Source organism: Pseudomonas sp. NPDC087814 (assembly GCF_044742865.1).
GTDB lineage: Bacteria > Pseudomonadota > Gammaproteobacteria > Pseudomonadales > Pseudomonadaceae > Aquipseudomonas.
Genome location: NZ_JBIUVK010000023.1, coordinates 1 through 91,779 on the forward strand (window position 1 = coordinate 1; position 91,779 = coordinate 91,779).

Genomic DNA, 91,779 nt, shown 5'->3' on the forward strand with positions numbered 1-91,779 from the left:
CGAGCCTAGGCGAGGTGCCGAGTGGTGGGGCAAGAGCGTTTTGCTTACTTTTGCGCTGTTCAAAAGTGAGCCGCTGTAAGAGCGGAACCATAAGTAGCCGTTACCTAAATAACGGATATGTACTCCCCCCAAAGCAAAAAAAAGGCCGCACCCTGCCAAGGAGACGGCCAAAAAAATTGTCGAGGCATTTGAAACTAACGTGCAGTAATCACCGACAGCTTGGTAATCCCCGCCCGCTCGATCGACGCCATGGCTCGCGCCACTTCGCCGTAGTTCACTCCATCATCAGCCTGCAGTTGCACCCGCACATCCGGGTCCTTGGCCTTGGCCGACTGCAAGTTGAACTCCAGCAAATCCGGCTGGATTTCATCCTTGTTGATAAACAGTTTCCCGGCCGCATCAATGCTCACCACCAGCGGGTCCTTCTGCTCCACCGGGGCCACGGCCTCGGTCTTGGGCAAGTTGATCGGAATCGCATTGGTCAACAACGGCGCCGTGACGATAAACACCACCAGCAGCACCAGCATCACGTCCACCAGCGGCGTAACGTTGATCTCGCTCAGCACCTCATCACTGTCTTGCGTGGAGAAGGCCATCTCAGGACGCCTCCTTCACTTTTTGCGCGCCACCCTGGGCACCGGCCTTGCTCAGCGTCGGGTGCAGCAGCACGCGGAACGAGTTCTTCTGCGCCAGGCTGTAGAAGTCGTGGGCGAAGTCGTCCAGGTCCGCAGCCGTGAGCTTCAGGCGACGCAGGAAGTAGTTGTAGACCAGCACCGCCGGCACCGCGACGGCAATACCCACACCCGTGGCAACCAGTGCCGCACCGATCGGCCCGGCCACGGTTTCGAGGCTGGCGGAACCGGCGGCGCTGATGCCTTTCAAGGCTTCCATGATCCCCCACACAGTGCCGAACAGACCGATAAACGGCGAGGTGCTGCCGATACTCGCAACCACGGCCAGGCCGGTCTCCAGGGAGCGACGCTCACGCACGATCTGTTGGCGCAAAGCGCGTTCAAGACGGTCCTGATGGTTGATCGCCTGGCTCAAGTCAGCAGCGTGTGGCGCCTCACCGACCTGGATCGCGGCGTAACCGGCCTGGGCCACACGAGCGGCGGCGCCGGGTTTGGTTTCGGCCAACTCAGCGGCCGAGTCCAGGCTGGATGCCGCCCAGAACTGTTTGTGGAACTTGCGATCCTGGGACTTGAGGCGGCCGAACTGGACGCCCTTGAGCAGGGCCAGGCCCCAGGTAGCGACCGAAAAGACCACCAGCAGCCAGATCACCGCGCTTTCGATGGATTCAGTTGGAGATGCTAATGCCATGATGTTTTCCCTCTGTGCAGGTCGCGATGTGTCCAACACACCGCATCCAATAATTAATGAATCTTGAAATCGATCGGTACGCTGACCCAGCCGTCCTGGGCCACATCACCCTGCTTGGCCGGTACAAAACTCCAGCGCTTCACGGCAGCCAGTGCGGCTTCGTCGAGTTGCTGGCGACCACTGCTTTTCTGAATCTGGATCTCACCCGGCTTGCCGGTGGCCAATACATGCACCCGCAACAGCACCGTGCCTTCCCAACCCCGGCGCTGGGCCAGTGACGGGTATTCCGGCGCCGGGTTCTTCAGGTACGCGGCGTTGGCCGAGGCCGGTGTGACCGGCGCGGGCGCAGGCGGTGCCGGCGGTGCTGGAGCCGGTGGCGCGGGTACAGGCGGCGCGGGCGGCTGCTCGGCTACCGGTTTCGGTGCGGGCTTGGGCACAGGCTTTGGCACCGGCTTGGGTTTCGGAATCTTTTTCGGCGCCGGCTTGGCGGCCAATTCATCAACCACCGGCGGCGGTGGCTCGACAACCGGTGGCGGCGGCGGTGGCGGTACAGGCGGCGGCTCCACAACCGGCGGAGCCGGCTGGGAAAATTCGATCGTCATCGGCGGGATTTCCGGCGGCACAATCGGCAGCACCGGGGTTGGCTTCTGGCTGACCCAATAGATCACCGCGCCATGCAAGGCCAGCGCGAGAATCCCCAACAGGATCGCTTCACGCCGACTCAACACACCCTTCGGGGTTTTCTGCGTACGCAACTGCCCCAACGGCGCGCGATGCGGCCGGCCAAGGTCGACCAACTCACCACCCGGTGCGTGGCGCCACTGCGCCTCTTGTGCACTGGCGGCGGTCTGGACATTGCCCATTGATTAACTCCCCTGCGGTCTTAAGCAAAAAAACCGACGGGCCTGCCTTGGCGGCCGTCGAGGGCTGAATCATCGGGGGCAGACGCTTATCTCTTAAAGTAATCTTTAAAGTTATAGATAGATCTAAATTGAATAACCGAAACATCCGGATACGCCGAAGCCACGTCCTGCGCGGCCTGGCGCCGAGGGGAAAAATCTCAATGCTTTTGAGGCATACAAAATATTCACTGAAGGCATGGCTCAGCGTGGATTACCGGCACACAAATCCTGCAATTGGCGTAGCAACGCCTGCCCGGCCGCACCAAGGCCGTTACGGCCATACAGCGCCAGCCGCACGCCCTGCACCGCAGGCAAACCGCTGTCCGCGCCCAACACCACGTGCCCGGGCTGCACCACCCGCACCGGCAACAGGCTGATCCCCAGCCCCGCCGCCACCGCCGAACACACGCTGGCCAAGCTGGCGCTGGAATAACCGATGCGCCAGCGCCAGCCGCCCACCTCCAGGTGATGCAGCATTTCATTGCGGTACAGGCCGCCGGCGGGAAACGCCACCAACGGCAGCGGATCACGTCCCAGGGACGGCGAACTGCGGCTGTCGACCCAACACAACGGCTCCGGCCAGGACACCAGGCAGTCATCGCTGTCACCCATTTGCTTGACCAGCAGCACGTCGAATTCACCGCCGCGATAATCCCGCAACAATTCCGGCCCCAAGCCGCTGGTGACCTCCAGGCGCACCCGGGGATAAGCCTGCACAAACGCCGACAGCAACGGCATCAGGCGCTCGGCCGCAAAGTCCTCGGGCACCGCCAGGCGCAACACGCCATCACTCTGCTGATTGATCAGCACGTCGGCCGCCTCTTCGTGCAGCGCCAGGATGCGCCGCGCATACGCCAGCAAGCGCTCGCCCTCCACCGTGGCCACCACGCGGCGCTGATCCCGGTCGAGCACCTGGCTACCCAGTGCATCTTCCAGGCGGCGGATCTGTTGGCTGACCGTGGACTGGGTCAAGTGCAGCCGCTCGGCCGCGCGGGTGAAATTGCCGCAATCGACGACGGCAACAAAGCTGCGCAACAACACAGGATCGAACATGGGCTCACCATTCCATTTGCCACTGATTGGCATGGTTATATTTAATTTCAGAATACCCCTGCGGCTGCCCATACTTCACGCCTCATTGCGCACGAGGGGTTTTCCATGACTGACGATCAACAGCATCTGCATCACGCCGTGCAACTGGCCAAGGCCAACGTAGCTGCCGGTGGCCGCCCGTTTGGTGCCGTGCTGGTGCGTGACGGCGAGGTGCTGGTCGAGGCGGTCAACGAAATCCACTTGAGCCAGGACCCCACCGCCCACGCCGAGATGCTCGCCATCCGTGCCGCCAGCCAACAACTCGGCCCGCGCCTCGACGGTTGTGTGATCTACGCCAGCGGCCAGCCCTGCCCGATGTGCCTGAGTGCGATGCACCTGTGCGGCATATCCCGCGTGGTGTTCGCTGCCAGCAACGACGTGGCGGCGCCCTTTGGTTTGTCCACAGCAGCGATCTACCAGCAACTGGCGCTGCCGCTGGCGGAGCAAAAATTGCCCGTGCAGCACCTGCCGCAGGCAGCGATGCAAGCCCTCTACCGCGAGTGGCAGGCCCTGCATGACGCTGAATAATTCGTTCGCCGGCAAGCTCGCCGGTTGGGGTTTGCTGGTGGTGCTGGGCCTGAACCTGCGGCCCATCCTCAGTTCCATCAGCCCGTTGCTGGGGGAAATCCGCCTGGCCACCGGCCTGAGTTTCCAGAGCAGCGCCCTGCTCACCAGCCTGCCGGTGATCTGCATGGGCCTGGTGGCGTTGGTGGGGGTGCGCCTGGAGGCGAAGCTGGGGGAGCGTCGCGGAATCGCCCTGGGCTTGATGATGATTCTGCTGGCGTGCCTCGCGCGCTGGCTGTTTGGCCAGGCGCCGGCGCTGCTGGCCACCGCATTGTTCGGCGGTGCGGGTGTGGCGCTGATCCAGGCGCTGGTGCCGGCGATGATCAAGCGCCAGTTTCACCAGCGCGTGCCGTTGGCGATGGGGGTTTACTCGGCTTCGCTGATGGGCGGCGGTGGCTTGGCCGCGCTGCTCAGCCCGTTGGTGGCGGGGCATTTCCAGCAGTGGCAGGCGGGGCTCGGGATCTGGCTGCTACCGGCCCTGGGCGCACTATTGTTGTGGGCGTGGCTGCCATTGGGTGCGGCGAGAAACCCGCAGGTGACGGCGCCGTTCCAGGGCCTGCGCAACCGTCGGGCGTGGTTGCTGGCGCTGTATTTCGGCCTGGTGAATTGCGGCTACATGAGCATGGTCGCGTGGCTGCCGGCCTACTACCAGCAGTTGGGTTGGGGCGTACTGCCCAGTGGTTCGCTGCTGGCGTTCATGACGATCTTCCAGGTAATCGCCGCGCTGTTGATGCCGGCACTGGCGCAACGTGGCATTGATCGTCGACCGTTACTGAGCATCAGCCTGCTGGCCCAGACCGTGGGCTATATCGGCTTGCTGACGGCGCCGCTGGAATTCCCCCACCTGTGGGTGGCGTTGATCGGTTTCGGCCTGGGAGCGTGTTTCGCCCTGAGCCTGTTGCTGACCCTGGATCACCGCCGCGACCCTCGGGAGGCCGGCCAACTGGCGGCGTTCGTCCAGGGCGTGGGCTTTTTGATCAACGCCGTATCACCGTGGCTGACCGGCTGGCTGCGGGAATTGACTGGCAGTTTCGTAAGCGCCTGGATGGTGCTGACGCTGACGGTGGTGGCGATGCTGATACTCACCCGGGTGTTCAGCCCGGCCACCTACCGCACAGGCTCTATGGATATGCAATTTGAATCTAGATAAAACAATGAACATTCTTTTGCGGAATAAGCGAGGCGATTAGAATCGCGGTTTCCTTCAGGACGCCGGAAAACTCCATGGACCTTCGCCAACTGCGCTACTTCATTGCTCTGAACGAGTACCGCAGTTTTGTGCGCGCCGCCGACGCCATGGGCATTACCCAGCCGGCGTTCAGCCGCAGCATCCAAAGCCTGGAACAGGAGTTTGGCTGTGTGCTGGTGGACCGCGCCCACAAAGACCTGCGCCCCACTCCCGAGGGCCAGGTGGTGTTGCAACATGCCTTGTCGCTCGTTCAGGGGGCGGCGCGGCTGAGCCACGAAGTCACCCGCATGACCAAGCTCGACGCCGGCGAATTGCGCTTTGGCTGCGATGCCGTGGCGGCGGTGAACCTGGTGCCTGGAGCGATCGCACGGTTTGTCGGCGCTCATCCACGAGTACGCAGCGGTTTGCATGTGGATAACTGGGAAAAACTCGGACGCAGTTTGAGTCGCGAAGAGATCGAATTCTTCATCGCCGATGTGCGCCACTTCGAGGCCGATCCGAATTTCCAGACCCAGGCCCTGACACCCCGGCGCAATGTATTTTTCTGCCGCGCCGGGCACCCGTTACTGGCCAAGGACAGCCTCTCGACCAACGACTTGTTTGACTACCCGCTGGCCACACCGCTGATCGCTCCCGGGGTACGCAAGCTACTGGCCAACCTGAGCGGGCGTGTCGACTTTTCTCCCGCTATCGAACTGGAGCAGTTTGCGGCGCTGGCAGCCATCGTGCACCAGTCCAACGCGATTGGCCTGGGTGCCGAGGATGCGTTTGCCGAAGACTTTGCCCGTGGCGCACTGACGGTGTTGCACTGGCGCAACGTGCCTCACAGCCTCGACAGTTTGAACAACCGCTGCGGGATCATCAGCCGTACCGGGTTTCGCTTGTCGCCGGCGGCGAAGGCGATGATCGAAACCCTGATCACCGTGGATACCCCCTCTGCTGAAGCAAGCTTGCTCGCCCGCAATTAAAAAACCAGGCTTGCGCGCGACAGCCCATTCTCTTGATTTCAATGAAACTGTTATCGGCAATCAGCGGGTTTTTTCGCCTGCCGGGAACCGACACCATTGGCTCCAGAACAGAAAAACCTGGAGCCCTGCCATGTACTTGAAATACCCAATCAGTTGGACTGCCCTTGCCTTGGCAGCGGCCCTCACCGGCACCGCCGCCCAGGCTTCCATGCCGGCGAACCTGCCCGCCGATCAGAGCGTTGGCGCCATCGAGCAGGTGCACGCCTTCCACGATGCCATGCCCACCGGCGTGAGCGTTACCGAGACCGGACGCATCTTTGTCAACTTTCCTCGCTGGGGCGACGAGGTGCCGTTTACCGTCGCAGAATTGCGCGACGGCAAAGTCGTACCCTACCCTGACCAGGCGATAAACCAGGCCAACCCCAAAGACCCGGCCAAAGGGTTTATCAGCGTACAAAGCGTGGTGGCCGACGGGCGCGGACGCCTCTGGATACTGGACACCGCGGCGCCTGGCTTCTCGCCTCCACAGCCAGGTGGTGCCAAGCTCGTCGCAGTTGAGCTCGCCACCAACAAGGTGGTCAAGACCCTCGTATTCCCGAAAAACGTCATGCTGCCCGGCACCTACGTCAACGACATGCGCTTTGATTTTCGCGTGGGTGACCAAGGCGTGATCTATATCACCGACTCTTCACTTACCGGCCCGGGCGCGATCATCGTCATGGACATCGCCAGTGGCACGGCCATACGCCGGCTCAGTGGTGCACCCTCGACCTCGGTCGACCCGAACTTCGTACCCACGGTCGAAGGCCAGGTCCTGAAAGTGCGGGATGCCAAAGGCGGCACCCAGCCTTTTGCCGTGGCTTCGGACGGCATCGCCCTGTCGGCTGATGGGCAGATCTTGTATTTCTGCCCGCTGTCGAGTCGGCACCTGTACGCCATCCCCACGGCACTGCTGCGTGACGAGACAGTCAGCGAAGCACGGCTCGAAATGGCGGTCAAAGACCTCGGGGAAAAAGGCGCCTCGGACGGGCTTGAAGCCGACGCCTCGGGGGCCGTGTATGCCGGCGACTACGAAAACAACAGCGTGCGCAAACGGCTGGCGAACGGGCAATGGCAGACCATCGTCCATGATCCGCGTGTGCTTTGGCCCGACACACTGTCAATCGGTCCTGATGGCTACCTGTACTTCATCGCCAATCAGCTGCACCGCCAAAGCATCTTTCACGCAGGCAAAGACTTGCGCCAGAAACCCTACAGCCTGCTGCGCGTGAAGATCGATGCCGCGCCGGCGCCCACACACTAGCGGCGCCGAAGCATGAATATTGATGCGTTGAACCTGTTCATGCGATCAACAGAGCTGGGCAATATCACCGCAGCCGGCAGGGAGCTGGGACTCGCGCCCTCGGTGGCCAGCCACAAACTGGCGAAGCTTGAAGAATACCTGGGCATGCGCCTGCTGCATCGCACCACCCGCCAGGTCAGCCTGACCGAAGACGGTGCGCTGTTTCTGCCCCATGCAATCCGGGTGCTGGCAGCCGTGGACGAGGCCTATCTGGTCGCGGTGAAAGGCAAGGACGTGGCCAAGCGGGTGTTAAGAGTATCCGCCCCCGGGTCCTTCGCGCGGATGTGCCTGATGCCGGCCATTACCCGGTTCCTGCACGCCAACCCGAAGCTGAAGATCGACCTGATACTGTCCGATCAAATGCAGGACCTGACCGAGATCGGGATTGATGTGGCAATCCGCATCGCCGCCCTGAAGGACTCATCCCTGGTGGCGCGCAAGCTCGGCTGCGACAGACGCATCCTGTGTGCGGCACCCGCCTACCTCCAGGCGCATGGCGAACCGACTTCACCTGCGGAGCTGGTCAATCATTCCTGCATCCTGCTGGGCGACGAGGACCATTGGCGTTTCGTGGGTGCCCAGTCACACAAAGTCACGGCAATCAGTGGTTCGCTCAGAGTCAATTGCGGCGAAAGCGCACGGCTTGCCGCGGAGGGTGGGCTCGGCATCGTCTCTGTTTCACAGTGGAACGTCAGGCCCTCACTGGAAAGCGGCGCATTGGTGGAAATCATGCCGTCCTGTGTCCTGGAGCAAACCCGGGATATCTGGGCGATCTACCCCAGCGCGCGGTTGATCTCATCCAAGGCTCGGGCTTTCGTCGAGTTCATGATCGCCGAGTTCCAGGGCGATTTTTAGCATAGGGAAAAAATCATGACGGTGACTCACCAAGCTGCAGGCAGAACAAATCTCGCGAGCGGCCCACGCGTCGTTCGACTAGGGGTGACAGACTTGTCGTTCCATCGGGTTACCGCTGCGGTGGTAGCGCTGGTGTTGCAACGCATGGGCCTGACCGGGCAAAGACGGCCGTTCGATTCCGAGGCCTTTTACGAATTCTGAATTCGCGGCGGGCTGGCTACAAGGGCCTGCTCACTGAGGCTAGTTTGGCGATGCAGATGTTCTGCAATCTCCCCAAACCGAGGATTCCAACATGCTCTACCTGGTTTTCAGCGGCACCATCAAAGAAGGCAAACAGGCCGAGTTCTATCGTGATGTAGCGGCCGTTTCACAAAAGCTCACCCACCAGCACGACAAGGCCGTGGTCTATCAATGGCATAACGATGAAGAGAACCCCAACCGGTTCTTTCTCAACGAACAGTGGGAAAGCGTCGCGGACCTGCACGCGCATTTCGAAACGCTCTACAAAGCCTTCGGCCCGGCGAAACCCACCGAGCGCCTGCCGGCGAAAATCCTCGCGTACCTGGATGAAGCACAGGTGAACTTCTACCAGGCCATTCAGTAAATCGCACCCGGTCACCCCAGGGTGACCGGGACGCTTGCTCAGCTCGCTGTCCTTTCCACCGGGTTGAGTTCGCTCAGCCGTCCCTCCTGGCGCTCAAACCGATTGGCCCGGGCAAACGTGCCGAAATCGTTGAAGCGCACGCCCATCTCCGCCATCACCTTGTGCGCCGTTTTCACCGTCATCTGGCGGATGTAGAACGGCTCCTTGACCACAAAGTGATGAATCCCGTGGGTGCTGCCGAAGTTGAAGCAGAACGCTTGCAACGGCCACAGCCACCACGGGTTGAGCACCTGGGTTTGCTGGATCACGTTGCCCGGCTCGATGTCGCCGTAGTAGTGCATGTTGGAGCTGACAAAATGCAGGCAGAAGGTGCGCAGCACGTTGGGCCCGATGATCACCACGGCGGCGATGTCGATGATGTGCATCACTGCCAAGGTGTTGGCTGACCAGTCGATTGGCGCGCCCAGCAGGCTGGCGATGCCATTCGCGGCATGGAAGCCGAGGAACACATACCACGCGCCCCAATGCAGCAGCGCCAGCGGTGCGTAGACCAGCGCCGTGCGCTTGAGAATGCCCAGCTTGTGCTTCCAGGACGGTGCGCGCAGCACCCGGATCAGTGCTGACATGATGTTGTCGCCGACCATCAGCAAGCGTGCGAAGCCCCACGGTTCACCGTTGGTGATTGCGCGCTCTTCGATGTCGGTTTCGCTGCCGGAAACCTTGTGGTGATTGAGGTGGATATGGCGCCGTACCCAAGGGTTGATGGTGCTGGGCCGCGCCAGCCACACCAGGCCCATCATCAGGTTGTGGGGCAGGCGCTGCTTGCGAAAGTACATGCTGTGGATCAGGTCGTGTTCCAGTTCGTGGGTCAATGACGCGAGGAATGCGTTGAGCAGCAGGCACACCCACCACGCCATGTGCCCGGTGATATACAGCGCCGCCGAACCCAGCATGCCCACCAGGGCAAAGGCCAGGATGCCCGCGCCCAACGCATCCTGATGCAGCAGCCAGGGGTGGCGCTGGCGCAATAACAGCCCCTCGGCCAGCACCACTTCACGGATATGCGCTGAACGCTGTTGTGCGTTCATCTGCCGGGGACTTGCAGAAGTACCGTCCATGCTTCCATCCTCTGTCTTATTGATGCGTACATCCTGCCCTATGCGATCTGGCGGGACGCTAGCCCCACACGCCAACCTGTTGACCGCAAGCGCCAATCAACATGACCGAACCGACCTCTCTCGCCAGCTGGACCCGCGCCCTGCGCAAGCAGCTCGACGCCCTGGGCCTCGACAGCGCCGCGCTGTGTGCCCAGGCCGGGCTCGACCCGCAGTTGATGGAAGATCCGAACGCGCGCTACCCGCTATCGGCCACCACGCGCCTGTGGGAACTGGCGGTACAGGCCAGCGGCGACCCGGCGATTGGCTTGCGGGTGTCGCGGTTTGTCAGCCCCACCACCTTTCACGCGCTGGGTTATGCGCTGGTGGCCAGCGGCAGCCTGCGGGAAGTGTTCGAGCGGATCGTGCGCTATCACCAGGTGGTCAGCGACGCCCTGAGCCTGGAGCTTAGCCGGGAGGGCGAACGTTACCGCTTTCGCCTGCAACAGCCCGCCGGTACACCCGCACCCGCGTTTGAGGCGATTGATGCGTTCGCCGCGATTTACGTGCGCACCTGCCGCAATCGCCTGGGCCGGGAGTACGCGCCGCTGGCGGTGTACCTGCGGCGGCCCGAGCCGGCTGATCCCAAGCCGTGGCACACGGTATTTCGCGCGCCGGTGTTTTTTGCCGCCGAGGAAGACCGTCTGGAATTTGCGGCCCGGGACTTTGACAGCCACCTGGACGATGCCAACCCCGAGTTGGCCGAGCACAATGAAACCGTGCTCAAGCGCACCCTGGCGCAACTGCGGCCGCTGACCTGGGAACGCAAGGTGCGTTCGGCCATTGAGGCGCAGTTGCCTGACGGTGAGCCGAGCGCCGAGCGCATCGCCCAGGCGTTGCATCTGAGTTTGCGCAGCTTGCAGCGGCATCTGGCGGATGAGGGCTGCCGGTTTGATGCGCTGCTGAACGAATGCCGGGAGAACCTCGCGCTGCTGCATCTGCGGGATCCCGAGTGTTCGCTGGCGGAGATCAGTCATTTGCTGGGGTTTGCCGATACCAGCAGCTTCAACCGGGCGTTCAAGCGCTGGACCGGGATCACGCCGGGGCAGTTTCGGGATGGGTTGAGGTAGCTGGAGTTGCGGCGGCTGCGAGGGCCTCTTCGCGAGCAAGCCCGCTCCCACATTTGACCGCATTCCAAAGGATGTACTCGGTCAAATGTGGGAGCGGGCTTGCTCGCGAAAGCGGTCAATCAAACACCCCAAAAGCCAGTGGCAGTCAGCGCCCCCGATCCCGCCGCAACACCTTCTTCACCCGCGCCACCAACGCCCGGGCCTCAAACGGCTTGAGCAAATAATCATCCTCATGCAATTCCAGCCCACGCAGCCGATCTTCAATCCCGTCCGGCGTGGTCAGAAACAACATCGGCGTCTCACCCTTCAACCGGATCGCCTGCTGCAGCTTCCAGGCATTCAGCCCCGGCAGCATCACATCCAGGATCACCAGGTCGTATTCGGTGCTTTCCACAAAGCGCAGGGCCGCCATGCCATTGGCCGCCACCTCCACCGTGTAGCTGGCCTCTTCAAGACTGCGGCCCATCGCCTCGGCCGCCTCTGACTCGTGTTCCACTAGCAGGACGCGCATAACACACCTCGAATAATCGTGAACGCAGGCTACCACCCTCAGGCATGCGCCGCCTCGCGCAAACGTTGCGGGTCGAGGATTTCGATCTCGCCATAGCCCAGGCGCACGATGCCCTGGCCTTGCAGGTCCTTGAGCAACGCATTGGTGGTCTGGCGCGACAGGCTCAGCATCGCGGCCAAGTCTTCCTGGGGCAGTTGCAGCACCTGCCGGGCCTGCTCGATGTCGCCGTAGCCTTCGGCGATCATCAACAAGCGGTGCGCCACCCGCACCGACGCCGGCATCAGGCTCAATTGCTCGATATTGATAAAGGTCAGGCGCAGCTTCTGGCTCATCAACAGGGCCATGTCGCGCCAGTAACGCGGAGTCTGTTCAAGGATGTGCAGCAACGCCGGCTGCGGTACCTGCAACAACGTACACGGCCCGACGGCGCAGGCATCGTGGGTGCGGGGCAACCCGTCGAACAATGAGATTTCGCCGAACCAGTATGGCAACTCCGCCAGGCTCAACACTGCCTCCTTGCCCTGCTCGTTCACCGCGCTGATACGCAGGGAGCCCTCCAGCACCGCATACAACCCACACGGCGGATCGCCGCGCTTGAACAGGTATTGCCCCGCCGTCAGCTGCCGCAACCGGGCGCTGGCCAGCAAGCTATTCTGTAGATCAGCAGGCAGATGGCTGTACCAGTGACCGGTGGCCAGCCGTGGGTGCCATTTCTCTACATCCATGCGAACTCCGAAGATTGTCGGCCAGTTGACAGTGTGTCGCGGGCCTACAGGGCATGATCAAACATCCTACAGGAGGAACAACAATGAAAAGCCTCGTCGACCATCTCAGTCAATACGCGGCCTACCACCGCGACCCGCGCAATATCGCCAGCCACTTTATCGGCATCCCGCTGATCGTGGTGGCCGTGGCCGTGCTGCTGTCACGCCCCGAATGGACGGTGGCCGGGCTGTGGCTGTCGCCCGCGGTGGTAGTGGCGCTGCTTTCGGCATGGTTCTACCTGCGCCTGGAACTGGCGCTCGGCGTGCTGATGACGGTGCTGATGGGCCTGTCGGTGTGGGCCGGGCATGTGCTGGCGGCGCAAAGCACGCTGGTGTGGCTGAGCAGCGGCATCGGCATGTTCGTGGTGGGCTGGGTGATCCAGTTTGTGGGGCATTACTACGAGGGGCGCAAGCCGGCGTTTGTCGATGACGTGTCCGGGTTGATCGTGGGGCCGTTGTTTGTGGTGGCGGAGTTGGCGTTCCTGGTGGGGCTGCGGCATGACCTGAAGCGGCAGATTGAAGAGCGCTCGGGGCCCGTGGCCGTGCGGCAAAAGAACGCCACGGCCTGAGCAACACTGGAGATCCAAATGTGGGAGCGGGCTTGCTCGCGAAAGCGGAGTGTCAGTCACCGGATGTACCGACTGAACCACCGCATTCGCGAGCAAGCCCGCTCCCACATGGGTTTTGCGGCGCTTTTAGGCTTTTTGCCAGACCTTGGGCTTGAAGAACAACGTCTCGCCCCGCGCCAAACCCGTCAGGCTGTCGTGGTCTTTCACCACTTCAGCCTCGATCAACTCGCTCTGGCCTTCGACCTTCAGGGTCACCCGGGTGGTCGCGCCAAGCGGGCGAATATCACGCACTTCAGCCGCGTGGTGGTCTTCCAGTTCATGGCGCGACAGCGACACTTCATGCGGGCGGAACAGCACGTGCTTGTCTTCACCCAAATGCAGGCGATTGGAGTCGCCGAGGAAGTGATAAACAAAATCACTGGCCGGGTTTTCGTAGACTTCGCCCGGTGAGCCAATCTGCTCGATCACGCCCTTGTTCATCACCACGATGCGGTCCGCCACTTCCATGGCTTCTTCCTGGTCGTGGGTCACGAACACCGAGGTCAGGTTGATGTCTTCGTGCAGGCGCGCCAGCCAGCGGCGCAGTTCTTTACGGACCTTGGCATCGAGGGCGCCGAAGGGTTCATCCAGCAGCAGCACTTTCGGCTCTACCGCCAGGGCGCGCGCCAGGGCGATACGCTGGCGCTGGCCGCCGGAGAGTTGTTCCGGGTAGCGATCCGACAGCCAATCGAGCTGCACCATGTTCAGCAGCTCGTGGACTTTTACCGCGATCTGGCTTTCGGTGGGGCGCTGGTTTTTCGGTTTCATGCGCAGGCCGAACGCGACGTTGTCGAACACGGTCATGTGGCGGAACAGCGCGTAGTGCTGGAACACAAAGCCGACGTTGCGATCACGCACGTCGTGGCCGGAGACGTCTTCACCATGGAACACGATGTTGCCGGCATCCGGGGTTTCGAGACCGGCGATGATCCGCAGCAGGGTAGTCTTGCCGCAGCCGGACGGGCCCAGCAACGCCACCAGCTCGCCACTCTGGATGTCCAGATTGATGCTGTTCAGGGCCTTGAAGGCGTTGAAATTCTTGCTGACATTACGGACTTCGATCGACATGACTTATTCCTCACCAGCACTTTTGCGCAGGCGGTTGATACGGTTCTCGCTCCACTGCTTGAGCAGCAGGATGAAGAGCGCCAGGATCAGCAACAGGCTCGCGACGGCAAACGCGGCGACGTGGTTGTATTCGTTGTAGAGGATCTCGACGTGCAGCGGCAAGGTGTTGGTCACGCCGCGAATGTGGCCGGACACCACCGACACCGCACCGAACTCACCCATGGCCCGCGCGGTACACAGCACCACGCCGTAGATCAGGCCCCACTTGATGTTCGGCACGGTGACATGCCAGAACATCTGCCAGCCGTTGGCGCCCAGCAGGCGCGCGGCCTCTTCTTCCTGGGTGCCCTGCTCCTGCATCAGCGGGATCAGCTCACGGGCCACGAACGGCACGGTGACAAAGATGGTCGCCAGCACGATGCCCGGCAAGGCGAACACGATCTGGATGTCATGGTCTTGCAGCCACGGGCCAAAGAAGCCCTGGGCGCCGAACATCAACACGTAGACCAGGCCGGCGATCACCGGCGATACCGAGAACGGCAGGTCGATCAGGGTCACCAGGATACTTTTGCCACGGAACGAGTACTTGCTCACGCACCAGGCGGCGCTGACGCCGAACACCACGTTGAGCGGTACCGAAATCACCACGGCGATCACCGTGAGTTTCAATGCCGACAGCGCGTCCGGCTCAAGGATCGCGGTGAAGAACGCACCCAGGCCATTCTTCAGGCCCTGGGACACCACGATAAACAGCGGCAGCAACAAAAACAGGAAGAACACCAGCCAGCCAAGGCTGATCAGGATGCGTCGGGACACCGCACTGCCACGACGGGCAGCGTTGGCCGAGGACGCGGCGGAAATAGACGATTGGGACATGTTCCGCGCCTCCTTATGGGTGTTCGATGCGCCGCTGCAGCAAGTTGATCAGCAGCAGCAGGACAAAGGAAACCACCAGCATCAGCACACCGATGGACGTGGCGCCGTGGTAGTCGTATTGGTCGAGCTTGACCATGATCAGCAACGGCAGGATCTCGGTTTTCATCGGCATGTTGCCGGCGATGAAGATCACCGAACCGTACTCACCGACACCTCGTGCAAACGCCAAGGCGAAGCCGGTCAACCAGGCAGGCAGCAGCGCCGGTACCAGGATGTAGCGGAACACTTGCAGGGGCTTGGCGCCGAGACAGGCGGCGGCTTCTTCGATTTCCCGGGGGATATCGGCCAACACCGGCTGCACGGTACGCACCACGAATGGCAGCGTGACGAAGGTCAGCGCGAGAGTGATGCCCAGGGGGGTGTAGGCGATCTTGAAGCCCAGGTCGGCGGCGAACTGGCCTACCAGGCCAGTGGGCGTGTACAGCGCGGTGAGTGCAATACCGGCGACGGCGGTGGGCAGGGCGAACGGCAAGTCGATCATCGCATCGATGATCTTGCGCCCGGGGAAGGTGTAGCGCACCAGTACCCATGCCAGCAGGGTACCGATCACGCCGTTGATGATCGCGGCATACAACGCAGTGCCGAAGCTCAGTTTCAACGCCGCCAGCACACGCGGTGCGGAGATGATGTTCCAGAACTGATCCCAGGTGAGTTGAGCGGCATGTACAAACATCGCCGCAAGGGGGATGAGTACGATCAGGCTGAGGTACACCACGGTGTAGCCCAGCGTCAGCCCGAAGCCGGGTATGACGGGGGAGATACGACGCGACATAAGAGTCCTTGGTTAGCGGGTAGATACCACTGTAGGAGCGAGCTTCTGTGGGAGCTGGCTTGCCTGCGATGCCGGCACCTCGGTGTATCAGCTACACCGAGGTGATGCTATCGCGGGCAAGCCCGGCTCCCACAGAAAGCTGGCTCCTACAGTTTGATTTTGCTTACTGCGCCGAGTAGATCTGGTCGAACACGCCACCGTCATTGAAGAATTTCGGTTGGGCAGTTTTCCAGCCGCCGAAGTCTTTGTCGATAGTCACCAGGTCCAGTTTCGGGAACTGCTGGGCGTATTTGGCGGCGACTTTCTCATCGCGTGGGCGGTAGAAGTTCTTCGCCGCAATCTCCTGGCCAGCCGGGCTGTACAGGTGCTTGAGGTACTCGGTGGCGATCTCGGTATTGCCCTTTTTCTCAGCGTTCTTGTCGACCACGGCCACTGGCGGCTCGGCGAGGATCGACAGCGAAGGTACAACGATGTCGAACTTGTCGGCGCCGCCGTCTTCCTTCAGGGCCAGGAAGGCTTCGTTTTCCCAGGCCAGCAACACGTCACCCTGACCGTTGTTGACGAAGGTGATGGTCGAACCGCGCGCGCCGGTGTCGAGGATCGGCACGTGCTTGAACAGCTCTTTCACGTATTCCTGGGCCTTGGCTTCGCTGCCACCGGCTTTCAGGCCGTAGGCCCAGGCGGCTAGGAAGTTCCAGCGGGCGCCGCCGGAGGTTTTCGGGTTCGGGGTGATCACCGACACGTCTTTCTTGATCAGGTCGCCCCAATCCTTGATGCCTTTAGGGTTGCCCTTGCGTACCAGGAACACGATGGTCGAGGTGTACGGGGTGCTGGCGTCCGGCAGGCGGGTTTGCCAGTTTTCCGGCAGGGTCTTGCCCAGTTTTGCGATTTCGTCGATGTCGCCGGCCAGGGCCAGGGTCACGACGTCGGCGCGCAGGCCGTCGATTACCGCGCGGCCCTGCTTGCCCGAACCACCGTGGGATTGCTGGATCTTGACGTTGTCACCCGGGTGCGACTGCTTCCAGAAGCTGGTGAATTCAGCGTTGTAGTCCTGGTAGAGCTCGCGGGTGGGGTCGTAAGACACGTTGAGCAGTTCGTAATCCTTGGCAACAGCGGAACCGGCAAACACGGCACTGGCCAGTGCTGCCAGGGCATAACGGCGAATCGACGACATAGAAGGCTCCTGAAATTCTTGGGTGTTGGCTTTTTTCTTATAGTTGCGGGTCTTGCAATCGAATCGCCGGTGTTGCTCAGCTCGGTTTGTTGCCCGGGTTCTGCAAACGGAATTTCTCTTTGCGTTCGATTTGTACTACCTGGGCGTTGTGCACAGTGATTTCCACCGCGCCAAACCGCAGATCGCGCAGGGCGCTCTGGATCTCGCGCAAAATGGCTGCTTCGTCCTGGCCGTCAACGCTACGTAGAGATGCGCTCATGGTCGTGCTCCTGAAATGAGAAGTGCCTCGCAGTGGCGGCACTGCTTGCGGCGTGAGGGCGATAGTAGATAAGCGCGGATATTCTTAAAAATACTATTTAAGAATGTTTATATAACCAGAAAGAATTTTCTGATGGGACGAGGGGTTGCGAGGGGTTTGGCGGGACGACCCGTGAAATAAAGCCGTGTGGAGATCCAAATGTGGGAGCGGGCTTGCTCGCGAAGGCGGTGGGTCAGTGACAGATTTGCTGACTGACCCACCGCCTTCGCGAGCAAGCCCGCTCCCACATTTTGGCCCTGTTTCAAATCAGGACAGGCAGTGGTTAACGAATTGTCGGCGCCCTCGCCCAATCCAGCTCACTGGCCGGCATCGGCCGACCAAACCAGTACCCCTGGCCAAGGTCACAGCGCTGTTCCAATAGAAACCGCGCCTGCTCAACCTGCTCGATACCTTCGGCATGCACCTGCATGCCCATGCTCTGCGCCAACGCGATCACTACCCGCACGATCGCCGCATCGTCCTCATCCCATGGCAACCCGGCGACAAAACCCTGGTCGATCTTGAGCTTCTGCACCGGCAAGCGCTTGAGCCGCAGCAGCGATGAATAACCGGTGCCAAAGTCGTCGATGGCCAGGCGCAAGCCGAGCTCACGCAGGCGATGCATTTGCTCAAGGGCGACTTCCGGGTCTTCCATCACCGCGCTTTCGGTGACTTCCAGCTCTAAAAGCGCCGGATCCAGCCCCGTGTCGTGCAGCACCTTGGCCACTTGCTCATACAGCTCTCGCCGGGCAAACAGGCGGCTGGACACATTCACCGCGAGAAACGTCAACGGTGCACCGTCTGCCAGCCACTGGCACATCTGGCGGCAGGCCTGGTCCATGACCCAGGCGTCGATGTCGGCAATCAGCCCGGTGCGCTCGGCAATCGGGATGAATTCCCCCGGCGGCACCAGCCCGCGCTCCGGGTGCTGCCAGCGCACCAGGGCTTCGACGCCGATCATTCGGCTGTCTTGCAGGTCGTGCACTGGCTGGTAGTAAACCCGCAGCTCCTGCTGATCCAGGGCGCGGCGCAGTTCACCGGCCATTTCCACGCGGTGCTGGGCGTGGGCAGTAAGCTCTTCGGTGTACAAGGCGTAGCCTTCGCGGCCGGCGCTCTTGGCCTTGAACAACGCGGAGTCGGCGTTGCGCAGCAGTTGCTCGGCGCTCAGCGCGTCGCTGGGGAACAGGCTGATCCCGATGCTCACGCTGATAAACAGTTGATGGCCGTCGAAGATGACCGGTTCTTTCATCGCGTCGAGAATACGTTGCGCCAGGGCGGCGGCCTGGCCCACCTGTGGACAACTTTCCGCCAGCACCGCGAACTCGTCACCGCCCAGGCGCGCCAGGGTCACGCCGGGGCCGAACAGGCCTTGCAGGCGCTCGCCGACGGCCTTGAGCAACTGGTCGCCGACGTTATGGCCGAGGCTGTCGTTGATGATCTTGAAATGGTCGAGGTCGAGCAGCAGCAAGGCGCAGCCACGTTTATGGATCTGCGCGGAGGCCAGGGCCTGTTCGGCACGGTCGGTGAACAGCAGGCGGTTGGGCAGGTCGGTCAGCGGGTCGTGATGGGCCAGGTGCGCCAACTCGCTCTCGGAGTGCTTGATGGCGCTGATATCGGAGAACACCGCGACGTAGTGGCTGATATGGCCCTGCTCATCACGGATCACCCGGATGGTCTGCCACTGTGGATAGATTTCGCCGCTTTTACGGCGGTTCCAGATTTCACCGCTCCATTCACCGTCACGTTCCAGCGTCTCGAACATCGCCTGGTAGAAACTGGCCGAGTGGCGCCCGGACTTGAACAGGCTCGGCTGGTGCCCCAGCACGTCTTCGCACTGGTAGCCGGTGATTTCGATAAAGGCCCGGTTGACGTGAACAATCAGCCCCTGGGCATCGGTGACCAGCACCCCTTCGCGGGTGCAATCGAACACGGCGGCGGCCTGGCGCAGGCGCTCGCGGTTTTCCTTCAGTGGCTGCTGGATCAGGTTCGCCCGGGCAAAGTGCGCGCAGAGCAGGTAGATCGCCAGGGCACTGAGGCTGACCCACAGGTAACCGCGTATCTGAAGCCAGCGGCCCAGCTCCACGGGTTCATCGATAAAGTTGATCAATACCTGATGGCTGAGCTGAATCCACACAATCGAAACCAGCAGGTACATCAGCCCGGCACGCAGGGCACCTCGGTATGAAAACAGCATATGTTCAGTAATCCTTACTAAAAAACCAGATTCGCCCTACAAAGGTTACGGATTATAGAATAAGAAACATCCAGTCACTCCTATCTGAAAGGGCGGCTGGTTTTATCTGTAGGCTTAGTGATAATGCGCAAGCTGGTTTTTTCTTTATCTGAGGGCCATACAGCCTATGTGGTACAACGGTTTTCTTGACTTGTCGGCCTGGCAACTGGTGGCAGTCACTCTGTTGATGACCCACGTGACCATTGTCGGGGTCACGGTCTATCTGCACCGCTATTCAGCCCACCGCTCCCTGGAGCTCAATGCTGGCCTGAAACACTTCTTCCGCTTCTGGCTGTGGCTCACCACGGCGCAGAACACCCGCGAGTGGACCGCTATCCACCGCAAACACCACGCCAAGTGCGAAACCGTCGACGATCCTCACAGCCCGGTGATCAAGGGCCTGTCCACCGTGCTGCGCAAAGGCGCCGAGCTGTATCGCGCCGAAGCCGAGAACCCCGAGACCCTGCGCATCTACGGCAAGAACTGCCCGGAAGACTGGATCGAGCGCAAGCTCTACACCCCGTACCCGCTGCTGGGCGTGGCGATCATGGGCGTGATCGACCTGCTGCTGTTCGGCACCATCGGCATCACCATCTGGGCCATCCAGATGATGTGGATCCCGTTCTGGGCTGCCGGCGTAATCAACGGCCTGGGTCATGCCATCGGCTACCGCAACTTCGAATGCCGCGACGCGGCGACCAACCTGATTCCCTGGGGCATCATCGTGGGTGGCGAAGAACTGCATAACAACCACCACACCTACCCCAACTCCGCCAAGCTGTCGGTGAAGAAGTGGGAGTTCGACCTGGGCTGGGCCTGGATCAAAGTGTTCAGCTTCCTGCGCCTGGCCAAGGTGCAACGGGTCGCGCCGATCGCCCACCGGGTCGAAGGCAAGGGCAGCCTGGACATGGACACCGCGATGGCGATCCTCAACAACCGCTTCCAGATCATGGCCCAGTACCGCAAGTTGGTGATTGGCCCGCTGGTCAAGCAGGAACTGGAAAAGGTCGATCACTCGGTGCGCCACCAATTCCATCGCGCCAAGCGCCTGCTGTCGCGGGAAACCAGCCTGCTGGATGACCGCCACCATGTGCGCATCCAGAGCATGCTGGAACACAGCCAGGCCTTGAAAGTGATCTACGAGAAGCGCCTGGCGCTGCAACAGATCTGGCTGAAAACCAGCACCAACGGCCACGACATGCTGGCGGCGATCAAGGAATGGGTGCACGAGGCCGAGGCGAGCGGGATTCAATCCCTGCGGGACTTTGCCCATCAGCTGAAGACCTATTCGCTGCGGCCTGCCGCGGCCTGATACGGCTGTAGCGAGCCGATTTTTTGTGGCAAGGGAGCTTCTGTGGCGAGGGAGCTTGCTCCCGCTGGAGTGCGCAGCGCTCCCAAGATTTTGGGGCCGCTACGCAGCCCAGCGGGAGCAAGCTCCCTCGCCACAACAAGCTCCCTCCCCATAGCAGCTCATTCCCAATAGCAGCTCCTTCCCCACCGCAACTCCTTCCCCACAGCAAGCCCCTCCCCCCAACAAACTCGCTCCTACATGTTTCTGGCGCCATTTCTTGGTCGCCTCTAATCGGCGCTGATAACGGAACTTCGCAGCAAATTCCCCCTCTCAATCAACACTTCGCCATCCCGGCGGCCCTTGTTGTGACCGCTGCCCAACCCCGCGGCCTGCCCAGAGAGAGTTGTGCCGATGGTCCACGAAAAGACCTTCACCGACACCCCCGTCCTCGAACACCCACGACCGGCAGCCGCCGCTACGTTGCTGGCCCTGATGCATGCCCAGGGCGAAGTGGAACGGCTGAGTGAACGCGAGCAACTGCTGAGTTCGCTGTTGGTCAGTGTGAATGCCGTGCTCTGGGCAATCGAGTGGGACACTCGCCGCGTGCTGTACGTCAGCCCGGCCTATGAGCGGGTTTTCGGACGTACGGCGGGCATGTTGTTGACCGACTATCGGGAATGGCGCAACAGCATCCACCCCGAAGACCTCGACTACGCCGAGCACAGCCTGGCCCAGGTGCTGCACAGCGGCGCCGTGGAAGACCGCGAGTACCGCATCATCACCGCCGACGGGCAGATCCGCTGGCTCAGCGACAAGTGTTACATCAACCAGCAGGCCGAGCCCGGCCAGCCGGTGATCGTGGTAGGCATAGCCGAAGACATCACCGAAAAGAAGCAGCTGGAGCTCGAGCTGCACCGCCTGGCCACCACCGATGTGCTGACCCGCAGCAGCAACCGCCGGCATTTCTTCGAGTGCGCCCACCACGAGTTTGAACGCGCCTGCCTGCAAGGCACGCCCCTGGCGTTCCTGTTGCTGGACATCGATGACTTCAAGGTGGTGAACGACACCTACGGCCACCTGGAAGGCGATCAGGTGTTGCAGCGTATCGCCGAGAGCGGTCGGGGAGTTCTGCGCCGTGGCGACCTGTTCGGGCGCATTGGCGGCGAAGAGTTCGCCGCCATACTGCCCGGTTGTGCCCCGGAGATGGCAATGCAGGTGGCCGAACGCCTGGGGCACGAGATTGCGCAGCTGAGCTTCAGCCACGACGGTGAGAGCTTTGCGGTCACCGTCAGCCAGGGCCTGGCCAGCCTGACCGCCGAGGACGCCAACGTGGACAGCCTGTTTGCCCGCGCTGACGCGGCCATGTACGAGGCCAAGCGCCAGGGCAAAAACCGCGTGCTCTCCGGCTGATGCTACACGATGACCTGTGGGAGCCGGGCTTGCCCGCGATGCAGGCACCTCGGTATGTCGGTTGTACCGGGATGATGCTATCGCAGGCAAGCCAGCTCCCACACTGGCACGCATCGCCTGCTAGGTTTTGCGCATACGCGTCAATTCCGGCAAACCCACCTTGAGCAAGCGTGCCGTCTTGCCTTTCGCCAATGCCTCGACGCCTTCATGCTCGGTCAGCCGCGCCAGTTGCGCCGCCAGGTTCATCACCAGCGCTTCGCGGGAATACACCCCGCCCTCCAGCGAATAAATCGCCGCGATCAACTGGCGCAACTCCAGCGGCAGGCGCCAGCGTGTGCGCAGTGCCGAGCCATAGGCCGCACCGAAGGTGTAGAGGGACTCGCCAATCGCTTCGTCATCCAATTCGCCACCGCCCAGCAGCCAGTCTTGCAGGCACCGCAGCAAGGCCAGGTCGCCAAGGCGATGGAGGATGCCGGCGCTGTAGCAGCGCTCGTGATCCAGGTCGAGCATGCGCGCCAGGCTGCGGGCGTAGTCGGCGGTGCGCTGGGACAGCTGCCAATGACGCTCGGCGTAATCCACAAGGCTCGGGTCGCTCAGTACCACGTTGTGCTTGAGGGCGAGCCCCAGGATCAGGTTCATGCTCTGCCCCGCCGCCAGCTTGTGCAGGGCCATGCCCAGGGTCTGTACCGGCGAACCGTGATGGCCGGCGCTGTTGGCGGCGGCGATCAACACGGCAGTAATCTGCGGGTCCATGCGCACCTGCTCTTCCAGGCGCTTGAGGTCCAGGCCCTCCGGCTCCAGGCTATGTTGCACCGCAGCCTGCACGTCGACCCGCAGCGGCGCGCCGTCGGAGGCTTCCCGGCGGCGCTCCAGAAACACCGGCAAGGTCATGCCCGGCGCCAGGGCCGGGACTTCGCAATACACCGTCTCACCTTCGTTCAGCAGCAAGTCCTGCAGGCGCTGGGTCAGGCTTTCCATGTTCAGGGGTTTGGTCAGGTACGCGGTCGGTGCCAGCGGCAAGGCTTCGCGCACACTGGCGCTGTCGTTGCGGGTACTCAGCAGGATAAACGGCAACAGCGGCGTACGCCGTTGCAGGCGCACGCTGCGCAGCAGGCTCAGGCCATCGACGCCGGGCAGCTCCCAATCGGCAATGATCAGGTCATAGGGTTTGTCACGCAGCAACTCGGTGGCCCGCTGGCCATCGGCACACACATCCAGCCGTGCGTCACAGCGCACATTCAGCAACACCTGCTTGAGCAGATCTCGGGACCAAGGGTCGGCCTCGGCAATCAACACACGGGGTACAGCCGGTAAATCAACAGCAGTCATCCAGCACGCTCCATCGGCAATACCAGCACCTTAGACAAAGGAGCCGCCTGCGTACAATGAACAACGGCTGAATACCGTTCATCGGGCACAAAAAAACCCGCCTAAGCGGGTTTTTTGTCGATCAGGTCAACTTTTGATCACAGCTCGGAGAAGCACTCTTCGATGATCGCCAGGCCTTTGTCCAACTGCTCGTCCGGCGAAGTCAGCGGAACCAGCACGCGCAACACGTTGCCGTAGGTGCCGCAGGACAGCAGGATCAAGCCCTTGTCACGCGCCTTGGCCACCACGGAAGCGACAGCAGCGGCGTTCGGCTTATGGCTGTCGCCATCTTCGAACAGCTCGACCGCAATCATTGCGCCCAGGGCACGCACTTCGCCGATCACCGGGTACTTGGCCTGGATAGCTTTCAGACCGGTCACCAGGCGCTCGCCCACAGCCTTGCAGCGGTCCAGCAGGTGCTCTTCTTCGAACACTTCCATCACGGCCAGGGCCGCGGCGCAAGCGATCGGGCTGCCAGCGTAAGTGCCGCCCAGGCCACCTGGCGCAATGGCGTCCATGTATTCAGCCTTGCCGCATACACCGGCCAGCGGGAAGCCGCCTGCGATGGATTTGGCGAAGGTGGTCAGGTCGGCGGCAACGCCCATCTGTTCCATGGCGAAGAAAGTACCGGTACGGCCGGCACCGGTTTGCACTTCGTCGGCGATCAGCAGGATGCCGTGCTTGTCGCACAGTTCGCGCAGGCGCTTCATGAAGGATTTAGGCGCGACGTAGAAACCGCCTTCGCCCTGCACCGGCTCGATGATGATGGCAGCGATATCACGCGGCTCGGCATCGTTCTTGAAGATGCGTTCGATGCTGGCGATGGAGTCGTCATCGCTCACACCGTGCAGTTCGTTCGGGAACAGCGCGCGGAACACGCCGCCTGGCATCAGGCCCATGCCGGCCGAGTACGGCACGACTTTGCCGGTGAGGCCCAGGGTCATCATGGTGCGACCGTGGTAGGCGCCGGTGAACGCGATCACGCCGGCACGGCCAGTGGCGGCACGGGCAATCTTCACGGCGTTTTCTACCGCTTCGGAACCGGTGGTGACCAGCAGGGTTTTCTTGGCGAAATCACCCGGCACCTTGGCGTTAACTTTTTCGCACAGCTCAACGTACGGCTCGTAGGCCAGTACCTGGAAGCAGGTGTGAGTCAGCTTGTTCAACTGTTCGGTCACGGCGGCGATGATTTTCGGGTGCACATGGCCGGTGTTCAGCACGGCGATACCGCCGGCGAAGTCGATGAACTCGCGACCTTCAACGTCGGTCACGGTGGCGTTCTTCGCCGACTCGGCGAAGATCGGGTGAATCTGGCCAACACCGCGTGGTACAGCGGCTTCGCGGCGTTTCATCAGGGATGCGTTGGTCTTGCTCATAAAGTCCTCATTCGCCACTCATCGGGTGGCGTGGTCCAAGGAATACGTGGCGGGGAGGCAACTACGGCAGCATGCGATGATCGACTGCCACAGCTTTCCCGGCCACTACGAATAACGGGGTGAAACACGCAAAGGGACAGCGCTCTCGTGCCCTTTGCGTTTGCAACAATGCCTTGCCGGGCTTAAATGCCCAGGCAGAGGTATTTGATTTCCAGGTAGTCCTCGATCCCGTACTTGGAGCCTTCACGGCCCAGGCCCGAAGCCTTGATGCCGCCGAACGGCGCCACTTCGTTGGAGATCAACCCGGTGTTGACGCCGACCATGCCGTATTCCAGGGCTTCAGCCACACGGAACACACGGCCCAGGTCGCGGGCATAGAAGTAGGAAGCCAGGCCGAACTCGGTGTCGTTGGACATCGCGATCACTTCGGCTTCGTCTTTGAAGCGGAACAGCGGCGCCAGTGGGCCGAAGGTTTCTTCCTTGGCCACGGCAGCATCTTTCGGCACGTTGACCAGGATGGTCGGCTCGAAGAAGTTGCCTTCCATCACCTTGCCGCCAGCCAACAGGGTCGCGCCTTTGCTCAGGGCGTCAGCGATGTGCTCCTGAACCTTGGCCACGGCCTTCTCGTCGATCAGCGGGCCGGTGGTGGTGCCCTCTTCCAGACCATTGCCGATCTTCAGCTTGGCCACCGCCACTTTCAGTTTCTCGGCGAACGCGTCGTACACCGAATCCTGGATGTACAGGCGGTTGGCGCAGACGCAGGTCTGGCCGTTGTTGCGGTACTTGGAAATGATCGCGCCTTCGACGGCCTTATCCAGGTCTGCGTCGTCGAACACGATGAACGGCGCGTTGCCGCCCAGTTCCAGGGAAACCTTCTTGATGTCCTTGGCGCATTCGGCCATCAGCTGGCGACCGATTTCGGTGGAGCCGGTGAAGGACAACTTACGCACGATCGGGTTGCTGGTCAGCTCGCTGCCGATATCGCCGGCGCTGCCGGAGACCACGCTGAACACACCTTTCGGAATCCCGGCACGCTGGGCCAGTTCAGCCAGGGCGAACGCGGAGAACGGGGTTTGCGACGCAGGCTTGAGCACCATGGTGCAACCGGCAGCCAGGGCCGGGCCGGCTTTACGGGTGATCATCGCGGCCGGGAAGTTCCACGGCGTGATGGCAGCGGTAACGCCGATTGGTTGCTTGATCACGATCAGGCGCTTGTCCGGCTGGTGGCCGGGAATCACATCACCGTAGACGCGCTTGGCTTCTTCGGCGAACCACTCGATGAACGAAGCGGCGTAAACGATTTCGCCCTTGGCTTCGGCCAGCGGCTTGCCTTGTTCCAGGGTCATCAGGCGAGCCAGGTCATCCTGGTTCTCGATGATCAGCTCGAACCAGCGGCGCAGCTTGTTGGCGCGGTCCTTGGCGGTAAGTGCACGCCAGGCCGGCAGGGCCTTGTCAGCTGCTTCAATGGCGCGACGGGTTTCGGCGGCGCCCATTTTTGGCACGGTACCGAGGATTTCGCCGGTAGCGGGGTTGTTGACCTTGATCGTTTGACCGTTGTCCGCATCGACCCAAGCGCCATCAATGAAGGCTTGCTGGCGGAACAACTGGGTGTCTTTGAGCTGCATGTCGGCTTTCCTTAACAGCACCGCGCACGCGCGGAGCGAATTAGAGTTGTTGAAAGGCGCCTTGAGGGCTGCCGTCAGGGAAATCATTCACTGGGCGCAAGCACGTAAATAGCGCACGAAAGGACAAATGTGCGGTTCAGCACCCAGGCAGGAGCGTTTGAAATCTCAAACGAATCCTAGGATCAATGGGGGTGCAGGGCAATAGTCTGTTCGAAAAAAAGAACGAAAACGGCGCATTTGCTCGATTTTTCTGATCAGCGTGTTTCGGGCGAGTTCCACCGTATTGCGCCGAGATGCCCGGCACAGGGCGTCAGCGGCGCGTATTCCTACCGGTGGCCGGGCGAAAAGCGGCATGGACGCCCAAGGTCGACATGGGTATGATGTCGCCCGCACAAGCATCCGTAGCTCAGCTGGATAGAGTACTGCCCTCCGAAGGCAGGGGTCGTGGGTTCGAATCCCGCCGGGTGCACCAGATACAGATGAAAAAGCCCCAGGTCGAAAGGCCTGGGGCTTTTTTGTGGGCGTCGATTCAGGGTTTCTGCAACGCCTCCAACCGCGCCGGCAAGTCTTCCTTGGGAAAGCGCTTATGCAACTCCAGCAGCTTCTCATCCGCCGCCTTCGCCTCTCCCGCCTGCCGCAACCGCAGGATTTCCTGCAGCCCTTGCTCCAATGGCGGCAGCACAACAGCCGAGCGCTTGCTCATCTTCGCCACCGGCTCATCCGCCAGCGAGCCCGCGACTTCTGCCTGCACCTGCGGCGCACTGTCAGCCTGCGGAGCCACGGAGAATCGAGCCATCGGCGCGGCTGCCGGGGCCGGGCGGGCCAGGTCTTGCGGAGCCGCCGCGTAAGTCCCTGTGGATAACTCCGGCCGCGGCACCGGCGAGCGCGTGACCAAACCAATCATCAGGGCCACACCCGCGACGGTGGCAAACGCCATCTGCCAGCGCGGCCGTTGGCAGGCCTGTAACCAACGCTGCCACAGGCCGGGTTGCCGCACCGGCGCTTCACGGTGGGCGGTGGCCAGGATGAAGGCGTCCAGGGAAGCCGGCGGCTCGCCGCTGGTGTGTTGACGGAAATGCTCGATCAGCAGGTCGTCGTTCGAGTCCTGGGTATGTCGGGGGTCAGTCATGCGGGTACCTCCTCGGCCAGCAGTCGGCGCAGTTTCTGCTGGGCGTAACGCAAGCGGCTTTTTACCGTTTCCAGTGGGGCGCCGGTGAGCGCGGCGATTTGTGGCACTTCCAGCTCGCCATGCAGGCGCAGCAGGAACACTTCGCGCTGGTCTTCGGGCAAGTCTTGCAACGCGCTGTCCAGGCGCGCCTGATCACGGCTCAGGCTCAGCAGTTGCTCAGGCCCGGCGCTGTCGTCGGGCTGGCCGTGAAGCTGCTCATCGTAGCTGTCGTGCAGCGGGTTGTGGATGCCGTGCTTGCGCCAGTGGTCGATCAGGCGGTTGCGGGCAATCTGGAACAGCCAGGTGCGAAAACTCGCCCGCCCCTGTGGCTCGCTGGTGCTGCGGATCAGGCTGAGCCAGGTGTCCTGGAACACTTCCTCGGCCAGTTCGGCCTTGTTGCTCAAGGACACGAGAAAACGGTACAGGCCCTGTCGATGCCGCGCGTACAGGGCCTCGAACGCTGCACCGTCGCCGCTGCGGTAGCGGGACAGCAAGGCTTCGTCGCTGGGTGAATCCATCAGGTGGCGCACTCCTTTGAGGTGGATCAGTGTCTGGCCGGGGCCTGGAGGCTCTGGGCCAATTCGACCAGTTGCACAAACTCGCCGCGCAAACCAAAAGGGTCGTCGCCCCGTGCGGAACGTGCCAGTGCGGCCGTGTCCTTGATACTCATGCTGCCAGTGTAGCGGCCATCACCCTTGAGTTGCTGGGCGAAGGCGGCCACGGCGGCAGAGAAGCGCAGGTCGTCGCTGGGTTTGCCGCTGTGCTGGTTGCTGATCGGGTGTTCGATCAGTCGGCTATCGCCGCCTTCCGCTGGTTTGTAGCGTACCCGCAACATCGCCAACTCATCAGTTTTACCGTCAGCCTTGGCCGCCGATGCGTAGCGCAGTGGCTCCAGCCAACCCTGTTCACCCTTCGGGACAATTTCATACAACGCGGTCACTGTATGCCCTGCACCGATTTCGCCGGCGTCGACCTTGTCGTTGTTGAAATCCTCACGCTTCAGGGCGCGGTTTTCATAGCCCAGCAATCGGTATTCACTGACCTGTGCCGGATTGAATTCCACTTGCAGTTTCACATCCCGGGCCACCACGGCGAGGGTTGAGCTGAGCTGGTCCACCAGCACTTTGCGGGCTTCGCGCAGGTTGTCGATATAGGCGTAGTTGCCATCACCGGCATCGGCCAGTTGTTCCATCAGGTGTTCGTTGTAGTTATCCACACCGAAGCCGAGGGTGGTCAGGGACACGCCGCTTTTGCGCTGGTCGACGGCCATTTGCTTGAGGCTGTCGAAGTCACTGACGCCCACGTTGAAGTCGCCATCGGTGGCCAGCAGGATGCGGTTGATGCCTTTGTCGATAAACCCTTCGCGGGCCATTTGGTAGGCCATTTCGATCCCCGACGCGCCTGCGGTGGAGCCGCCGGCGGTAAGTTGGTCGATGGCATTGCGGATCGTGGTTTTGTCGCGGCCCGAGGTGGGCTTGAGCACCACCCGCGATTCGCCGGCGTAGACCACCAGCGAGACGCGGTCCTGGTCGCGCAGTTGGTCCACCAGCAATTTCAGGGTGCTCTTGACCAGAGGCAGGCCTTCGCGGCGATTCATCGAGCCGGATACGTCCACCAGGAACACCAGGTTGGCCGGTGCCAGGTCTGCCACCGCGCGGTCCGAGGCCTTGATGCCGATGCGCAACAGTCGGGTGTGGGGGTTCCAGGGTGACGGTGCTACTTCAGTGGTCACGCCAAAGGGCGAGCCGTCGGTGGGCAAGGCGTAGTCATAAGGGAAGTAATTGACCATCTCCTCAAGTCGCACAGCACCTTCGGGCGGCAGGCTGCCTTGATTGAGGAAGCGTCGTACGTTGGCATAGCTGCCGGTGTCGACATCGACGCTGAAGGTGGAGACCGGTGTTTCGGCAACGCTGCGAATCGGGTTGTCCGGGAGGTTCTGATAGTGCTCCCGAGGCTCGGTCTGGTATTGCATGGCGATCGAGTCGTTCATGACCAATCGCGACGCCATCGGTGCAGGCGCAACCATCCGCTTGACCATGGCCCCCTGGACGCTGGCGGGCTCACTTTGCACCTCCACGACAGGCGCCGACTCAGCGGGCTTGGCCACGTCACGGGATGAAGAGAGCCCACACCCGGCAAGCGCCACCAGCAGGGTCACGGTGAAGCCTTGGGCGGCAGGGCGTAACAGCAGAAGAGGACGGGACATGGGCTGAACCTCGTGAATGAATGATCCGTTCACAAGGTCAGACGCAAGGGGCTGGCGATTCGGGTTAAAGCAACTTAGAGCGACGGAATATTTCCCGTCGCTGCCACAGTCGCCACCGGGACACGCTCGTTAGGCGCAGTTACGTCATACACATGCTGCTCACAGCCCTTCCCGATAATCACGAATTCCACCAGGTAAACCTTTTGCTTCTCAGGCTTGAAGGTCGAACTCATGGGGCCGCACTCATACACATAGGTTTTGACGAGGCCGACATAGTTGGCGTTGTAGACCCGTGACTCGCCGATCACTTCAAAGGGCTGCCCCGGGTCAGCCTGCACTTCCAACTGCGGGAAGCGTTTGGCGACGGCGCTGTTGCCCACTTCGTTCATCTTGGCGATCCAGCCGAATACCTTGCCACGGCCGGAATCCACCACCGTCCCGAGGATTTCCGGACGCTGATCTGCATCGGAACTACGGCGTACGGAGAACTGCACCGGATAGGTAAAACCGGTTGCCTTCATGATGACCTTGGCGTGTTCGGCGTCCACCTCGACCTTTTTCTGCTGCAACTGGACGCCGTCCGTCAGCAGGCTTGGCGAGGAGTTCCTGGCAGTGGAGTGGCAGCCGGCCAAGACCAGGGCGAGGATTAAGAGTGAGGTCTTTTTCATGGGTTACTTCCTTGAGCACATTTAAAAGTCTGGCTCGGGCTACGTGGGAGAACCGCAGCCCGATGCCGTTTTCTATCGGCCGTAATACTTAAAACGCGTACCGCGCCTTGAGCATGACCCCATCGGCATCAAAACCACTGCGGGCCTGGCGGGTGTAGCTGGCACCCACGGTAAAGTCCGACACCTGGTAGTTCACGCCGACACTGGCTTCATAGCTGTCACGCGCCACCGAAGCGCCGGTGACGGTGAACGCAGAACCGCCGAGCACATAGCTGGAGGTTTGTGCGACGCGATCACCCATCAGGTCGTGATACGCCATCAAGGTTGCTTCCGGCTGCAAGCTACCGGCACCCATGGGCAAGTTGCCCGCCAAGCGCACACCAGCGCCCAGCTCGCCCACTTCATAGCGTTGCGACTGGGTGCTCAGCGCGGCCGAGGAGCCCTTCTCGTTGAAACCGTCCATGCGCACGTTGGCGTAACGCGCTGCCACGCGCGGCTCGATCACCACGGCCTGCGACGGCTTGAAGCTGTAGCCGCCGATCACACTGGCAGACAGCACATTGCTGTCGTAACTGCCCTTGGCTGTGGTGCCGGCGATATGGCGTTTGCTGTCGTTGTCGTTATGGCCATAGCTGAGGCTGCCGTCGACAAACCAGTTTTGCAGCGACCAGTTGCCGTACAGCGACAGCGCATGGCCCTCCACATCGGTCTTGTTGCCGAGGTCGGAATGGATGTTGGAGTTAAGGTAGCTGTACGCCACGCCCAACGTGGTGGTGTCGTTCAAGCGCCCGTCCACACCCACGGCCATGCCGCTGCTGTTGGCCGAGTAGCCGTTGTTGCCGCCACGCCCGTCCTGGTCCATGTTGCTGCTCAGGCCCTGCACCCACACGCCGCCGGTTTGATGGCTTTCGCGCTGGTCGGTGAGGCGGTTGAAGATCGCGCCGTTGACCACGGTCTGGCCCGACAACGCCACGTCCAGGGCGCCGCGATTGACGTCCGGCTTGAGTTGTTCGCTGACCTGAGCAAGCTGCTGTGCTGTGCCGGCGTCAGCCAGGGTTTGGAACACTGGGTCGTTCTGATTGAGTCCGCTCAGTACGTCGTTTTTAAAGGTGTTCACCGCCGTCGCTGACGCAGCGCCGGCGCCCACCGCGGCGAGCTCCTGCTGCACTTGCTGGTTGTCTTTAACCGCCACCACGGCCTTGACCGTTTGCGCGTCGGCCGAGTAGCTCAGCACGTTCAGCAGAGAGGACGAGCTGGCCACAGACAGGCCATTGTCTTGCACGCTGGTGGCTTGCAACAGGGTGTACTGAGTGCCGTTGTTGGTGCTGGCGAAGTCGCCCGGTTTGGCGCTCACGGTCAGCTTCGAAGCCTGGGCGAAATTCGCTGCACCGTTGACGGTCAGGTACGGCGTGGTCGGCACTACGCTGTCGGCCAGGTGGATATCAATACCTGCGCCGCTAGCAACGTTGAGGTTGCCAGTGATCGCAGTACCGGGCGCCGACAGGTTCAGCGAGCCCGAGTTGACCGATACCGGCGCGATGATGCGGCTGCCGGTGAAATCGGCCTGGCCGGCGATATTCACGGCGTTGACGTTGAGCACGTCGCCGATGATCTTGCCGCCCGTCCAGTTCAAGGTGGCCAGGTTTGCCGCGTCGATGGCGATGCCGGCGTTACTGCGGATTTCGCCGGCTTGCTGGTTGATCTCGAACGCCGAGGTCTGGTCCGTGGCATCTACATGAATGGCTGTACCATCGGCGCTGATCGTGCCGCGGTTAACGATGCCGCGCGCGCCGGTCGCGCTGTTCTGGGCAAAGGTTGCCCCGGCAAACTCGAAGGCATTGGCGTTGGTGCCCGTGGCCTCGACGGTGCCGGTGTTGAGGATGTAGTCGACCGTACCGTTTAGAAACATCACCGTCTTGGCGTCATTGCCGTTGGCAGAAAGCAGGCCGCTGTTTTCGATGCGCAGAGGGTTGGTGTCGGTTTCCACCTCGATGCCCCAGGCGCCCTCGCCCGTCGCTTTGAGCGTGCCGGCGTTGAGGATTTTGCCGCCGACGGTGGTACCCAGATTGTTCTGGCGGTCGAGGATCAGGCCGATGGCGTAATCACCGCTCATGTCGATCACACCGGTGTTCGAGACGTCGCCGGCGATGGTGGTGCCATGCAGGTAAATGCCTTCGCCGCCATCCACGTAGGAGGGTGAAGCCGGCGGGCTCAGGGGCAGCGTGGAACGGATGGTGCCGGAGTTGATGACACTTCCACCGATGGTCGTCGCGCCGATCTCAAGGCCCTCGTAACCCCCATTTTTCATAAGAATGTTGCCCGCCTGGACCACGTCCCCGGTGACAGTTCCTGGGCTCAGGTTTTGCGGGCCCGACCAGAACAGCGGGTCCAGGGCAATCGCACGGATGGCGGCGCCCTGGGAATCCAGAGTGATGTCGGCACGGTTGATCAACGAACCCTGGATAGTGGTGTTGGCCACACCCAGTCCGGCAGGGTTGGTGGTGGTCGGCACCACTACTTCGGAGAACGTCCCGTTGATAATCAATGACTCATTAAAGGTCTCGCCGACCCAAATGTTCTTGCCCTGCCCCAGGTCGAATTCCACCGCCAGCGCTTGCGTACTGATTGCGCCGACCATGAGTGCCAACAGGCTTTTCTGGAACTGCTTACGCTTCATTTCAAACTCCATGAACTACATTAAAAGCCGCCAATAGGCCCGGCGGCAGTAGGTGTGCTAAGCGAGGGATCAATTGATCCGAATGCATTCCCCCAGGGTGCCTTCCTGAAACGCAGGCGCGCGCCTGTGCACCACAGCGGGCGGTGACAGAAAAGAGGCTTGGGGGGCGAGGTTCACATTAATCCTTAATGTCATTTGAAAACGCTGCAGTCCATGCAGCCCGACCGGTTGCGGGTGGGCGGGGTAAAGACAATGGGATATACAAAATGTTCAAGGTGCTCGGCGGGTTCTATCAAACTGCTCGCGTCAGGATCAGCCACCGCAAGCCACGCGGCGACCTCTCGCTGGTCTACTTGAGCTCCTTCACCAGATAACTCCCGGAGATCTGCGTGATACCCATCAACGCGCGGCGCAACGCCTCAGGATCAGTGCGATAAGTGAGCGGCGTGTAGCCGTAGACATTCTGGCCATTGAACGGCGTGATCGACTCCACCGTGCGCCAGAGCATCTCGTCGCCACGGTCCATACGCGCCACCACGGTAAGCGTTGGGTAGACCACGCTGCTGAAACCCTGCGTCAGGCGAAAGCCCCACTCGCCTACCGTCAGTTGAATCTGCGCATCGGCCGGCTCGTCGTCACCCACCACCTTGAGCGATGACGTCTTACCCAAGGCATCAATGAAGGCCTGCTTGAGCAACACGCCCAAGTCGATATTTTCGGCGTCCATCACCGTGAGGATCGCCGCCGGCGTCGACATCTCGGCCAGTTGCCCCGCCTTCATGCCGGCGGCAAACCCCGCGCCGCTCAAGGCTGCCGTGCCCAGCTTGGACGCGCCGCTGGCCATGCCGACGCCCGCACCAAGCCCGGCGCCCAGGGCCGCACCCCAGGCTTGTTCACGGCCCATGTAGACCATGTTCTTTTCCCACTTTACGGGCAGCACTTTGACCGTCTTGACCTGTGCGCGATGCTCGGGCGTGAGGGGCTGGCTGACGCAGCCGCCGAGGATGAGGGTGGAGAGGAGAATCAGGAGAAGGTTTTTCACATCAGTCCTTTAATGTTGGTGGTGGGTGGATGCGTTTAATCATCGCCAGGGTGTCGGCAATGGGGGTGAAGACATGAGGCATTGGGAGTGGGCCAGTACTTTGCTGCCTTGCGTGGGTTTGGGTGCGGGCTTATAGTCCGGGCCGTCGCCCACATGGCGATTCAGGTTTGGCGACCTGACAACAGAGCGCAAAAGCATCCCGCTTCTATGCAGGTGTTTTTGCACCCGCAAAGCTGTGCATGATATGGCGGCTGTGCGCGGGAGACCTTCGGGTCTGCCGGTTTTCTCTGTTGCCGGTTCGCCAACCTGCGTACGGCCGCCACCCATTCGTTTGGCGACGAATGAGTGGTGGCTTAATCCACCAACAGAGTACTGACAATGAATCGATACATGCCCCTCACGGGCCACGACTGCACCGTCCCCGCCCTGCTTATCGACACCCATGCGCCCCTCGATGTCCTCCACGACGCCGCCGTGTACCGGATTCGCGCCGTCACCCAACTGCTGGAAAACCTGGCCTTCCGCGACCAACTCAGCAGCGATGCTGTGGTGCTTCAAGACTTCGCCCAATTGCTGGCGATTCCGCTGCGCGATGGGTGTGATTTGCTGGATGTCATCAGTCGCAGACTCAATACCGATCCATCCTGAGTAAAAGCCGGGCGGCCTGGGTGCCGCCCCTTTAACTCGGTTAAACAACCTCACTTACCATGAAGCAAAACTTTTAAAGCATCTTTAGAAACGCACACTATGCGTGCCCACTCTTCTTTTTCCAAATACTCTTTATCAGAAAGATCAGGACCATACTTATCAAAAAGCGCGTCAATAGCTTGAACCACGTCCTCGATGGCTCTAGCTTCCTGATCATTTTTCAAAACTAGCCCTATCCAAGTGTATGCATTTTCAGCGAGCCCTGTATCGTCATATAAAAAATGTATTGTGTAATCAAGTTCATCATAAGCTAAATTCGGCGATGAACGTTCTACCCAGGCACGGAACTGGTAATCTGAGTCCGACAAACCTGCCAGATAGGAAACCAGCTCCTCTCTCATACTCGGAAATTTTAACTCGGAGAGTTCCAAGTTTTCCATTTTTTATACTCACTCTGGGCAAAGGGGACGGATTTATTTAATTGACCTAGCTGGAGTTTTTAAATCTAATATTTAAACAAATCCGTCACTTTTACGTCCTAAATAAATCCTTGCCCTTTACGTTAAAGAGCAACTCTGCCAGCATTAAAACGTGGATTGCCCCCTATTTTCCAAAACGTGTGCAGATAGATAAACACTCAACTTATCAGACAAGCCTATCCGTTCAATATAAGCAACAATATATACAGCAGAGCTCTCGTCCGCCTCACATACCGGCTCAGACATTTGCTCTTGTAGCCCTACAATCTTATAGGCCTTATTGGCAAAAAAACCGATCACCAACAATATTAAAATTAAACTATTTTGTTCTACGCTTTCAGATGCAAAATTTCCTTCTGCCAGCGGTCCGCTCTGCATATCATCGGAGTCTAGATAATATGCTAATTCATCAGCACTGAGCCCTCGATCAGACAACCATCGCCAACACTTATCAACTGCCTCCTGACATTTTTTTTGCGTATCACTCGCCGAGTCAAGGTTACGTAGAGCATAATCAAGCAACAGAAGGAAAATTGAGGCTTTCTTTACCCACATCATACTGTCAATGACTTTAAGCGCTTCTTCATTGTCCATTAACTATTCTCCCATCTTTAACTAGGACTGTTAGACGATTTGGCATTGCTGCCCCTCCCTCAGCGGTAACTCTTAGCAGAAGAGTAGGATAGCGCTGACTGAATTGTTTAACCACCCCATTCAGGTCACTATTACCCGTCAAACCTGCACTACACTTATTACAGATACCACTTGCATTTGGTTAAAGGGGACGGATTTATTTAATTAACTCATAAGAAATTTTTAATATTTAAATAAATCCGCCCCCTTTACGCTGTTATATCATCGACCGAGAAATAGGGGGTCAGACCACTATTAATACTTTAATTAGAAAACCGTGGCCTGAACCCTATTTCCCGCGCCCGATTCTCGCTCTAATTCACGCGTTAAACAAAACTTCTCTCAGCAAGTCCTGCCTCTCTGCCTGAGCCCCTACGGCTGCAGTGAAGCACTGATTATAGGCAGCAATCTTCAAAACGCCGCCCAAATCTTCTACTGCAAAGCAGTCGATATCCATTAACTTCTTTTCGTCGACACCCACTAACTGAAGCAAGGATTTGCTTACCCACATGAAAGCGCCAACCGCCTCAATGTAGCCGTTTCTTAAAACCCAACGCCCAGGATTTTTTGATATATCTACGACCTCTTGGGTCAGCGGAAAAGGCAGCCCATTACTTTTCTTGGGCAGATGAGCGTGTTCGACGCGCTCAACTTCAAAGAGCGTAAGACTCTCGGCATTTTGCCATCGATCATACTCGGCGTCGTAAATTCGAGCCTGAACAAAGCCGGGCTCATCGATTAAAGCTTCAATCAAGGTCTGTGCAACTTCAATCGAATTCGCCAGGTGTTTCATATCAAGCCGATAAAACGCTTTATCTGCCACATACGAAAACTCGACAGAACCGTTTGCCAGCTCAATAAAAAAACTCTGACACTTGTTTTTCTTCAAGTAATTCGAAACGTCCGCCAACCCTATTTTCTTGCCGGTAAAGCCATCAATGACGGTATCCTCATTAAAGTTTTTGAGCTGTTGTATTAGCCGCCCCCATACAACTGAAGCGCCATCATGTAGCCTCTCGCTAAAGACAATTTCAATTTCAGCCATATGATTAGCCACGGTCAAAGGGGACGGATTTATTTAATCGACCCATCTGGAGTTTTTTAAATTTAATATTTAAATAAATCTGCCCCTTTTACGTCAATACATACGAGAGAAATGCTCATCAATAGAACTTCCAGACCAAAAACTCACATCTGAAAATTCCAGACTATCAGAAACAACAACTATCCCCCTAAGCTCAAAAGGAATATCTTCTATACCAGCCTTAACGCTAGGGATTAAGTAGCGAAAATAGTCCCCCATTTTAGACTCTCCATCATAACCGGAAGGGAAGTCCTCCCCAGACACACTACCTTCTATAGCATGGTATATATAGACACCTTTAATTGCTGGAAGGTTATATTCTGTCAGCCTGGCTTGGAGTGAAGATCGATCCGCTATCCATCGTTCCACTTCAGCCCTAGAGTCTAGGTGACGATATGCACAGGCAGAGTATAAATCAAGAATTGTTTTACCGTTTTTAGCTTTCGGATATTCTTCGTAATCACCAGACTCTTCCCACAAGTACTCACTTAAGCTATCAAGCTTCTGCTCCACAGCTGTAACTTCCAACAAAACCTTTGGTAACGATCCAAAACAGTTATTCACCATGACGGCAATAGCACCGGCTTTGTCCATCGCAAACCAAGTAACAATTTCTCCAAATCCTGGAACCCATTGTTCATCAATAACCATCATTTATTCCCCGGCCAAGTCACCTTACAATTCGGGCATGTTTCTATAACTGCTTTAGGGGTGTATCCACCTTCATCCCTGATGGTTTTAGGACGTAAAGCCTGTGTGAATTTGATATTTTCTGGATTCCCTCCTGACCTGACAAGCTTATCTACTGCTGATACCTCTGCACATGCACCAGCAGAATTCCTGCAAAAACTTGTTAATTCACCTATTTTCACACCAAGCTTGCTCTCAACGTAGCTAACTGTGCGAGGATCCAAGCTCTCAGCGGTTACCTTACCGGTGCTGCTACCAACAGCAATTTTACCGGTCATAGGGTCATAAGCCCCGATCATCGTGGCGACCTTAGAAGCCTGAGTATTGCTAGGAAATGCAAAGATCGCATCTAAAAGCTCTTTGCTTGCCTGGTCCGCAAGCTCATCTTTTGCTGGTACACGCAGTATATTTTTATCAAAAACGCTACCGCCCTCCCCGGCTATTTGTAACGTAGGGGGTGATCGGTCAGCAACGGATGCTTTGCCAATGCCTGAAGCGTTAGTATTCCTTACACCCGGCAAGCCCAAACTCGCCATCCCTGCAACGCCTAAGAGGATGTTGCCAGCGGCATTCCACGTATCGCCATTAATCGCTTGGTTTGCACCATAACCGGCCTGAAGCACACCGTTCGCCGCAGCAGCAATTCGAATCGATGCCCCTAACGGCCCTGTAAGGCCATAAATCGCTGGTCCACCGATGTTCGCGAGCCCTTGCTGCTCATTGTTGATTTGCAAATAGCCTTTAGCATCTCGGTATGTCAGCTCGTTCGAGCTTTTGTCTCTGCTCCACATCAACTGGTCTAAAGGACCAAGCCCAGCTCGGACTGAGTCCGCGTAGGCATTTTTCGCGTCGGTGGTACCCGCGTAGGAATACTCATAGTTCGGCGTAGGCCCATTTTTCATCAGATTTGCCACGTCTGACTTTGCCTGCTGTTCGCCATGCAGAGTCAGTTGTTCATAGGTGTAGACCTGCAGGTAAGCGTTTAGCTCTGTTACGTCAGCCGCAGAGAGCGAGTAGGGGTCTTTTCTGTAAGCCGCCAGCAGGTTATCGCTACGCTGATCGGCCCCTTCCAGGCTTACCAGTTTTTGAGCAGCACTAATTCCTCGATCTTTCTCAAATGCCTCCCGAGCCCTATCCCGCTCAGGACCGGAATGATCGCCAAGAAAGTTGTACTGGGTAGCATTCTTGGCAATCCAACTGCCTTTTTCCAACTGACTGGCATCAACATCACCTTGTGCCGCCGCAGCTAAAACACCAACAATTTGCGAGCTCATGGTCAACAGGCCTTCATTGCCCTTGACCAAGTTATTCAGATCAACGACCAGCGCCTCAGAGGCACCTGCCGCTAGCGCACCCGTCTTGAAATCGCCGCCGGTTGCTTCGGCTAGCAGTCCTCCGACCATGGCGTGGATCGCGATTTTTTGTACAGAGCCATCGGCATATACACCCTTGGTGTAATCGCCCACTGCATTGAAGCTGGCAGCCGCCAACGTATTGAACAGCGCCCCTTTCAAGGCTTCGCTTGCACTTCCCCCTTGCCCCAATGCTTTGCTAAGAAGTGTGGATGTTCCTGCCTGTAAGGTTTGGTTAGCCGCAAACTGGCCTACTCCTGTCCATGTATTCAGCGGAGGGCCGACGACTTTGCCACCCGCCGAAGTCCATTCCGTATGAGTTCCTGTCCAGCCATCAAAATAGGCGGTAGTCAAGCCAGCGGTGGCACCCGCGATTGCATAGCCTTTGATGGCACTCGAGGAAGTCACATCCTTGAGCACAGCACCAAGGTTGCCTCGATTGTTAACCACACTGACCGTTGCATTCGTTGAAGCACCCGTCGCAACAGCGCCTGCGACGGCGCCGACAGTGCCGCCGCCTGCAGCGGCCGCTGCCATAGGCCCAACCACTGCTGCCATCACAATCGCAATAATGATCTGCGAAGCCGGCCCCAACCCCGAGTTGCTGTACTTGAAGCTGTCGTGGATTTCCTTGACCTGACGCCAATCCACATCACCGCGCTTTTCCGCTTCCTTGATCCACGCCAACTGCGGATCCGCCTTGACCATCGCATCAATGGACTGGCTAACGGTTTGCTGGTTAACCTGGTTGATGTCGATTTTCAAACCATCGACGGCTTTGATTGCCACGTTGCCTTCGGCAATCAACTGGCTCTGACGCAGGGTTTCATCAGTATTGCCCTTGCCTTTGGAAGACACCCAAAACGCATTGTTATTGGTCTTCTCATGGCTTTCCTGATGCAGGTCCTTTACCGCCTCAAAGGTGATGGCACCACCACTGTCCAGGGTGATGTCTTTTCCACTCTGAAGCTTGGCGAGCTGGTAAGTCTGATCACCACCACTCTTAAGCACGAGGTCACCACCGGTCTTGATTTCAGTACCGACGTTGGTCACGCGAGTCACTTCGTCACGCTGGGTCTTTTTGTTGCCCCAACCGCTGACCTTTTTCATGTCATACAACGTATGCGTACTGTTCTCAGCCGCCAGCAAATTCAACTTATCCCCGCTATACAGATAAGCCTCATTCCCCGCACTGATCTTGCTCGCCACCAGCGTAGTGTCGCGCCCGGCCTGGCTCGTAAAGTCCCTGCCCGCCGTCAGCACACTGGCCAACTGCGTAGCCTGCTCATCCGCTGTCTTGATGCGTTTCTTGCCGTCTTTTTCCTTGCCTTCGACGTTGTGCACATCGCTGACAGACGCCACGTTGAAATCGCGCCCGGCCTGAATGTTCAGGTCCTTACCCGCGGTGGCGTTGCTGCCGATGACGTTGACGTCTTGCCCCGCCACCATGCTCAGGTTGCCGCCGGCCGTGACCGTGGCCGCTTGGTTTTTCACGTCGGTGGTGATGGTGGATTTGTGCCCGCCGTCGCTGAAGGCGTGGATCTCGCTGGTGTCGCTGACGGCGATCAGGTTGAGGTCGCGCCCGGCTTTCAGGTCGGCATCGCCGCCGGCGGTGAGTGCGCCGTGGTTGGTGAGGTCGCGGCCAGCGTCGATGGCCAGGTTTTCGCGGGCGGTGATGGTGCCGGCGCTGCTGTCGGTGAGGGTGCGCATGCCGGCGCCCTGGCGCACCTGGATGGCGGTGTTGTCGTTGGTGATGTCGCCCTTCAGGGTGGTGAGGCTGACCTGGGTGCCGCGTATCTCGCCAGCCATGGAATTGCGGATGCTGTCCTGGGCCAGCAGGCTGAGGTTGTTGCCGGCCTCGATCAGGCCGCCGGTGTAGATGTTGCCGCTGCTGGCCACCGAGAGGTTGTTGCTGGCGCGCAGGGTGCCGACGTTGATCAGGTCGCCGCCGGTCATCAGGTTGAGGTCGCGGCCCTGGATCAGGCTGTTGCCGCGCACGTTGCGGGAGTCGGCCTGGGCCAGGTAGAGCACCGGCACGAGCACGGTCTGGCCGTCGACCACGCGGTTTTCCATCCACACGATGTCGTGGGTCAGGGCGCCGACTTGCTGGTCAGTGAGGGATACGCCGACGCTCAGGCGCAAGGCGTCCTTGCTGGCCAGGGCGTTGTCCATCAGGTAGCGGAACTGGTCGTAGTCGCTGGTCAGGCCACCGGCGAGGAAGCGTTGCCCGGTTTGCGCCAGCACGGCATCGCGGATCAGCCGTGACTCGTATTGCCCGTCACCCAGGCGACGCCAGGCGTTGTCGGGGCTGTAGCCGAGCTTGCCGAGCATGTAGTCGGAGCTGAAGAAGCCCGCCACAGTGGTGAGGTTCGGGTTGGTCTCGATCAGGTAGTGGCTGGTGGGGTCGGCGTTTTTGATGAACAGGCCGTAGTCGCCCTTGGGCAACTGGAAGCCGGGCGCGGTGGTGGGGTCGACCGGGGTGAAGGACTCGCCGGTGTAGTCCACGGGTACGTAGCGGCCGTCGGGCGCGATGCTGGTCACCGGCAATACGCTGCTTGGCGCCTGGGCGGTGGCGTCGTTGACGTGCTTGCTCAGGTTGATGTTGATGCCGCCGACGGGGATGCCGGTCTGGTCGTCACCGAGGGTGCCGGTCAGTTGCTCCAGGGTGTTGGTGTGCAACGTGCCATTTTGCAGGGTGCGCGCAACGTTGAGGTTGACCGCGCCACCGGCCTGTATCGTCGCGGTGTAGCCCGGGCCGCCGTTGTCGGTCCAGGTGGTGACGTTGCTTTGTTCGGAGAAACGCCAGTCGCTCGACCGGGCCTTGAGCACCTCAAAGCGTGCTTCATCGAAATTACCCGCTGCCACTGCTGCGTTGAAGGCGGGCACGTCGATGTATTCCATCCGGTCCCACTCATCGGTGTCGATGCGCTGCGGGGTGCCGATGACGATGGTGTTCTGCCCGGTGCGAGTCGCGGCGCCCTGGTTGAGCAGGTCGTTGGCGGTGATGCTCAGGTTGCCATTCGCCGCCAGCAGGCTATAGCGGTTCTGGACGTTGTCGCCCTGGATCAGCAGGTCTTTGCCCGCCACCAGGCGCGCAGAGGCCGAGTCCTTGATCGCGGATTCAAGGTAGGTCTGGTTGATGGTGATTTGACCGCGCTTGAACGAGTCGTGCCCGCCGCAGTGCTGGCCGCACTGCCAATTGAGGCTGCCGGTGGTGACGGTCTGGCCCAACTCGAATTCAGCCTTGGCGTTTTCCACATTCCGCGCACTGATGCCGATATTGCCTTCGCTTTCAACCGTACCGGAAAGGTTGCTGAAGCCCGCCGCCATGCCGCCATCGAGCGCCGCGAAACTCAGGTTGCCCTTGCTGTAGACGTCGCCGTACAGGTTGCTGAAGCTGTTCCCGCGCAGGGTCAGATCGCCGCCGCTGAACAGCAGCGTGTCCGCGCTATTGCTGATGCCATTGCTGGCGTTGAGGTTGACGTTGCCTTGTGAACCGAGGGTGCCGCGGTTGTTGATGTGTGCGGCGGCAATGTCGAGTTGCTGGCGTGCGGTGAGGTAGCCGAGGTTATCCAGCGTACCGCCCAGGGTGATGCGGGTGGTGGTGCCGCCGGCCAAACGCCCGCCGTTCTGGCTGAGGTTGTTGGCGACCACGCTCAGTTTTTGCTGGGCCGAAAGGCGGCCACTGTTGGTCATGTCGCCGGTCAGGTTGACAGTCAGGTCACCGTCGCTGAGCAACTCGCCCGCGTTATCCAGGCTGGCGACATCCAGGGTCAGACCCTTGGCGCTGGCCAAGCGGTCGCCGGCCTTGAGGCTCAGGCCCTGGGTGCTGGTGTAGTGCAAGGCTTCATTGAGTTGCACACGGCCGAGGCCATCGACCCGGCCGAACGACCAGTCGGCGGTGCCCAGGCCATTGATGCTGCCCTGGCTGCCGCTGAGGCTGCTGGTATTGAGGCTGAACACGCCGGTGCCAGCGTGCTGCAGTTGCCCGGCCTGGTTATTCAGATGCCCGGCGCTGAGGCTGAAGGCCTGGCTGCCGAATTCAAGAATGCCGTTCTGGTTATTCAGTTGGTCGGTGACCGTCAGGGTGCTGCTGGCGCCTTCCATCGCCCGCAGTTGGCCACCCGCGCTGTTGTCGAGGTTGCCGCCATTGAAGGTCAGGCCCTGGTTGGACTCAATCAGGCCGCCTTGGTTGGTCAGTTGGGTACGCGAGGTCAGGCTGAGCTGATTGCCGCTGATCTGGCCGTTGGCGCTGTTGTCCAGGGTGGCGCCGGAGACGGTGACGTGCTCCTTGCCGAACAGTTTGCCGCCCCGGTTGGTCAAGGCCTCGACCGTCAGTTGCAGGTCGCTCTTCAAGGCGGTCAACGCGCCGGCCTTGGTACCGTCTTGGCTGTTGTCGACGCTGTCGGCTGTCACCGTCAAGCTGTCGCCTTGCACGGTGCCGCCCTGGTTGTTCAAGGTGCCCAGCGTCAGGTCGACCGCCGCACCACCGCTGAGGATCATGCCCTGGCGATTGCTCAGGTCCTGGCCGCGGTAGCTCACGCCCTGATTGCCGGCCAGGAGTTGGCCCTGGTCGTTGTCGAGGGTTTGCGCCGCGATATCCAGGCGCTTGCCCCGCAAGGTGCCGCCCTGGTTGTCGAGGGTGGTCAAGGCCTTGACCAGCACACTGCGTTCGGCGGCGTCGATCACGCCGTTGGTGTTGGTCAGCAGGTTGCTGATGTTGAGGGTGATGTCGCCGTCATTGCTGACCAGCGCGCCCTTGCTGCTGTTGTCGAGGTCTTGCGCGGTGACAGTGAGGGCCTTGCCGAGCAGGATCCCGGCGCTGTTGCCCAGGCGCTTGCCGGTCAGCAGCAGGTCACCCTCACTTTGAATACGGCCCTGGGTGTTGAGCAATTGGTCGTTCAGCACCACGCTCACACCCGGCACACCACCGGCCAGCAACCCGGCATTGCGGTTGTCGAGGCTGCCGGCGCGCACGTCCAGTTGGTCACCGACGATACGCCCGGCGCGGTTGTCGATCTGCCCGCTTCGCGCATCCAGCAGCAACTGCTTGCCGATGATGGCGCCGCCCTGGTTATCCAGGCTCGCGGCGTGCAGTTCGATGTCGCCCTGGGCGGCCTGCAAGTGACCTTTGGCGTTGTTCAGCTGTTGGGCGACGGTCAAGGTCAACTTGCCGGCATCCGCGCTGAGTACACCTGCGTCGTTGTTGCTGAGGCTGCCGAGGGTAGCGGTGAGTTGCCCACCCACCAGCTTGCCGTCCTGGTTGGCGACGTCACCGGCGCGCAGGTTCAAGTCAGTGCCAGCCTGGGCATGACCCTGGCTGTTGTTGAAGGTGTTGGTGACGGTGAGGTTGAGCGCGCCTTTCTCGGCACTGATCAAGCCCTTGGCACTGTTGTCGAGGCGGGCGGCGTTGACCGTCACGGCGTCGGCAACCAGGAAACCGTTCTGGTTGTTGATCGTGTCCGCTGTCACACCGAGGTTGCCCGCGACAATCTGCCCGCCGGTGTTATTCAGCGTGCCGCTGTTGAGCGTCAAGCTGCCGCCCGCGACCTGGATATGGCCCTGGCGGTTATCCAGCGAATCGGTTTGCAGCGTTGCCGCCTGATCGGCACCGAAGCGAATCAGCCCGCCGAGGTTGACGATGGCCGGCGCGTTGATCGCCAGCGCTTGCTCGCCATACACCCGCGCGGTGGCGCCCTGGTTGGTCAGTCTGGCACTGTTCAGCGTGACGGTTTTACCCTGGATCACTGCGCCCTGGTTGTTCAGTTCCCGGGTGGCCGTGGCGCTCAGCGAGCGGCTGGCCAGGACGTTGCCGCTGGTGTTCAGGGTTTGCGTATTCACCACCACATCGCCGGTGGCATTGCGGCTGTTATCGGCCTGCACGCCTGCTTCGATGATGCCCGGGTTGGTGACGGTGGTGGCGTTGAGTTCGATGCGTTGGCCAGCGGCCAGGCTCTTTTGGTTGACCAGTTCTTCAGCACTGCTCACCTGCACATTGCCGGCGGCGTAGACCTTGTCGGTCAGGTTCACGTTCTGCGCGGTGACCTTGAGGTTACCGGTGGTCGCCGTCTGCGCCATGCTCAGGCGCCCGTTGGCATCCAGCTGGATGTCGCCGCCACTGGCGGCCAGCGTACCGTCGAGTTTCACCCCTACGCCGGCCTCGGTGCCCACCAGTTTGATCGCACCGGCGTACATGCCGCCCAATGCCGAGGAATCGATGGCCAGCTCGGGCTTTGCGCTGCCGTCATCGGCGCGCGCGGTGGCTTTCAGGCTTTTGGCATCGACGTCGTTACGCCCGGCAATGACGGTCAATTCTCGTGCATTGATCTGCGCATTGATCTTGGCCGAACGGGTGATGATCTCGAAGCGGTCGACGTTACTGGCGTTCAGGCCCTGGCCGTCGATGGTCACGGCACCGCCGTCAACCTGATAACGCTGCAACTGGCCGCTGGCGTCGAGCACCGGTTTGCCGGTGGTGAGGGTCACGTTGGGGGTGTTGATAAAGCCGCAACCGCTGCACGTGACGCCGTACGGGTTGGCGACGATGACCTTGGCCGACTGGCCCGCCACTTCGGTGTAGCCGCGCAGTTGGCTGGGGCTGCCGCCGTTGACTTCGTTGAGGATGACGCTGGCCGCGCCGCCCTTGAGGTTGGGGTTGCCGACGATGTAGCCACCCAGCTGGGTGTTCGTCATGGGGCCGTTGGCGTTGTTGAGGATCACGCCGTTGGGGCCGACGTTGTAGTCCTTGAATTGGTTATGGGACAAGCCACTGCCATTGGGGGTGGCGATGTTCACCACCGGTACGCCATTGCCGGCCTGGCCGACGGTGGTGCCCGGCGCACTGACCACAATGCCTCCGGCCTGAGCCAGCACCGGCTGCCAGAACAGCGCGTTGGCCAGGATCAGCACCAAACCGCGCTTGGGCAGGCCGAAGAACGAGTCTCGCGGTTTCAGCGCAGCAGAAGGTTGGCGGGCCAGGAAGGCAAAGTGGCGAACATCCATTGTCATATTCTCGATGTAACGGGGCGTTGAATTACAGGAAGAAATCCATGCGGAAGTAGATCGGCGCTTCGCGCTCGCTCATCACTGCCGGGCGTTCCAGGGAATGGGCAAAGGTCACGCTGGTGCTGACGTATTTGCCACGGGCGAACAACTCCAACGAGTTGCTCGAGACCCGGCCATGCACTTCACCGTTATAGCGGTCGTTGCTGATCACACCCTGGTCGTAGCCGACGCTGGCGCCGTATTCGGCAAAGGCCGGGCGCATCCAGTCCCAGGTCACCGGGCGCGCCCAGCGCACGTCGTTGCGCCAGTAGCCGCCGCTGTCGCCGGTGAGCTGCTGGTCTTTGAAACCGCGCACCGAGGCCGAGCCGCCGAGGCTCATGCGCTGGGGGCTGAACAGAATGTCTTCACTGCGTTGGCCGGTGGCCAGGCTGGAGAAACTGAACGACTCACCCCATAGCGTGAACGGCTGTAAATAGCTGACGGTGGCGGTGTATTTGCGGTAGCGCGCGTTGGGCAGGCGATTGCCGTATTGATCGCGCTCGTTTTCAGCTTGGGCATCGAAGGCGCCGATACCGTTCTGCATGCCCAGGTCGAGGTTGACGAAGGCATTGCCGATGCGGCGGCCGTGGTTGATGCCCAGTTGCAGCTCGCTGAGGCGGTTGCTGCTGGTTTCGAGGTGAGCGTCGTTGATGTAGTTGTTAGTGCGCAGGTGGGCCAGGCCGACGTTGACCGAGGTCTTGCTGACGTCGTCGCGATGGATCACGCGCTCGGCGCGCAACTGGTGGTTTTCGTTGTCGCCAGATTGCTTGAACTTGAAGGTGTCGGCGTAACCCAGAGCGCGGTAATCACTCTCGCTGTAGGTGTAGCTGAAGTTCCACCAGCCCCACGGCACGTTGTAGTAGAGCATGGTGTTTTTCGAGGTTTTCTGATGGTCGCTGACGCCATCGTGGCCACCGCGCAACACCAACTGGTCGGCCAGGCCCAGGGGGCTGTCCCACTCAAGGCCGGCGCCCCACTGCTGTTCGCCGGTGCTTTTCTGCCCGTCGTTGTTGCGCGACAGGCTGGCGCGCCAGGGCTTTTGCGGGACGTTCTTGACCTGCACTTCACTGCCGCCCACCTGGCTGCCGGGGGTCAGTTCCATTTGCGCCTGCTTGGACGGCAAGCGATTCAACTGGTCCACCAACTGCTCGATTTCCCGCAGGTTGAGCTGCTCGCCGACCTTGCCGGGGAAGGCCATGGCCAGCTCGCGCGGGGACAGGTTGCTGCCGTCGGCGCCCTTCAAGCCTTCGAGCTTGCCTTCCACCACCAACACCTGGAGGTGGCCGGTGGAAAGGTCCTGCTGCGGCAAGTAAGCACGGCTGGTAACCATGCCTTTGTCGATGTAGTAGTCGGTGATCGACTTGAGCACTTGGTTGAGCTGGGAGACGCCCAGGCACTGGCCGATATACGGCTTGAGCAGGCGCTCGCGGTCCGGTGCAGGCAGGCTGTCGGCACCCTTGAGTTCGATGTCTTTGATCGGGAAGCAACGGGTGTCGGCCGGGGTGGCAGGCGCTTGGGGCTTGGCTTCTTTGCCGGGCAGTTCCTTGAGGTCTTCAAGGCGCCGGCGCTGTTCTTCCAGCAGACGGTTTTGCCGGTCGCGGATCAGGTCCTGGTCGCCAGGCGTAGGCGCCGCCACCGCACTATTGAGTGCGAAGCAAGTCAGCAGGCAAACGCCCAGCAGCAGCCGAGTCCGTGGCAATAATAAAGACATGTTCGATCCGTCGAAAAAGCGGGGGCCGGCAAACTAACATCGAACTTCCGGTGGGCCAAGATTCTGGCTTAGTGGGAAGCTATGTTTAACAGGCATATAAGTTGCTGATTATTAACAATAAATAAATCATGCAACGTTTAATTGCTTGCAATTGGAATTTTTATTCCGACAAGCGGTAACAGTTTTGATACACCTCCAATGATGGCGCTTACAATTGCCATTACTTGGCCATCAATGCGGTATCAAGACTGGTTAGTAGCCAAAAGATGAGAAAAGTTCGCGGTTATTTTGTGAATTGGATCCCATTTTTCGATATCCCGGTTAACCAACCTCCTTGGTCCGCTCCTGCCCCGCCACCAACTTCAACCCTGGCCGCTCCACATGCCGGGACACATGGGCTGTCACTTCCTGCACGCCCCCTTCGTGGTCGTTATGAATCACCAACACACCCGGGCGGCGCAGTTGCTCCAGGTCACCTTCCCCCAGGCTGAAGCTGTCGCTCAAATGCTGGTCGCTCAAGGCCTTGGCCGCCGAGCGCCGCTGGGCAAAGTGCTTGCCACGTCGCTGCTGGTAGCGTGCCCAACTGATCAGCACCACCGCGTTGAACACGGCAATCCACAGGTAGATCTGCAAGGTATCCAGCGCCGCGAAAATCGGCGCATCGATCCGCGGGCCGCCGTGGCTGTCGAGCATCGGCACCAGCCCGCGCACCAGCAGGATAATCAGCCCGGCCCAGGCCAGCAGGGTCAGGAATACGTCGATGGCCCACATCACCGGGCGCTGTTGGGTTCGGATCAGATTCATGGCTGCACATCCGTAGTGGGGGCTTTGATTCCGCGATCCGGGCTGACCCAGCGCGCGCGTTTCTGGTGTTGGCGGAACAGCACTTTGGGGAAGCTGACCAGGGTGGTGAATAGGCTCACCAACCAGAACACCAGCGGGTACCAGACGGTCCAGAACAGGGTTTTCCACAGGCCCTTTTCATAGCGCCGGTCGATCATGATGCTCACCGCGAACTGCACCAGGCACACCACCGCCAGCAGCAGGCCGGTGAAGGCCGGCGGCATCAGCGAGTCGACGGCGATGGCGGCGGGCAGCGTCACCACTTTGCCCACGGCCCAGAAAATCACCGAGAGCAAAAAGGTGAAGGCCCAACCGGTGGACAGGCAGTACTCGAACAGCAGCGGCCACAGGTAGCGATGGCGCCATTGCCAGATGCCACGAATATTTTTGAACAGCACTTCAGCGCCGCCCTGGGCCCAGCGCAGGCGTTGCTTCCACAGGCCGCCGAAGGTTTCCGGCATCAGGATCCAGCACAGCGCGCGAGGCTCGTAGAAGATGCTCCAGTGGTCCAGTTGCAGCTTCCAGCTCACGTCGATGTCTTCGGTGATCATGTCGGTGCTCCAGTAGTCGACCCGGTCCAGGGCCGCCCGCCGAAACGCCACCACCACGCCGGAGACGGTGAAGATCCGCCCGAAGACCCGCTGGGTGCGCTTGATCAAGCCGATGATCGAAGAGAACTCGCCCACCTGCACCCGGCCGATCAAGGTGGAGCGCGTGCGAATCCGCGGGTTGCCGGTGACCGCCCCCAGGCGCGGGTTGTCGAGCATCGGCGCCACCAGGTACGCCGCGGTGTTCGGCGAGAGCAACGCATCGCCGTCGATGCACACCAGGTATTCGCTGCGCGCCGCCACTGCGCCCATGCGCAGGGCCACGGCCTTGCCCTGGTTTTGCGCCAGGTGCAGCACCCGCAGGCGCGGCTCTTTCAGGGCCAACGCATCGAGCACGGCGGCGGTGTTGTCGCTGGAGCCATCGTTGATCGCGATCACTTCGATGTTGCGGTATTGCTGGGCCAACGCGGCGCCGATGGTCTCGGCGGCGTTGTCGCCTTCGTTGTAGCAAGGGATCAGGATCGAGATCAGCGGCTCACCGGCGAGTACCGGCGCGGGGGTGTCATCCGCCCACGGCCAGTGGCGCTCCCAGTGCAGCCAGAAGTACAGGCCGCCGGCGATCCACAAGCCGGACATGAACAGTGGATAGAAGAAGACGAAGTCCATCAGGAACTGCCCGGTGACCAGAAAGATCAGGCCCAGGGGCACACCCAATACCAGCGACAACACGATAAGCGCGAGGATTCTGTCGAACATGAGTCAAGGATTCCACTGGTTGGAAAGGGCCGGACGCACGGTTTTCAGATCCGGCGAATTCTCCAGGAAGTTGTCGGGGTAGTAGCCAAAACTGGTCACGCCCTGACGCTTGAGCACGCCCATCCACTCGGCCATTTGTGCACCGTCCAGATCGGGGGCGGCCGAGGTACGCCAGTCCTTGGCTTGCAACTCGAAGACTGTGCGTTGCAGCGCGCCGGGGCGGGCCTTGACGGTGGCCACGAGTTTTTCCAGCCAGGCGTTGGAGCCCTTGAGGTCCTGGCCTTCCATCAGCGGCATGGCCATCGGCGCAGTCCAGTCGTAGCTGGTGAGGAAGTCGTCAAGGTTCTGCGCGAACCAGGCTTCGCTGCCCGGGTTGAGCATCGGTTCGGCGAAGATATTGCGTGCGGTCTGCACCTGCGGGCCGCGCAGCGTGCGGACCTTGGCCGTCAGCTCATGGGTGAAGTCGATCAGGTAGCGGCTCTTGAAACGCGTCCAGCGCTGCATCACCGCAGGGTCGGCGCGCAGGGCTTCGATGGTGTCCGGCAGGCCATTGGCGGCGTAGGCCTTGAGCGCCAGCGGGCTGGCGTCTTCGAAGTCCGACAGCACCGCGTCGTCGTGGAACAGCACGCCGTCGATGGCACTGGTGCGCGCCAGGTCTTCGTAGATCTCACCGATGACCTGCCGCACTTTCGGATCGAACGGCGACAGGCGCTGGTACTGGTCCGGGTCGATGGCGACCTTGCCGGTTTGCGGGTCCCAACGGGTAACGCGGGGCAGCTTCGAATCGAGGGCGAAACTGAGCACCGGCATCCAGGCAAATACGCTCACGTGGGCCCGGGTGCGCAGTTGCCAGGTGACGCGGTTGAACAGGTCGGCGCGCACCGGCAAATGGCGGTTGGGGAAGTACAGCGAACGCACCAGGCCATCGCCCTTGGGGTCGGCGAAAGCCTGCAGGAACACGGTGCTGGCACCCATGTCGACCACGCGCTGGATCAGTTTGTCGAGGTTGCGCACCTGCTGTTCCGGGTCCGGGTCGTAGACGTTGTCCAGGTCCACATGCAGCACCCGCAGCGGGGCTTCAGTCTGGGTCGCGACGATGGCGTTGGCGTAGTGTTCGCCGTCCGGGTCGGAGGCCACCAGGAAGCGCGGGCTGCTCATCAGGTTGCCGAGGCTGTCGAGACCGTCTTCCAGGGTCAGGGCCATCTGGTAACCCTGCTCGCCCACCACCGCCAGCGAGGTGCCATCGGCAGCGCCGTAAGGCCACACCCACACGCGCGGCGCCTTGCCGGTGACGGCGCGGATCTTGTTGGAGATCGCCGTCACGTCGGTGCGCATCCGCGCCTGGAACTGGGCTTCGGTTTCGTAGCGATGGGTCGCCGGGTCAAAGCGTCGGGTGGTGGCGGCCGGTTGCAGGTTGCCCTGTGGGTTGGCCAGCACGCCCTTGTGATTGGCGTCGGTGTGCGCGGCGATTTCCACCAGGCCGGACTGGGCGATTTCGCGCACCTGCTGCCAGGTCAGGAAGTCCGAACGCGGGCGTGGTGTGCCGGCGAAATCCACCGGCTGGTTCAGCGGCGTATCCACCCACGAACCCACCGGCGCCAGCAGCGCGTGCCAGTTGTAGCTGCGCAGGATCGGCATCACACGGGTGTAGAAGCTCGCGTAGCCGTCATCGAAGCTGAGCATGATCGCCTTCGCCGGCAACTCCGGGCCACCGTTGCGGGCCGCCAAGATCTGGTCGACGGTGACGGGCTGGTAGCCGTTTTCCCGCAGCCACGCCAACTGCTCGATCAAACGTTCGGTGCGCACGGCCACGACGGCCTGATCGGGGTCGCGGTCCTCGATGTCGTGGTAGGCGATACCGAGGAAATGGTTCTTCGGCCACGCCGCTTCGCTGGCAGGCTTGAGCCGCTCGGCGGGTGGGGTGAAAGGTGCGGGTTGCTGGGCGCAAGCGCTGCTCAGCATTAACCCCAGGGCCAACAGGCAACGGGACAAGACGGGCATGATCGGACTCTTCTAGAAGCGGTAGGTGAGGTCGACGATCAGGCGCAGGTCGCTTTCGCGCTCACCGTCATAAGGTCGGCTGATCCAGCTGAGGTTGGCGCCGGTTTCGAGCACGTCGTTCCAGCGAAACCGCTGGCCGTAGCCCACCAGTGCAACGCCGCCGGTACCGTAGTCGCGCTGGCTGTAGGTGCCCGCCCCCACCTGGAACTGCTGGCTCCACTGGGTTTCGTAGCGGTGGTAGAGCACGTGGTTGACGGTGGCCGTGGGCAGCACGCTGAAGTCCGAGCGCGGGTTGAAGTACGGCGTGTCTTCCTTGGTGTTGCGGCTGGTGCCGACTTCCAGGCCCAGGTCGACTTGCACCCCCGGCGAGCTGTACACGCCCTGGCGACCGGTGAGCAGCGCTTCAAGGCGGTTGTTGCCGTCGCTGAAGTGGGACGGGCTCAGGGCCAGTTTCCATTCGCGGCTTTCGTTGGCGCGCCAGCGGATAAACCCGCTGCCGCCGTTGGCAGTAATGTCGGCATTCAGTGCCCGCAGCGGGGTGCTCGCGGAGAGGTAATCGAGACTGCCGCCGTACTGCCATTGGTCATTGATGTCGCGGGCAATCGCGATGCGTGCGCCCTGCTTGTCGCCAAAGCCGTAGGAGTGGTTGGAGACCTCGGCTTCGAGGGTCATGTCGCGGGTGCGCCGCTCTACACCGAGGCGCTGCCAACGGTGTTGGCCGGTGCCCTCTTCGAAATCGGCGGTGGCGTAGCCGGCCCCGCCAAACACGCGCCAGTCTTCATCGATGGGCGGGCTGTAGAGCAAGGTTTCGATGCCGAAATCGCGGCTGCCGGACACCGCGCCCGCGCCGTTATCGCCGCCGCCGTTGCTTTTGCCGGTGTAGGCCTCGACGCGCAATTCGGCCATGTCGTGCACATCCCGCAGGCGGCTGAGGCGCTGTACCTGGCGGTTGTCCGGGGCGCGGTCGACCACGTCATCGGTGAGTGCATCGAGCTGACGCCATTCCTGCAGATCGAGGGCAGTGTGGCCTTGGGAAACCTCCAGGCCGATGTCGCGCGGGGCCTGGGCTTCGGTTTCCTTGAGGGTGTTTTCGGCGCGCCGTGGCCAGTCGCGGGCACGGTACATATCGGCCTGGGCCAGGCGCAGGCCGATATTGCCCGGGGCCTGTTGCACCAGGGCTTCCAGGCCTTTTTCGCTGGCGGGCAGGTCGGCGCCATAGGTGCCGGCCTGGGCGGCCAATTGTTGGGCGTCCATCCAGGCGTCGTTGGGGTTGCCGATGGGCAAGCCCTTGAGCTCGACCCGGGGTTTCTGGGTGCTCGCCAGGTTGTCGGCGACTTCGCGAGCTTCCACCACTTGATCGTTTTCGAGCAGGGCGTAGAACAGCGCGGTGCTGTCTTCGACGTGATCGCCGGCGTCCGCATCGCTTGCCGCCAGGGCCTGGCGATACAGCGGCGCGGCCTTTTCCGGCTGGCGCTGGTCGAGGTAGGCGGCAGCGACCCAGCGCAGGGCGTAGGTCGGCAGTTGCACGCCTTCGCCCTTCAGCACTTCGTAGTCGCGGATCACCTCGGCGGTGCGCGCCCGGGCTTTCAGCGCGCCCAGACGGTCGATGCGCCAGCGCACCACGTCGTCATGGGCGTTGGCATCCGGTGTCCAGGTGGTGAGCAGTTGGTCGTAATCCTTGAGGGCACGGTCGGCGATGACGTAGCGCTCTTTTTCACTGCGGGTCGCGAACTCGGCCATGCGCACGCGCTCGGCGGCCAGGTCGCCTTCGAGGCGGCGTTGGGTGACCGGGTCCAACAGGCCAGGGCGCCGGGCAGCGAGGCGCAGGGCCGGTTCCGGCAGGCGCGCACGTTGCAGGGCGACGATGTATTCGCGGGCGACTTCAGGTTTGTTGCCGGCACGCATGAACGCCTGGTCGAATTCGAACAGCGCGTCATAGGTAGAACCGGCACGGGTCAGTGCGTAACCCAGGGCCATGCGGCGGTCGGCGTCGTCGGGCTTGGCGGCCACCAGGGCGCGGGTGCGCTGCACCGCTTCAGCGGTCTGGCCGGCGTCCGCCTGGGTCAGGGCCAGGCCGAGTTGCAGGTCCGGGTTATTCGGCTCGCGCAGCAACGCCTGGCGATACACGGCAATCGCCGGTTCCCAACGCTGCTGGTTGCGATAGGTGCGGGCGACGGTGGCCAGCGCCTGGGTGGTGAGGGTGCGTGAGCGGCCCTGGGCCTCGTAGACCGTCAGCACCTCGGCGTCCTGGCGCGCCCAGCTGGCAATCAACAGGTGATCGCTGACCTGCCCCGGCGTCTGGCGCTCGGCGGGCATTTGGCGCAACAGGTTGAGGGCCGGACCATAGTTGCCACTGCGGGCCTGGTTGATCAGCGAATCATAGGCCGCATCGGCCGATGCCACGACGGGCCAGAGCAGTTGGCTGCACAGGGCCAGGCGGATAAACGGATGAATATTACGCGACATGTCGTCAGCTTCCTCACCAGGGAAAGCTGTAGCGATAAGTTCACCTGCACGACACTCCAGGCGGCCGGCATCTGATGACGCGGCCAAGCTTTCCCGGGGCGCAATATCCTTGAGGGGGGTACAAAAAAGGCCAATTCAGAACAATTGTTCAGAATTGGCCTACATCACTTTGAGCCGAATCTTATTGAGCGCCGCTGACCGCGCCGAACTTGCCCAGCACAAAACCAATGAATTGCTCGACGGTCATTTTCTGGCCGTTGAAGGTCACTTCATTGTTGGCGTAGTGCAGCTTGGACACGATATCGGTACCCACCAGGGTCGCCAGTTGAGTACCCACGGCCATGCCGCTGATCATCTCGCTGGCCATCTGGGATTGCTGCTCGATGGCTTTCGGGTCGGTCACACCACCGATCTGCGCCTGCAGGCCGGCAACGTCCTGGATCATCGGCTTGGACAGGGTCAGGTTGGCGTCCAGCAGCGCAACGATTTGCTTGCCCAGTTCAACCGGCGGCAGGTCCATGCTCGACGGCTTGGCGAAGTCCGCCACCAGGTTGAAGCGGCTCTCGCCATTGGTGGTTTTCAGCGACAGGTTTTCTACCGCCACTTGCGGCTTGGCAGCCAGCAGTTGGTCGACGTTGGCCTGGGCCAGGGTCTGCTCGGCTTCGGTCAGTTGCAACTCAGGCACGGGCTGGCCAGCAGCGGCAGCGGCCTGGGCCGGCTGTACTTTTTCCTGGTAGAGCTTGGTCAGTACCAGCATCGACGGGATGTCGACGTTCTTCATGCTGACGGCCATGGCCGCCGAACCCACGGGCTTGCCCTGGTAACCGATCTCGTCGATCTTGTAGTCGACGCGGCCGGCCAGGTTGTTGTCCTTGGTTTCGCTGCTGTCTTTCTGCTCAAAGTTCTTGAGAGTCAGCACTGCTTGCTGCGGGCCGAAGGTGACCTTGGTGTTGGTCAGCTCGACGGTGTTTTGCCCGGTGTAGAAACCGAAGGTGGTTTTTTCCAGGTTGCTGGCGATGGTCAGGCCGCTCAGCTCCGCATCCAGCTTGGCGTTGTTGGCATCGATGACCGAGACCTTGAGGCTGTCCATGTAGCCGCTGGCCTTGACCTTCTTGCCTTCGGCGGTGGAGTCGAAGTCGAGGTTGGCGCCGGAGAAGCTCACGGCCGACTTGTCGTCCTTGAGTTCCAGGGGCAGCAGTTCAACGTTGCCGGTCACCGAGCGGTCATAACCGATGTTGGCCACGCCTTTGAGGGGCGACACGTCCTTGCTGGCAGCGAACCATTTTTCGGTGGTGGGGTTTTTCTCGAGTTCGTAGTGACTGGTGGCCATGACCGGCAGCCACTTCAGCGACACCAGGCGCGAGAACGGCAGCGGGCCGTGTTCGATATGGTCGACGAACAGCAGTTCGGTGTCCTGATGATTTTCGCCGAACACCGCGCCCTGGGCCTTGAGGCGATAGTGGGCGGTGCTGCTGAACAGCTGACGGTCGAGGGAGACCAGTTCGAGGGTCACAGTGCCGTCGACACCGGCCATGGAGGTCTGCAGTTCCTTGTTGGCGTCCTGGATGGCGGTTTGCAGCACCGGCTCCAGTTGCTTGCCGGTGTACCAGGCACCGCCTGCGCTGATTGCACCAATGGCGACGACGATACCCAAGAGAACGACTGCTGGCTTATTCATGTAGTGACCTGATCAAATCCTGTGAAGTGGGCTGTCTTCCCTGAACCCCGAAGGGTGTCGGCTCAAGCCCGCCGAAATCCGGGGAAGATTAGCATTGGCTGGCGTATGCAGCCCAATTTTTCAATAGGCGCAGACTTCAGCGCTGAACGGTAAAGTGCCTTCGCGAGCAAGCCCGCTCCCACATTCGACTGCATTCCAAAGATGGAACTCGATCGAATGTGGGAGCGGGCTTGCTCGCGAAGGCGTCAGTACAGACACCACAGATTTCAGGAATACTCGGTTTCGATCTCATCGAGTTGATGGTCAAAGCTCTTCAGCCGTGCCGTCCACGTATACACCAGCACCTCAAACTCACGGTGAATCACCGCATTGCCCGGCGTATCCGACTTGGGATCATAAAAATCCAGCTGGTAACGCTCCCGCGCCATCGCAGTGGCCACGTCGGATAATTCCCGGGCGTTATTCAGCCAATGCCGTCCGTCGGCGACTTGCCGATCAAGCATCACACATTGTTTTTTCAGGGCTTCGAGGCTTTTTTCCAGCGGTGTGCCGGTCAGTTCGCCCATGACTTCCTGGAAGGTGCGCCCCGGCTGCCAGTAGCTGCCCCAGAAGTAGCGGTCGAACACCGTCTCGACCCGGCGCAGGGCAACCTTGGTGTCCCAGATCGCCACGCGGGTCTTGCCTTGTTCGAGCAGTCTTCGCTTGATTCGCTGGCCCTGGTAGGAGGCCCAGGCCACCACGCCGATGGACAGCACCGCGATCAGCGCGCTGGCGCTGTCGAGGAACACCATGGCCTTGTCGATTTGATGGGCCAGCATGATGCCGTAGAAGTAAGTCGCCGATAGCAACACCAGTGCGAAGAACACGCACCAGAAAGCGGGAGCATAAGGGTTTTTCATTATTGGAATCCCCATGAGCAAACGCGAGCAGTGACCAGCGGACCATCACGTAAGTCCGCCTGTCAAAGCATAGCAATCAGCTCAGGGTTTGCTGGCTTGTGTGGCTTGCGTTCGTCCACTTTCCCAGCCGCCGCCCAGGGCCAGGAACAAATCGATCTGGCTCATGGCAACCTGGGTGTTCGCCGCCGCCAATTGCGCCCGCACGTCGGTGTAGGTGCGAGTGGCTTGCAGGTCAGCCAGGAACGACGCGCGGCCGGCCTGGAAGAACCGGTGCGTCTGCTCCGCCGCCTCTTTGGCCGACGCGCCGGCATCCGCCAGGGCATCGCGGCGTTGCAGTTGCGCGGTGTATTGCGCGAGGCCGGTCTGGGTTTCACGGATAGCGTTGAGCACCACCCCGTCGAAGTGCGCCAGGGCGCCCTGGGTCGCGGCTTCGGCTTCGTGGATGCGGGCGCGGGCGCCGTTGGTCGGCAGCGTCCAGCTGATCAGCGGGCCAAAGCCCCAACGGTTGGTGGCCGGGGTGCCGAGGTCATCCAGGATGCCGACGGTACCCACGGTGGCGCCGATGCTGATGTCCGGGTACAGCGCGCCGGTGGCCACACCGATGCGCGCGGTGGCCGCCGCCAGTTGGCGTTCGGCCTGGCGCACGTCAGGGCGGCGCTTGAGCAGCGTGGCGCCATCGCCCACCGGCAACAACTGCGCGATGTGCGGCAGCTCGGCGCATTGGGCAGTGCCGGCCGGCAGTTGATCCAGCGGCCTGGCCAGCAACATCGACAGGCGGAACAGCCCGGCCTGGCGCAGTGCTTCATAGCGCGGCATTTCGGCGCGCAAGGATTTGTATTGGGTTTGCGAACGGGTGACCTGGGTTTCATCACCGCGCCCGGCATCCCGCAGGCGCTGGGTCAGGTGCGTGCTCTGGGCTTGCAGGTCGAGGGACTCGTTGGCGATCGCCAGCTCTTCGTTGGCCGCACACACTTGGGTGTAGGAGCGCACCACGTCCGCCACCAGCGTGATACGGGCGATATCGGACGCCGCCTGGGCCGCATCGGCAGTGGCCTGGGAGCTTTCAATGCCGCGCTGCAAGGTGCCGAACAAATCGAATTGATAGGAGGTGCTGATACTGGCGCTGCCGATATTCGCCACCGGGACTTTTTCCGTCAGCAAATAGGCCTCACCCGATTCTTGCAGGCGCTGGGCTTCGGCCTTGGCGCCGGCACTCCAGCCGCCGGCCGATTCGGCTTGCTGCACCTGATAGCGCGAGCGCTGCAAGTTGGCCGCAGCCACCCGCAGGTCGGTGTTGGAGGCCATGGCCTGCTCCACCAGCTTATCCAGGCGCGGGTCCTGGTAGAGCTTCCACCAGTCCGCCGGCACCGGCGCCGACACCACATTGCTGCCCTCCCCGGCCAACTGGCCCTGAAGGTCACCGCGGTTCACGGCCGCCTTGTCCGGCAGCTTGTAATCGGGCCCCACCACTTGGCAGGCCGACAGCAACAACCCCAGCCCGGCGGTTGCTAAAAGCCGTTTCATGGCTTGTTCTCCGACTTGGGTTGGTCGTCGATGATCGACACGGTGGCGGTGCGCCCGGCAATCATGCGGAAGTCCGCCGGCACATCGTCAAACGCAATGCGCACCGGAATCCGCTGGGCCAGGCGCACCCAGCTGAACGCCGGGTTGACGTTGGGCAGCAGGTTGGAGCCGCTGGTGCGGTCACGGTCTTCGATACCGGCGACGATGCTCTGCACATGCCCGCGCAGGCGAGCGTTGTCGCCGATCACGCGGATGTCGACGCTCTGGCCGACGTGAATGCCGTCGAGCTTGGTCTCTTCAAAGTAGCCGTCGATGTGGAACGAGTTGCTGTCCACCACCGACAACACCGGACGCCCGGCGGTCACGAACTCCTGGTTACGCGGCGCACGGTCGTTGATGTAGCCGTCCACGGGGCTGCGGATCACCGAGCGGTCCAGGTTGAGTTGCGCGGCATCCACCGCCACTTGCGACTCGGCCAGGGCCGATTGGGCACGGGCGACGCGGGACTGGCTTTCTTCCAGTTGCTCGCTGGCCACCAGGTTGCCGAGGCCACGGTTACGCTTGTTCTCACGCACGGCCTGGGCCAGGGTTTCCTGACGGTCGGCCACGGCGGCCTGGGCCTGGCGCAGGGCCAGCTTGAAGCGATCCTGGTCGACGGAGAACAGCACCTGGCCGCGCACCACCAACTGGTTGTCGCGCACGTCCACTTGCTGGATCAACCCGGACACGTCCGGGGCGATCTGCACGATGTCGGCACGGATGTGGCCGTCACGGGTCCACGGCGCGAACATGTAGTACATCACCATGCGCCACACCACGACGCAGGCGAAGGTCACCACCAGTAACGTCAGGACTACACGGCCAATGGTCAAAAAAGGTTTTTTCATGTCATGAGGTATCGACTGAGTGAATCCACTGCGCCCAGCAACAGAGCGTAGAGACCCACATTGAACAATGCCCGGTGCCAGACCAGGCGATAGAAGTGGACGCGGGTCAACAGCCCGTGCACCACCAGGTACAACACATACGTAATGCCCATCAGCACCAGCAACGTGGGCAGGAACACCCCGCTGATATCCAGATCACCGATCATAAAGGCGCTCCATCGGGTAACGGCGCTTCCATCTCTGTGCCGCCAAGAAATTCCACGCCGGGCAACAGCGCCAGGCGCAAGCCGCTGAGGGCGTGCAACAAATGCAGGCGGGTTTCGTCCTCGCCTTGCAGGCCCTGGCCGTTGAGGGCGCGGCGGGTACGGTCGAGGGTCATCAGCAGACCGCTGGGGGCCGGCAGACGTTCACCGGCCTTGAGGCAGGCCTTGAAGTAACCGCCGACGCCTTCCACCACCTGGTTCAACAACACCCGCGGCACCCCGAGGATGCGCGGCGAGTACGCCAGCAGGTCCAGCAGGTTCAGCGCCACCCGCACTTCCCGCAGGGCGATGCCGGTGTCCTGGCCGGTCATGGCCAGGCGCGGCAGGTGTTGCATCAGGCGGTCGAGCATTTGCACGCCCATCTTGCGGTGTTCGGCCAGGGTCGCAGGCTCGGTCAGGGTGACGATGTCGCGCCAGCTGAAACGGGTCAGGCGCTTGGCCGCAAGCTCGGCGCCGAACGGCCGGGCAATCAGGGTCCAGACAAAGGCGAACAACAGGCCTACCGGGCCCGCCAGGTTGGAGTTGGCGAAGGCCAGGAAGTCCGCGTCGTAGGCACCCTGGATGCTGATGAACGACGAGGTGTTGACCAGCGTCAGCAGCATGCCGAGGTAGAAGCGCGGCTGTACCGTCAGCGTGCCGATGCAGATAAAGGGCACCGAAAACGCCAGCACCAGCATCGGGAAATCATGCAGGTTGGGCAGCACCAGAAACAGGTAGAGGCTGGCGAACAGCACCGACATCGCCGTCCAGAAAAAGAACCGGTAGATCTGCGGCGCCGGGTCGTCCATGGAGGCGAAGAAGCTGCAGGCCACCGCCGCGAGGATCACCGCGCTGCCACCGTCGGTCCAGCCCAGCAGGATCCACAACACCGAGGCGACGATGATCGCGGTGACGGTGGAAAACGCCGAGTAGAACATCAGGCCACGGTCGAGGAATGGCGTCAGCCGGCCCAGGCGCCAGTGGCGGTAAACTGCGCGCCAGCTGTCCTGGCTTTCGCACTGGATGGCGGCTTGCAGGCTGCGGCAGTCTTGCCACAGATCCACCCACTCTCCCAGGCGATACAGGGCGTTGGAGAACAGCAACTGATGGCGGTCATCCAGGGCGTCGGCATCGGGTTGCAGGGCTTCGATCTGGTCGCGCAGGACACGCCAGCGTTCGAGGGGCGCATCCTTTTGCGTGCTGACCAGCCACTCGTTGGCGGCGGTCAGCAGCGGCGTGAAGCGCTCGAGCAACTCCGGGGCGCGGTGTTCCAGGGCGTACACGGCGTCGTCCAGTGCGTCGATCACCGGCAGCAGGTGGATCATCCGCCCGCGCAGCTCCTTTGTATTGCGCACCGTTTGCGGCCGGGAGCCCTCGTGGGGCAGTTGGCCGATCATCAATTCCAGGGTGTTGAAGGTAGCGACCATGCCGCCGCGCAGGGTGCTGATTTCCTCGGGTTGCACATTGCGGCTGAGAAAGCGCTGGCTGTAGACCTGGGCGTCGGCAAACCACTTGCTCACCGAGTCATCGAACACCGGCGCCAGGCGTCGCGGCCAGAACATCGCCCCCACCACCGCCGCCACGGCGATGCCGAGGAAGATCTCTTCGGTCCGCGCTTCGGCCACATCCCACACCGCCAGCGGGTTATCCACCACCGGCAGGGCGATCAGCGGCAAGGTGTAGCCGGCCAGCATCAGCGCATAGCTGTTGGCGGTGCGCAGGTGCAGGGACAGGAACAGCAGAATCCCGGTCCACAGCGCGATCACCACCACCAGCAAGTAAGGCGTCTGCACAAACATCGGCACAAAAAACACCGCTGCGGCCGCCCCCATGAAGGTACCGACCGCCCGGTACAGCGCCTTGGAGCTGGTAGGGCCGACAAACGGGCTGGACACGATATACACCGTGGCCATCGCCCAATACGGACGCGGCATTTGCATCAGCATGGCGATGTACAACGCGATCATTGAAGCGGCGAATGTCCTTACGCCATAGAACCAATCCTTGGCCGGCGGCATGCCGGTAAAAAATCCGTTCAAGAACTCACAACCATGGGATGTTGATTGGCACCTTCGAAGGCCCGCAGTACACGCAAAGCAGCTTCCAGGTCATCGGGGTCGATTGTCGCCAGCACCTCGCGACGCAGGCGCACCAGTTGCTGTTCCACTGCCTGCACCAGCTCGCGGCCACGCGCGGTGAGGCTCAAGGCCTTGGCGCGGCGGTCGTGGATGTCTTCGGTGCGGCACACATAGCCGGAACTGCACAGCTGATCCAACAGGCGCACCAGGGACGGGCTTTCCATCCCGGCGGCCTGGGCCACCTTGACCTGATGCACACCGTCGCCGAGGCGGCCGATCATCAGCAGCGGCACGGCGCAGGCTTCGGAGATGCCATAGCTGACGAGCGTGGTCTGGCAGATTTTGCGCCAGGTCCTGGCACCTACCACCATGCTGCTGCTGATGTTCATCTGGAGTTGTTCGAGGGTCTGGGACACTGGATTATTCGCATACAGTTAGTTTGCTAACTATCAATATGGTCGATGGATCCAATGCAGTCAAGTTTTGATACAAATTTGCGGATGGGTGGATGGCCCGTGGGCTAAGTAAAGCTGGTTTGGGGAAAGGTGGTTTGCTGTCAGCAACCGTCAATCGCCTCACTCAGCTCACATGCGTCGTCAGGTATGCACGTTGTATATACTTCGTACATACCAATCTAGAGCATTCACTTATGTCAAAACTAGCCGTTTTCACCTTGAAGCTTGAGTCGGAACTACGCGACCAATTCATGGCCGAGTGCGAGGCTACCCACCGTCCTGCATCGCAAATCGTGCGAGATATGATGCGTCAGTTTGTCCAGGCCCAGCAGGAATCACGGGAGTACGACGCGTTCTTGCAGCGTAAAGTAGACGCCTCTCGCGCCTCGATACAGGCAGGCAGAGAGATTTCCAATGAGGATTTGGAAGCTGAGTTTTCTGCGAAACGTGCTCACGTAGATAATCAGGAATGAGGGTTGCCTGGACGCCGGAAGCGGCGCAGGACCGTAGGGATATCTGGGACTTTTTATTTGAGAAAAACCCACAAGCCGCAGCCGATATGGATCGACGCTTCAGCAGTGCAGTGCTGGGCTGGCAAAACACCCAGAAATCGGCCCACTCGGCAGGATCACAGGCACACGCGAAGTCATTCCTCATCCAAGCTACCGCCTTGTTTACCAACTTGAGCCCGACGTAGTAAGGGTCGTGGCGCTTGTGCACACCGCTCGCCAATGGCCACCAGAGAAAGCAACCGCCTCTTGACGGCCTAGACTCCTCGCCCCTCTCTCAACCGCAAATTCAACTCATCCACCACCTCCGCCCAATCCGCGTCCTCCAGAATCTCTTCACGCAAAAACGCCCGCTGAGCCGGCGTCCAGAAAAAAGCATCCGCCAGGTGCAGTTCGGGTTTGAGTGGGGAGTGGACCGCGATGAACCGCTCAATGCTGACCGGGTCATCGGGCAAACCGAGCTGTTTGAACAACGATGGCAAGTTGTGGACTGGGGATTCCATGAGGCGTTCCTGGAGAGAAGGTTCACCTGAGTCTAGCCCCCCAGGCGAACATAAACCTCTCAGGTGTTGCGCAGATTAATCACAGCCCTCACGGTGCACGCCCGCTGGCGCGTTACACAGCACGAACAGCCGGGCCCGCGCGCCGCCGCCGTCCTGCTGGCTGAGCTGACGCCATCCGGCCGGCAACGGGGCAAACTCATCCGGCGGCTCCGCGGCGCTGATCAGCCATACACGCTGGATCTCGGCGGGTAACGCCGACAAGCGATCAAGGTAGATGCGCCCGCCATCCTGGTCCACCAGGGTGCCAAAACCATAGGCATTAGGCCGGGTGGACTTGCCGGCGGCGGTCGGCGGTGTGAAAAGCTGCAACTGGGCGTCGGTCTCGTCGTAATAGACGTAGGGCAGGTACCACAGCATGTCGCTGATGACGATGCGGTCATCTTCCTGGTAGTTGCGATTGACGAACTCCACCACCACGTTGAATTGATCATGCTCATCGACGGTGGAGTTGGTTTTCACGCCCACCAGCTCGACCCCGACAAACAACACGAAGACTGCCGCCGCTGCGAGCGGCAGGCGCGGCGACAGACGGTCGACGGCCAACGCCACGATGATCGGCAAACTCATCGCGTAGGCGGTGAGATAACGCTCGATAAACACCGGGGAAATAAACGAAACCCCATAGACCAGCAGCACCGGCAGCATGAAAAAAAGCCCCAGCAGCCAGCCAAAGCGAAAGCGGCTTTGATCGCGCCAGGCAGTCACACCGACCAGCGCCATCAGCAATAACGGAAACACCACAAAGAGCGGTCGCCACAAGTGGTCGCCCGGGTCCTGAATGAGGAACTGCCACACCATCGACGGCACGGAATACAGGTTGACCGGGTCTTCCCAGCCAATATCACCGCCCACCTTGAGTTCTTCGGTGTGCTGCACCAGGCCCAGCAGATTCGGGAGCCAGGGCAAGTACAGCAACACAATGGCAACGTTGGCCACCCACCAGCCCGCACGCGTGAGCAGGCGCAGGCCGCCGGCCCGTGGCTGGCGCAGCAACAGCAGCCATGACCAATGCACCAGCACGCACAACGCGGTGAAATAGTGGGTGTAGAAGGCTGCCGTCATCAACAGCGCATAGGCCACCAGATAGCGCTTGCGCTCAGGCTGGCGGACCCAATACACCAAGGCCAGGGTGGCGGCCAGCAGCCACACGCCCAGCAGCGAATACATCCGCACTTCCTGGCTGTAGCGCACTGCCGTGGGCAGCAACGCCAACAGAATCCCGGCCAGCACCGCCGCGCGACGGGTCGCGATCAGTCGTGTCAGCCAGATTCCCAGGCCGACTGCGACCACACCGGGGATCGCACTCATGCTGCGCAGGGAGAAAATGCTGTCGCCGAACACCTCGATCCAGCCGCGCAGCATGAAGAAATACAGCGGCGGATGAACGTCATGTGCGGCGTGAAACCACAGGTCTTCCAGGGAATACTCGGCGAGCAGCAGGCTTGAACCTTCATCGCCCCAGATGGCGGAGGCGGTCAGGCCATAGAAACGCACGGCCATGGCCAACGCCACCAGCGGTACCCACCACAACCGAGCCAGCCAGCCGGCATTCTCCCAAAGGCCAGGATTGAGCACGGGCAATGCCCCGGCCTTGTTGTCTTGTTCCGCCACAGAGCGTCGCACCTCTACTTCCTCACCCACTAGTGAACCTGCGCTTGCGCGAACACCCGCCACTCTAGGTCAAAAGGCCTTGATTCGCCCGCTGTTTTGCATGGATTTGACCAACCATCCGCCAATCGGACAAATCTGAATTTTGCGCAGGACGTCTCCGACGCTTTCATCGGATCACGCTATGATTGCTGCCTTCCATGGATTCAGGATCAAGGACATTTCATGCGCATCGGTCTTCTGTCACCCCTGGCACTGGCATTGCTCGCCACCCTTCCCCTCCAGGCCCACGCCAGCGGCGATGACTCTTGCTACCCGGATTGGCGGGTGTCGCGCAACAGCCTGGACGTGTGCAGCAACCTGCCCTTCCTGAGCCCCGGCAATGACAGCCGGGTCAACCTGCGGCTGTTGCTGGCGGACAAAAACGTCATGCCGCTGGCGCCGAATGCCTTGGGCGAGCAGGACGTGTCCGAAGGATTTGGCCCGGTGCCCTTTCCGGTGTATCGGCTTATGCCGGCTGCGGATGAGCCCGACAACAAACCCGACGACTCGCGCACCGCCGAACTGGTTGCACTGCTCAGCCCGCTGGGCATCACCCGCGACGACGCCAAGACCGCCGGTGAAGCCTTCCTTTCCGGCGAAGGCAGCCGCTGCCGCAGCAACGCCGATGACAGTGCCGCCGCGTTTATCAGCCAGGTGGTGAAGGCCGATGTACCGCAGGCCGAGCGCCAGTTACTGGCCAAGCTGCGGCTGCAGATGCTCGGCAGTTGTTCCTCGGACGGCGTAGCGGCAGGCGAGGCCGACCAAATCAAATCGGCAGACGGCCAGGCATTGCTCACCTATCTGAAAGCCGCCGGGGACTTTTACAGCGGACGCTTCAGCGATGCGCAAAAAGGTTTTGCCGGGCTGACGAGCAGCTCGCTGCCCTGGCTGAAGGAAACAGCGCTGTACATGACCGCCCGCACCGCGCTGAACGACGCCCAGCAAAATGCCTTCGATGAATACGGCACACCGTCGCTTGAGCATGTGGATAAGTCTGCCCTGCAACGGGCCGAAAGCGCTTTCAACGACTACCTGAAAACTTATCCACAGGGCGAATACGCCGCCTCCGCCCGTGGCCTGTTGCGCCGGGTGCACTGGCTGGCGCCCAACCCCGACAAACTGGCGGACGACTTTGCCTGGCAACTGACCCAGGCCACCGATGCCCAGCGCAACGTGTCGCTGGATGAACTGGTGCAGGAAGCCGACACCAAGCTGCTGACCAGCACCACGGCACCTGTGGGCAACCCGCTGATCCTGGCCCTCAACGACCTGATGTGGATGCGTGCCGGCGAGCCGCCGAAGCTCACGCGTGAAGCGCTCGATGCACAAAAAGCGGTGTTCGCGCAGGAGCCCGCGCTGTATGCCTACGTGCAGGCGGCGTTTGCCCTGAACGTCGAGCATCAGCCCGACCGTACCTTGAAGCTGCTGCCGCAAGACGTGCCGTCGAATCTCGACTACTTCGCTTTCAGCCAACAGACCCTGCGCGGCCTCGCGCTGGAAGCCAAGGAAGACTGGAAAGCCGCCGAAGCGCTGTGGCTGCAACTGCTGCCGCTGACCAGGCAACCGTTGCAACGAGACCAGCTGGAGCTGGCCTTGGCGATGAACTACGAACGCAGCGGGCAACTGGCCAAGGTGTTCTCCGCCGACTCGCCGATCAGTGCCAAGCAGGTGCGCTATATCCTGCTGCGCAACGTCGCCGGTCCCGACCTGCTGCGCCAACAGCTTGCCCATGCCGAAGACCCGGTAGAGCGCCAGACCGCACAATTCACGCTGCTCTATAAAGACCTGCTGCGCGGCCAGTTCGAGACCTTTGCCGAGGACCTCAAGCAACTGCCCGCCTCGGTTCCCGATGACAAGCTCGGCACCAGCCTGGGCTACGTCTACAGCGGCGGCCAGTCGTTGAGACTGTTCCAGTGGAACGGTGACAAGGCCGAGTCCGGCTACACCTGCCCGAGCATCGCGCAAATCGCCAGCACCTTGCAGGCCGATCCGAAAAACCCGCAGGGCCTGAACTGCCTGGGGGAATTCGTCCTGCGTAACGGCCTGGACGGCATGCCCCTGGAACAAGCGCGCTCCGCCGGCAGCCTGGGCAGTACCGCCTCGCCCTTCAAGGGCGAAACCTTCTCGCGGCTCGAAGGCTACAAGCGGGTGATCGGCAATCCCAAGGCACCGCGAAACGACAAGGCCTACGCGCTGTTTCGTGCCATCAACTGCTACGGACCTTCGGGCTACAACAGTTGCGGTGGCGAAGACGTCGACAAGAACGTGCGCAAAGGCTGGTTCCGCCAGTTGAAAACCGGGTTCGCCGACACCCAGTGGGGCAAGTCGCTGCAGTACTACTGGTAAGCCGTGAAGCGTTTCTGGCTGGCCCTGCTCCTGCTGGCAAGCCCGGCCTTCGGCGCGGTGGACGCCCGCGACCATGACGCGTTCTGGCTGTGGAGCGGCGTCGCGCCGCAGCCGGTGCTCAAGCAGGCGAAAACCCTGTACATCCTCCAGGGCCAGATCAACTCGACCCGCCGCGCGCCCCGGCGTGGTGTGCAATTCATCGCCCAGGGCATGAGTGTGCCGCGCATCACCCAGGGTGAAATCTGGGTGGTGTACCGCGCCCACACCCTGCACTGGCCCGAGTCGGTGTACAGCCAGATGCTCGGCCAGGTGCAACGCTGGCGGGATGCGGGCAACCCGGTGGTGGGCATCCAGATCGACTTCGATGCGCGCACGCAATACCTCGACGAATACGCGGATTTCCTGCGCGACCTGCGCCAACGCTTGCCCAAGGATCTACGCCTGAGCATCACCGGGCTGATGGACTGGAGCAGCAACGCCGACCCGGCCGCCATCGCACAACTCAAGGGCGTGATTGATGAAGTGGTGGTGCAGACCTACCAGGGCCGCCACAGCATTCCGGACTACGCGGCGTATCTGCCACGCATGAACCGGTTGGGGGTGCCGTTCAAGATTGGGTTGATTCAGGGTGGAGAGTGGGAGGAGCCGGGGTATTTGAAGGGGAGTGAGTGGTTTCGCGGGTATGTGGTGTTTTTGCAGAATCCTTGAATGCCCACAGTCCCTGGACTGTGGGCACTGGTATTAACGCCCTGCCGTCTGTTCCGGATACACCGACTCCCAGCCCCCACCCAATGCCTTGTACAACCCGACCATGGCGAGGGACACGCCGGTGGAGCTTTCCACCCACTGCTCCTGGGTCGCCAGCAACGCACTTTGCACGGTCAGTACGTTAACGAAATCCACCACGCCTTCGACGTATTGATGCTGCGCCGTGGCAAGGGCGATCTGGTTCTGCCGCACGGCTTCGGCGAGGCTGTCGCGCCGCAGTTGGCTGGCGTTGTAGCGGGTCAGTTGATCGTCGATTTCATGCCAGGCCCGCAGTACGGTCTGCTGGTAGGCCAGGGCCGCTTCCTGTTGCTGGGCTTCGCGCAGATCGAGCATGCCTTGCAACCGGCCACCGTTGAAAATCGGCAAGCTCAGTTGCGGGCCGAAGGCAAATGCACGCGAACTCCACGAGCCGAAATCCGCCAGCTGCAACGCCTGGGAGCCCACGCTGCCAGACAGGGTGATGCGCGGGTAGAAGTCGCCCTTGGCCACACCAATGGAGGCGGTGGCCGCATGCAAGCGAGCTTCGGCCTGGCGGATATCCGGGCGGCGCTCGGCCAGTTGCGACGGCAGGCCGATGGCGACCTGGCGTTGGGTTTGCGGCACCGCAGCGTCCTTGGACAGCTCGGCGTACAAGGCTTGTGGCGGTTCACCCATCAGCAGGCTCAGGGCGTTGATCAACTGGTCCTGGCGTTGCTGCAAATCCGGCAGGCGCGCCTCGATGGCGGCCACTTGAGCAGCGGCTTCGGCTACGTCCAGGTCAGTGGCGACACCGTCGGCCAGGCGCAGTTGCGAGAGCTTCAGGCTGTGGCGCGCCACCTCGAGGTTTTGCTCGGTGACGGCGCGGGTGTTTTGCACGCCGCGCAGCTGGATGTAGTCCTGGGCGGTTTCCGCCAGCACCGACAACAGCACCGCGCGGCGGTCGTTTTCGGCGACTTGCAGGGTGGCGTCGGCGGCTTCGGTTTCGCGTTTTACCCGGCCCCAGAAGTCCAGTTCCCAGGCGGCGGAGAAACCCATGTCCCACTGGTTGAACGCCGAGCGGCCGTTCTTGCCCGAGGCATCGCTCAAGCCATCGGCGCTGTTGCGCTGACGCAGGTAATCGCCGGTGGCGTTGACGGTCGGGTAGCGCTCGGCGGTGATCACCTGGCGCGCCGCGCGGCTTTGTTGCAGGCGGCTGCTGGCGAGTTTCAGGTCGAGGTTATCGGTCAGCGCGCGACGGGTAAGCGCGGTGAGCTGCGCGTCGTGGAACACTTCCCACCAGCGCTCTTCCAGCGGGTCGCTGACCGCTTGGCTGGCGGCTTGTCGGCCATGGGGCTCGGTCCATTGGCCGACGGGATTCTGCGGGCGCTGGAAGTCCGGGCCGACGGTGCAGGCACTCAGGGTGAGCAGGCTCAAGGTTAACCAGGCAAGGCGTCTCATTGCTGCGCCACCTCACGTTGCTGGGCGGCGGCGTGGGTGTCGACGCTGGCTTCCACCGACATGCCGACCCGCAGGCGCTCGGTCAACGCCTGGCCGGGCTCCAGGATGATTTTTACCGGAATACGCTGCACCACCTTGGTGAAGTTGCCGGTGGCGTTGTCGGGTTTGACCGAGGCAAATGTCACGCCGGTAGCTGGCGCCAGGCTTTCGAGGTGGCCCTTGAGCACTTCGCCGTCGAGGCTGTCGACCTTCACGTCCACCGTTTGGCCAGCGTGCATGTGGGACAACTGGGTCTCCTGGAAGTTGGCCACCACGTAGGCCTCGGCCAGCGGTACCACGGCGAGGATCTTGCTGCCCGGCGTCACATAGGCGCCGACCCGCACCGCGCGCTCGCCGACCATGCCGTCCACCGGCGCGACGATGCGGGTGTACGACAGCTGATAGCTGGCCATTTCCAGTGCGGCCTGGGCACGTTTCAGGCCGCCCTCTGCCGCATCACGCTGGGCGCTGAGGATTTCCACCTGCTTGCGTTCAGCGGCCAGCACCGCCGTGGCATTCGCCAGGCGTGCGGTGGCCTGGTCAATACGCGTCTTGGCTTGCTGGGCGTTCTGTACGGTGCCGGCGCCTACACCCGCGAGGTGGTTGTAGCGGTTCAGTTCGTGTTCGGCAAACGCCACTTCGGCGCGATCTGCCGCCACAGTCGCCTGGGCCTGGGCAATCACCGAGCTTTGGCGCTCCAGGGTTGCCGTGGCATTTTTCAGCTGCGCCTGGGCCACCAGCGTATCGGCATCGGCCGCCTGGGCAGCGGCGCGGAAGTCACGGTCATCGATCAGCGCCAGCAACTGCCCGGCCTTGACCCGCTGGTTGTCTTCCACCAGTACTTCCTTGATGAAGCCGGCCACACGCGGCGCCACCAGGGTGTAGTCAGCAGCGACGAAGGCGTCGTTGGTGCTCTGGCGTTTGCTGCCGAACACACCCGGCGCCAGCAAGTAAACCAGCACACCGACGGCAAACACGGTGATGACGGTTACAGCGATTTTGTCTTTGCGTTTCATAACAATCCCTTTGGCTCAGTGAGCAATCAAGTCGGCGCGCGGGGCGGATAAATCCGCGTCGGCATCCAGAAAATCAGCAGGATCAACGCCGCCGCGACACCGGCCATGACGTAGTAGAGATCCGAAGAGGTGAGCACCACGGCCTGCTCGTGCACCCGATGGGCAAGGCCGGCGGCATCGCTGTCGGCCAGGGGCGAGTTGCCCAGGCTGTCCACCAGCATGGTCGAGTGGAAATGCAGGCGGTGTGTGGTCAGGGCATCGAGAACGCCGGTGGCGACCACGGCGGCCAGGCCTTTGACGGTGTTGAACCACGCCGAGGCGAAAGGCCCGTCCTGGGGCGTGATGCTGCCGGTGGAGAGCATCAGCAGCGGCAACACCGCCATCGGTTGCCCGAAGATTTGCAGCAGTTGCAGCACGTAGAAATCATCGCGAATCCATGCCGACGTGAGTTGCGCCCCGCCCACGCAGGACAGGATCAACATGCTCAAGCCAATGCCCAATACCCAGCGGCAATCGACCCAGCGCAAGTTGCACAACGCCGCCACCAACGGCAGTGCGATCAACTGCGGCAGCGCCATGATCAGCATCACCGGTGCAGTTTGCAGCGGGCGGTAGCCTTGGACCTGGGCCAGGTAGCTGGACGGAATGATCGTCACCGCCAGCAGCACGATCAGCACCCCGGCGAGCACAATCAGCGCGAACGACAGATTGCGTAGCCCAAGCATCTGCAACTTGAAAAACGGCATCGGGTGCGACCACTCGTTGATCATGAACAGCACCAGCAACACCAGGCCGCCGATCAACAATGAGGTAATCAGCGGCGACTCGAACCAGTCCAGCCGATTGCCCTGCAACAGGCCGATCACCAGCATGCAGATCGCCGGGAAGCCCAACAGCAAGCCGCGCCAGTTGAACTGCTTGAAGCGCTCCAGGCGCAGCGGGTCCTGGGGCAAGCCGTAGGCCACGGCCGCCATGGCCAGCAGGCACGGCCCGACAATCTGCCAGAACGCCCATTGCCAGCCGACGTATTCGGTCCACATGGCCGCCAGCGGTGTGCCGAGGCTGGGGCCAAAAGTGGCCGTGAGAGCATAGCCGGCGAGGCCGTACAGCTTGACGTTGGCCGGCAGGAACCGCAGGGCCACGGTCATCAGCATCGGCGGCAAGGCGCCACCGGCCAGGCCTTGCACGGTGCGCAGGATCAGCAGGCTTTCGTAGTTCGGTGCGAACGGGCACAGCACGCCAAGTATGGTGAACAGGCCGATGGCGCAGAGGGTGAAACGGCGCAGAGAGAACGTCACCGAACACCAGGGTGCGAAGGCCATCGCCGAGACAGAGGTGGCGGTGTAGGCAGCCACCAGCCAGGTGCCTTCGTCGAAGCCGATGTACATCGCACCACGAATATCGGCGAGAGCGACTTTGGTCACCATCTCGTTGAGGCCGGACACCAGTACCGCAAGCAATACGCCCACCAGGCCGATGATGATGCGCGGGCCGAAAACGGGCGGGGTAATGGCGGTCGGTTTGGCTGCGGCCAGGGGTGCGGGAGCAGCGAGGGACGTCATGAACTACAACTCGGAATAGGAAATACCCGAGCAGTTTAATAAGGCTTAGACATGACAAAAAGTGACTTATCGGAAGCTTATAAGTGCACCAGACGCAATGATCAAAATGTAGGCGATCTCTATGGGAGCCGGGCTTGCCCGCGATGGCATCACCTCGCTATGCCTGAAAAACCGGGTCGCCCGCAGCACAGGCAAGCCAGCTCCCACATTGACCGGGCTCACTTGCGACTCACGTGGGCTGCGCTTCCTTCCACGTCGCCTCGCAGCATTCACGCATGGTCTCGCGCAGCCATCTATGGGCCGGGTCCTTGTCGAAACGCGGGTGCCAGGCTTGGGTCAGCACCAGGGTCGGCAGGGAAATTGGCAGGGTGAAGGCTCGCAACGGCAGCTTCAGGCGATTGGCGCTGTAGAGCGCTTCCTTGGGCACCGGCAGGATCAGGTCGGAGTCCGGCAGCATGAACATCGCGCCGTGAAACCCCGGGGCGATCATCGCGACTCGGCGTTCCAGGCCCTGGGCGTTCAGGGCGGTGTCGATGGGCCCCCGGGCAATGCCGCGGCGGGAGATGCTGATATGCGAATAGCTGGCAAACCGTTCGGCGGTGATTTCTCCATCGAACAACGGGTGCCCTTCCCGTGCCAGGCCGACGAAGGTGGTGGTGAACAGGTTCTGCACCTTCACTTCCGGAGTGATCGGCATGGTGTTGCCCACCCGCAGGTCGAGACGGCCTTCACGCAGGGCCTCGTCATCGGTGTCGCCTTCCGGCACGAAGCGCAGTTCGCACAGCGGCGCCATGCGTTCCATGGTGTCGAACAGCCGACCGCCATACACACCGACAAAAAAGTCATTGGCCCGCACGCTGAAGCGTCGGCGCAGGGTGCGCAGGTCCACTTCGTCCGCCGAGCGGAACAGCAGCGCCGCCTGCTCCACCACGCTGCGCACCTGGCCTTGTAGCTCCAGGGCCTTGGGCGTCGGTACCAGGCCGCGACCGGCGCGCACCAGGATCGGATCGCCCACTGCCTCGCGGATGCGCGTGAGGGTGCGACTCATGGCGGCCGGGCTCAGGTTCATCCGCCGCGCGGCGCCTACCACACTGCCCTCGTCGAGCAAGGCGTCGAGGGCGACCAGCAGGTTCATGTCCGGTAATTGCATGCCAAGCACTCGTGATGGGTTGGGAGTGAACTTGGCGCAATCGTAGCAGACTGTGGTGAGGGAGCTTGCTCCCTCGCCACAGGGTTGGCGTTTCAGTCCGGGTTGGAGTTTCAGTCAGCGTTGCATGCCCCAGCGCTTCACGGTGACCCGCTCCAGGGTGTCGAACACCAGGTTCTCCACCAGCAGCCCGATCAGGATCACCACCGCCAGGCCGGCAAACACTTTGTCGGTGTACAGCTCGTTGCGGTTCTGGAAGATGTACCAACCCAAACCGCCTTTGCCGCTGGTAGCACCGAACACCAACTCGGCGGCGATCAGCGTGCGCCAGGCGAACGCCCAACCGATTTTCAACCCGGCGAGAATCGACGGCAGCGCAGCCGGGATCAGGATGAACAACACGAAGCGCATACCCTTGAGGCCATAATTTCGACCGGCCATGCGCAGGGTTTCGGAGACGCCGAGGAACCCTGAATAGGTGTTGAGCGCCAGCGCCCACAACACTGAATGCACCAGCACGAAGATCAGGCTGTTCTGCCCCAGGCCAAACCACAACAGCGCCAGCGGCAGCAGGGCAATCGCCGGCAACGGGTTGAACATCGAGGTCAGGGTGCTCAGCAGGTCACGCCCCAGTTGGGTCGACACCGCAAGCGTGGTCAGGGCAAACGCCAGCACAATGCCGATCAGGTAACCCTTGATCAGCACCACCAGCGAGATGCTGACCTTGCTCAACAACTCGCCACTGGCCATGCCGTCGTAGAACGCGCTCAGTGTCTGCAGGAAGCTCGGCAGCAGCAGGTCATTGTTCTGATAACGGGCAGCCGCTTCCCAGAGGATCGCAAGCACGATCAGGATCAGGCTTTTACGCAGCCAGCCTTGTTGCCACAGGCGCTGGCGCCACGGCAACTCGCGCTCTACGCGTACACCGGGCAACGGTTCGAGAGTGATTTCATATTCCTGGCGCATGGTGCAAGCCCTTCAATAAGCGATGCGGATATCGGCGAAACCCAGTTCGGTTTCCACCTCGGGCGCTTCATCAAACAGCAGCCGATGAATGCGCCGCGCCGAAGCCTGGAACTCCACACCGCCGAGGCTGTGCAGGTCGTATTGATGGCTGTGGATTTCCGCCCGCACCCGCCCCGGGTGCGGCGACAGCAACAGGATGCGGTTGCCCACCACCAGCGCTTCCTCGATGGAGTGGGTGACGAACAGCAGGGTGAAACGCACCTCTTCCCAGAGCAGCAATAGTTCTTCCTGCATCTTGCGCCGGGTCAGGGCGTCGAGGGCGGCGAAGGGTTCATCCATCAGCAGGATTTTCGGCTGCATGGCCAACGCCCGGGCGATTGCCACGCGGGCCTTCATGCCGCCGGACAGGGTGTGCGGGTAGGCATCGGCAAAGGCCGTAAGGCCGACTTTTTCCAGGTAGTACAGCGCCCGCTCTTCGGCCTCGCGACGCTTGAGGGTTTTGGACGCCAGCAGCGGGAACATGACGTTCTGCTTGACGGTTTTCCACGGTGGCAGTTGGTCGAACTCCTGGAACACCACGATACGGTCCGGCCCTGGCTGCTCGACTTTTTGCCCGAGCAGACGGATCTCGCCCTCACACGGCTTGATAAAGCCGGCGATGGATTTCAACAGTGTGGATTTGCCACAGCCCGAAGGCCCCAGCAATACAAAGCGGTCTGCCGGATCGATCGCGAAGCTGACCTGGTGAGTGGCCCGCACCACCCGTTCGGGCGTGCGGTATTCAAGGCTGACTTTATCCACCGAAAGCAGTGCTTCGGTGGTGGTCGGGTTGCTGGCCGTGTGGCCTTGCAAGGGCGCGTTCATGTCAGCTCCCTTGCAGCGGCTTGGCGTCCTGGAAGAAGTAATCCTTCCACGATTCGGGTTTGTTTTTGATCGCGCCGACGCGGTAGAGGAATTCCGCCAGCGGGTAGGTGTTTTTCGGTGTGACGCTGAATTCGAACTGCGGGTTTTCGATGATTTTCAGCAGCTCGGCGCGGTCGATCTTGGCCTTGGTCACGCGGATGTAGGTATCGGCGGCGGCGCCTTTGTCGTTCTGGGCGAACTGCGCCGCTTCGGTCAGTGCCTCGACGAACGCCTTGTAGGTTTTCGGGTTGTCGTTGCGGAATTTCTCGGTGGCGAACAGCACGGTCGGCGAGTTAGGCCCGAGGATGTCATAGGAGTTGAGCACCACATGCACGTTCGGGTTGGTCAGGGCCTGCTCCTGGAACGGCGGGTTGGAGAAGTGCCCGGTCAGCTCGGTGCCACCGGCAATCAGCGCAGCCGTGGCATCCGGGTGCGGGACGGCGACGGTGTACTTGTCGAGTCGATTGAACTCCTTGTCACCCCATTGCTTGGCGGCAGCGTATTGCAGGAAACGCGACTGCACGGAAACGCCCACTGCCGGTACGGCAATGCGGTCTTTTTCGGTGAAGTCGGCAATGGTCTTGACCTTGGGATTGTTGCTCACCAGGTAGTAGGGGAAGTTGCCCAGGGAGGCAACGGCTTTCACGTTCTGCTTGCCGTGGGTGCGGTCCCAGATAGTCAGCAGCGGGCCAACGCCGGCCCCGGCGATGTCGATGGAACCGGAGAGCAGCGCATCATTGACGGCTGCGCCGCCGGACAATTGTGTCCAGTCGACCTTGATGTCGATGCCTTCCTGCTTGCCGTATTTTTCGATCAGGTTCTGGTCGCGCACCACGTTGAGCAACAGGTAGACGATGCCAAACTGCTCGGCGATGCGAATTTCGCCTTCGGCCTGGGCGGCGGCAGGCGCCACAAGACTGCCGGCCAGCAGGCTGACGCCCAGGCCAACCGTCGCGGCCAGGCGCGCAAATGGGGTTTTCTTGGACATGGTCATGCTCCGGGTCAGAAAGGCGCGTCGCCCTGGATGGTGGTGCGGTACAGCTTGCGCCGCAGGTGGCTGGGGCAGCCGGCCGCCAGGTGGATCAGCGAGCGGTTGTCCCAGAACACCATGTCGTGGGGCTGCCACTGATGGCGGTAGATGTTTTCCGGCAGCACGCTGTGGGCGTACAGCTGGGCCAGCAGGTCGCGGCTTTCATCCTCAGGCAGGCCGACGATACGGGTGGTGAAGCCCTCGCTGACGAACAGCGCCTTGCGGCCGTTTTCCGGGTGGGTGCGCACAATCGGGTGTACCACTTCCGCCACTTGAGCGAGTTGCTCGGGCGTGAGGGTCGGGCGCCAATTGCCTTCGAATTTGGTTTCGCTGTAGCGTGCGGTGTAGGAATGCGCGGCGCTGCGGCCTTCGACCGCCTTGCGCAAGGGCTCGGGCAGGTTGTCCCAGGCTTTATGCATGTCGGCGAACAATGTGTCGCCACCCTCGGACGGCAGCTCCTGGGCATGGAGCATCGAGCCCAGGCTCGGCAGCTCCTTATAGGAGAGGTCCGAGTGCCAGAACTTGCCCGCGTCTCCCAGGCCGATGGATTGGCCGTTTTCGATGATGTTGGAGACGATCAGGATTTCCGGGTGGTTGGCCAGCAGGAATTGTTTGAGCACATGGATTTGCAGCACGCCGAAACGGCGGCTGAAGGCGATCTGTTGCTCGGGGGTGATACGTTGGTCGCGGAAGACCACGACGTGATGGTCCAGATGCGCGCGGTGAATGCGTGCGAAGTCCTGGTCGCTGACCGGGCGGGCCAGGTCCAGGCCTATGATTTCGGCGCCGACGCTGCCGGGAAATGGACGGATCTCGAAGGTTTGTGTGGTGTCGGTCGCTGTTGGAACAGTAGAGGTGGCAGACATGAGTTCACTCCCGTGCAGTCAGGAGAGTGACTTTATAGTCATAAGAACCGCATTTTAAATACCGTTAGTGAATATCGATATGCAGCAATACCGCTGTTGGCCCGACTCCCGGGAATAAAATGTGCACGACGGACCTTTAGCCTGTAAGACCTGACAAATGGGAGCTGTGGGCCCGAAGAACACGCTGTTGAGTCGCTTACAAGCCGAAACCTTGCCCGTTTGACAAGCTTGTGGACAATCTCTAGTGTGCATTGGATCCAATTAGCCACCTCACCTTGAAAAGGAGGATAGCGTAGTCGTGACGCAGAAGCCGAACCCTTTGAGCAGCATCCAGATCAGCGGGCCTATCCCCGCCCATCTCGCCCGCTCCGTGATTGAAGAAACATTGCGCAACGCCATCCTGGATGGCCGCTTGCCCTGTGGCACCGCCATGCGTCAACAGGAGCTGGCCAGCTTGTTCGGTGTCAGCCGGATGCCGGTGCGCGAGGCATTGCGTCAACTGGAAGCCCAATCGCTGCTGCATGTGGTCACCCACAAAGGCGCGATGGTGGCGCCACTGATCGAGGACCACTCGGCGGAAACCTACGCCCTGCGCATACTCCTCGAATCCGAAGCGCTGCGCTTGTCGATTCCCCTGCTCACGCCCGATGACATCGCCCAGGCTGGCGCCTTTATCGACGCGCTGGAACGGGAAAGCGACTACACCGAAATCGGCCGCCTCAACCGCCTGTTCCACATGGCGCTATATGGCAAGGCGGGCAATCAGCGGTTGCTCAAGCTGGTTGAACACGGCTTGAACGAAGAGGAACGTTTCCTGCGCTTCAACCTCGAGGCCATGGGCCTGGGCAAGACGTCCCAGGAAGATCACCGCGAACTGCTCGACCTCGTGGCGCAAAAGAAGGTCGACGAAAGCATCCTGACCCTGCGTAACCACCTTACCCGCGGCATGGAGGTGATTACGGGTTACCTCAAAAGTCTTGAAGAGACTGAACAGAACGCTGCGCTGTAAATTCCGCGTGGAACTGAAACGCCTCCCTCGACCACAAAGCGCTGCAAAGTGACGCTGGCCGACGGAGGCCAGTGCACCACCATTACTCCCGTTAAACCATTAAGCCCAAAGAAAACTTCACACACTCCGCAGAGCGATCCAACTACCGCAATATTCCAACTCGAAAAACTTATAAAACTAAAAACACCTGAATACTTAATCAGATTATTACCAACACTCCAATTCTCCCAATCGACAGCGTGAATCCATGCTCGGTGCGTCACTGCGCGTGGCGTTCCTTTAAATAAAGCCTTGGTATTTTGTCACAGCATGCTGCTTGCCAGTAACAGTGTCAGCCTCGTACAGGGCTGCCTGTTATCAAGGCACCCGCGCATCCGTGAAAACCAATGTTTATTTGTCGCTAAAGCACAACGCTTTTATCAGGGAAGAGACACGACTTATAGGCATCAACATGTTCCAGCACTCACACCTGCTTAAACAAAAAAAGCAGAAGTTACATATCCATCCAATATTCAAACATATAAATACCCTTCCAAAGTTGCAGTACTTTATGGAAAACCACGTATTCGCCGTGTGGGACTTCATGACACTCACCAAACGCCTGCAACATGACCTCACCGGTATGCGCCTGCCCTGGTTACCGCCAACGGACCCGCAAGCGGCTCGCCTGATCAATGAGATCGTATTGGGCGAAGAGTCGGACGCGTATCCCGGCCATGGGCACGGCAGCCACTTCGAGTTGTACCTGGAAGCCATGCGTGAAGTCGGCGCGAGCACGGCGAACATCGAGCGGTTCGTCAGCCTGCAGCGTGACGGCAACGATGCAGAAACGGCCCTGCAAAAAATCGACATCCACCCGTCCGTGGCCCGGTTCGTCAGAAGTACCCTGCAGGTTGCCCTGGACGCACCGACGCACTGCGTGGCGGCTGCCTTTCTCCACGGGCGCGAGAGCGTCATCCCGGCGATGTTCAAGCGCATCCTGGAGGAGTGCGAGGTGCTCCATCGCCAGGCGCCCACCTTCTGCTACTACCTCAAGCGCCACATGGAGATCGACGCCCAGGAGCATGGCCCGGCGGCAACGCAATTGCTGCAACGCCTTACCCTCGGCGACCCAAGCCGCGAGCAGCAAGCCGACAGTTGCGCCCTCGGCGCCGTGGAAAGCCGCCTGGCCTTATGGGATGGGTTGCATAGGTGCCTGCCGGAGATGAGCGCATGAACCCTGCCGACTACCGCTCATTTGCCGACGACTGGGAGCGCCGCGCGACCATCCGCACACGCCCGCGGCGGCGGCTGGAAAACGATCAGAAACTGATCTACCCCCTGAGCCGACAGCCTCTGGTGCTGAGCGCGACCTTTATCGACCAATGCCCGCAGTGCCGTGATTTTGTCTTGCTGCAGACGTTCTACAAGTTCATCAACGACGTGGTGATCTTTGAAACCGAGATCGTCGACAAGACCGCCCGCAGCATCGCCAAGAATCGCTTTTCGGTGCCCTTCCCGCTTGCCTGTCGCTACGACGCCATGACCGTGGTGGTAGACGAGGATTACCACGCCCTCGTCGCCCTCGATTTCATGCAACAGACCATCGAGATGACCGGGATCCCACCCCTTGAACTACCCGCGCAAATCGAGCTGAGCCGCGCCTTGCCTGCCGCACTGGCGCTGGCGCCCGAGCACCTGCGCGATGCCGTGGAACTGATTGCCGTGGCCATCGCCGAGAACACCGTGACCCATGACGTGGCAGCGTTTTCCAAGGACGACAGTGTCAAGCAATCCATCCGTGGGTTGATGGCCGACCACTTGTTTGACGAGGGCCGCCACGCGCTTTTCTGGACGCGCCTGGTGCGTATTTATTGGCAGTCTGCAGACGCCGCGGACCGCGACTGTATCGCCCGGATCCTGCCGGTTTTTCTCCAGCATTACCTGACCCACGACCTGCAGAAAAACTTCGACCTGCACTTGATCGAGCACCTGGATGTCAGTGACGGCACGCGCTCTGCGCTGCGCACTGAAGTGCAGGCGATGGGCTTTCCCATTACCCACCAGCACCCGTTGATCGGCAATATCATGGGCTTCCTGAACCACAGCGGCCTGCTGCAAACGCCGAGTGTGGTTCTGGCGCTGGATGCCTTTCTTGCGGCGCCAGGAGGGCACCCATGAGGCACCTGAAGATTGGGCTGGCGGGCTTCAGCGCGGCGCTGAATGAACTGGGTGAGACATTGGCGCAATACGGTCATGGGGTGGTGCGAGCACAGGATGTCACCCACCTAGTAGACCTGCTGATTGATGACGGTAGCGAGGAGGTTCCGCCCGGCGTGACGTGCACAGCCTTGATGAGCCTGCGCGTGGGTATGGGAGCGTTGACCGACTGTGGATTGCCGGCCCTGCAGCTCAGGTGTTACGCCCACTCACGGCGACTCCTGACAACCCTGGAGGTTGCCGGAGAAGCCTGTGGCAATGGTCAACGGCTGCGTCAACACGCAGTAAGCCGCCTGGTGGAGTGGGTAGCCCAACAGGTGAGTGGGTTCTCCCGGGACCCGGGCTATTTCTCGCAGGCGGCCGTCGCCTCTGATGATCCGGAACACGGCCTGCAAGCGCTTGCATCCCTGGCGTACCTGCATCGTTTTAACCTGACGGCCGATTTGGTTCTGCAGCAGCAAGCCCAGGTACCCCTGATCGAACGATTGGAAAACAGTCTGCAAACCTTCGCCGACCGGCCAGCGTTGAACATTGCCGGCAGCGGGCTGACTTACCGGCAGTTGCATCGCCAGAGCCTGGCTATCCAGCACCGTCTACGACCTCTGCTTGGGTCCCACGACATACCGCCGGTAATCGGCGTTTGCCTGGGCAAATCCCTGGAGCTGTACGCCAGCATTCTCGCGGTACTCGCCTGCGGTGCGGTGTACCTGCCCCTGGAGCCGGGCCACCCGCTGCAACGCCAGCAAGCGATGCTGGAAAACGCCGGCGTCTCGGTGCTGCTGGATGATGGCAAGCATCCACTGCGGGACGGGTTTTGTGCATTGGATGTGAGTGCCGTCGACACTCCCGACACCTCGCTGCCAATGCGCCAGCGCCCCGCCATGGACGACCCTTGCATGGTGCTCCACACCTCGGGCACTACCGGCCACCCCAAGGGCGTGCTGCTCAGCCAGCACAACCTGGCCCATTTCAGCGCCTGGTTCGGGGGTCATGTGCAGCTGAGCGAACACAGCCGGGTCTTGCAGTTTTCGCCCTTGAGTTTTGACTCGTCCCTGATCGATATCTTCCCGAGCCTGATCGCGGGCGCCGAGCTGATCGTGCCCAGTGAGGACCAGCGACGCGACCCGCAGCAACTGGTGGAGTTGATCCGACAACAGCGCGTCACCCACGCCTTCCTGCCGCCGGCGCTGCTGAGCATCCTGCCGCTGGATCAACCCCTGGGCCTGGCGCACCTGATGACCGGAGGCGACGTGTGCGAGCCCTATGTCAACGAGCAGTTGGCAGGCCAGTGTTGCCTGCACAATTTCTACGGGCCCACCGAAGCCACCGTGCTGGTGACCAGCCACACGTTGCAGCCGGGCGACAGCAATCGCAACCTCGGCACGCCCATCGCCAACAGCCAGGTACTGATCCTCGACGAGCACCTGCAACCGGTGGATGAGCAGGTGTTGGGCGAACTGTACATCGCCGGTCCCGGCGTCAGCCTGGGTTACCTCAACCAGCCGCGTCAGACCGCCGAGCATTTCGTCCCCCTGGAGTTGCCCGACGGCCAGACCTTGCGGGCCTACCGCACAGGCGACCTGGCGAAGTGGACCGCTGCCGGCATCGAGTTGGTCGGGCGCCGGGATCAGCAGGTGAAGATCCGTGGGTTCCGGGTCGAACCGCAAGAGATCGAACATTGCCTGCGCAGCAGTCAGCTGTTTCGCCAAGTGGCGGTGGTGATTGACCGTGAGCGGCGAATCCTGGCTTTTGTTGCTCAGCCCGAAACACAAGACGCCCTGCCTGCACTGACGCAGCATGCCCGGCAAACACTGCCGGACTATTTGCGGCCAACCCTGTGCACGGAACTTGCGAGCATGCCGTGCACCCCCAACGGAAAGGTCGACCGCCAGGCATTGCTGGCGTTACCGACTCCAACGCTGCCGGCCATCATTCACGGCGAACCGCACACGCCCATGCAAGTGCAGTTGCTCAACCTGTGGAGCGAGTTGCTGGGCATGCCGGTCACGCAGCTGTCGGCCGACGAGAGCTTCTTCAATCTTGGCGGCCATTCCATCCTGCTGTCGACGATGCTGCTGCGTATCCGCGAGCAGTTCGGGCGCAGCCTCTCCCTCAGCCGGTTTTTTGAAACCCCCACGGTTCGTACCCTCGCTACGCTGATGGGGGACGACGCACCACCCGAAGCACCGACCGGCCAGGCTACCCGGGATGCGCTGCGTGAGCTGCATGTGCAGACATTGCCGGCTGAACAGGCGGGCGAACGTCGCCGGGTGATCGTGACCGGGGCCAACAGTTTTCTCGGGGTGCATATCGTCGAGGCACTGTTGGCCGAGGGTGCACTTGAAGTGGCCTGCCTGGTGCGCGAACGGCCCGGACATTCGGCGACCGCGAGGTTTGCCGAGGCCCTGCGAGAGTACCGTCTGGAACACCTGGACCTGAGCCGGGTGCAGGTGTATGCCGCCGACATCAGCCAGCCGCGTCTTGGCTTGTCGAGTGAGGTGTATGACTACCTCGCCGGGGAGTTCGGCGTGTTGGTGCACAACGCCGCCCACGTCAATCATGTGATGGATTACGCCACCCTGGCCAAGGACAACGTCGAACCGGTGCTGGAATGCCTGCGCCTGTGTGAAACCCGATGCAAGAAGGTCTTCAATTTTATCTCGACGCTGTCGGCCGCCAGCACTATCGACGCACATGGCCAGGTACTCGAAAACCCCGCCGCGGCCACCCCGCCGCTCTACATCCAGAATGGCTACAACCTGTCCAAATGGGTTGCCGAACGCTTGCTGGGACGCGCCGCAGCGCAAGGTGCCTGGGTCAATATCCATCGCCCGGGGAACATCAGCTTCAACAGCCGCAGCGGAGTCTGCGAGCCACAGAAGAATCGCCTGATGTTGATGCTCAAAGGTTCACTCCAACTGGGCCTGGTGCCGCACCTTGAGTTGAATTTCGACCTGATGCCGGTGGACTTTCTCGCCCGGTTTATTGCGTTCCACAGCAGCCGCTGCCGTGCTGGAGGGACGGTGTTCAACCTGCATAACCCGCAGCCCCTGAGCTGGGAAACCTACGTCGACGCCTTTCGCCAGGCAGGCCACGCATTCGAGCTGGTGAGCGTGGCTCACTGGCAACGTCACCTGCACACAGTGGACAGCCGCAATGCGCTGTTCGGCGTACTGGGCTTCTACCTCAATGGGGTGGGCGAGGACATCGGCGATACCTCGATGATCCGCCATGACAACGCACGACGCGGCGTCGAGCAGATGGGCGGACGCTACCCCGAAAAAAATCCGGCGCTGTTACGCAAGGGCTGCGAGTACCTACGCAGCACCGGTTTCCTGTGACCAGGCTCTCAATTGAAGGAAGACCTTATGAAACCCGATACGTTGATTCGCAACCCTTGCGCCAAACCTGTGGTGTCCTCAGTTGTGGTTGCCTGTGATGCCGCCGGTGCGTGGGCGGTGGTCGGTGACTTTGGCGGATTTGATCGATTCATCCCCGCCTTGTCCCACATCGAAATCACTGGTGCGGGCGCGGGATCGCTGCGCAAGAAGTTCTTCCACGATGGAAATCTGGTAGTGGAGCAACTCAACAGCCGCGACGAGCAGGCCATGCGCATGACCTGGACCACGATCTACAACACCTTGGGCGTAGCACGGTTGTGGGCCGCCATGGATGTCGAACCGTTGGGAGCAGGATCCTCACGGGTGACCTGGACGATCATCGCCGAGCCGGTTGAACCTGGCGCGGAGGGATTTGAGCCGTTTGTGCAGGCATTCGCCGATGGTGCGCTGGCGAATGTGCGAGCGATGTTTGGCTAAAGGAGACAGGAGCGAGCAGGCTCGCTCCTGTGTGTTCATCGATCAGATTTTGAAACTGTCGACCAACTGCTTCAGGCGGTTGGCCTGTTGAGACAAGGCGTCGCAATCCTTCAAGGTTTCGTTGAGGTTGGCCACGCCCTGCTGGTTCAGCAGGTTGATCTGGTTGATGTCGACGTTGAGGGTTTCCACCACGGCGGTCTGTTCCTCGGTGGCGGCCGCTACCGACTGGTTCATCCCGTCGATCTCGACGATCCGCTGCGTCACGCTGACCAGGCGTTCACCGGCCTGGTTGGCGACCTCGACGCTTTCTTCACTCGAGGTCTGGCTGGCGTTCATCGTGGTCACGGCCTCACGCGAGCCAATCTGCAGCGAGGTGATCATTTTGTGGATCTCTTCTGCCGACTCCTGGGTGCGGTGCGCCAGGTTGCGTACTTCATCCGCCACCACGGCAAACCCACGCCCGGCCTCACCGGCACGTGCCGCTTCAATCGCGGCGTTGAGGGCCAACAGGTTGGTTTGCTGGGAGATGCCTTTGATCACGTCCAGGATGTGGCCGATGTTGTCGGTGCTGGCGTTCAGGGTTTCAATCTGCGTGCAGGACAGGCTGATTTTTTGCGAAAGCTCCGACATCGCCAGGATGGTTTTCTCAACCACCTTGCGCCCATCATCGGCCTGCTCACTGGCACCGCTGGCGTGTTGCGAAGCATCAGCAGCGTTGCGCGCGATTTCCTGCGTGGCGGCCCCCAGTTCGTTGATCGCTGCGGCCACGCTGTTGGTGCGCGCGCTTTGTTCGTCGGAACCGATGATCGACGCATTGGACGAGGCCATTACTCGCTGGGACAGGTCGTGCACCTGGCGCGTCGCCGAGGAAACTTCGGAAATCGACGCGTGAATACGCTCGACGAATTGGTTGAAGGCACTGCCCAAGTCACCGAACTCGTCCTTGCTTTCCACTGTCAGGCGGCGGGTCAGGTCACCCTCGCCCTGGGCGATGTCCTGCATGGCGCGGCCCATGGTGGTCAGCGGGCGCATCAAGACCTGGATCAGGACGCTCAGGAACACGGCAATGGCGGCAACCGCAATGAACATGGCGATCAATGCCGAGGTACGGAACTTACCCAGCGGTGCGTAGGCTTTGTCTTTGTCGATCGACAGGCCGATGTACCAGTCGGCATTCGGCAACCCGCTGATCGGGGTGAAGGACAAAATCCGTTCCTGGCCATTCAAGACCACTTCCTGGCTGAGCTTCTCGATGCGCACGTTGGTGCCGGGATAGATGTCCTTGAGGTTCTTCATCACCTGGTCCTGGTCCGGGCTGACGATCACCTGACCATCACCGCTGACCAGGAATGCATGGCCGATGCCGCCGAAATCCACCGAGTTGATGATCTTCACCAGGGTTTGCAGGCTCAGGTCACCGCCGACCACGCCAAGCAGTTCGCCATTCTTTTTCACCGGCATCGCGATGGTCACGATCAGCCCGCCTACCGCAGCCATGTAGGGCGGTGTAAGCATGGTCTTGTCGGCTGCGACAGCTTGCTTGTACCAGGGACGCTGACGCGGATCGTAGCCATCGGGCATTTTGGCGTCGGGACGCTGGGTGAACACGCCGTTGGTGGAACCGACGTAGGTGAACTGGAAGTTGGAGGTAAATGCCGACTGGTCGACCAACCCCGGAAGATCGGCAGAGCTGCCTTGATGGGCCACGTTTTGCGCGAGGCTTTCCAGTACCAGCACCCGCCCGCTGAGCCAATTCTGCACGCTGCTGGCGGTGAGTTCACCGGATTGCTGAATGGACGACTCCAGGTTTTGCCGGATGGTATTGCGCTGCAAGTAGTCGTTGTAGAACGTGAATAACGCGAAGGCCAGAACCACTACGCCTGACGCGGCCAACAGAATTTTATGACTGAACTTGAGATTCATTTCATTGACTTCTTTTTGCCAAAAGGGGGTGAGCGTGCCGGATGCAACATTCCATGTAACGGTATAGGCAGACTCTGCGACTGCTCTATTTCGGTGCACGCATGGCTCGTCAGGCTTTCGGCCAAGGCAGGATAAATCTTAGGAATTTGTGAGAAGCATCTGCTTTTAATGTCAGAAACCGACCAGTGGTAGCGCTCTAACGTCAGGAGTTGCAAAATTTTTCAGGCTTGTCGACAATGCGACTAATTATCATTTGTGACGCTTTGCCAGGCCGTGTGAATGCCCTCATCCGAGTACGCAGTACAGACGCTTTACAGCAACCATCATGGCTGGCTGAACACTTGGCTGCGCAGCCGACTGGGTAACGCAGCGGATGCGGCGGACCTGGCCCAGGACACGTTCGTGCGGCTGCTGCAAAAAACCGAACGTTTCGAACTCAAGGCCCCTCGCGCTTTCCTGCGCACTATCGCGCGGGGCCTGGTGATCGATCATTGGCGTCGCGAAGAAATCGAGCGCGCCTACCTGGAGTCCATCGCGCATTTGCCCGAAGCCTTGGCGCCGAGTGCTGAAGAACGTGCGTTGATTCTGGAATTGCTGGAGTCCATCGCCCGGCTTCTGGACGGACTCAAGCCCAAGGTACGCAAGGCGTTTCTACTGGCTCAATGCGACGGCCTGACTTACAAGCAGATTGCGCAGCAGATGGGTGTATCACTGCGTTCGGTGGAACGCTATGTCGCCGAGGCGCTTTATCACTGTTATGTGCTGCGGTATGAGGCATGACCTCGATGGATAACACCGCGCGCGCAGGAATCGACCCGCAGGTGGTCAAGCAGGCCATCAGTTGGATGCTGCGCCTGCGTAACAATCGCGCCAATGTCCGCCTGAAGGCGCAGTGCGAGCACTGGCGCGAGGCTCATCATGAACACGAGTTGGCCTGGCAACGCGTGCAGGCACTGCAGCATGAATTAAGCAGCCAGTTGGCGGCGATTCCCGGGGCCCATGTGGCGCTGGAGAACAGTGCCCAGCGCCTTGGGCGCCGGCAGGCATTGAAGGTATTGTCCGGCGTGCTGTTGATGGGTTCGGCGGCCTGGGTCAGCCGAGACCTCACCGGCTGGCAGCGTTGGACCTCTGACCTGGCTACCACCACTGGCGAACGCCGTAGCGTGCAACTACCGGATGGCACGCGCCTGCAGCTCAATACCGATAGCGCAGTGGACCTCGACTTCAACCCGCAACAACGCTTGATCACATTGGTGCGCGGGGAAATCCTGGTGACCTGCGGCGCCGCGGCGACCGCCCCCCTGCTGGTTCGCACCCGCCATGGTTTGTTCGAAGGAATAGACGGGCGATTTGTGGTGCGCCAGGACAGCGATTGCACACGTCTGAGCGTCGCGTCAGGCAACGTGGCGATTCATTCACCGCATACCGCCGACGGGCTTTTCACTCAAGTGCATGCAGGAGAAAGCTATCTGGTGCGTCAGAATGCGGCCGCTCTGGCGCCGCCTTCGGATATGGATACAGGGGCCTGGGCCGACGGATTGATCGTCACCCGCAACATGCGTCTTGCCGACTTCCTGGCGGAGGTGGGGCGCTATCGCCATGGTTATCTGGGCTGCTCGAGCGATATCGCAGATTTGCGCTTGTCTGGTGTTTTTCGCCTGGAGGACACCGAGAAACTATTGGCGATCCTTCCGCAGACGCTGCCTGTGCGCCTGCGCTATCGCACGCGCTGGTGGGTGAGCCTGGAGCGTCAGGCCTGATTATTTTTGGCGTGCCTGATTTATTTTTGGCGGCTTTTTTCCGTGAGTCCGGCTTAGACAGTAAGCAATTCAATCTGCCTTCAGCGACCTCTACGGATCTCGATAATGACTGTGCGTTTTTTCAGCAACTCTCCCTCTTCCTACCCTTTGCTCGGCAAAGCCGTACGCGCAGCATTGCTGTCGACCACGATGGGCATCGGCTTGCTGCCAGTGGCCGGTGTCGCGGCTGATAGCGGGGTCGAACGTATCAGCCAGCGCTATGACATCCCGGCAGGCGCGCTGAGCGATGTGCTCAATCAGTTTGCCCGTCAGGCAGGCATCACCCTTTCCAGCACGCCTGCGCAGACTCAGGGCCGACAGTCTCCCGGGCTGCACGGGGAGTACTCGGCCGAACAGGGCCTGAGCCAATTGCTCAACGGCTCAGGCTTGCAGGCGCAGGCCCAGGACGACGTGAGTTTCGTGTTGCAGGTCCAGCCCGAGAGCGAGGCGCTGACCTTGCCGACCACCGACATCAAAGGCTTCGCCCTGGGTAATGCCCTGGGCAGCATGGAAGGCTACAACGCGACCCACAGCCAGATCGCCACCAAGACCAGTACCGCGCTGCTGGAAACGTCTCAGACGGTTTCAGTGGTGACCCGCGAGCAGATGGACGACCAAGGCTCGCAAACCGTTGCCCAGGCCATGCGTTACACCCCTGGCGTGCTGACCAACCCTTATGGCGCCACTCACCGCTATGACTATGTGGCGATGCGTGGTTTCAACGACGGTTCGGTGGATAACATCTACCTGGACGGTTTGAAATCCATGGGTGACAGCGGAACCTACAGCACCATGCAGGTGGACCCGTATTTCCTCGAGCGCGTAGATATCCTCAAAGGACCGTCATCGGTGCTCTACGGGCGCAGCTCGCCGGGTGGGCTGGTGGCGTTGACCAGCAAGAAGCCATTGTTTGAGCCATACCATCAGGTCCAGGCCACGATAGGTTCCCAAGGGCAGCGAGGCATGGGTTTCGACTTCAGCGGCCCGGTGGATGACGACAAGCGCATTGCTTACCGACTGACCGGGCTTGCAGACAAGTCCGACACGCAATTCGACCATGCCAAGGAAAAACGCTACGCGCTGGCACCCACCTTGAGCATCGACTTTACCGATGACACGTCCCTCACACTCCAGGCTTACCTGCAGCATGACCCCGACGGTGGCTACCACGGAGGCATGCCGGCAGATGGCGCGCTGCATCAGCGCAACGGCCAGCGGATCTCCAATCACTTCTTCGAAGGCGAACCGGGCATTGATGGGTACAAGCGTGATCAACAGTCGTTCGGCTATCAGTTCGAGCATCGCTTCAATGATGTTTTCACGACGCGGCAGAACTTTCGGTATCTGGACTCCAAGGTCCAGCTGGACCAGGTGTATGCCTATGGCTGGACCACGCCCACCAGTAATGAGCTGAATCGCTACTACTCAGGCGGTGACGAAAAGCTGCATGCGTTCATCATCGACAACATGCTGCAGGCTGAATTTTTTACCGGCGCGACCAAGCATACGGTGTTGATGGGGGCGGACTATCAGCGGCGCAAAACCGTCGTGGACTGGAGCAGCGGCTCTCTTGCGCCAATCAATGCGTTCAACCCGGTGTATGGCAATTCCGAGATCAGCTATTACAGCCCAACCAGTTATCTGCGCCGGCTCGAGCAGACCGGCGTTTACCTGCAAGACCTGATTGAGATGGACAAGTGGCGGTTCTCCCTCGGGCTGCGTCAGGACTGGGTTGAGACCTCCGATGAAAATCGCATTGCCGAAGCGGGACGACCGCTGGGCACAGAGATCAGTGATAAACGTACCAAACTGACCGGCCGGGCCGGAGCGCTCTACTTGTTTGATAACGGTCTCGCGCCCTACGTCAGCTATTCCGAATCCTTCAACCCGAACTCCTATTCGGACAGTGCCGGCAATCCCCTTGCACCTACCGACGGCACCCAGTGGGAAGTCGGCTTGAAGTATCAGCCGCCGGGTACCGACAATTTGTTCACGGCCTCGCTGTTCCGCATCGACCAGGAAAACCTGGCGACCAAACTGCCGCAGGAAAACTTCTATCGCGCGGTCGGCGCTGTGCGCTCCCAGGGCCTGGAGCTGGAGGCGCATATGCAGTTGACCGACCATCTCAAATTGTTGGGCAGCTATACCTTCACCGATATCGAGTATTCGAAGTCGATGGTCAGCACGCTGAGTACTGCGGACAACGTGATCGAGAACAAGGGGAACTCGCCGACGCAGGCGCCGCGTCATATGGCGTCGGTATGGGCAGACTACAAGTTCGATAGCGGCGCACTGGATGGCCTGCGACTCGGTGGTGGTGTTCGTTATGTCGGCTACAGCTGGGCAGATGCGGAGAACACCATGAAGGTGCCCGCCTACACGCTGTTTGATGCCTCGATGGGTTATGACCTTGGCAAGGTTGGACTGAAGGGTGTGGATGTACGCCTGAATGCCAACAACCTGACGAACGAGTCGTACGTGGCGTCGTGTGCCAGTTTGAACTTCTGCTACCTGGGTGAAGAGCGCAACGTCAGTGCGACGGTGAGCTACCAGTTCTAATCCCTCTCGATTCATACAAAGCCAGTTCCTGATTCCAGGCGCTGGCTTTGTCGTCTTTGCAGGAAATTTTTATGCGCGCATTGCTGGTTTTACTTCATCGCTACATCGGGTTGGCAACGGCGTTGTTTCTGATGATGGCGGGACTCACGGGCAGCCTTCTGGCGTTTAACCATGAGTTGGATGAATGGCTCAATCCCGGCTTTTATGGAGCAACGGCCAAAGGTTCGGCATTGCCGCCAGGTGAACTGGTGGACACGTTGCAGGGGCAGCATCCCAAACTGCAAGTCTGGTACATGGAGTATCCACAAGAGGCCGGTCATACCGCGATGCTGGCGGCAGTTGCGAGAAACGATCCGGCGACGGGCAAACCCTTTGAGGAGCCCAACCAGGTCTTTTACCTGGATCCGGTCAGCGGCGAAGAAATGGGCCGGCGCGTTTGGGGGGCTTGCTGCTTTCAGCGCGAGAACTTCATTCCGTTCATTCTGGAATTTCACTACAACCTGACACTGCCGGGCAATTGGGGTTTGTGGCTGATGGGACTGGTGGCGATCGCATGGGTGTTCGATTGTTTTATCGCGCTGTGGCTGACCCTGCCGAGAGGTAAACCGTTCTGGAAGAAGTGGTCCACGGCGTGGAAGATCAAGGGCGGCCACGCTTACCGGCTGAACTTCGACCTGCATCGTGCAGGCGGGTTATGGCTTTGGCTGTTGTTGCTGCCGATTGCAGTCAGCAGCGTCGCGATGAATTTGCCGAGCCAGGTGTTCAAGCCTGCTGTCTCGCTGTTCTCACCGGTTGAGCCTAGCGTCTATGAGGCCCGTGGCGGGTTACCCGCCGAGCAATTGGGCGTGACACAACTGAGTTATCAACAGGCCTATGAGCGGGCGCTGGAGGAAGGCAAGCGGCTGGGACTGACGGCGGCGATTGGAGAGCTTTACTACAGCTTTGAGTACAACTTTTATGGAGCGGGTTTTGGACAACATGACACCGAGGCCCATGGGAAATCCTGGTTGTTTTTCCACGGGACGGATGGGCGTTTACTGGGGCAGGAAATAGCAGGGCAAGGTACGTTGGGAGAGCGCTTTTATCGGCTGCAACTGCCGATCCATGGGGGCAGGATCATCGGGGTGACGGGTCAGGTGCTGATTGCGCTGCTGGGAGCTGTGATCGCGATGTTGTCTGCTACCGGGATCTATATATGGTGGCGCAAGTTAATGGCCAGGCGAAGCAGTAAGGCACGCAAAGGGTGAGCCGGTCCTAGTTGTTTGCCCAGCCCTTAAACGACAAAACCCCTGTCTGCGCTAGCAGACAGGGGTTTCGGAATTCAATCTTGACGATGACCTACTCTCACATGGGGAAACCCCACACTACCATCGGCGATGCATCGTTTCACTGCTGAGTTCGGGATGGGATCAGGTGGT

The 91,779-nt window shown here is 60.9% G+C and carries 74 protein-coding genes, 1 tRNA gene and 1 rRNA gene; 25 read left to right on the forward strand and 51 right to left on the reverse strand.

Features of this window, described 5'->3' with window-relative positions; all coding sequences use genetic code 11:
* Positions 1-194 precede the first annotated feature (194 nt).
* The 4 genes from ACIOMR_RS17795 to ACIOMR_RS17810 all read right to left on the reverse strand — a co-directional run bounded on the left by ACIOMR_RS17795 (position 195) and on the right by ACIOMR_RS17810 (position 3,275).
* Positions 195-596, reverse strand: a complete 402-nt coding sequence (locus ACIOMR_RS17795; protein WP_003218118.1) for a biopolymer transporter ExbD — start codon at positions 594-596, stop codon at positions 195-197.
* A 1-nt stretch (position 597) separates the two neighbouring features.
* Positions 598-1,323: a MotA/TolQ/ExbB proton channel family protein gene (locus ACIOMR_RS17800; protein ID WP_085984637.1), complete on the reverse strand. Its 726-nt coding sequence runs from the start codon at positions 1,321-1,323 to the stop codon at positions 598-600.
* A 50-nt stretch (positions 1,324-1,373) separates the two neighbouring features.
* A complete protein-coding gene (locus ACIOMR_RS17805) occupies positions 1,374-2,183 on the reverse strand; it encodes an energy transducer TonB (RefSeq protein WP_177009311.1) in 810 nt (269 codons plus the stop codon).
* A 240-nt stretch (positions 2,184-2,423) separates the two neighbouring features.
* Positions 2,424-3,275, reverse strand: coding sequence for a LysR family transcriptional regulator (locus ACIOMR_RS17810; RefSeq protein WP_008433713.1), 852 nt, complete (start codon positions 3,273-3,275; stop codon positions 2,424-2,426).
* Between the two features lie 105 nt (positions 3,276-3,380).
* Between ACIOMR_RS17810 and ACIOMR_RS17815 the strand changes: the two genes are divergently transcribed.
* From ACIOMR_RS17815 to ACIOMR_RS17840, 6 genes are all read left to right on the forward strand, one after another.
* Positions 3,381-3,842 carry a nucleoside deaminase gene (locus ACIOMR_RS17815; protein ID WP_134325533.1) on the forward strand — a complete coding sequence of 154 codons (462 nt, stop codon included), beginning with the start codon at positions 3,381-3,383 and terminating at the stop codon, positions 3,840-3,842.
* A complete protein-coding gene (locus tag ACIOMR_RS17820; protein ID WP_401195525.1) occupies positions 3,829-5,028 on the forward strand; it encodes a CynX/NimT family MFS transporter in 1,200 nt (399 codons plus the stop codon). Before ACIOMR_RS17815 ends, ACIOMR_RS17820 begins: the two co-directional genes overlap by 14 nt.
* Before the next feature lie 74 nt (positions 5,029-5,102).
* Complete coding sequence (locus tag ACIOMR_RS17825) at positions 5,103-6,035, forward strand: LysR family transcriptional regulator (RefSeq protein WP_003218124.1); 933 nt, start codon at positions 5,103-5,105, stop codon at positions 6,033-6,035.
* Positions 6,036-6,165: 130 nt separating this feature from the next.
* Positions 6,166-7,338, forward strand: a complete 1,173-nt coding sequence (locus ACIOMR_RS17830; protein WP_401195528.1) for an L-dopachrome tautomerase-related protein — start codon at positions 6,166-6,168, stop codon at positions 7,336-7,338.
* Positions 7,339-7,350: 12 nt separating this feature from the next.
* Positions 7,351-8,232: a LysR family transcriptional regulator gene (locus ACIOMR_RS17835; protein ID WP_008433706.1), complete on the forward strand. Its 882-nt coding sequence runs from the start codon at positions 7,351-7,353 to the stop codon at positions 8,230-8,232.
* 292 nt (positions 8,233-8,524) lie between these two features.
* The gene (locus ACIOMR_RS17840; RefSeq protein ID WP_401195531.1) at positions 8,525-8,836 is read left to right on the forward strand and encodes a putative quinol monooxygenase; all 312 of its coding nucleotides are present in this window, start codon (positions 8,525-8,527) and stop codon (positions 8,834-8,836) included.
* A 38-nt stretch (positions 8,837-8,874) separates the two neighbouring features.
* On the opposite strand, the gene ACIOMR_RS17845 is transcribed toward ACIOMR_RS17840, so the two are convergent.
* Positions 8,875-9,954, reverse strand: coding sequence for a fatty acid desaturase (locus tag ACIOMR_RS17845; protein ID WP_401195534.1), 1,080 nt, complete (start codon positions 9,952-9,954; stop codon positions 8,875-8,877).
* Positions 9,955-10,055: 101 nt separating this feature from the next.
* Here ACIOMR_RS17845 and ACIOMR_RS17850 point away from each other — a divergent pair, with 101 nt between their 5' ends.
* Positions 10,056-11,060: an AraC family transcriptional regulator gene (locus tag ACIOMR_RS17850; protein ID WP_087693638.1), complete on the forward strand. Its 1,005-nt coding sequence runs from the start codon at positions 10,056-10,058 to the stop codon at positions 11,058-11,060.
* Between the two features lie 145 nt (positions 11,061-11,205).
* On the opposite strand, the gene ACIOMR_RS17855 is transcribed toward ACIOMR_RS17850, so the two are convergent.
* Positions 11,206-11,571, reverse strand: a complete 366-nt coding sequence (locus tag ACIOMR_RS17855) for a response regulator (RefSeq protein WP_003218132.1) — start codon at positions 11,569-11,571, stop codon at positions 11,206-11,208.
* 38 nt (positions 11,572-11,609) lie between these two features.
* Positions 11,610-12,296 (reverse strand): Crp/Fnr family transcriptional regulator, encoded by a 687-nt coding sequence (locus ACIOMR_RS17860; RefSeq protein ID WP_003218134.1) that lies wholly within the window; start codon positions 12,294-12,296, stop codon positions 11,610-11,612.
* Between the two features lie 83 nt (positions 12,297-12,379).
* Between ACIOMR_RS17860 and ACIOMR_RS17865 the strand changes: the two genes are divergently transcribed.
* A complete protein-coding gene (locus ACIOMR_RS17865) occupies positions 12,380-12,904 on the forward strand; it encodes a DUF962 domain-containing protein (protein ID WP_401195538.1) in 525 nt (174 codons plus the stop codon).
* 126 nt (positions 12,905-13,030) lie between these two features.
* Here ACIOMR_RS17865 and ACIOMR_RS17870 read toward each other — a convergent pair whose 3' ends face one another.
* The 6 genes from ACIOMR_RS17870 to dibA form a co-directional block, all read right to left on the reverse strand.
* The gene (locus tag ACIOMR_RS17870; protein WP_003218138.1) at positions 13,031-14,011 is read right to left on the reverse strand and encodes a sulfate/molybdate ABC transporter ATP-binding protein; all 981 of its coding nucleotides are present in this window, start codon (positions 14,009-14,011) and stop codon (positions 13,031-13,033) included.
* Positions 14,012-14,014: 3 nt separating this feature from the next.
* The gene (gene cysW / locus ACIOMR_RS17875) at positions 14,015-14,887 is read right to left on the reverse strand and encodes a sulfate ABC transporter permease subunit CysW (protein WP_003218139.1); all 873 of its coding nucleotides are present in this window, start codon (positions 14,885-14,887) and stop codon (positions 14,015-14,017) included.
* A 13-nt stretch (positions 14,888-14,900) separates the two neighbouring features.
* A complete protein-coding gene (cysT, locus tag ACIOMR_RS17880) occupies positions 14,901-15,719 on the reverse strand; it encodes a sulfate ABC transporter permease subunit CysT (protein WP_003218141.1) in 819 nt (272 codons plus the stop codon).
* A gap of 163 nt (positions 15,720-15,882) precedes the next feature.
* Positions 15,883-16,893 carry a sulfate ABC transporter substrate-binding protein gene (locus tag ACIOMR_RS17885; RefSeq protein WP_003218143.1) on the reverse strand — a complete coding sequence of 337 codons (1,011 nt, stop codon included), beginning with the start codon at positions 16,891-16,893 and terminating at the stop codon, positions 15,883-15,885.
* 76 nt (positions 16,894-16,969) lie between these two features.
* Positions 16,970-17,152 (reverse strand): sulfur starvation response protein OscA, encoded by a 183-nt coding sequence (oscA, locus tag ACIOMR_RS17890; RefSeq protein WP_003170956.1) that lies wholly within the window; start codon positions 17,150-17,152, stop codon positions 16,970-16,972.
* A gap of 322 nt (positions 17,153-17,474) precedes the next feature.
* Positions 17,475-19,385 carry a phosphodiesterase DibA gene (gene dibA, locus ACIOMR_RS17895; RefSeq protein ID WP_177040712.1) on the reverse strand — a complete coding sequence of 637 codons (1,911 nt, stop codon included), beginning with the start codon at positions 19,383-19,385 and terminating at the stop codon, positions 17,475-17,477.
* Positions 19,386-19,551: 166 nt separating this feature from the next.
* Between dibA and desA the strand changes: the two genes are divergently transcribed.
* Positions 19,552-20,736, forward strand: coding sequence for a delta-9 fatty acid desaturase DesA (gene desA / locus ACIOMR_RS17900; RefSeq protein ID WP_087693634.1), 1,185 nt, complete (start codon positions 19,552-19,554; stop codon positions 20,734-20,736).
* Positions 20,737-21,126: 390 nt separating this feature from the next.
* Positions 21,127-22,125 carry a GGDEF domain-containing protein gene (locus ACIOMR_RS17905; protein ID WP_401195545.1) on the forward strand — a complete coding sequence of 333 codons (999 nt, stop codon included), beginning with the start codon at positions 21,127-21,129 and terminating at the stop codon, positions 22,123-22,125.
* Between the two features lie 120 nt (positions 22,126-22,245).
* Here the strand turns inward: ACIOMR_RS17905 and ACIOMR_RS17910 are convergent, their stop codons facing one another.
* The 3 genes from ACIOMR_RS17910 to gabD all read right to left on the reverse strand — a co-directional run bounded on the left by ACIOMR_RS17910 (position 22,246) and on the right by gabD (position 26,494).
* Positions 22,246-23,454: an HDOD domain-containing protein gene (locus ACIOMR_RS17910; RefSeq protein WP_003218151.1), complete on the reverse strand. Its 1,209-nt coding sequence runs from the start codon at positions 23,452-23,454 to the stop codon at positions 22,246-22,248.
* A 137-nt stretch (positions 23,455-23,591) separates the two neighbouring features.
* Positions 23,592-24,869, reverse strand: coding sequence for a 4-aminobutyrate--2-oxoglutarate transaminase (gene gabT, locus ACIOMR_RS17915; RefSeq protein ID WP_003218153.1), 1,278 nt, complete (start codon positions 24,867-24,869; stop codon positions 23,592-23,594).
* Between the two features lie 182 nt (positions 24,870-25,051).
* Entirely contained in the window at positions 25,052-26,494 is a 1,443-nt protein-coding gene (gene gabD, locus ACIOMR_RS17920) for an NADP-dependent succinate-semialdehyde dehydrogenase (RefSeq protein ID WP_003218155.1), read from the reverse strand.
* 395 nt (positions 26,495-26,889) lie between these two features.
* Here gabD and ACIOMR_RS17925 point away from each other — a divergent pair.
* Positions 26,890-26,966: transfer RNA gene (locus ACIOMR_RS17925), tRNA-Arg, on the forward strand.
* 57 nt (positions 26,967-27,023) lie between these two features.
* On the opposite strand, the gene ACIOMR_RS17930 is transcribed toward ACIOMR_RS17925, so the two are convergent.
* The 6 genes from ACIOMR_RS17930 to ACIOMR_RS17955 form a co-directional block, all read right to left on the reverse strand.
* Positions 27,024-27,623, reverse strand: a complete 600-nt coding sequence (locus tag ACIOMR_RS17930) for a hypothetical protein (protein ID WP_401195550.1) — start codon at positions 27,621-27,623, stop codon at positions 27,024-27,026.
* Positions 27,620-28,180, reverse strand: coding sequence for an RNA polymerase sigma factor (locus tag ACIOMR_RS17935; RefSeq protein WP_003218160.1), 561 nt, complete (start codon positions 28,178-28,180; stop codon positions 27,620-27,622). Before ACIOMR_RS17935 ends, ACIOMR_RS17930 begins: the two co-directional genes overlap by 4 nt.
* A gap of 26 nt (positions 28,181-28,206) precedes the next feature.
* Complete coding sequence (locus ACIOMR_RS17940) at positions 28,207-29,868, reverse strand: VWA domain-containing protein (protein WP_008433683.1); 1,662 nt, start codon at positions 29,866-29,868, stop codon at positions 28,207-28,209.
* Positions 29,869-29,942: 74 nt separating this feature from the next.
* Complete coding sequence (locus ACIOMR_RS17945; protein ID WP_008433680.1) at positions 29,943-30,536, reverse strand: hypothetical protein; 594 nt, start codon at positions 30,534-30,536, stop codon at positions 29,943-29,945.
* 88 nt (positions 30,537-30,624) lie between these two features.
* Positions 30,625-33,213: an autotransporter domain-containing protein gene (locus ACIOMR_RS17950; RefSeq protein ID WP_401195553.1), complete on the reverse strand. Its 2,589-nt coding sequence runs from the start codon at positions 33,211-33,213 to the stop codon at positions 30,625-30,627.
* 349 nt (positions 33,214-33,562) lie between these two features.
* Complete coding sequence (locus tag ACIOMR_RS17955) at positions 33,563-34,255, reverse strand: hypothetical protein (RefSeq protein ID WP_008433676.1); 693 nt, start codon at positions 34,253-34,255, stop codon at positions 33,563-33,565.
* Positions 34,256-34,645: 390 nt separating this feature from the next.
* Here ACIOMR_RS17955 and ACIOMR_RS17960 point away from each other — a divergent pair, with 390 nt between their 5' ends.
* Complete coding sequence (locus ACIOMR_RS17960) at positions 34,646-34,903, forward strand: hypothetical protein (protein ID WP_008433674.1); 258 nt, start codon at positions 34,646-34,648, stop codon at positions 34,901-34,903.
* 50 nt (positions 34,904-34,953) lie between these two features.
* On the opposite strand, the gene ACIOMR_RS17965 is transcribed toward ACIOMR_RS17960, so the two are convergent.
* The 17 genes from ACIOMR_RS17965 to ACIOMR_RS18045 form a co-directional block, all read right to left on the reverse strand.
* Positions 34,954-35,343, reverse strand: coding sequence for a hypothetical protein (locus tag ACIOMR_RS17965; protein WP_008433672.1), 390 nt, complete (start codon positions 35,341-35,343; stop codon positions 34,954-34,956).
* A gap of 144 nt (positions 35,344-35,487) precedes the next feature.
* On the reverse strand, positions 35,488-35,976 hold the full coding sequence (locus ACIOMR_RS17970; protein WP_008433671.1) for an Imm6 family immunity protein: 489 nt from the start codon (positions 35,974-35,976) through the stop codon (positions 35,488-35,490).
* 358 nt (positions 35,977-36,334) lie between these two features.
* Positions 36,335-37,060 carry a hypothetical protein gene (locus ACIOMR_RS17975; RefSeq protein ID WP_177040695.1) on the reverse strand — a complete coding sequence of 242 codons (726 nt, stop codon included), beginning with the start codon at positions 37,058-37,060 and terminating at the stop codon, positions 36,335-36,337.
* Between the two features lie 93 nt (positions 37,061-37,153).
* Positions 37,154-37,750, reverse strand: a complete 597-nt coding sequence (locus ACIOMR_RS17980; protein ID WP_023659327.1) for a hypothetical protein — start codon at positions 37,748-37,750, stop codon at positions 37,154-37,156.
* Positions 37,750-46,143, reverse strand: coding sequence for a DUF637 domain-containing protein (locus ACIOMR_RS17985; protein WP_401195559.1), 8,394 nt, complete (start codon positions 46,141-46,143; stop codon positions 37,750-37,752). Before ACIOMR_RS17985 ends, ACIOMR_RS17980 begins: the two co-directional genes overlap by 1 nt.
* A 31-nt stretch (positions 46,144-46,174) precedes the next feature.
* Positions 46,175-47,896, reverse strand: coding sequence for a ShlB/FhaC/HecB family hemolysin secretion/activation protein (locus tag ACIOMR_RS17990; RefSeq protein WP_401195562.1), 1,722 nt, complete (start codon positions 47,894-47,896; stop codon positions 46,175-46,177).
* Positions 47,897-48,217: 321 nt separating this feature from the next.
* On the reverse strand, positions 48,218-48,700 hold the full coding sequence (pgaD, locus tag ACIOMR_RS17995) for a poly-beta-1,6-N-acetyl-D-glucosamine biosynthesis protein PgaD (protein WP_003218178.1): 483 nt from the start codon (positions 48,698-48,700) through the stop codon (positions 48,218-48,220).
* Complete coding sequence (gene pgaC / locus ACIOMR_RS18000; protein ID WP_401195564.1) at positions 48,697-50,043, reverse strand: poly-beta-1,6-N-acetyl-D-glucosamine synthase; 1,347 nt, start codon at positions 50,041-50,043, stop codon at positions 48,697-48,699. The genes pgaD and pgaC overlap by 4 nt, the downstream gene beginning before the upstream one ends.
* A 3-nt stretch (positions 50,044-50,046) precedes the next feature.
* Entirely contained in the window at positions 50,047-52,044 is a 1,998-nt protein-coding gene (pgaB, locus tag ACIOMR_RS18005) for a poly-beta-1,6-N-acetyl-D-glucosamine N-deacetylase PgaB (protein WP_401195567.1), read from the reverse strand.
* A gap of 12 nt (positions 52,045-52,056) precedes the next feature.
* On the reverse strand, positions 52,057-54,510 hold the full coding sequence (pgaA, locus tag ACIOMR_RS18010) for a poly-beta-1,6 N-acetyl-D-glucosamine export porin PgaA (RefSeq protein WP_177022636.1): 2,454 nt from the start codon (positions 54,508-54,510) through the stop codon (positions 52,057-52,059).
* A gap of 181 nt (positions 54,511-54,691) precedes the next feature.
* A complete protein-coding gene (locus tag ACIOMR_RS18015) occupies positions 54,692-56,188 on the reverse strand; it encodes a YdgA family protein (protein WP_023659325.1) in 1,497 nt (498 codons plus the stop codon).
* A 266-nt stretch (positions 56,189-56,454) separates the two neighbouring features.
* The gene (locus tag ACIOMR_RS18020; protein WP_003218188.1) at positions 56,455-57,087 is read right to left on the reverse strand and encodes a hypothetical protein; all 633 of its coding nucleotides are present in this window, start codon (positions 57,085-57,087) and stop codon (positions 56,455-56,457) included.
* An 81-nt stretch (positions 57,088-57,168) separates the two neighbouring features.
* Positions 57,169-58,611 carry an efflux transporter outer membrane subunit gene (locus tag ACIOMR_RS18025; RefSeq protein ID WP_008433656.1) on the reverse strand — a complete coding sequence of 481 codons (1,443 nt, stop codon included), beginning with the start codon at positions 58,609-58,611 and terminating at the stop codon, positions 57,169-57,171.
* The gene (locus ACIOMR_RS18030) at positions 58,608-59,498 is read right to left on the reverse strand and encodes an efflux RND transporter periplasmic adaptor subunit (protein WP_003218191.1); all 891 of its coding nucleotides are present in this window, start codon (positions 59,496-59,498) and stop codon (positions 58,608-58,610) included. Before ACIOMR_RS18030 ends, ACIOMR_RS18025 begins: the two co-directional genes overlap by 4 nt.
* On the reverse strand, positions 59,495-59,704 hold the full coding sequence (locus ACIOMR_RS18035) for a DUF1656 domain-containing protein (protein ID WP_003218193.1): 210 nt from the start codon (positions 59,702-59,704) through the stop codon (positions 59,495-59,497). The genes ACIOMR_RS18030 and ACIOMR_RS18035 overlap by 4 nt, the downstream gene beginning before the upstream one ends.
* On the reverse strand, positions 59,701-61,779 hold the full coding sequence (locus ACIOMR_RS18040; RefSeq protein ID WP_177081705.1) for an FUSC family protein: 2,079 nt from the start codon (positions 61,777-61,779) through the stop codon (positions 59,701-59,703). The genes ACIOMR_RS18035 and ACIOMR_RS18040 overlap by 4 nt, the downstream gene beginning before the upstream one ends.
* Positions 61,776-62,207, reverse strand: a complete 432-nt coding sequence (locus ACIOMR_RS18045; protein WP_008433651.1) for a MarR family winged helix-turn-helix transcriptional regulator — start codon at positions 62,205-62,207, stop codon at positions 61,776-61,778. Before ACIOMR_RS18045 ends, ACIOMR_RS18040 begins: the two co-directional genes overlap by 4 nt.
* Positions 62,208-62,467: 260 nt before the next feature.
* Between ACIOMR_RS18045 and ACIOMR_RS18050 the strand changes: the two genes are divergently transcribed.
* Both ACIOMR_RS18050 and ACIOMR_RS18055 read left to right on the forward strand, forming a co-directional pair.
* The gene (locus ACIOMR_RS18050) at positions 62,468-62,746 is read left to right on the forward strand and encodes a hypothetical protein (protein ID WP_003218199.1); all 279 of its coding nucleotides are present in this window, start codon (positions 62,468-62,470) and stop codon (positions 62,744-62,746) included.
* A 118-nt stretch (positions 62,747-62,864) separates the two neighbouring features.
* Complete coding sequence (locus tag ACIOMR_RS18055; RefSeq protein WP_401195609.1) at positions 62,865-63,035, forward strand: type II toxin-antitoxin system RelE/ParE family toxin; 171 nt, start codon at positions 62,865-62,867, stop codon at positions 63,033-63,035.
* A gap of 4 nt (positions 63,036-63,039) precedes the next feature.
* On the opposite strand, the gene ACIOMR_RS18060 is transcribed toward ACIOMR_RS18055, so the two are convergent.
* Both ACIOMR_RS18060 and ACIOMR_RS18065 read right to left on the reverse strand, forming a co-directional pair.
* Entirely contained in the window at positions 63,040-63,285 is a 246-nt protein-coding gene (locus tag ACIOMR_RS18060) for a DUF2789 domain-containing protein (protein WP_177009324.1), read from the reverse strand.
* Between the two features lie 75 nt (positions 63,286-63,360).
* Complete coding sequence (locus ACIOMR_RS18065; RefSeq protein ID WP_401195576.1) at positions 63,361-64,968, reverse strand: glycosyltransferase family 39 protein; 1,608 nt, start codon at positions 64,966-64,968, stop codon at positions 63,361-63,363.
* Between the two features lie 210 nt (positions 64,969-65,178).
* Here ACIOMR_RS18065 and ACIOMR_RS18070 point away from each other — a divergent pair, with 210 nt between their 5' ends.
* Together ACIOMR_RS18070 and ACIOMR_RS18075 are read left to right on the forward strand one after the other, a co-directional pair.
* Positions 65,179-67,341: an outer membrane assembly lipoprotein YfiO gene (locus ACIOMR_RS18070; protein ID WP_401195579.1), complete on the forward strand. Its 2,163-nt coding sequence runs from the start codon at positions 65,179-65,181 to the stop codon at positions 67,339-67,341.
* Positions 67,342-67,344: 3 nt separating this feature from the next.
* The gene (locus tag ACIOMR_RS18075; protein WP_134325515.1) at positions 67,345-68,049 is read left to right on the forward strand and encodes a DUF3142 domain-containing protein; all 705 of its coding nucleotides are present in this window, start codon (positions 67,345-67,347) and stop codon (positions 68,047-68,049) included.
* A gap of 33 nt (positions 68,050-68,082) precedes the next feature.
* Here ACIOMR_RS18075 and ACIOMR_RS18080 read toward each other — a convergent pair whose 3' ends face one another.
* From ACIOMR_RS18080 to ACIOMR_RS18115, 8 genes are all read right to left on the reverse strand, one after another.
* Positions 68,083-69,525 (reverse strand): efflux transporter outer membrane subunit, encoded by a 1,443-nt coding sequence (locus ACIOMR_RS18080; RefSeq protein ID WP_401195582.1) that lies wholly within the window; start codon positions 69,523-69,525, stop codon positions 68,083-68,085.
* Positions 69,522-70,580 carry an HlyD family secretion protein gene (locus tag ACIOMR_RS18085; protein WP_003218219.1) on the reverse strand — a complete coding sequence of 353 codons (1,059 nt, stop codon included), beginning with the start codon at positions 70,578-70,580 and terminating at the stop codon, positions 69,522-69,524. The genes ACIOMR_RS18080 and ACIOMR_RS18085 overlap by 4 nt, the downstream gene beginning before the upstream one ends.
* Before the next feature lie 26 nt (positions 70,581-70,606).
* Complete coding sequence (locus ACIOMR_RS18090; protein ID WP_401195585.1) at positions 70,607-72,142, reverse strand: MFS transporter; 1,536 nt, start codon at positions 72,140-72,142, stop codon at positions 70,607-70,609.
* Between the two features lie 229 nt (positions 72,143-72,371).
* On the reverse strand, positions 72,372-73,292 hold the full coding sequence (locus ACIOMR_RS18095) for a LysR family transcriptional regulator (RefSeq protein ID WP_003218223.1): 921 nt from the start codon (positions 73,290-73,292) through the stop codon (positions 72,372-72,374).
* 114 nt (positions 73,293-73,406) lie between these two features.
* Positions 73,407-74,255 (reverse strand): ABC transporter permease, encoded by an 849-nt coding sequence (locus ACIOMR_RS18100; RefSeq protein WP_003218225.1) that lies wholly within the window; start codon positions 74,253-74,255, stop codon positions 73,407-73,409.
* A 12-nt stretch (positions 74,256-74,267) separates the two neighbouring features.
* The gene (locus ACIOMR_RS18105; protein WP_008433632.1) at positions 74,268-75,119 is read right to left on the reverse strand and encodes an ABC transporter ATP-binding protein; all 852 of its coding nucleotides are present in this window, start codon (positions 75,117-75,119) and stop codon (positions 74,268-74,270) included.
* Between the two features lies 1 nt (position 75,120).
* Positions 75,121-76,146, reverse strand: coding sequence for an ABC transporter substrate-binding protein (locus ACIOMR_RS18110; protein WP_003218229.1), 1,026 nt, complete (start codon positions 76,144-76,146; stop codon positions 75,121-75,123).
* A gap of 14 nt (positions 76,147-76,160) precedes the next feature.
* A complete protein-coding gene (locus ACIOMR_RS18115) occupies positions 76,161-77,054 on the reverse strand; it encodes a TauD/TfdA family dioxygenase (RefSeq protein ID WP_134325513.1) in 894 nt (297 codons plus the stop codon).
* A gap of 298 nt (positions 77,055-77,352) precedes the next feature.
* Between ACIOMR_RS18115 and ACIOMR_RS18120 the strand changes: the two genes are divergently transcribed.
* The 5 genes from ACIOMR_RS18120 to ACIOMR_RS18140 all read left to right on the forward strand — a co-directional run bounded on the left by ACIOMR_RS18120 (position 77,353) and on the right by ACIOMR_RS18140 (position 84,080).
* A complete protein-coding gene (locus ACIOMR_RS18120; RefSeq protein WP_401195591.1) occupies positions 77,353-78,063 on the forward strand; it encodes a GntR family transcriptional regulator in 711 nt (236 codons plus the stop codon).
* Between the two features lie 451 nt (positions 78,064-78,514).
* Positions 78,515-79,279, forward strand: a complete 765-nt coding sequence (locus tag ACIOMR_RS18125; protein ID WP_134325511.1) for a DUF3050 domain-containing protein — start codon at positions 78,515-78,517, stop codon at positions 79,277-79,279.
* Positions 79,276-80,223 carry a diiron oxygenase gene (locus tag ACIOMR_RS18130; RefSeq protein WP_401195594.1) on the forward strand — a complete coding sequence of 316 codons (948 nt, stop codon included), beginning with the start codon at positions 79,276-79,278 and terminating at the stop codon, positions 80,221-80,223. The genes ACIOMR_RS18125 and ACIOMR_RS18130 overlap by 4 nt, the downstream gene beginning before the upstream one ends.
* Positions 80,220-83,603, forward strand: coding sequence for an amino acid adenylation domain-containing protein (locus ACIOMR_RS18135; protein WP_401195597.1), 3,384 nt, complete (start codon positions 80,220-80,222; stop codon positions 83,601-83,603). Before ACIOMR_RS18130 ends, ACIOMR_RS18135 begins: the two co-directional genes overlap by 4 nt.
* 27 nt (positions 83,604-83,630) lie before the next feature.
* Positions 83,631-84,080 (forward strand): SRPBCC family protein, encoded by a 450-nt coding sequence (locus ACIOMR_RS18140; protein WP_401195600.1) that lies wholly within the window; start codon positions 83,631-83,633, stop codon positions 84,078-84,080.
* A 42-nt stretch (positions 84,081-84,122) separates the two neighbouring features.
* Here ACIOMR_RS18140 and ACIOMR_RS18145 read toward each other — a convergent pair whose 3' ends face one another.
* Positions 84,123-86,003: a methyl-accepting chemotaxis protein gene (locus ACIOMR_RS18145; protein WP_003218243.1), complete on the reverse strand. Its 1,881-nt coding sequence runs from the start codon at positions 86,001-86,003 to the stop codon at positions 84,123-84,125.
* A gap of 279 nt (positions 86,004-86,282) precedes the next feature.
* On the opposite strand from ACIOMR_RS18145, the gene ACIOMR_RS18150 reads away from it, so the two are divergent.
* From ACIOMR_RS18150 to ACIOMR_RS18165, 4 genes are all read left to right on the forward strand, one after another.
* Positions 86,283-86,783, forward strand: coding sequence for a sigma-70 family RNA polymerase sigma factor (locus tag ACIOMR_RS18150; protein ID WP_008433614.1), 501 nt, complete (start codon positions 86,283-86,285; stop codon positions 86,781-86,783).
* Positions 86,780-87,763, forward strand: a complete 984-nt coding sequence (locus ACIOMR_RS18155; protein WP_003218246.1) for a FecR domain-containing protein — start codon at positions 86,780-86,782, stop codon at positions 87,761-87,763. Before ACIOMR_RS18150 ends, ACIOMR_RS18155 begins: the two co-directional genes overlap by 4 nt.
* Before the next feature lie 105 nt (positions 87,764-87,868).
* Positions 87,869-90,361 (forward strand): TonB-dependent siderophore receptor, encoded by a 2,493-nt coding sequence (locus ACIOMR_RS18160; RefSeq protein ID WP_401195603.1) that lies wholly within the window; start codon positions 87,869-87,871, stop codon positions 90,359-90,361.
* 71 nt (positions 90,362-90,432) lie between these two features.
* Positions 90,433-91,608, forward strand: a complete 1,176-nt coding sequence (locus ACIOMR_RS18165; RefSeq protein ID WP_401195605.1) for a PepSY-associated TM helix domain-containing protein — start codon at positions 90,433-90,435, stop codon at positions 91,606-91,608.
* Positions 91,609-91,686: 78 nt separating this feature from the next.
* Here the strand turns inward: ACIOMR_RS18165 and rrf are convergent.
* Positions 91,687-91,779: ribosomal RNA gene (rrf, locus tag ACIOMR_RS18170) — 5S ribosomal RNA — on the reverse strand; the annotation flags it as partial.

What these genes read in the sequence shown, in the direction of transcription:
- ACIOMR_RS17795 (WP_003218118.1), bottom strand. Translation starts at nt 596, where the DNA reads ATGGCCTTCTCCACGCAAGACAGTGATGAGGTGCTGAGCGAGATCAAC.
- ACIOMR_RS17805 (WP_177009311.1), bottom strand. Translation starts at nt 2,183, where the DNA reads ATGGGCAATGTCCAGACCGCCGCCAGTGCACAAGAGGCGCAGTGGCGC.
- ACIOMR_RS17810 (WP_008433713.1), bottom strand. Translation starts at nt 3,275, where the DNA reads ATGTTCGATCCTGTGTTGTTGCGCAGCTTTGTTGCCGTCGTCGATTGC.
- ACIOMR_RS17815 (WP_134325533.1), top strand. Translation starts at nt 3,381, where the DNA reads ATGACTGACGATCAACAGCATCTGCATCACGCCGTGCAACTGGCCAAG.
- ACIOMR_RS17820 (WP_401195525.1), top strand. Translation starts at nt 3,829, where the DNA reads ATGACGCTGAATAATTCGTTCGCCGGCAAGCTCGCCGGTTGGGGTTTG.
- ACIOMR_RS17825 (WP_003218124.1), top strand. Translation starts at nt 5,103, where the DNA reads ATGGACCTTCGCCAACTGCGCTACTTCATTGCTCTGAACGAGTACCGC.
- ACIOMR_RS17830 (WP_401195528.1), top strand. Translation starts at nt 6,166, where the DNA reads ATGTACTTGAAATACCCAATCAGTTGGACTGCCCTTGCCTTGGCAGCG.
- ACIOMR_RS17835 (WP_008433706.1), top strand. Translation starts at nt 7,351, where the DNA reads ATGAATATTGATGCGTTGAACCTGTTCATGCGATCAACAGAGCTGGGC.
- ACIOMR_RS17840 (WP_401195531.1), top strand. Translation starts at nt 8,525, where the DNA reads ATGCTCTACCTGGTTTTCAGCGGCACCATCAAAGAAGGCAAACAGGCC.
- ACIOMR_RS17845 (WP_401195534.1), bottom strand. Translation starts at nt 9,954, where the DNA reads ATGGACGGTACTTCTGCAAGTCCCCGGCAGATGAACGCACAACAGCGT.
- ACIOMR_RS17850 (WP_087693638.1), top strand. Translation starts at nt 10,056, where the DNA reads ATGACCGAACCGACCTCTCTCGCCAGCTGGACCCGCGCCCTGCGCAAG.
- ACIOMR_RS17855 (WP_003218132.1), bottom strand. Translation starts at nt 11,571, where the DNA reads ATGCGCGTCCTGCTAGTGGAACACGAGTCAGAGGCGGCCGAGGCGATG.
- ACIOMR_RS17860 (WP_003218134.1), bottom strand. Translation starts at nt 12,296, where the DNA reads ATGGATGTAGAGAAATGGCACCCACGGCTGGCCACCGGTCACTGGTAC.
- ACIOMR_RS17865 (WP_401195538.1), top strand. Translation starts at nt 12,380, where the DNA reads ATGAAAAGCCTCGTCGACCATCTCAGTCAATACGCGGCCTACCACCGC.
- ACIOMR_RS17870 (WP_003218138.1), bottom strand. Translation starts at nt 14,011, where the DNA reads ATGTCGATCGAAGTCCGTAATGTCAGCAAGAATTTCAACGCCTTCAAG.
- cysW (WP_003218139.1), bottom strand. Translation starts at nt 14,887, where the DNA reads ATGTCCCAATCGTCTATTTCCGCCGCGTCCTCGGCCAACGCTGCCCGT.
- cysT (WP_003218141.1), bottom strand. Translation starts at nt 15,719, where the DNA reads ATGTCGCGTCGTATCTCCCCCGTCATACCCGGCTTCGGGCTGACGCTG.
- ACIOMR_RS17885 (WP_003218143.1), bottom strand. Translation starts at nt 16,893, where the DNA reads ATGTCGTCGATTCGCCGTTATGCCCTGGCAGCACTGGCCAGTGCCGTG.
- oscA (WP_003170956.1), bottom strand. Translation starts at nt 17,152, where the DNA reads ATGAGCGCATCTCTACGTAGCGTTGACGGCCAGGACGAAGCAGCCATT.
- dibA (WP_177040712.1), bottom strand. Translation starts at nt 19,385, where the DNA reads ATGCTGTTTTCATACCGAGGTGCCCTGCGTGCCGGGCTGATGTACCTG.
- desA (WP_087693634.1), top strand. Translation starts at nt 19,552, where the DNA reads ATGTGGTACAACGGTTTTCTTGACTTGTCGGCCTGGCAACTGGTGGCA.
- ACIOMR_RS17905 (WP_401195545.1), top strand. Translation starts at nt 21,127, where the DNA reads ATGGTCCACGAAAAGACCTTCACCGACACCCCCGTCCTCGAACACCCA.
- ACIOMR_RS17910 (WP_003218151.1), bottom strand. Translation starts at nt 23,454, where the DNA reads ATGACTGCTGTTGATTTACCGGCTGTACCCCGTGTGTTGATTGCCGAG.
- gabT (WP_003218153.1), bottom strand. Translation starts at nt 24,869, where the DNA reads ATGAGCAAGACCAACGCATCCCTGATGAAACGCCGCGAAGCCGCTGTA.
- gabD (WP_003218155.1), bottom strand. Translation starts at nt 26,494, where the DNA reads ATGCAGCTCAAAGACACCCAGTTGTTCCGCCAGCAAGCCTTCATTGAT.
- ACIOMR_RS17930 (WP_401195550.1), bottom strand. Translation starts at nt 27,623, where the DNA reads ATGACTGACCCCCGACATACCCAGGACTCGAACGACGACCTGCTGATC.
- ACIOMR_RS17935 (WP_003218160.1), bottom strand. Translation starts at nt 28,180, where the DNA reads ATGGATTCACCCAGCGACGAAGCCTTGCTGTCCCGCTACCGCAGCGGC.
- ACIOMR_RS17940 (WP_008433683.1), bottom strand. Translation starts at nt 29,868, where the DNA reads ATGTCCCGTCCTCTTCTGCTGTTACGCCCTGCCGCCCAAGGCTTCACC.
- ACIOMR_RS17945 (WP_008433680.1), bottom strand. Translation starts at nt 30,536, where the DNA reads ATGAAAAAGACCTCACTCTTAATCCTCGCCCTGGTCTTGGCCGGCTGC.
- ACIOMR_RS17950 (WP_401195553.1), bottom strand. Translation starts at nt 33,213, where the DNA reads ATGAAGCGTAAGCAGTTCCAGAAAAGCCTGTTGGCACTCATGGTCGGC.
- ACIOMR_RS17960 (WP_008433674.1), top strand. Translation starts at nt 34,646, where the DNA reads ATGCCCCTCACGGGCCACGACTGCACCGTCCCCGCCCTGCTTATCGAC.
- ACIOMR_RS17965 (WP_008433672.1), bottom strand. Translation starts at nt 35,343, where the DNA reads ATGGAAAACTTGGAACTCTCCGAGTTAAAATTTCCGAGTATGAGAGAG.
- ACIOMR_RS17970 (WP_008433671.1), bottom strand. Translation starts at nt 35,976, where the DNA reads ATGGACAATGAAGAAGCGCTTAAAGTCATTGACAGTATGATGTGGGTA.
- ACIOMR_RS17975 (WP_177040695.1), bottom strand. Translation starts at nt 37,060, where the DNA reads ATGGCTGAAATTGAAATTGTCTTTAGCGAGAGGCTACATGATGGCGCT.
- ACIOMR_RS17980 (WP_023659327.1), bottom strand. Translation starts at nt 37,750, where the DNA reads ATGGTTATTGATGAACAATGGGTTCCAGGATTTGGAGAAATTGTTACT.
- ACIOMR_RS17985 (WP_401195559.1), bottom strand. Translation starts at nt 46,143, where the DNA reads ATGGATGTTCGCCACTTTGCCTTCCTGGCCCGCCAACCTTCTGCTGCG.
- ACIOMR_RS17990 (WP_401195562.1), bottom strand. Translation starts at nt 47,896, where the DNA reads ATGTCTTTATTATTGCCACGGACTCGGCTGCTGCTGGGCGTTTGCCTG.
- pgaD (WP_003218178.1), bottom strand. Translation starts at nt 48,700, where the DNA reads ATGAATCTGATCCGAACCCAACAGCGCCCGGTGATGTGGGCCATCGAC.
- pgaC (WP_401195564.1), bottom strand. Translation starts at nt 50,043, where the DNA reads ATGTTCGACAGAATCCTCGCGCTTATCGTGTTGTCGCTGGTATTGGGT.
- pgaB (WP_401195567.1), bottom strand. Translation starts at nt 52,044, where the DNA reads ATGCCCGTCTTGTCCCGTTGCCTGTTGGCCCTGGGGTTAATGCTGAGC.
- pgaA (WP_177022636.1), bottom strand. Translation starts at nt 54,510, where the DNA reads ATGTCGCGTAATATTCATCCGTTTATCCGCCTGGCCCTGTGCAGCCAA.
- ACIOMR_RS18015 (WP_023659325.1), bottom strand. Translation starts at nt 56,188, where the DNA reads ATGAATAAGCCAGCAGTCGTTCTCTTGGGTATCGTCGTCGCCATTGGT.
- ACIOMR_RS18020 (WP_003218188.1), bottom strand. Translation starts at nt 57,087, where the DNA reads ATGAAAAACCCTTATGCTCCCGCTTTCTGGTGCGTGTTCTTCGCACTG.
- ACIOMR_RS18025 (WP_008433656.1), bottom strand. Translation starts at nt 58,611, where the DNA reads ATGAAACGGCTTTTAGCAACCGCCGGGCTGGGGTTGTTGCTGTCGGCC.
- ACIOMR_RS18030 (WP_003218191.1), bottom strand. Translation starts at nt 59,498, where the DNA reads ATGAAAAAACCTTTTTTGACCATTGGCCGTGTAGTCCTGACGTTACTG.
- ACIOMR_RS18035 (WP_003218193.1), bottom strand. Translation starts at nt 59,704, where the DNA reads ATGATCGGTGATCTGGATATCAGCGGGGTGTTCCTGCCCACGTTGCTG.
- ACIOMR_RS18045 (WP_008433651.1), bottom strand. Translation starts at nt 62,207, where the DNA reads ATGAACATCAGCAGCAGCATGGTGGTAGGTGCCAGGACCTGGCGCAAA.
- ACIOMR_RS18050 (WP_003218199.1), top strand. Translation starts at nt 62,468, where the DNA reads ATGTCAAAACTAGCCGTTTTCACCTTGAAGCTTGAGTCGGAACTACGC.
- ACIOMR_RS18060 (WP_177009324.1), bottom strand. Translation starts at nt 63,285, where the DNA reads ATGGAATCCCCAGTCCACAACTTGCCATCGTTGTTCAAACAGCTCGGT.
- ACIOMR_RS18070 (WP_401195579.1), top strand. Translation starts at nt 65,179, where the DNA reads ATGCGCATCGGTCTTCTGTCACCCCTGGCACTGGCATTGCTCGCCACC.
- ACIOMR_RS18080 (WP_401195582.1), bottom strand. Translation starts at nt 69,525, where the DNA reads ATGAGACGCCTTGCCTGGTTAACCTTGAGCCTGCTCACCCTGAGTGCC.
- ACIOMR_RS18085 (WP_003218219.1), bottom strand. Translation starts at nt 70,580, where the DNA reads ATGAAACGCAAAGACAAAATCGCTGTAACCGTCATCACCGTGTTTGCC.
- ACIOMR_RS18090 (WP_401195585.1), bottom strand. Translation starts at nt 72,142, where the DNA reads ATGACGTCCCTCGCTGCTCCCGCACCCCTGGCCGCAGCCAAACCGACC.
- ACIOMR_RS18095 (WP_003218223.1), bottom strand. Translation starts at nt 73,292, where the DNA reads ATGCAATTACCGGACATGAACCTGCTGGTCGCCCTCGACGCCTTGCTC.
- ACIOMR_RS18100 (WP_003218225.1), bottom strand. Translation starts at nt 74,255, where the DNA reads ATGCGCCAGGAATATGAAATCACTCTCGAACCGTTGCCCGGTGTACGC.
- ACIOMR_RS18105 (WP_008433632.1), bottom strand. Translation starts at nt 75,119, where the DNA reads ATGAACGCGCCCTTGCAAGGCCACACGGCCAGCAACCCGACCACCACC.
- ACIOMR_RS18110 (WP_003218229.1), bottom strand. Translation starts at nt 76,146, where the DNA reads ATGTCCAAGAAAACCCCATTTGCGCGCCTGGCCGCGACGGTTGGCCTG.
- ACIOMR_RS18115 (WP_134325513.1), bottom strand. Translation starts at nt 77,054, where the DNA reads ATGTCTGCCACCTCTACTGTTCCAACAGCGACCGACACCACACAAACC.
- ACIOMR_RS18125 (WP_134325511.1), top strand. Translation starts at nt 78,515, where the DNA reads ATGTTCCAGCACTCACACCTGCTTAAACAAAAAAAGCAGAAGTTACAT.
- ACIOMR_RS18130 (WP_401195594.1), top strand. Translation starts at nt 79,276, where the DNA reads ATGAACCCTGCCGACTACCGCTCATTTGCCGACGACTGGGAGCGCCGC.
- ACIOMR_RS18135 (WP_401195597.1), top strand. Translation starts at nt 80,220, where the DNA reads ATGAGGCACCTGAAGATTGGGCTGGCGGGCTTCAGCGCGGCGCTGAAT.
- ACIOMR_RS18140 (WP_401195600.1), top strand. Translation starts at nt 83,631, where the DNA reads ATGAAACCCGATACGTTGATTCGCAACCCTTGCGCCAAACCTGTGGTG.
- ACIOMR_RS18145 (WP_003218243.1), bottom strand. Translation starts at nt 86,003, where the DNA reads ATGAATCTCAAGTTCAGTCATAAAATTCTGTTGGCCGCGTCAGGCGTA.
- ACIOMR_RS18150 (WP_008433614.1), top strand. Translation starts at nt 86,283, where the DNA reads ATGCCCTCATCCGAGTACGCAGTACAGACGCTTTACAGCAACCATCAT.
- ACIOMR_RS18155 (WP_003218246.1), top strand. Translation starts at nt 86,780, where the DNA reads ATGACCTCGATGGATAACACCGCGCGCGCAGGAATCGACCCGCAGGTG.
- ACIOMR_RS18160 (WP_401195603.1), top strand. Translation starts at nt 87,869, where the DNA reads ATGACTGTGCGTTTTTTCAGCAACTCTCCCTCTTCCTACCCTTTGCTC.
- ACIOMR_RS18165 (WP_401195605.1), top strand. Translation starts at nt 90,433, where the DNA reads ATGCGCGCATTGCTGGTTTTACTTCATCGCTACATCGGGTTGGCAACG.